Below are 115,343 nucleotides of genomic sequence, written 5' to 3'. Positions count from 1 at the left end.
CTGCCCGACCTCGCGCTGCGCCACCACGGCGGGTCCGTGATCGCCGCCAGCGACGAGTCGTTCGCCGGGAAGGAGAACCTCATCCGGCCCGGCAAGCCCGCCTTCCAGCCCGCGACGTTCGCCGGCACGGGCCAGGTCTACGACGGCTGGGAGACCCGCCGCCGCCGCGGCCCCGGCCACGACTGGGCGATCGTCCGCCTCGGCCTGCCCGGCGTGATCCGCGGCGTGGTCGTCGACACCGCCTGGTTCACCGGCAACCACCCGGCGCACGCCGCCGTCGAGGCCGCCCACGTGCCCGGCCACCCGTCCGCGGCCGAGGTGGAACGGGCCGGCTGGGTCACCATCGTGCCCATGAGCCCGCTCAAGGGCGACAGGGAGCACCCCTTCGAGGTGGCCGACGAGAGCCGCTACACCCACGTACGGCTGAACATGTATCCCGACGGCGGCATCGCCCGGCTGCGCGTGCACGGCGAGGCCCGCCCCGACCTGTCCGTGTGGGACGGGCTCGGCCTCGACCTCGCCGCGCTGGAGAACGGCGGGCTGGTCACCGCCTGCTCCGACGAGTTCTACTCCTCACCCGGCAACGTCATCGCCCCCGGCACGGCCCGCAACCAGGCCGAGGGCTGGGAGACCGCGCGCCGCCGCGACGGCGGCAACGACTGGCTCGTCATCCGCCTGGCCGGACGCGGCCGCGTCAGCCTCGCCGAGATCGACACCACGAACCTGGTCTTCAACGCGCCCGCCGCCGTGACGCTCACCGGCCTCGACGGCGACCGCGAGGTCCCGCTGCTGCCCGGGACACCGCTCCGGCCCGACACGCCGCACCGCTTCCGGCTCGGCCAGCACGACCCCGTCGACCACGTACGCGTCGACATCCACCCCGACGGCGGCCTGGCCCGCGTGCGGCTCTGGGGCCACCTGGCCTAGTGCCAGAGGTGGACCTCCGCGCCCGGCGGCCGCTCGGAGTTGGGCCCCGGGCGCTGGAACCGCACCACGCCGCTGTTGGACAGGTTGTGCACCCGCACCCGGAAGCCCTGCGCCTGCAGCTCGTTCTTGGCGTCGTTGATGCCCTTGCCCATCACGCCCGGCATGATCCGGAACTCCTGGTCGTCGCGGGCCTCGTTGTCGCCCCGGAACCAGTGCCAGAAGTCGGTCTCGCAGCGCGCCACCGTGACCATCGCCGGGATGCCCTGGTCGACCTCGGACTTGGGCTTCGGCGACTGCGCGATCACGGTGCACGGCTCGGCGTCGTCGTCGACCTCGTTGACCTGCACCTGGAAGCCCTGCTGCGTCAGGAACGCGGCCGCCTCGTCCTTCGGCATGCCGGACACGTCGGGCATGACCAGGCCGGCGCTCACGTAGATGTCGACCTTGGCGCCTTCCTTGACCTTCTCGCCCACCTGCGGCGAGGTGCGGATCACGTGGTTGCGCTGCACCTCGAGGTTCTTGACGCGGCGCATCTTGCCGACCGTCAGCCCGGCCTCGCCGATCGCCGCCCTGGCGTCGTCCTGCGTCAAACCGGCGGTCTTCGGCACCAGCACCCGCTTCGGGCCCAGCGAGGGCACCAGCGTGATCGTGGTGCCGGCCTCCACCTCGGTGCCGTGGACCGGCTCCATGGCCAGCACCGACCCCTCGGCGACCTTCTCGTCATGGCGGCCCTCGACCCTGGCCACCTGGAAGCCCTGCGCCCGCGCGCTGCGCTCGGCCACCGCGAGGTTCTTGCCCACCAGATCGGGCACGATCTTGTAGCTCTTCTGCGCGAAGTAGAGCCCGGTCGCCGCCACCGCACCCACCATGATCACGGCCAGCGCCGCCAGGAACCAGACCGGCTTGACCCGGCCGCCCCGCGAGCGCGCCGGCGGAGGCGTGGGGACCTCCGCGCGCGGCTGGATCAGGGTGTGGGCCGGAGCCGCCGGCGGGCTGGTGAACGCGCCGGTCGGACGCGCCTGCTGCGCGCCCGACAGCCTCGGCAGCGTCCGGTGCGCCTCGACCGCCTGCACCAGCATCGCCGTCGCGTCCGCGGGGCGGTCGTGCGGCTCGCGCGCCGTCGCCTGCGCCACCAGCGTGTCGATCAACGCCGGCACGTCGGCCGCCAGCGACGACGGCGCGGGCACCGTGTCGTGCACGTGGCGGTAGGCCACCGACATCGGCGTCTCGCCGTCGTACGGCTGCCGGCCCGTCACCAGCTCGAACAGCATGATGCCGGCCGCGTAGACGTCACTGCGCACGTCGGCGCCGCCGGTCGTCACCTGCTCGGGCGACATGTAGCCGATCGTGCCGATCATCACGCCGGTGCGCGTCTGGTTGGTCGCCTCGATCGCGCGGGCCAGGCCGAAGTCGACCACCTTGATGCGGCCGTCGTCGGCCAGCAGCACGTTCTCGGGCTTCACGTCGCGGTGGACCATGCCCGCCTGGTGGGCGGCGCCGAGCGCCGCCAGCACCGGGATCATGATCTCCAGGGCCTCTCGGGCGGGCAGCCTGCCACGGTCGCGCAGCACGTCACGGAGCGTCTTGCCGGGCACGTACTCCATCGACAGGTAGACGACGTCGCCGTCGGTGCCCTGATCGAAGACGTGCACCACGTTCGGGTGCGAGAGGCTGGCCACCGACTTCGCCTCGCCGATGAACCTGCGCACGAACGCCGGGTCGTCGGCCAGCGAGCGGTGCATCACCTTGAGCGCGACGGTCCGGTCCAGCCGGATGTCGAGCGCCAGGTAGACAGTCGCCATGCCACCCCGGGCGATCCGGGACTCGACGCGGTAGCGCCCGTCGAGCAGCCGACCTACCAGAGGGTCCGCAGTCGTCGTGTCCACCCGGCTGAGTTTACGGGCGTTTCGCCCCCGGGAGGGCCTGACCATCCGAAAGTGATGCCGACCCGTGCCGTTCCGTGACGCAAGCGTACTCCTGGGCCGGTGGAGAACCGCATTTCCGGGGCTCGTACCGCTCCCGGAAGTCCCTGGGAAGAAGTTCTCCTGGAAGGCCCGCGGGCTTTCCAGGAGAACCGGCACCGTCAGGGAGACATCGGGGACGAAGCCTCCGCGTACCGGCGGCGGGGGATCCGGCCCGCCAGCCGGGCCGCCCGCCCGGCCTGGACGGCCGACCGCATCGCCGAGGCCATCAGCTCGGGCCGCTGCGCCCGGGTGACCGCCGTCGCCAGCAGCACCGCGTCGCACCCCAGCTCCATCGCCAGCGCCGCGTCGCTGGCCGTGCCGATGCCCGCGTCCAGGACCACCGGCACCCCGGCCGCCTCCACGATCAGCTCGATGCTGTGCGGGTTCCTGATCCCCAGCCCGGAGCCGATCGGCGAGCCCAGCGGCATCACCGCCGCGCACCCCGCCTGCTCCAGCCGCCTGGCCAGCGCCGGGTCGTCGCCGATGTACGGCAGCACCACGAACCCGTCGGCCACCAGCCGCTCCGCCGCGTCGAACGTCTCGATCGGGTCCGGCAGCAGCGTCCGCTCGTCGGCGATGACCTCCAGCTTGACCCAGTTCGTGCCCAGCGCCTCGCGCGCCAGCCGCGCCGTCAGGACGGCGTCGCCGGCGGTGAAGCAGCCGGCCGTGTTGGGCAGCACCTTGATGCCGCGCCGGCGCAGCACGTCGAGCACCGACCCGCGGGCGTGCGGGTCGAGCCGCCGCATCGCCACCGTGGTCAGCTCGGTGCCCGACGCCTCCAGCGCCTGGTCCAGAACCTCCAGCGAGGGGGCGCCGCCGGTGCCCATGATGAGCCGGGAGCCGAACTTCTCCCCGGCGATGACCAGATCATCCACCTTGCACCGCCGTCAGCACCTCCACGCGGTCGCTGTCGCGCAGCGCCGTCGTCTCCCACGCGCTGCGGGTGACCACCTCGTCGTTCACGGCCACCGCCACGCCGGTGGCGGACTCGGTCAGGGACCGTACGGCCTGCGCGACGGTCATGCCCTCGGCCACCTCGCGGGCGGCCCCATTGATCATCACATTCATGAAACATCCTTGAATCTCGCCGGTGAGCACAATGTCGCGAGGTCGGCCTCCTCGCCTTCGAGGATCGCGGCGGTGAGCGGCGTCAGCAGCACCCCGCCACGATGGTGACCGGTCGCCAGCACCAGCCCCGGGATCCCGCTCGGCCCGATGACCGGCAGGTTGTCCGGCGTGCCGGGCCGCAGCCCCGCCACCACGTCGGCCACCTCCAGCTCCGTGACGCCCGGCACCAGCTCCCTGGCGTCGCGCAGCAGCTCGTAGACACCGCCCGCGGTCACCCTGGTGTCGAAGCCCAGCTCCTCCTGGGTGGCTCCGACCACCAGCTCCCCGTCGCCCCGCGGCACCAGGTAGACCGGGTTGCCGTGCACGGTCCCGCGCACGCACCGCCCGATCAGCGGCTGGGCCGACCTCAGGCGCATGATCTGCCCCTTGACGGGCCGTACCGGCACATCCGCCAGCTCCCCGCTCCACGCCCCCGCCGCCAGCACCACCCGCTCCGCGACCAGCGTCTCGGGCTCCCATCCGGGCGGCGCACCCGGCGAGATCCCGGGGACGGCGCCCGACTCCGGAGGGGCCAGCCGTACGCCGGACACCCGGTCGCCGTCACGCAGCAGCTCGGTGACCCGGGCGCGCACCACCGGGACGCCGAGCCGCTCCAGCGCGGCGAGCAGCGCCGCGGTGACGCGGCGAGGATCCACCCACGCGTCCGTACGGGCCAGCAGCCCGCCCCGGACGGAGGGCGCCAGCATCGGCTCCAGCCGCCGGCACTCGCGCCCGGTCAGGCGCTCGACCGGCAGCCCCAGCTTCTCCATGAACCCGGCCTGCTCGTCGAGCATCGCCAGGTCGTCGGGCCCGAACGCGACGTCGAGCGTCCCGTCGTCCCGCAGATCCAGCCCGGCCCGCGCGGCCGCCAGCCGTTCGCTCCCCTCGCCGGATTCCCCGAACCCCCAGGGTGACGCGGCGGCCCGCCCGTCCTCGCCGCCGGCCGACGGACGCCTCCCGCCGGCGGACGAGAGGTCGAAGGCCGGGAAGCGCCCGTCGCCGGGGACGGCGGACGCAGCCGCCGGGCCGGCGCCCGCGGGCGTGGAACCGGCGTGCCCCGTCTCGCCGTGAGGGGTGACCACGTGGGTGTTCGTGGGAAGCGTGCCCTCGGCGGGGACGGCCGAGCCGGACTGCCCGGCGTGAGTGTTCGGGGTGGTGGTCGTCCGAGGGGCGGAGACGCTCGTGTCGGACTGAGCGGTGAGGGTGGTGGCCGGTCCGTCGGATCCGGGAGCGGTGAGTCCGGCGTCGGCGGCGAGGGCGGCGGCGAAGGCGGGCCAGCGGCGCAGGGAAGCGACGCCGAGACGGAGCAGGGGCTCTTCGGTGTAGGCGACCTCGCTGATCGGGGCCAGCATGCCCGCCGCCGCATAGGAGGCGCCACGGGCGGGGGACGGATCCACCACCACGACCTCGCGGCCCTGCCTGGCCAGCCGCCAGGCGATCGACAGGCCGACGACGCCGCCTCCGACGATCACATCCATGTCCGCTCCCTTCGCCGGCATGATCCGGATCAGGTGTCTTGCGGTCGAAGGCCCGGTGAAGCCTTCCTCTCAGCCCGGTGACGGCCGGACTCCCGCGCGTCGTGCACCCCCACCTTACGACCTCCCACGACAGACCGGCACGCCGGTGCCGGGGGAGGTCGCCCCACCCGCGCGCCGCCACCGCCGAGACCGCGAAGATCGCGACCGGGCATCCTTGGAGACCGAGTTCCCGCCCTCACCGACGGCCGGCCGACCGGCCATGGATTCACCGGCCATGGATCCACCGGGCGTGGATCCACCGGGCGGTCCTGGGTCCTCCGGGCGGTCCAAGGCCCTCCGGGCTGCCCTGGGCCTTCGGGCGGTATCGGGCCCTTCGAGTGGTCTCGGCCTTCGGGAGGTTCTGGCCCTTTCGGGCGCTTCTGGGTTCTCCGGGCTGTCCTGGGCTCTTCGGGTGGTCTCGGGCTTCCGTGGGGTTCGGAGCTTCTCGGGCGGCACCGGCGTTCTTCGGGTGGGTCCTGCGGCAATCCTCGGCTGGGCTACTCCGGCAGGGCGCGATCATGCTCGTGGACGTACCAGAGCGGGTGGCTGTCCCGAATCGCCCTCGCCCCCGAGAGTTCCGTGGGTGCGTATGTCGTCTGCCCAACCTCCACGGATGATCTCCGGTGGCGAGGAGGTGGAGTGCCAGGTGGGGGAGGAATCGGGGCTCGGGGCGACGCTGTGGGGCGGCCCCCGTTATGGTCGCTTACGTGAATCATGTCGTGGTGGTGGGAGCCGGACTGTCAGGTGTCAGGAGCGTCGAGGCGCTGCGCGCACGCGGGTTCGGCGGCAGGATCACGCTGATCGGGCAGGAGCGCCACCGGCCCTACGACCGGCCGCCCCTGTCGAAGTCCGTGCTGCTGGGCGACGCCGACTCCAGCTTCGTCGACTCCGACCTGGCGGCGCTCGAAGTGGACTTCTGGCCGGGCGTCGCCGCCAAGGCGCTGCGCGAGGGCGCCGTGGAGACGACCGAGGGCGAGCTGGGCTACGACGGGCTGGTCATCGCCACCGGTGCCGAGCCGATCCTGCTCCCCGGTGACGGCCCGCAGCACGTCCTGCGTACCCTCGACGACTCGCTAGAGCTGCGCGCCCGGCTGGTTCCGGGCGCGCGGGTGGCGGTCATCGGCGCGGGCTGGATCGGCGCCGAGGTGGCCACGGCCGCACGCCGGGCAGGCTGCGCGGTGACGGTGGTCGAGGCCGGCCCCGCCCCGCTCACGCACGCCGTCGGCGCCGAGCTCGGCGCCCGCACCCAGCACTGGTACGAGGGCATCGACCTGCGCCTGGACACCATGGTCGCCTCCGTCGAGGAAGGCGGCGTGTCGCTGGTCGGCGGCGGGTTCGTGGACGCCCACGTGGTGGTGACGGGCATCGGCGTCCGCCCGGCCGTCGAGTGGCTCGCCGACGCCGACCTCGACCTGCACAACGGCGTCGTCACCGACGAGCACCTGCGCACGTCGCTGCCGAACGTGGTCGCCGTCGGCGACTGCGCCGCCTGGTGGTCGCGCCGCTTCGGCACGCGGCTGCGGGTCGAGCACTGGGACACCGCGCTGGGCGCGCCCGAGGTGGCCGCCGCGACGCTGCTGGGCGAGGAGGCGGTGTACGACCCGGTCCCGTACTTCTGGTCGGAGCAGTTCGGGCACATGGTCCAGTACGCCGGCCACCACCCGGCCGGCGAGCGGCTGGTCTACCGGGGCGAGGCGACGGGCAAGTGGTCGGCCTGCTGGCTCGCCGGCGACGACACTCTCGCCGCGGTGCTGGCCGTCGACCGGCCGCGCGATCTCGTCCAGGGGCGCCGGATCATCGAGGCGGGCCACCGGCTCGACACGGAACGCCTGGTAGATCCGGACGTGCCCCTACGGGATTGTGTTGTTTGAGCAAGCGCGGCATGTGGTAGTTGTGGTTTCGTGACGCTTTCTGTTGCACAGATCGACCGGGAGACCGATGCCCTCGTCGACGAGTGGCTCACTCTCCCCGAAGTGGCCGACCGCATGGGTCTCACCATGGGTCGCGCCAAGCAGCTCCTCAAGGACCACAAGCTCCTCGGCGTGCGCCGGGGCAGCGGCGGGCCACAGGTGCCCGCGGTGTTCCTCGACGGCCGAGATGTCATGAAGGGTTTGCCTGGCACACTCACCGTCCTGCAAGACGCGGGCTACGACGACGTCGAGTCGCTGCGCTGGCTCTTCACCCCCGACGACTCACTGCCAGGCTCGCCCGTCGAGGCGATCAGGGCGGGCCGCCACACCGAGGTCAAGCGACGTGCCCAGGCCCTCGCTTTCTGACGCCCGCCTCTACCTCTGCACCGACGGACGGCGCGAGCGCGGCGACCTCGCCGAGTTCCTCGACGTGGTGCTCGCCGGCGGCGTGGACATCGTCCAGCTCCGCGAGAAGGGGCTGGAGGCCCGCGAGGAGCTGGAGCTCCTTGAGGTGTTCCGCGACGCCTGCGACCGCCACGGCAAGCTGCTGGCGGTCAACGACCGGGCCGACATCGCCTACGCCGCCCGGCCCGACGTGCTCCACCTGGGGCAGGACGACCTTCCGGTGACGGTCGCGCGAGAGATGCTCGGCGACGACATCGTCATCGGCAGGTCCACCCACTCCGTCGCCGAGGCTTCCGCCGCGGCGGTGGAGGAGGGCGTCGACTACTACTGCTGCGGTCCGATCTGGCCCACACCCACCAAGCCCGGCCGTCACGCGCCCGGCCCGCCGCTGCTCCGGCACGCGGCGTCGCTCGGCGCGGATCGGCCGTGGTTCGGCATCGGCGGCATCGACCTGGCCAACCTGGACGAGGTCATGTCGTACGGGGTCAGGCGGGTCGTCGTGGTGCGCGCGATCACCGACGCCGAGGACCCGGGCGCGGCAGCGGCCGAGTTCGCCAAGCGCCTGACCGACGGCCCCGGCTGACGGCCGGCGTCCCGCCGGTTGAGGCCGGGCCGTGGCCGGCCGTCCTGCCAGGGCGCACGCCGGTCCCGCTGGCTGTCCTGCTGGGCCGCTCGCCAGGTCATGGCCGGTGGTTTCGGCCTGGGCCGAGGTGGCTCAGGTCTTGCGCGCGGTGGCGGCCACGGCCAGTTCGGACAGGGCTGTGCGGGCCTCGGCGATGATCGGCGCCTGCTCCAGCGAGGCCAGGGCCTCACCGAGGTAGTCGGCGATCATGTCTTCGCACTCCCGCAGCGCGCCCGTACCCTCGATGATGTCGCGGAGGGCGGCGACGCCGTCGCCGTCGAGCCCGGGGTCGCCGAGCAGGCGCCGGACGGTCGCCGCGCCGGCCGGGGAGGCGGCCGCGAGCGTGCGCGCCACGAGCATCGTCCGCTTGCCCTCGCGCAGGTCGTCGCCGGCGGGCTTGCCGGTCGTCGCCGGGTCGCCGAACACGCCGAGGATGTCGTCACGCAGCTGGAAGGCGATGCCCACGCGGGTGCCGTACGTGGTGCACAGCTCGTCCACCCACGGCAGCCGCCCGCCCGCCGCCAGCACCAGGCCGAGCCTGAGCGGCTGCTCGACGGAGTACTTGCCGCTCTTGTAGAGGGCGACCCGCAGGGCCGAGTCGAAGGTGTTCTCGCCGTTCGCCTGCTCCAGCAGGTCGAGATACTGGCCGCACATCAGCTCGGTGCGCATGTGGTCGTGCACCGGCTGGGCCGCCGCCAGCGCCCGCGCGGGGAGCCCGCTGGTGCGCCACATCTCGCCCGACCAGATCAGCAGCAGGTTGCCCAGCAGGATCGCCGCGCCCTCGCCGAACTGCTCGGCCGACCCGTGCCAGGCCGACTTCTCGTGCAGCGCCTGGAAGCGGCGGTGCGCGGCCGGCATCCCGCGGCGCAGGTCGCTCTTGTCCATCACGTCGTCGTGCACCAGCGCGCTCGCCTGCAGCAGCTCCAGCGAGGCGGCGGCGGAGAAGACGCCGGGCTCGTCGCCGCCGCCCGCGGCCCGCCAGCCCCAGTAGCAGAAGGCGGGGCGCAGGCGCTTGCCCCCGGCCAGCAGGTCCTCCGCCGCGTCGCGGAGCGGCCGGAAGTCGGGCTCGCCGTCGGAAGGGAGGCGCCGTTCGACGAACTCCCTGAGGCGGAGGTCCACCTGGGATCGCAGGTCGTCCATGCTCGCGGCGTCAATGGTCATGCTCTGAAGACTAGTGGCCCAGCAGGGAAAGGCCAGCGACCAGGTTGGGGCGGGTCACGAGTGGGCCTGCGGGTACGCTTGGGCCATGGCGCTTGGTCAACCCTCCATCCTGCCCGGCCGTGTCCCCACCGTCCGCGAGTTGCTCGCCTCCGGTGGCCGGTCGTTCTCCTTCGAGTTCATGCCGCCGAAGACCGACGAGGGCCAGCGGCAGCTGTGGAAGGCGATCAGGGAGCTGGAGTCGCTGCGGCCGACGTTCGTCTCGGTGACCTACGGCGCCGGCGGCTCCAGCCGCGACCGCACGGTCGACATCGTCGAGCGGCTGGCCCACGGCACGACGCTGACCCCGGTCGCCCACTTCACCGCGGTCAACCACTCGACGCGCGAGCTGCGCCACCTGATCGGCCGCTTCGCCGACGCGGGCGTGCGCAACATCCTCGCCGTGCGCGGCGACCCGCCCGGCGACCCCACCGGCGAGTGGATCCCCCACCCCGAGGGCGTCCTGTACGCGGAAGACCTGGTCAGGCTGATCCGCCAGTCGGGCGACTTCTGCGTGGGCGTGGCCGCGTTCCCCTACAAGCACCCGCGCTCTCCGTCGATCGAGTCCGACACCGAGTACTTCGTGCGCAAGTGCCAGGCCGGCGCCGACTACGCGATCACGCAGATGTTCTTCCGCGCCGACGACTACCTGCGGCTGCGCGACCGGGTCGCGGCCCGCGGCTGCGACACGCCGATCATCCCGTGCGTCATGCCCGTCACGCAGATGAGCACGATCGCCCGGTCCGAGCAGTTGTCGGGCGCGCCGTTCCCTCCGGAGGTGGCCGCCCGGTTCGAGAAGGTCGCCGACGACCCGGCGGCGGTGCGCGCGCTCGGCATCGAGCACGGCGCCGAGCTGTGCCAGCGGCTGCTCGACGAGGGCGCGCCCGGCATCCACTTCATCACCTTCAACCGGTCGAGCGCCTCGCGGGAGGTGTTCCAGCGGCTGCGGCACGCACCGGCCCTGACCGTCTGACGCGCGGGCGCGACGGGTGTTGACTGGGAGCGTGATCGCCGACTTCTGGTTCGACCCGTCCTGCCCGTACACCTGGCTGACCTCGCGGTGGCTCCTGGAGGTGACCGGGGTCCGCCCGGTCGAGGTGCGCTGGCACGTGCTCAGCCTCGCCGTGCTCAACGAGGGCCGCGACGACGATCCCGAAGGTGACCCCGAGGGCTACCTGTGGGTGCCGGCGCGGATCGCGGCCGTGGTGGCCGACCGCTATGGCCAGGAGGCGCTCGGCCGCTTCTACACCGCGCTGTGGACCACCGGCGGCGCCGACCAGGACTGGATCGGCGACCTGCGCACGGCGCTCACCTCCGCGGGCCTGCCCGCCGACCTGGCCGAGGCCGGGCTCACCGGCGAGCACGACCATCTGGTACGGGCCTCCCACGCCGAGGGCATGGCGCTCATCGGCGGCGAGGCCGGCACCCCCGTGGTCGCGGTCAGCGGGGCCGGCCAGGACCGGGTGGTGTTCTTCGGCCCGGTCATCTCGCGGGTGCCGGAGGGCGAGCAGGCCGGGCGGCTGTGGGACGGCACGCTCCTGGTCGCCGGCACCCCGCACTTCCACGAGCTGAAGGGCCTGCCCCACGAGGAGCCCGCCACCCCATGACCTACGAGCCGACGCTCCCGCCGGAGCACGTCGAGCGCATCCGCCGCTGGCACGAGCGGGCGTACGCGGCCGCCAGGGCCGAGGCCGGCGACGACGGCCGGACCTTCCACCATCTCGGCCTGACCCTGCACGTGCCCCCGCAGGTCCAGCCGATCGCCGGCATGTCGCACCCGCTCGGCGAGGCGGTCCTCGCCGAGGTGCGCGACGGCGACCGGGTGCTCGACATGGGCACCGGCTGCGGGGTCAACGCCATCCTGGCCGCCTCGCGGTCTCGCGACGTGGTCGCGGTGGACGTCAACCCGCACGCCGTCGAGGCGGCCCGGGGCAACGCCGCGCGCAACGGCGTGGCGGACCGGGTCACGGTGCTGGAGAGCGACGTGTTCGCCGCCGTCGAGGGAGACTTCGACCTGATCGTCTTCGACCCGCCGTTCCGCTGGTTCGCGCCCCGCGACCTGCTGGAGAGGGCCACGACCGACACGGGCTATGCCGCGCTGACGAGGTTCTTCCGTGACGTGCGGGGATACCTGCGGCCGGGCGGGCGGGTGCTGCTGTTCTTCGGCACCACCGGAGACCTGCCGTACGTGCGGCGGCTGGTCGGCGAGGCGGGGTTCGCCGCCGCGGAGGTGAGCCGGGAAGAGCTCGTCAGGGACGGCTGGCGGGTGGAGTACGTGACCTTCCGGCTGACTCGGGACGCCACCCGCCCGCAGGGGGACCGAGCGGGTGGCGTCGGGGATGGGTGTGCGGAAGGTAGCGGGTGAGTAACTTTCCGTAAAGGTGATGCCCTCCGTAATGACCCGCAAAACCTCAGGTCATGACCCGGTCAGAGGGAGTCGCCTGCCGACGATGGCGTACTCCTCGAACCCTCCGGGGAAGACGAACCGGGACAGCAGGTCCATGAACCCCATGGACGCGTAGAGGTGGCGGGCGATCGTCGGCCGGTCGTGGGTGGAGAGCACGGCCGTGCGTTCCGCCCGGCCCGCGCACAGGGTGGTGATCATGGCGCGGCCGATGCCCTTGCGCTGGAAGTCGGGATGCACGTGGATCTCGGCCAGCTCGAACGCGTGGCCCAGCCACGCGTCGGCCGCGTCGGCGCCGGACTGGTCGGCCAGCGCGCGGTGGACGACGTCGTGCCACCACTGGCCGGGCGCGCCGCGGAAGCCGTACGCGAAGCCGACGATCTTCGGCCCCTCCGGAGCATCACGCCATTCGGCGAAATAGCACTGGAAAAATGGATATGTCCCGTGATTGCGCATGATGGCGGTACGACCGGCGATCTGTTCCTCCGGCGTGCGCATGGCGGCGGTGTAGATGTCGATCACCGTGTCCAGCCGTTCGGTGAACTCGGCGGGTCCCGCGCCGCGAAACTCGATCACCGTCGCACCCTATTCCCTGCCGTCCGCGGTCATTCCACATCCACGGGCGTGCCGCCGGTGATTCGCAGGAGCTCGTCGAACGTGGTCGGGAAGACGGTGTGCGGATGGCCGCCGGCGGCCCACACCACATCGTGCTTCTGCAGCCAGGTGTCGACCAGCGTGCGCACCGGCGCCGGATGGCCCACCGGGGCGACTCCGCCGATCGGCTGCCCGGTCGCTTCTCTGACGAACTCCGGCGTCGCCCGCCGTACCTTCGAGACTCCCGCCGTGCGGGCGACGAGTTCCACGTCGACCCGGTGCGCGCCGCTGGTCAGCACCAGCAGCGGCGCCCCGTCCGCGTCGAAGATCAGGCTGTTGGCGATGGCGCCGACCTCGCAACCGAGCTGCGCGGCGGCCGTGGCCGCGGTGGGCGCCTTCTCGGGCAGCACCACGATCTCGCCGGTCGCTCCCAGGCTCCGGAGGGCGTTTTCCACTCTTACCGCGTTGGCGGGCAACTTCTCGGGCATGCGGACACTCTAAACAGATTGACTCCCGCATTACCCCGTTGAGCGGTGGTGTAGGGTCCTTTGATTCGCTTGTTACCTGCTTGAGAGGTGATACCGGTGAGGGCTCGACGGCTTCCGGGAGTGCTCGCCCTCCTCACCGCCGGGGCGGTCGCGCTCGCCGGTTGCGGAGTGGCACCCGCCGAGACGGCGTCCCACTCGATCACCGCCGCCGCGGGCCGGCTCGCCGAGCCTCCCCCGGCCGTGACCGCGCCGGACAAGAAGCTGAAGCTGGGCGCCAAGGGCAAGGCGGTCGTCTGGCTCCAGAAGCGGCTGCGCGAGCTCGGCTACCGGCCGGGCAAGGCCGACGGGCGCTACGGCGGCACCACGCTCGGCGCCGTGTGGGCGTTCCAGAAGGTCAACGGCATCAAGCCGACCAGCACCATCGGCAAGGCCACCTGGCGGGCGCTGGAGCAGCCCAGGACCCCCAAGGTCCTGGCCCGGAACGGCAAGCGGACCCGCGCCGAGGTCAACCTGAGCACGCAGATCATGACCCTGTACGTCGGCGGCGAGCTGAAGCTGATCAGCCACATGTCGTCCGGCAGCGGCGTGCCCTACTGCGAGACCACCGTGTGGCAGGGCAAGGAGCAGCGCTTCTGCGGCTCGGCCACCACGCCCACGGGCACGTACAAGACCACCTGGCGGCGCGACGGCTGGCACAAGTCCTACCTCGGCGAGCTCTACAACCCGATCTTCTTCAACGGTGGCATCGCCTTCCACGGCGCGCTCTCGGTGCCGTTGTATCCCGCCTCCCACGGCTGCGTGCGGCTGCCGATGAACGTGGCGGAGGAGCTGCCCGGCCTGCTGGGCACCGGGGTCCCGGTCCACGTGCGGGGGAAGTTCAGGCGGTGACCGCGCCGGGCCGCCGGCTCACACGTTCGACAGCCCGCGCATCGAGATCTCCGCAGCGGCCGTGATGGCCTCCCACACCTGTTCCTGCGAGTCGCCCCTGGTCAGGCTCATCACGGCGGTCAGCTTGACCGCGCCGACCAGCGAACCCACCATCGCGGCCGCCTCCAGCGCGCCGAGCTCGCCCTCGTACGCCCGCTCCACCGCCTCGGCGAGCTGGAGCTGCTGCTCGAACAGCACATGCAGGGCGCGTGCCTGCAGCGAGGGCACGGTCAGCATGAGCTCCATGCGGGCCGCGGCCTCCGCCAGGTCGAAGTTGCCGGGGTCGACGGCCCATTCCAGGCTCGCCCGGATCACCCGCACCAGCAGCTCGGCCACCGGCTCGCCGGGCCGGCGCCCGGCCACCAGGTCGAGGACGTAGCGCATCCGCTCCGGGCCGTCATAGAAGATCACGTCTTCCTTGCTGGCGAAGTAGCTGAAGAAGGTGCGCGCCGACACCTCGGCCCCGGCGGCGATCTCGGCGATCGTCGTCTCCTCGAACCCCTTCTCCTGGAACGACCGGAGCGCGGCGGTCACCAGCGCCCGGCGCGTGCGCTGCTTCTTGCGCTCCCGTAGCCCGGTCATGCACGAAAGGATACCTCTGCTGCACACATTGCAAAATTGCATTCAATGAGGTTTTCTTGGTGGCGTCCTGGAGAAGGAGGCAGCCATGACCGACCTGACCCTGACCACGCGGCGGGAACGCCCGTTCGACCCGCCCGAGACGTACGCGAGGCTGCGCGAGCGCGGCGACGTGCACCGGATGAGGTACGCCGACGGACACGAGGGCTGGCTCGTGACCGGCTACGCGGCCGCCCGCGCGGTGCTGGCCGACCAGCGCTTCAGCAACCGGCCCGAGCTGGCGCACCCGCCCCTCGCGGCGCGCGCCGACCTCGCCGAGGAGATCCGCTCGCAGGAGTTCGAGGTCCCGCCCGGGTTCTTCCTGCGCACCGACGCGCCCGAGCACACCCGCTACCGCAAACTGCTCACCGGGCAGTTCACCGTACGCAGGATGAAGCAGCTCGAAGCCAGGATCGAGGAGATCACCGAGGCCCGGCTTGACGAGATGGAAGCCGCGGGCGGGCCGGTCGACCTCGTCGACGCCTTCGCGCTGCCCATCCCCTCACTGGTCATCTGCGAACTGCTCGGCGTCCCGTACGAGGAGCGGGCGGCCTTCCAGGAGGACACCAAGATCCTGGTGAGCCTGGACGCGCGGGCCTCCGACGCCCTCGCGGCCATCGGCCGCGTCTTCACCTACCTGTACGGGCTCGTCTCGCGCAAGCGTGAGCACCCGGGGGAGGACCTGCTCAGCGGCCTCATCGAAGGCGGCGAGCTGAGCGACGACGAGCTCACCGGCGTCGCGTTCCTGCTCCTGGTCGCCGGGCACGAGACCACCGCCAACATGCTCGGTCTCGGCACCTACGCGCTGCTCGCCGACCCCGCCCAGCTCGCCGCGCTGCGCGACGACCCGTCGCTGATCGGCAACGCCGTCGAGGAACTGATGCGCCACCTCACGATCATCCACGTCGGCCCGGTCAGGACCGCCCTGGAAGACGTCGAGATCGACGGCCACCTCATCAGGAAGGGCGAGTCGGTCACCCTCCACCTGCCGGTGATCAACCGCGACCCGTCCCGGTTCCCCGGCGGCGACCGGCTCGACGTCACCCGGCCCGCGACCGGCCACCTCGGCTTCGGCCACGGCATCCACCAGTGCCTCGGCCAGCAGCTCGCCCGCGCGGAGATGCGGATAGGGTTCGCGGCCCTGCTGCGCCGCTTCCCCGGCCTGCGGCTCGCAGTGCCGGCCGACGAGGTGCCGCTCAGGGCGGACATGGCCATCTACGGCGTGCACCGGCTGCCCGTCACCTGGTAAGCAGGGATTCATGAAGATAGAAGCCGACACGAACGTGTGCATCGGTGCGGGCATGTGCGCGCTCACCGTGCCAGAGGTTTTCGATCAGAGCGAGGAGGACGGGACGGTCGTGCTCCTGCAGCCCGTGCCGCCCGCCGAGCTGGAGGAGGGGGCTCGGCGAGCCGTGACGCTGTGTCCTTCGGGCGCGCTCAAGGCTGTCTGAGAGCGTAGACGCGGGTCGTGCCGAACACGTCGTCGCCCGTCCCGCGCCGGACCGTCCGCACGTGGCGGAAACGGCCCGTGCCGAGCAGGCAGGCCTCCTCGACGGGGTTGAAGTAGACGACGGTGAGGGGGCGCGGGCTGCGGTCGGCGGAGGCGATCAGCCGGTCCACGGCGGCGGCGAAGATCCGCCCGCGGAACGGGTTGTTCAGGAACACCACGCTGACGTTGTCCGGGATGTCGTACTCCAGCACGTCCGAGTGCACGAACTCGACGCCGCCGGCACGCAGCCGCAGCCGCGTGCCGGCCAGGTTGGACCGCGCGATCTCCGTCAGCTCGGGCGACAGCTCCACCCCGATCACCCGTCCGAACGGGTAGCGGCTGGCGGCCTCCAGCGCCATCCGGCCCTTGCCCGCGCCGAGATCGAGGAACACGTCGTGCTCGCTCACGTCGCTCACGGGCAGCGCCCGGCGCAGCGTGCCCCAGTGGGCGGGGGAGTAGTAGACCCGTTCCGGGTGATCGAGACCGAACTCGCTCAGGTCGGCGAAATCCGCCGTGTTCACCCCGTACCGGCCGTCGTACACCAGCCGCGCCAGCTTCTGCCGCAGGCCCCGCAGGACGACCGGGCCGCCCACGTGCAGGACGTCTTCGCCCAGCGGCAGTTGCGCCTCCCACGCGAACCCGACGGCGGCGGCCGCCCCGGCGACCAACGCCACGGGCCGCGCCACCCACCCGAACGACCCACCGCCCTCCCGCGTTCCGGCCTCGACGGTCTTCCGTCGTCCGCGACCGCCTTGCGCCTGGCCGAGGCGGTGTTCTGAGGGGCCGGGGAGTCGTTGTGGGAGGAGTGCCGGGGCTGTGCCGGCTCGGCCGCTCATGCGGGCCGGCCTGCGAGTTCGCGGTTCACGCGTGCGGCCACGCGGTGAGCGCGCCAGCCGATCAGGCCCAGTCCGCCTGTGAGCAGCCCGGCCTGCGCCAGGATCGTGGCCACCTGGACACCCTCCGGCAGCCCGACCGCCAGCTCGGCGGCGGCTGACACCACCAGCACCCCTGCCATGGCGGCGGCCAGCATGCGCATCGGGACCTTGGCCCAGGTGTGCGCCGCGTCCCATGCCTCGCGTGAGGCGAGCGTCTCCCGAGTGCGCAACCCGGCCAGGCCGTTGCGGCTGTCGACGGCACCGGATTCGTCATGGAACGGGATGAGGAGGAGCGCCAGGGCGGGAGCGGTGAGGATGGCGTTGATCAGGATGGGCCCCATCCCGCCATCGTAACCATGACCCGCGATCTCGGGAACGCCGCCGGAGCGGGCTCTCTCCGCTCGTGAGACGCTGCCGGAGCGGGCTCTCTCTGCTCGTGAAACGGCGCTGAGTCGGCTCCTCCCGCTCGGAAGCACCACCCCATCCACCCCCGCACACCTGCCTGAACATCCCGCCCTCTCCGTAGTGCGCAAGGCCACGCCATCTCCGTAGTGCAGGTCTCGAAGTTTCCCTTGAGAACGCCCTGTGGCATGTCGTCTCCCCAGAGGCGCTCGTGACAGCGTCGGCACTCCCTGGAGCACGTCGTCTCCCCGGGGACGCTCATAAGAGCGTCAGCTCCCTGAGAGGGGTGTCCTGTGGTGCACCGTCTCCTCAGAGCGCTCATGACGGCCTGGGCTCTCCTGAGAGTGCCCGTGGTATGCCGTCCGCGTCCGGGGGCTGCTCTTGGGGACGGCGGCGGGTCGGAAACCCCGGATTCGTCGGAGGTGCGGGGGTTAAGGAGCGTTCGCAGGTGAGGTGAGGGGCGTTGCAGCCCGCCGGTGACACCGTCATGGTCATCGAACCTGTGTTCGTGGAAGCGGTTGACACCGCGCGTGATCGAAATTATGTTCGACCATGTGACGTGAGGCTCGCGGCTCACGTCGGAAGGACCTGGTCGCGGGCCATGCGCTCCCCCAGCGCGGACCCGCGGTCAGGCTCCGAGGGCGAAGGGCGCGTCCTCGTCGTCGGCGGAGACGAGTGGGCGCGTCCTGGCCGGACGGGGAGAGGGGAAGCTCCTCGTCCGGCCGGCCCGGCGGAAATGTCGGTGGGGTCTGCGATCGTTGACCTCAACGGCGGACACGCCGGGAGTCGCCACGACTCTAGGAGGCGAACGACATGGCACCACGGCCCAGAGAAACGCCCGGGCCCCGGCTATCGCCTGCGGTTCGGGCTCACCTGACGGATTCACGTTCCTGCCTGGCGGAGGCGGCGACGGCTCGCTCCCCGGCATCGCGCTATGTGTCGGCCCACCTGGCCGCCCTGCGCGCCGCCGCGGCGATCCTGGCCGCCCGCCCGCAGCCCACCCAGGGTCGCAGGCGCCGCCTGCGGAGCGCATGGGAGCTGCTTCCCGAGACCGAGCCGTCGCTCGCCGAGTGGGCGGCCTACTTCGCGGCCAGCGCGGCCAAGCGGGCCGCCGCCGAGGCCGGCCTGGTGCGCGGCGTCAGCGCCGCGGACGCCGACGAGCTCCTGGCGGAGGCCGAGACCTTCGTCTGCACGGTCGAGGACATCCTGGGCGTCCCTGCCCAGCCCCAGCTCCCCGTGGACGTGCCCCTGGCGGGTTGACATCCCACCCACCCCCTACGAGCGCCCCGGTCTCCCTGCCGTCCACGCCCTCGCAGGAGGAGACGTAACGGGGCCAGGCGCCGGCCGTTCCGGCGGTCACCGCGCCGGTGGGATGTCCGCCGCTCTTTCCGGCACGTTGCTCGCCTTGCCGAGCCGCAGCCGGTCTGCTGCGGGTCCCGAGCCCGCAGTCCCGCGTCCCGCAGACGCCCGCAGTCTGCGTCCCGCGGACGCCCGTTGAGCTGAAACGCCCCGGTGCCCTGCGCTGCGCACGCGAGCTGCTCGATACACCCGATGGCGGCGAAACCCGCCTCCTCCGCCGTCCGGACGACCCGGCGCATCCCGTAGGGGCGGACGAGGGCGGTCGTAGCGCGCGTGTTGAGGGGGTAGCGCCTGCCGTCTGCCCGCGAGCCGCGCACGTGAGCTGACGCCTGCCGTCTGCCCGCGAGCTGACGCCTGCCGACGCCCGTGAGCCGACGCCCGTGAGGCGTCCCCGCGTCGCGACGCTCGTGGGTCGACGCTTGAGCCCGGGACGGGCAAGCCCGACGAAGACACCCCAGATGGGCGGCTCCTGTCAGGCGCTCGCCGAGGTCAGAGGCGTGTGGTGCCTCATTCTGCTCTGCGCCGGCGTCGAGCCGATGTCGCGGCGAAGCTGTGACGAGGGCGGCCCTGGTTGCCGTGTCGGCTTCGAAAGGGGAGCCGCGCCGCCGGAAGCATCGGCGGTCATGAGCAGGGAGACAGCATGGGAAAGCGCAGAGCCGGGTTCGCCACCGCTGTGGCGGCCACCGTCCTGGTGGCCGGAGCGGTGTTCCCGGGCGCCGCGTCGGCGGCGGAGCCCGTCGTGTGCACGTACAAGATCACTGCTGGTCACTGGTTCGTGGACCTGGGCAGGAACAAGGTCCGCTGGGCCGTGATGGGGCAGTTGGAGTCCGGCTATCGGTACAACACCCGCTACTTCGGGTCGGTGCTGTACCGCGCCATGAGGATGAGCCCGGTGTGGGGAGAGGCGACCAAGATGTCGCTGCAGGCGGGCTCCTCCCGTCTCGCGCCCGCGTGGCGATGGCCCGGCGCTGTGGCCGCCGGAGGGCCGCGTTTCCCGCGTCCCGCACGGGAGCGTGAGGTTGACAGGCGAGTGAAGGGCGCCGGGGACTAAACACGAGGTTTGTTGGATTATCGAGAACCCCGCTGAGGGAATGGCGGCGGACCGCTTTTTGGGCCCGGCGAAATGTCTGTTGTGCGGGGCTTTGTCAGAAAACAAGCAAGGGGCACGCCCGGATGGGCGCGCCCCTTGCCGCGGCTGTGGGAGCCGGGTCAGAACGTCTCGACCGCCCGGCGGGCCTCGGCGTCGAGGACGCCCCAGCTGATCAGCTCCTCGGTGAGCTCACTCGGCGACTTGTCATAGATCACGGCCAGGGAGCGCAGATCCTCCTGGCGGATCGACAGCACCTTGCCGTTGTAGTCGCCCCGCTGGCTCTGGATCGTGGCGGCGTAGCGGGCCAACGCCCCCGCCTTCTCCTTGGGCAGCGTGGCCAGCCTCTCCAGGTCGATCACAAGCTTGGGCGTCGGCCCGAGCGGGCTCGGCGCGGCACCGCCGGGCAGCAGCTCGGAGACGGGCACCCCGTAGAAGTCGGCAAGCTCGGCAAGCTTCTGCACCGTGACCGCACGGTCGCCGCGCTCGTACGAGCCCACGACCACGGCCTTCCACCTGCCACGCGACTTCTCCTCGACTCCATGCAGGGACAGGCCCTGCTGGGTGCGGATCGCGCGGAGTCGTGCACCAAGCGACTTTGCGTACTCAGACGGCATCGTGTGGCCCCCCGGCTCCTCGTATCTATAGCTCTCAGTAGATTGTGCTCCCTTGCGGCGAATGCCGTTGCCACCGGGGGTCCGATGCCGCTCGGGCACCAATCGGTAGCGATGGCCCTGGGTTCACCCCAGGACGCCGCGCAGGTGCTGGTTACGCACAGTGACGGTAAAGGGGTCGACGCCTAAGGTCAAGCTGATTGGAAAAAAGATGCCGAATCCGGTCCAGCATGGAACGCCTCATTAGCCCCTTCTGTCCCCGTAGTAACTGTACTTCGTCATAGTTTGCCGAGTAACCACAGCGGTTTCGGCACCGGGGGCGAAGAAGTCAGGCCTGGCGTGTCAGAACCAGGACGGGACAGGTCGCCGCCCGTACGATCTTGATGCTGGTGTCGCCCAGGAACACCCGCCTGAGCGGCCCGGTGCCGCTGGAGGCGCAGATGATCAGCTCGCCCCGCTCCCAGGTGCCCGCCCGCATGGCCGCGGCGACGCTCCGGCCCTCGAACACCTCCACGTCCACGCGGGTGCCCAGCCGCTGCCCGCGGGCGGCGGCGGTCAGGTCGGCCATGGCCTGGTCGCGCATCCCCGTCAGCATCTCCTCGCCCAGCGGATGCCGGCGGTGAGCCGCCTCGACCAGGGTGACCAGCCGCAGCGGCAGGTCCAGCGCGGCCGCGATCCCGGCCGCCCCCTTGACCGCCGCGTCGGCGCAGCGGCCGCGCCGGTAGGCGAGGGTCAGCCGGGTCAGCTCGGCGGGCGGGTCCTCGGCGTACCCGCGCGGGGCCAGCAGCACGGGCACCGGAGAGGAGTGCAGAAGCTGGTCGGCGGTGCTGCCCAGCGAGATGCGACCCCGCCGGCCCCGCGGCGCCGAGCCGATCACCACCACGTCCGCGCCGCGCTTGCGGGCCAGCTCCACCAGGCCGCGCCCGCTGCCCCGGTGGGTGTAGGCGATCAGGCCCGCTTCGTCGCCGGCGAGCTCGGCCGCCTGCGCCAGCGTGGCCTCGGCCTGCTCCTGGAGGAACGCCGCCCACGCGGTCGCCTCCGCCCGGGCGGGCCCCGGCGTGCTCCACGCGGGCGGCTTCACGAACGCCACCTCCAGGCGGGCGCCGGCCTGCCGGGCCAGTAGCACGGCCACCGCCAGGCCGTCGCGGCCACGAGGCTCGGGGACGAACCCGCTCAGCACATTCTCGATCTTCATCTAGGGCACCTCGGCGTTCAGCCGCGAGTGGCGGTAGCCGTACAGGAAATAGCAGAGCAGCCCGGCCAGCATCCACAGCCCGAACGCGACCCAGGTGACGCCGGCCAGCCCGCCCATCACCAGGAAGCAGAACACCACCCCCAGCGCCGGGGTGACGGGGAAGAACGGCGTGCGGAAGCCGCGCGGCAGGCCGGGGCTGCGGTAGCGGAGCACCAGCACGCCCGCGTTCACGATCGCGAACGCGAACAGCGTGCCGATGCTGGTCGCCTCCACGAGATGGCCGAGCGGCAGAAGCCCGGCGAGCACGCAGACGAAGGCGGTGACGATGAGGGTGTTGGCCGCCGGCACCTGCCGCCTGGGGCTCACCCGCTGGAACACGCGCGGGACGAGCCCGTCGCGGGACATGGCGAACAGGATGCGCGTCTGCCCGTACATGACCGTGAGCACCACGCTGGCGATGGCGATGACCGCGCCGAAGGAGATGATCAGGCCCGCCCAGGTGGAGCCGGTGGCCAGGTCGGCGATGAGCGACAGGCTGGCCTCGGTGCCCTCGGGGTCGAAGTCGGTCCACGGCATCGCGCCGATCGCGGCCACGGCCACCAGCACGTAGACGACGGTCACGATGACCAGCGACAGCACGATGGCCAGGGGCAGGTCGCGCCTGGGGTTCCTGGCCTCCTCACCGGCCGTCGAGGCGGCGTCGAAGCCGATGTAGGAGAAGAACACCTGCGAGGCCGCCGCCGTGATGCCGGCCACGCCCATCGGCGCGAACGGCGCGAAGTTCCCCGCGCTGAAGCCGGTGAACGCCACCAGGCAGAAGAACAGCAGCACCGCTATCTTGATCAGCACGAACACCACGTTCGCCGCCGCGCTCTCGGAGGCCCCGCGCAGCAGCACCCAGGTGGCCAGCACCACGATGAGGATGGCGGTGAGGTTGACCACGCCGCCGTCCTGGCCGGGTGACCGGGTGATCGCGTCGGGCAGCGTCCAGCCGGCCAGGCTCCGCAGGAACGCGTTGAGGTACTCGCCCCAGCCGACCGCCACGGCCGCCACCGAGACCGCGTACTCCAGCATCAGGCACCACCCGCACACCCAGGCCACCAACTCGCCCAGCGTCGCGTACGCGTAGGAGTAGGACGACCCGGACACCGGGATGGTCCCGGCGAGCTCCGCGTACGAGAGCGCGGAGAACAGCGCGGTGATCGCGGCCAGCACGAACGCCAGGACCACCGACGGGCCCGCCTTGGGCACGGCCTCGCCCAGGATGACGAAGATGCCGGTGCCGAGGGTGGCGCCGACGCTGAACAGCGTCAGCTGCCACAGCCCCATCGTGCGGCGCAGCTCGCCGCCCTCGCCGCGGCCGCTCTCGGCGACGAGCCGCTCGGTGGGCTTGGTCCTGAAGAGCCGTCGCACGACCGCCATGACTGCCTCCTAGAGCGTGCCGGTCCGCGGCCAGCGCGCGTTGGGCGTCACGATCGTGCCGGCGTCGCCGGCCAGGATCCGCTCGGCCTGGTCGAGCCGGCCGATGGCGGCCATGTCGCCGGTGTGCTCCACGAACCGGCAGGCCGCTTCCACCTTGGGGCCCATCGACCCGGCCGGCAGGTCCAGCGCGCGCAGCTCGTGCGGAGTGGTGTGCGCGATCCCGGACTCGCGCGGGGTGCCGAAGTCGCGCATCACGCGCGGGACGTCGGTCAGGCTCAGGAACGCGTCGCACTCCAGCGCCTCGGCCAGGAGCGACGCGGCCAGGTCCTTGTCGACGACCGCCTCGACGCCGGTGAGCCGGCCGCGCTCGTCGCGGATCACCGGGACGCCGCCGCCGCCCGCGCAGACCACCACCACGCCCTCGCGCGCCATCCGGCGGATCAGCCGGGTCTCCACGACCCGCCGCGGGGTGGGGGAAGGGACCACCCGCCGCCAGTGCTCCCCGTCGGGCTTGACCGTCCAGCCGTGCTCGCGGGCCAGCTTCTCGGCCTCGTCCCGCTCGTACACCTGCCCGACGAACTTGGCGGGGTCGCGGAAGGCCGGGTCGACGGCCGACACGAGCGTCTGCGTGACCATGGCGATGACCTGCCGGCCGGGCAGCGCGTTCTGCAGGGCCTGCAGGATCCAGTAGCCGATCATGCCCTGGGTCTGCGCGACCAGCGTGTCGAACGGGTAGGGCCGGCTCAGGCCGGGGTCGGCGGCGCTCTGCAGGGCCAGCATGCCGACCTGGGGTCCGTTGCCGTGGGTGATGATCAGCTCGTGCCCGGCCGCGAGCCCGGCCAGTGTCCTGATCGAGGAGCTCACCTCGGCGATCTGCGTGTCGGCGTCGGGCCGCCGCCCTCGCCGCAGGACCGCGTTGCCTCCCAGCGCGACGATGACCCGCACGGCTCAGATCCCGTCCCGTTCGAGCGGGCAGCTCATGCAGCGCGGGCCGCCCCGGCCGCGCCCCAGCTCGCTCCCGCGGATGGTGATCACCTCGACGCCGTTCTGGCGCAGGTGGTTGTTCGTGGTGGTGTTGCGCTCGTACGCGATCACCACGCCGGGCTCGACGGCCAGCACGTTGCAGCCGTCGTCCCACTGCTCCCGCTCGGCGGCGTAGACGTCCTGGGTGGCCGTGAGCACCTTGATGTCGTCGAGGTCCAGGGCGCGGGCGATGGCCCGGTGCATGTCGCGCGGCGGGTGGTCGGTGACCTTCAGCTCCTTCTCGGTGTCGCCGGGCTCGATCGTGTAGGAGGGCAGCATGCCGAGGCCCGCGTACTTGGTGAACACGCCGACGTCCACCATCGTCATCACCGTGTCCAGATGCATGAACGCGCGGGTGCGGGGCATCCGCAGCGCCACGATCCGGCTCGCCGAGCCCGTCCGGAACAGCCGCCTGGCCAGCATCTCGACCGTCTGCGGCTGGGTGCGCTCGCTCATCCCGACCAGCACCGCGCCGCGCCCGATCACCAGCACGTCGCCGCCCTCGATCGTGGCCGGCGCGATCGCCTGCCCCGGCAGCCAGACCCGGAAGCCGCCCGGCCGGTCGAAGCCGGAGGCGAACATCGGGTGGAAGGCGTAGACCGCCTCCATGTGCACGGTCTCGCGCATCCGGGCCTTCTTGCGCATCGCGTTGACCGACACCCCGTCGTACACCCAGCAGGACGGGTCGCGGGTGAACAGGTGGTTGGGCAGCGGCGGCAGCACGAAGTCGTCGTCGTCGAGCGAGTGGTAGGCCACCGACGTGGGGTCGCAGTCGCGTTCGAGCAGGTCCCGCTTGGTGATGCCGCCGGTCAGGAACAGCTGCAGGGTGGCCGCGTCCATCGCGTCCAGCGTGTTGCGCACGTCGTCGACCGCCAGCGGGCCGAGGAACCGCTCGTCCACGGTCTTGTCGAGGATGTGGCGGCGCGCCTCGGGGATCTCGACCGTCTCCCTGATCAGCTCGTCCAGCAGATGGACCCGCACGCCCCGCTCGCGCAGCACCCGCTGGAACTCCTCGTGCTCCTCCACCGCCCGCTGCACCCACAGCACCTCGTCGAACAGGAACGCTTCCTTGTTGGAAGGCGTGAGCCGCTTCAGCGCGAGGTCGGGCCGGTGCAGCAGCACCTGCCGGAGGGCGCCCACCTCGGAGTCCACATGGAAGGTCATTGTGTCTCTATCCCCAGGCTCGTCCCGGGATCACCTCGATAGGCGGGGTGGGGCGTCCCGTTCCGGCAGGTGGCGCCTGGTACTGTGTGTCGCGACCAACACCCTTTAAGACCCGTCCAGTGAGGCGGGAAAGGTGGTGAGATTCCGGCATGTCCGAATCCAGGGCCGTTCTCGAGGGCCCGGACATCCATCGGGCGCTGACCCGCATCGCCCATGAGATCCTCGAACGCACCAAAGGCGCCGACGAAGTCGTCCTGATCGGCGTCCCCACCCGCGGCGTGACCCTCGCCCGCCGGCTCGGGGAGCGCATCGAGCAGTTCGAAGGGGTCAAGATCCCCGTCGGCTCGATCGACATCACGATGCACCGCGACGACCTGCGCCAGGGCCCCGCCCGGCCGCTCGGCCGCACCGATCTCCCGCCCGACGGCGTCGACGGCAAGATCGTGGTGCTCGTCGACGACGTCCTCTACTCCGGCCGCACCGTCCGCGCCGCGCTCGACGCGCTCAGCGAGTTCGGGCGCCCGGCCGCCGTCCAGCTCGCCATCCTGGTCGACCGCGGCCACCGCGAGCTGCCCATCCGCGCCGACTACGTCGGCAAGAACCTCCCCACGGCCAAGAGCGAGAAGGTGAAGGTGTCCCTGCGGGAGACCGACGGGCGCGACGCCGTGATCCTCAGGAAGGGGGACGCCAGGTGAACCGCGACCTCATCTCCGCCGGCGACCTCACCCGTGACGACGCGCTGCTCATCCTCGACACCGCCGAGGAGCTGGCGAGGGTCTCGGAACGTTCCATCAAGAAGCTGCCCACGCTGCGCGGCCGCACGGTCGTCAACCTGTTCTTCGAGGACTCGACCCGGACCCGCATCTCCTTCGAGGCGGCGGCGAAGCGGCTGTCCGCCGATGTGATCAACTTCTCGGCCAAAGGGTCCAGCGTCTCCAAAGGAGAGTCGCTCAAGGACACCGCGCTCACCCTGGAGGCGATGGGCGCCGACGCCGTCGTGATCCGTCACGCCGCCTCCGGCGCCCCGCACCGGCTGGCCACCTGGGTCCACGGCAGCGTGGTCAACGCCGGCGACGGCACCCACGAGCACCCCACCCAGGCGCTGCTCGACGCCTTCTCGATGCGCCGCCGCCTGGGCGGGCTCGACGGACGCAAGATCGCCATCGTGGGCGACGTGCTCCACAGCCGGGTCGCCCGCTCCAACGTGCTGCTGCTGCACACCCTCGGCGCGGAGGTCACGCTGGTGGCGCCGCCCACCCTGCTGCCCGTCGCGGTCGACATCTGGCCGTGCGCGGTCTCGTACGACCTCGACGCCGTGCTGCCCAAGTCCGACGCGGTCATGATGCTGCGGGTGCAGAAGGAGCGGATGAACGCCTCCTACTTCCCGAGCGAGCGTGAGTACTCCCGCCGCTACGGCCTCGACCGCGACCGGTTCGCCAAGATGCCCGACGACGCCATCGTGATGCACCCCGGCCCGATGAACCGGGGCATGGAGATCGCCGCCGAGGTGGCCGACTCCCCGCGCTCGACCATCGTCGAGCAGGTCGCCAACGGGGTGACCATCCGCATGGCCGTGCTCTATCTGCTACTCGGGGGAGACACAGCATGATCATCCGTAATGTACGCATCCTGGGCGGTGAGCCGGTCGACGTCCGCGTCGGCGACGGCGTCATCGCCGAGGTCGGCGCGGGTCTGACCGGCGGGGGAGAGGAGATCGACGGCGGCGGCGCGATCGCCCTGCCCGGCCTCGTCGACCTGCACACCCACCTGCGCGAGCCCGGCCGCGAGGACGCCGAGACCGTCGAGACCGGCACCCGTTCGGCCGCCCGCGGCGGCTACACCGCGGTGCACGCCATGGCCAACACCTCCCCGGTCGCCGACACGGCCGGCGTGGTCGAGCAGGTGTGGCGGCTCGGCCACGAGCACGGCCACTGCGACGTGCAGCCCGTCGGCGCCGTCACCCTCGGGCTGGAGGGCCGCCAGCTCGCCGAGCTGGGCGCGATGGCCGACTCCGCGGCCCGCGTCCGCGTCTTCTCCGACGACGGCAAGTGCGTCTCCGACGCGGTGCTCATGCGCCGCGCCCTGGAGTACGTCAAGGCGTTCGACGGAGTCGTCGCCCAGCACGCCCAGGAGCCCAGGCTCACCGAGGGCGCGCAGATGAACGAGGGCGTCGTCTCCGGCCGACTCGGCCTCACCGGCTGGCCCGCCGTCGCCGAGGAGGCGATCATCGCCCGCGACTGCCTGCTGGCCGCGCACGTCGGCTCCCGCCTGCACGTCTGCCACGTCTCCACCGCCGGATCGGTCGAGATCCTGCGCTGGGCCAAGTCCAAGGGCTGGGACGTCACCGCCGAGGTGACCCCCCACCACCTCCTGCTCACCGACGAGCTGGTCGAGGACTCGCCGGTCGGCGCCTACAACCCCATCTACAAGGTCAACCCGCCGCTGCGCACCCGCGCCGACGTCGAGGCGCTGCGCGAGGCCCTCGCCGACGGCACGATCGACGTCGTCGCCACCGACCACGCCCCCCACCCGGTGGAGGACAAGGAGAGCGAGTGGTCGGCCGCCGCCATGGGCATGATCGGCCTGGAGACCGCGCTCAGCGTGGTGCAGGAGACCATGGTCGACACCGGCCTGCTCGACTGGCCCGGCGTCGCCGAGCGCATGTCGTACGCTCCCGCCCGCATCGGCCGGCTGACCGGCCACGGCCACCCGATCGAGGCCGGCGCCCCCGCCAACCTCACCCTCTACGACCCCTCCCACCGCAGCCCGGTGGACCCGTCGTCCTTCGCCTCCAGGAGCCGCAACACCCCCTACACCGGGCTGACCCTGCCCGGGCGGGTGGTGGCGACGTTCCTGCGCGGCAAGCCCACCGTCCTCGAAGGGAAGCTGGTGTGACCAGAGCCGTGCTCGTACTGGAGGACGGTCGCGTCTTCCACGGAACCTCCTACGGCGCCGAAGGCGAGACGTTCGGCGAGATGGTCTTCAACACCGGCATGACCGGCTACCAGGAGGCGCTCACCGACCCGTCCTACCACCGCCAGATCGTCGCCATGACCGCCCCGCACATCGGCAACACCGGCGTCAACGACGAGGACCCGGAGTCCGGCCGCGTCTGGGTCGCGGGTTACGTCGTGCGCGAGCCGTCGCGGGTGGTGTCCAACTGGCGGGCCACCCGTTCGCTCGGCGACTACCTGAAGGACCAGGGCGTCGTCGGCATCGCCATCCCCGGCACCCGCGCGCTCACCCGCCACCTGCGCGAGCGCGGCGCCATGCGGGCCGGCATCTTCTCCCGCCCGGCCAGGCCGGTCGAGGAGCTGGTCGAGCGGGTGCGCACGGCGCCCTCGATGGTGGGCGCCGACCTGACCGGCGAGGTCGCCACCACCGAGCCGTACGTCGTGCCCGCGATCGGGCCGAAGCTCTACACCGTGGCCGCGATCGACCTCGGCATGAAGGCCATGACCCCGCAGCGGATGGCCGAGCGCGGCTGCGAGGTGCACGTGCTGCCCGCCACCGCCACCTTCGACGACATGATGGCCGTCGGCCCCGACGGCGTGTTCTTCTCCAACGGCCCGGGCGACCCGGCGACCGCCGACGTGAGCGCCCTGCGGAAGGTGCTGGAGGCGAAGGTCCCGTTCTTCGGCATCTGCTTCGGCAACCAGCTCTTCGGCCGGGCGCTCGGCCTGTCCACCTACAAGCTGCGCTACGGCCACCGCGGCGTCAACCAGCCGGTCCAGGACGTCCGCACCGGCAAGGTGGAGATCTCCTCCCACAACCACGGGTTCGCCGTCGAGGCGCCGCTCGGCGGGCCGTTCGAGACCCCGTACGGGCTCGCCGAGGTCAGCCACGTCAACCTCAACGACCGCTGCGTGGAGGGACTGCGCCTGCTCGACGGGCGCGCCTTCAGCGTCCAGTACCACCCCGAGGCCGCAGCCGGGCCCCACGACGCCGCTTACCTGTTCGACGAGTTCTGCGAGGTCATGAACCGTGCCCAAGCGTGACGACATCAGGTCCGTGCTGGTGATCGGCTCCGGGCCGATCGTGATCGGGCAGGCGTGCGAGTTCGACTACTCGGGCACCCAGGCCTGCCGCGTGCTGCGGGCCGAGGGCTTCCGGGTGATCCTGGTCAACAGCAACCCGGCCACGATCATGACCGACCCCGAGTTCGCCGACGCCACCTACGTCGAGCCGATCACCCCCGAGTTCGTCGAGAAGATCATCGCCAAGGAGCGGCCCGACGCGCTGCTGCCCACCCTCGGCGGCCAGACCGCGCTCAACACCGCGGTCGCGCTGCACGAGGCGGGCGTCCTGGAGCGCTACGGGGTCGAGCTGATCGGCGCCGACTTCGACGCCATCCAGGCGGGCGAGAACCGCGAGCGGTTCAAGGAGATCGTCGCCAAGGTCGCCGCCGAGCGCGGCCTGAACGCCGAGTCGGCCCGCTCGGTCATCTGCCACACCATGGACGAGGTGCTGGCCGGGGCCGGAGAGCTGGGCTACCCGCTGGTCGTGCGGCCGTCGTTCACCATGGGCGGCGCCGGGTCCGGGTTCGCCTACGACGAGGCCGGCCTGCGGCGCATCGCCGGGGCCGGGCTCGACGCCTCCCCGACCACCGAGGTGCTCCTGGAGGAGTCCATCCTCGGCTGGAAGGAGTACGAACTGGAGGTGATGCGCGACAAGAACGACAACGTGGTCATCGTGTGCTCCATCGAGAACATCGACCCGATGGGCGTCCACACCGGAGACAGCGTCACCGTCGCGCCCGCGCTCACCCTCACCGACCGCGAATACCAGAACATGCGCGACGTGGCCATCGCGGTCATCCGCGAGGTCGGCGTCGACACCGGCGGCTGCAACATCCAGTTCGCGGTCGACCCGCGCACCGGCCGGATGATCGTCATCGAGATGAACCCGCGCGTGTCGCGCTCCTCGGCGCTGGCCTCCAAGGCGACCGGCTTCCCGATCGCGAAGATCGCCGCCAAGCTGGCCATCGGCTACACGCTCGACGAGATCCCCAACGACATCACCAAGGAGACCCCGGCCTCCTTCGAGCCCACCCTCGACTACATCGTGGTCAAGGTCCCCCGGTTCGCGTTCGAGAAGTTCAGCGGCGCCGACCGCACCCTCACCACCCATATGAAGTCGGTGGGCGAGGCCATGGCCATCGGCCGCTCCTTCACCGAGGCGCTGCAGAAGGCGCTGCGCTCGCTGGAGAAGAAGGACTCCTCCTTCTCCTGGACCGGCGACCCCGGCGCCAAGGACGAGCTGCTGGCCGCCGCCGGCACCCCGCACGACGGCCGGCTGCGCACCGTGCAGCAGGCCATCAGGGCCGGCGCCACGGCGGAGGAGCTCTACGAGTCCACCGGCATCGACCCGTGGTTCCTCGACCAGCTCTACCAGCTCGACGAGCAGGCCCGCGCCGTCGCCGGCGCGCCCGAGCTGACCGCCGACGTGCTGGCCACGGCCAAGAGCCACGGCTTCAGCGACGCCCAGATCGCCGAGATCCGGGGCATCGACGAGGCCCGCGTCCGCGACCTGCGCCACGCGCTCGGCCTGCGGCCCGTCTACAACACCGTCGACACCTGCGCCGCCGAGTTCGCCGCCAAGACGCCCTACCTCTACTCCACCTACGACGAGGAGAGCGAGGTCCCGACCGACACCCGGCAGAAGGTGATCATCCTCGGCTCCGGGCCCAACCGCATCGGCCAGGGCATCGAGTTCGACTACGCGTGCGTGCACGCCTCCTTCGAGCTGTCCAGGGCCGGGTTCGAGACCGTCATGGTCAACTGCAACCCCGAGACCGTCTCCACCGACTACGACACCTCCGACCGGCTCTACTTCGAGCCGCTCACCCTGGAGGACGTCCTGGAGGTGGTGCACGCCGAGCAGCAGACCGGCCCCGTCGCCGGCGTCATCGTGCAGCTCGGCGGGCAGACGCCGCTCGGCCTGGCCCAGGCGCTCAAGGACGCCGGCGTGCCCGTTGTCGGCACCTCGCCCGAGTCCATCCACCTGGCCGAGGAGCGCGGCGCGTTCGGGCGGGTGCTGGCCGAGGCCGGGCTGCCCGCGCCCAGGCACGGCGTCGCCACCACCGTCGCCGGGGCCGTCGAGGTCGCCGCCGACATCGGCTACCCGGTGCTCGTGCGTCCCTCGTACGTGCTCGGCGGCGCCGGCATGGCCATCGTGTACGACGACGAGACGCTCACCCGCTACATGGCCGCCCAGGAGGGCGGCCACCCGGTGCTCGTCGACAAGTTCCTGGACGAGGCCGTCGAGATCGACGTCGACGCCCTCTACGACGGCGAGGAGCTCTACCTCGGCGGCGTGATGGAGCACATCGAGGAGGCCGGCATCCACTCCGGCGACTCGGCGTGCGCGCTGCCGCCCATCACGCTGGGCAGCGCCGACATCAAGCGCATCCGCACCGCCACCGAGTCCATCGCGCGCGGCGTCGGCGTGCGGGGCCTGCTCAACGTCCAGTACGCGATCTCGGCCGGGGTGCTGTACGTGCTGGAGGCCAACCCGCGCGCCAGCCGCACCGTCCCGTTCGTGTCGAAGGCGACCGCGGTGCCGCTGGCCAAGGCGGCGGCCCGGATCATGCTCGGCGCCACGCTGCGCGAGCTGCGCGCCGAGGGCATGCTCCCGGCCGGGGGCGACGGCGGCACGCTCCCCCTGGACGCGTCCATCGCGGTCAAGGAGGCGGTGCTGCCGTTCAACCGGTTCCACGGCGTCGACATCGTGCTCGGGCCCGAGATGCGCTCCACCGGCGAGGTCATGGGCATCGACGCGTTCTTCGGCGTGGCCTTCGCCAAGTCCCAGGCGGCCGCCTACGGCGAACTCCCGACGAAGGGACGCGCGTTCGTATCCGTGGCCAACAGGGACAAGCGTGCCATGATCTTCCCTGTGAGGGCGCTGGCCGACCTCGGTTTCGAGATCCTCGCCACCGAGGGCACCGCCGAGGTGCTGCGCCGCAACGGCGTCCATGCCAAGATCGTGCGCAAGCACGGCGAGGGGACCGGTCCAGGAGGTGAACCCACCAGCGTGCAGGCCATCCTCGACGGGGAGATCGACCTGATCGTCAACACCCCGTTCGACAGTCCCGGCCAGGCCGGATCGCGGCTCGACGGCTACGAGATCCGCACGGCCGCCGTGCTGCGCGGCATCCCGTGCATCACCACGGTGGCGGGGCTCGCCGCCGCCGCGGCCGGCATCCAGGCCATCGTGCGGGGCGACGTCGGCGTACGGTCCCTCCAGGAGCACGCGAAGGCACTACGGGGCTGACACCCCCGGGAGGTGAAGCAGACTGGCCGGCACTCCGGTGCAGGTGACGGGCACGGTGCTGACGACGCGCCGGGTCGACGCCTACCATGCGCTGACCGTGGTGGCGCCCGGCATCGCCGAGCGTCACCGCCCCGGCCACTTCGTCTCCGTCGCGGTCGGGGGCGCGCACTCGTCCATGGTGACGCGGCGCGCCCTGACCGTCCACGACGTCAAGGCCGACTACGGCGGCACCGTCGAGCTGGTCTTCACCGTGCGCGGCCCGGGCACCGCGTGGCTGGCCGAGCGCCGCGCCCGCGACACGCTCGACCTGGTCGGGCCGCTCGGACGGCCGTTCCCGCTGCCCCGCGACCCGGTCCACTGCGTGCTGGTCGGCGCCGAGTACGGCTCGGCCGTGCTGTTCCCGCTGGCCGACATGCTGCTGGAGCGAGGCTGCCGGGTCGACTTCGTGCTCGGCGCGGCCAGCGCCGACCGGGTGTTCGGGGCCATGCGGGCCCGGCGCATGGCCGAGACCACCACGCTGACCACCGAGGACGGCTCGCTCGGGCTGCGCGGCAGGGTCACCGACGCGCTCCCGTCGGTGATCGCCGACACGCGGGCCGACGCCGTCTACGCGTGCGGGCCGATGGAGTCGCTGCGCGCCGTCACGGCCGTCGCGATGGAGTTCGACATCCCCGTCCAGGTGGCGGTCGAGGAGTCCATGGCGTGCGGCATCGGCGTCTGCATGACGTGCGTGCTGCCGGTCATCGGTGACGACGGCGCCACCCGGATGGTCCGCGCCTGCGCCGAGGGCCCGGTGTTCCGCGGTGAGCGGGTGCGCTTCGAGGACGTCGGGACCATCCCGTTCGACGCGCTCGGCGCCCCCGGAGGCGGTGCCCGCCATGCCGGATAGCGGGTGATGGCCGTGGCCGTCGACATGCGCACCTTCCTCGCCCACGTGGAGCTGGCCAACCCGGTCACCACGGCGGCGGGCTGCGCCTCAGCGGGCCGTGAGCTGGCCCAGTTCTTCGACCTGCACCGGCTGGGCGCGCTCACCACGCGCTCGGTCACCATGGCGCCGCGCGCCGGGCGGCCCACGCCCCGGATGGCCGAGACGCCCTCCGGCATGCTCAACGCCGTCGGCCTGCAGGGGCCGGGCATCGACGTCTTCCTCGAACGCGAGCTGCCCTGGCTGGCCCAGCGCGGCATCAGGACCATCGTGTCGATCGGCGGCGGCTCCGTCGCCGAATACTCCGAGCTGGCCCGCAGGCTGGCCGACGCGCCCGGCGTGACCGCGCTCGAGGTCAACCTGTCGTGCCCCAACATGGAAGACCGCGGCCGCGTCTTCGCCCGCGAGGGCGGCACCGCCGCCGAGGTGATCGCCTCCGTCCGGTCGATCATGCGCTACGACGTCCCGGTCGTCGCCAAGCTGGCCCCCGACGTGGCCGACATCGTGGCCGTCGCCCGCTCCTGCGTCGACGCCGGCGCCGACGCCCTCTGCATGATCAACAACCCGCTCGGGATGGCCATCGACACCGAGACGCTGCGGCCGTCGCTGGCCGCCGTCACCGGCGGGCTGTCCGGCCCCGCCATCCTGCCGCTCGCCGTGCGCTGCGTCTGGCAGGTGCACGCCGCGCTGCCCGGCGTCCCGCTCATCGGCGTCGGCGGCGTCATGACGGGCAGGGACGCCTTCCAGCTCGTCCTGGCCGGCGCCTGCGCGGTCGGGGTGGGCACGGCGCTGTTCAACGACCCGTACGCTTGCCTGCGCATCGAGCGCGAGCTCGAAGACCTGCTGCAGGCGCGCGGCTTCCAGCGGCTGGCCGACGCGGTCGGCCTGGCCCACCGCCCGCCGGGCGGCGCCGCCCGGCACCTGCTCGTCGACACCGAGGAGAGCACCTCTTGACTCCCGCACCCATCGCCGTCGCCCTCGACGCCCCCGACCTGGAGACCGCCGCCCGGTGGGCCGGGCTGGTGACCCCGCACGTCACCACGGTGAAGGTGGGCCTGGAGCTCTACCTGCGCTACGGGCCCGACGTGATCGCCTCCGTGCGCGGGGCCAGCGGCGTCAGGGTCTTCCTCGACCTCAAGCTGCACGACATCCCCAACACCGTCGCGGGGGCCGCCGGGGCCGTCGCCCGGCTGCGGCCCTCCATCCTGACCGTGCACGCCGCCGGCGGCCCCGCCATGATCCGCGCGGCGGTGGAGGCGGCCCCGCACACCCAGATCGCCGCCGTCACCGTGCTCACCTCGCTCGCCGAGGAAGACCTGGAACGCATCGGCCTCGCCGGGCCGGCGTCCGACGCGGTCCGCCGCCTGGCCGCCCTGTCCGTGGCGGCGGGCGCCACCGCGCTGGTCTGCTCACCGCACGAGCTGCGCGCGGTCCGCGCCGAGGTGGGCGACGACATCACGCTCATCACCCCAGGCGTCCGGCCGGCCGGCGCGGCCACCCAGGACCAGGCCCGGGTCGCCACCCCCGAACGCGCCCTCGCCGACGGTGCCGACCTCCTGGTGATCGGACGGCCCATCACCGGCTCCCCGGACCCCGGCGCCGCGGCCGCCGCCATCGCCGCCTCCCTCCGCCGCACCAGCCACGCCTGACATCCGGCGCCGCTCGTACGAGCCGTCAGTCGGGCGGCCCTGCCGTGTTCTTCACGGGATGGTGGGCGGCCTCTCCGCCGCGCCTGACTGCCGTTGGGCGGCTGTCGGCCGGAGTTGCTCGTACGGGCTCGCAGTCGGGCGGCCTTGCCGTGTCCGTCACGGAAGGAGGGGGCTGCCTCTTTCCGCCGTGCCAGCCAGGCCTGATGCTGAGGGGCGTACGGCGGCCGGTGGCGCCCCGTACGGGCACGGCCGCCGTGTCCTTCACCGAAGGGCGGACACCACCGGCGTTGAGCGCCTAAGGCTGTGTGAGCGGGCGGCCCCGCGGTCCCCCCATGCGGGTTTGCGAGCTGGGTGGCTGGTCTGAGGCCCGCGCTTCGGAAGACCGGGTGCTCCCGCATGGCGGGCGATTCTGTGGGGGGTGCGGGAGGTGTCTTGTCTGAAGGCTCGCGGGGGTTCGCGTTGATGGCGGGGCGCCCGGAAGTCGCCTCCCTTTGCTGCACCAGCCACGCCTGACGGCCGGTGGGCGGCTGTCGGCCGGTGCTGCCCGTACGGGTCTGAAGCCGGGCGCCCTTGCGGCGTTCTTCACGGAATGAAGGCCGCCTCTCTCCGCTGCGCAAGCCGCGCCTGATGCTGACGGGCGTACGGCGGCCGGTAGCGCCCGTATGAGCACCGCCGCCGCCCTTCACCGTGGGGCGGACACCATCGGTGGTGAGTGCTTAAGGCCGCGTGAGCAGGTGGCCCCCCGATCTCCGGGTGACTGGGAAGGTCTCTTGTTTGAGGGCCCGCGCGTCGAACGGCCGTAGGACCTGATGCCCTGTGGCTTCCCGCATGGGCGGGCGATTCTGTTGGGGTGCGGGAGCGTCTTGTCTGAAAGCACGCGCGGGCTCGCGTAGAAGGCGGGGCGCCTGAATTTCTCGTAGGGGGACGGGGTGATGCGGCGTACCGGAGGCGTGCTGCGGGCGGTCTTGACACGCGATTCCACAAAGGAGCTCCGGACGGCGGGGGAGGGGCGTGAAAGGGCGCGGCGCGACAGCCTCAGGAGCCGAGATCGTCAACGCCGTGCCGGACCGTCGCCGGACCCCGCCGGGCATGGCACGGTCCAGGTTTCGGACACAGGTCAGCCCTGCTTTCGGACATGGTCGGCGGGTCCGTACGTGATCATCGTAGCGCCCCTCGCGACCTCCGGGGGCGCGGTCGAGAACAGGGAAGTGGGGGCGATTTGATCAGCACTGTGTGATTTTACGGTCACCCAAAGTGATGAAGTGGATTTTGTAGCGAGAGAAACCGCTCTTGGCGTTGCTAAGGGGGCGATGACCAGCTAGTTTCCCTTCCCGTCCGAGTACATCGACAGAAATTCGAGGTGACCCGGCGTGGCTCTTCCTCCCCTGACCCCCGAGCAGCGCGCCGCAGCCCTGGAGAAGGCTGCAAAGGCCCGTAAAGAGCGTGCCGAGGTCAAGAACCGGCTCAAGCATGGCGCGGTTTCTCTGGCCGAGGTGCTCAAGGATGGGCAGACCGACGACGTCATCGGCAAGATGAAGGTGTCGGCATTGTTGGAATCGCTTCCCGGCGTGGGCAAGGTCCGCGCCAAGCAGCTGATGGAGAAGCTTGCCATCGCCGAGTCCCGCCGCGTGCGGGGCCTCGGCGCGAACCAGAGGGCCTCCCTCGAGCGCGAGTTCGGTGGCAACGAGAGCTAATCTCGATTCCACAAGAAGCGCTGGTTCGACGGGGGGTAGGAAGTGGCCGACAGGTCCTGGTCCGGCGGTGTGACGGCCCACGAGGCGGCCGGAGCCGGAAGTGGAGTCGGAGACTTCCTCCCCTCGAGCGAGAGGCGGCTGACGGTCCTGTCGGGGCCGTCGGGCGTGGGCAAGTCAACGGTCGTAGCCGAGCTCCGGCGGGCGCACCCCGAGGTGTGGCTGTCGGTCTCGGTGACCACCAGGCGACCCCGTCCGGGCGAGGTGGACGGGGTCCACTACTTCTTCGTCGACGGCGAGGAGTTCGACCGGCTCGTGGAGCGGGGCGAGCTGCTCGAGTGGGCGGAGTTCGCGGGCAACCGCTACGGCACGCCGCGCCGGCCCGTGCTCGACAAGCTGGCCGCCGGCGTGCCGACCCTGCTGGAGATCGACCTCGAAGGCGCCCGGCAGGTGCGGCGCAGCATGCCGGAGGCGCTGCTGATCTTCCTGGCCCCGCCCAGCTGGGCCGAGCTGGAGAAGCGGCTGCGCGGCCGCGGCACCGAGCCCGAGGACGTCATCGCCCGCCGCCTGGACGCCGGGCGGATCGAGATGGCGGCCGAGAAGGAGTTCGACCTCTCACTCGTTAACACGGACGTCAAACTCGTGTGCCACCGGCTGATAGCCTTGATGACTGACCCTCAGGGGGTCACCGCAACCACCAACCGAGAGGTCTGATCAATCGTGGCAGGAATTGCCCCGGTCGCTGAGGGCATCACCAACCCGCCGATCGACGCGCTGCTCGACATCGTCGACAGCAAGTACTCCCTGGTGATCATGGGTGCCAAGCGCGCCCGCCAGATCAACGCCTACTACTCGCAGCTCGGCGAGGGCCTCCTTGAATACGTCGGTCCGCTGGTCGAGACCCACGCGCAGGAGAAGCCGCTGTCGATCGCGCTGCGCGAGGTCTCCGAAGGCCTGCTCAACGCCGAGCCCATCGAAGGCGCGGCCTGACCCTTTCGATGAAGGTCGTCCTTGGTGTGAGCGGCGGCATCGCCGCCTACAAGGCGTGCGAGCTGCTGCGCCTGTTCACCGAATCCGGGCACGAGGTGCGGGTGGTCCCCACCCGCGACGCCCTGAGGTTCGTCGGAGAGCCCACCTGGGCCGCCCTGTCGGGCAACCCGGTGACGACCGACGTCTGGGAGTCCGTCCACGAGGTGCCCCACGTGCGCATCGGCCAGGCGGCCGACCTCGTCGTGGTCGCGCCCGCCACGGCCGACGTGCTGGCCAAGGCGGCCCACGGGCTCGCCGGTGACCTGCTCACCAACACGCTGCTGACCGCGCGCTGCCCGGTGGTGTTCGCGCCCGCGATGCACACCGAGATGTGGCAGCATCCGGCCACCCGCGCCAACGTCGCCACCTTGCGCGAGCGTGGATCGGTCGTGATCGACCCGGCCGTCGGCCGGCTCACCGGCGCCGACACGGGCCCCGGGCGGCTGCCCGACCCCGCCGAGATCTTCCAGGTCTGCGTGCGCGCGCTGCGCGGCCGCCCGCTCGACCTCGCCGGCCACAGGGTCGTCGTCTCCGCCGGCGGCACCCGCGAGGCCATCGACCCGGTCCGCTACATCGGCAACCGCTCCTCCGGCCTTCAGGGGTACGCGCTCGCGCGCACCGCCGTGGCCAGGGGCGCCGAGGTGACGCTGGTGGCCGCCAACGTGACGCTGCCCGACCCGGCCGGCGCCGCGGTCGTGCGCGTCGGGTCGGCCGCCGAGCTGCGGGAGGCGGTGCTCGCCGCGGCCGACGACGCCGACGTGGTGGTGATGGCCGCCGCGGTCGCCGACTTCCGGCCCGCCGAGCGCCACGACGCCAAAATCAAGAAGACGGACGGCGAGCCCGCCCCCATCCACCTGGCCAAGAACCCCGACATCCTGGCCGAGCTGGGCAGCCGTCGCAAGGAGCGGGGCGGGGATTCGCCCCGGGTGCTCGTCGGGTTCGCCGCCGAGACCCACGACGTGCTCGCCAACGGCCAGGCCAAGCTCGCCCGCAAGGGCTGTGACCTGCTCGTCGTCAACGAGGTCGGCGAGAGTCTCGCCTTCGGCACCCCCGACAACGCGGCCACCATCCTGGTGGCGGGGGGCGAGCCGGTCGAGGTCCCGCGCGGTCCCAAGGACGACATCGCCGACGCCGTCTGGGACGCCGTCGCCCCCCGGCTGCGCTGATCTCTTTTCCGCCCGTGCGGCGCCGGGGAAGGTGACCGTTCCTCCTCGCGGGACGTACGGGACAAATGGGTTAGAACGATTGCCCTATCACCTGTTGCAGCTTTCCGGAATGCCTGCTGATACTGGGGCGAAGGGGGGCGGCATGCCGGTGAATTCTGCTGTCAGAGACCGCTGCAGGACTGTTATGGGACACAAAGGCGCGATCCGCTACGTGTTCCCCGCGCTGTCCGTCGGGCCGGGCGGCTCGGCCAACTTCCTGATCGTGGTCACGGACCTGGCCGTGGCGGTGCTGTCCACGCGGATGTTCCGCGGCGACCGGCCGATCTCGGTGTACGCGATGTACCCGCGCGACACGCGGCTCGGGCCGATCACGCTGGCGCCGGGGCCCGTCATCGAACTGGGGGAGATGACCTTCGAGTTCGACGACGAATACGCCGCCGTGGTCGCCGCCGCCGACGCGGAGGTGTTCGCGCCCGAGACGCTTCCCCCGGATCCCCTTCCCCACCTCTGACCGGGGCGGGCTCCTTTTCGTACTTACGCTGGCTCCCTCGTACTTACGCTGGCTCCTTCGTTCGTACGCGGGCTCCTTCGTCCGTACGCGGTCGGCAGCCATCGCCGCCGGGCGGGCCGAGCGCTCGCGGAGTGACTGAGGGCCACCGCCCGCGGTGACACGCCCGATGGGGCGGAACCGCTGGAGCGTGGCATGGGCCGCGCAGGAGGGATCCCCGGCGTAACGATCGTGGACGGTTTCGCGGCGAGGCGCCGGGTACGGCTAGACTTCTGCGAGGCTCTGGCGTGCCAACCCGTCTTGAGCCCTTAAATCCGTCAGCAGCCGCTGCATGAGGAGCCACTGAGTTGTCACGTCGCCTGTTCACCTCCGAGTCGGTCACCGAGGGCCATCCGGACAAGATCGCCGACCAGATCAGTGACGCGATCCTGGACGCCATGCTCAAGGACGACCACAAGAGCCGGGTCGCCGTCGAGACGATGATCACCACCGGCCAGGTCCACGTCGCGGGCGAGGTGACGACCGAGACCTATGTCGACATTCCCGGCGTCATCCGGGAGAAGATCCTGGAGATCGGCTACGACGCCTCCTACAAGGGCTTCGACGGCGCCTCCTGCGGCGTGTCGGTGTCCATCGGAGCGCAGTCGCCCGACATCGCCCAGGGTGTCGACGACGCCTACGAGCACCGCGTCGAGGGTGACGTCGACGAGCTCGACCGCCAGGGCGCGGGCGACCAGGGGCTGATGTTCGGCTACGCCTGCCGCGAGACGCCCGAGCTGATGCCGCTGCCGATCATGCTCGCCCACCGCCTGGCCCTGCGCCTGTCCGAGGTCCGCAAGTCCGGCACCGTGCCCTACCTCCGCCCCGACGGCAAGACCCAGGTCACGGTCGAGTACGACGGCGACCGGCCGGTCCGCCTCGACACCGTGGTGGTCTCCACCCAGCACGCCGCCGAGATCGACCTCAAGGAGATGCTGACCCCCGACATCAAGGAGCACGTCGTCGACGTCGTGCTCGCGGGGCTCGACATCGAGACCGACGGCTACCGCCTGCTGGTCAACCCGACCGGCCGCTTCGAGATCGGCGGCCCGATGGGCGACGCCGGCCTCACCGGCCGCAAGATCATCATCGACACCTACGGCGGCGCGGCCCGTCACGGTGGCGGCGCGTTCTCCGGCAAGGACCCGTCCAAGGTCGACCGCTCGGCCGCCTACGCCATGCGCTGGGTCGCCAAGAACGTCGTGGCCGCCGGGCTCGCCGACCGCTGCGAGGTCCAGGTCGCGTACGCGATCGGCAAGGCCGAGCCCGTCGGCCTGTTCGTCGAGTGCTTCGGCACCGAGAAGCTGCCGGTGGAGAAGATCCAGACGGCCGTCCTCGACGTGTTCGACCTGCGTCCCGCGGCGATCATCCGCGACCTCGACCTGCTGCGGCCGATCTACTCCGAGACCGCCGCCTACGGCCACTTCGGCCGCGAGGGCTTCTCCTGGGAGTCCACCGACCGCGCCGAGACCCTCCGCACGGCCGCCGGCCTCTGACACCCGGCACCTCGGGAGCTCCCGCGCCCTCCCGGCGCAGGCGCTCCCGCAGGGCTGCCTCCCTTCCCGGGCCTGGCGTTCTGTAAGGGTTGCTCCGGTCCTGTGCCTGGCGCTCCGGGAAGGTTGTTTCCGTCCTGTGCGTCGTGCGGCGGGAGGGTTCTTTCCCTCCTGTGCGTGTGTGGCGGGAGGGCCGCCGTCCCTGCTCGCCGCCTACGGCCGCTTCGGCCGCGAGGGCTCCTTCTGCGAGTCCACCGACCCGCGCCGAAATCCTCCGCACCGCCGCCGGCCTTTGACATCCGGCACCCTCGGGAGCTCCCCGCCCCTGGAAGCTCCCGCGCCCCTTGGCGCAAGTGCTCCCGTAGAGCTGCCTCCTCCCGCGCCGGGCGCGCCGGGAGGGTTGCTTCGGTTCTGTGTCGTGGTGCGTCGGGAAGGTTGTTTCCGTCCGTGCCGTGGTGCGTCGGGGGGCCTGCTTTCCCTCTTGTGCCTGGCGCTCTCGATGGGTTGTTTTCGTCCTGTGCCTGGCGCCGTGACGGGTGTTGCCGTCCTGCACTCGGCGCTCTGGGAGAGCTGCCCCCTCCCGCACTCGGCGCTCCGGGAAGGTTGCTTCCGGCCTGCGCCCGGTGCTCCCGAAAGGATGCCGGGCCTTCCGCGCTCGGTGCCACGAGAGGTTGTCGTGTTTTCGGCGTAGGGGCGTTTTCGCCAGGTTCGTCGCGCCTTCGGTGCTTGGTGGGACTGAGGGACGCTCCTTCGGGGCTCGGGCTCTGTCGTGGGGTTCGATGCCGCCGTCTCCGTGGTCTGTCCCGCGATGTGGCGGCGGGCCGATCATGTGATGTGCACGACCGTTCGTGCAGGGTCCGCGCCGTCGAAGGAAGTCCTTCCCCTGAATGCCTCAGCGCGGCCACCCTGTCATGAGCGGCTGACCGCGAGGCTGCGGCTGCTCGGCTTGCTTCGTCCTCGCCGTCGGGCCACGGCCAGGTTCGGCGCCCGCTCCCGAGTGGGTCCTTGGGCGAGGGCTGGTCGGGGCAGGCAGGTCTGCGGGAAGGGTCGGGCGTTCCCGGCCGTCGCGTCTGGTAGACGTAGTGCGTGACCGACTCCGACGACGCGCTCCTGCCGCTCGACGCCGTGCGGCCCGCGGCGTCGCCGAAAGGGGCCAAGGGAGCCGTCGTCCCCGCCGCCGAGCTGCCCGTCGCCCGGGTGGCCGTGGACAACCCGCTGCCTCACCTGGACCGGCCGTTCGACTACCTGGTGCCCGCCGCCATGCACGACACGGCGCGGCCGGGGGTGCGGGTGCGGGTGCGGTTCGCGGGCAAGCTGGTCGACGGGTTCCTGCTGGAGCGGGCCGGGCAGAGCGACCACGCGGGCAAGCTGACGCCGCTCGAACGCGTCGTCTCACCTGAGCAGGTGCTGACGCCCGAGGTCGCGGGGCTGGCCAGGGCTGTGGCCGACCGCTACGCGGGCACGCTGGGCGACGTCCTCCGCCTCGCGATCCCGCCCCGCCACGCCAGGACGGAGGCCGCCACCCGCCCCGTTCCCGAGACCTCGGGCGAGCAGGCCGCGTCCGAGCGGGAGCCCGAACCTCAGGATGCTCCCGATGCGGGGACGTGGGCGGACTATCCGATGGGCCCGTCGTTCATCGACGCGCTGCGCAACGGGAGGGCGCCGCGCGCGGTGTGGACGGCGCTGCCCGGCGGGGGCGGATGGGCGACGGGGTTCGCCGAAGCGGTGCGGGCGACCCTGGAAGGTGGCAGGGGCGCGCTGGCCGTGGTGCCCGACGGCAAGGACGTGGCGCTGCTCGACGAGGAGCTCAGCCGGGCGCTGGGGCCCGGACGGCATGTGGCGCTCACCTCGGACCTGGGCCCGGCCGAGCGGTACCGGCGGTGGCTGAGCGTGCTGCGCGGGCAGGCGCGGGCGGTGGTGGGCACGCGGGCGGCGATGTTCGCGCCCGTCGAACGGCTCGGGCTGGTGGCGGTCTGGGACGACGGGGACGACCTGCACGCCGAACGGCTGGCCCCGTACCCGCACGCCCGTGAGGTGCTCGGGCTGCGCGCGCACCGGACCGGCGCGGCCATGCTGATCGGCGGATACGCGCGTACGGCCGAGGCCACGCAGCTCATCGCGGCCCGGTGGGCGCGGCCGATCGTGGCCGCGAGGCAGGAGATCAGGCGCCGGGCGCCGCGCGTGCGCGCCGCGGGGGAGGACGCCGAGCTGGCCAGGGACCAGGCGGCGCGGGCGGCGAGGCTGCCCAGCGTGGCGTGGCGGGCGCTGCGTCAGGGCCTGGACCACGGGCCCGTCCTGGTGCAGGTCCCCAGACGGGGATACCTGCCCGCGCTGGCGTGCGCGCACTGCCGCGCCCCCGCCCGGTGCGCCCACCCGCCGACCCGCATGAGCGCCCTGGAATGGGCCGGCCCGCCCTCCGGTGAGGGACAGCTCCCGTACGAGGAGACCGGGGAGGGCACGGCCGGATCGCGTCAGGACACGTACGGCGAGGCGGGGCGCGGGTCGCGGGACGCGGCTCAGGGCGGGTCACGCCGTGGCGTGCCCGACGGCGGAGAAGCGGGCGGCGGGTCGCGGGACGCGGTTCCGGGTGGCTCACGTCATGGCGGGGAAGCACCGGCTCCGGACGGGGCGCGTCGCGGCGGGCTCGACGGCGGGGAAGCGGGGCCTGGGGAGGGGGGCCGGGGGGCCGAGGAGTTCTGTCACGGGCCGCTGGCGCTGCGCACCGGGCATGCGGCGCCCTACTGCCGCTGGTGCGGGCGGGTCGACGCCGCCTGGAAGTGCCCGGCCTGCGGGAGCCACCGGCTGCGTGCCGTGGTGGTGGGGGCCCGGCGCACGGCGGAGGAGCTGGGCAGGGCGTTCCCGTCCGTGCCGGTGCGGACGTCGGGGCGGGACGGGGTGCTGGCCCGGCTGCCCGCCGGTCCCGCGCTGGTGGTGGCCACGCCGGGGGCGGAGCCGGTCGCCGAGGGCGGGTACGCGGCGGCCGTGCTGCTCGACGGGTGGGCGCTGCTGGGCCGGGCCGACCTGCGGGCGGGGGAGGAGGCGGTGCGCCGGTGGATGAACGCCGCCGCCCTGCTCCGCCCGGCCGCCGAGCTCGTGGTGCTCGCCGACGCCGCGCTGCCCGCTGTGCAGGCGCTGGTGCGCTGGGACCCGGTCACGCACGCAGAACGCGAACTCGCCGACCGCGCCGAGCTGGGCTTCCCGCCCGCGGTGCGGATGGCCACGCTCACCGGCGCGGCCTCGGCCGTGCGGCAGATGCTGGAGGAGTCCCGCCTGCCCGGGGGAGCGCAGGTGCTCGGCCCGGTGCCGGTCGACGACGCGGGCCGGGAACGCGCCATGGTACGGGTGCCGCGCGGTGGAGGTGCCGCTCTGGCCGCCGCGCTCAAAGGGGCCAGCGGGGTGCGTGCCGCGAGAAAGGCAGCAGAGGTGGTGAAGGTGTGTGTCGACCCCCTCGACCTGATTTAGACCGTTTCCCCGATTCGCTCATCCGTAAGCCAGCCGTTAGCGTGCCTGTGTGTCGATCGAATGGGTGAACTCGGCCATCGACGACCTGCGCGCCTGGGGGCGCGCCCGGGGCGTCGAGGTGGACGCGGACGAGGTCCGCTTGCTCTGCGACTACGCCAGCGACTACCTGAACGTCAACAAGCTCGCCGACTTCACGCCCGCCACGTTCGACGAGCTGCTGCTGTCCATCTATCCGCGCAAGGTCATCGCGCCCCCGGAGAGCGCCGAGGAGACCGTGGCGGCCGGGCGCACGCTCGTCCGCTACCTGCAGGAGTCGGGCGAGGTCGGCGACGAGACCGCCGCCGCCATGCGCGAGCGGCTGGCCGACATCGAGACCCGCATGCCCGACGCCCTGGCCGACACGGCCAACTTCGGCATGGCCAAGAGCCTGTTCAGCTCCATCGGGCCCGAATCCCTGGAGCAGTCCATCGCCATCCCGTCCGGTGAGGTGCCCGATCTGGGGGAGGCGCCCTGCGACTGCCCCGGCTGCACCCCGCGTCCCGCCGTCCGGCCGGCCACGCCCGAGGAGCTGGAGGCGGAGCTGCGCGGCGTCCCGCTCCTGGCCGCGCTCGACCGCGGCGCGGTCCCCTACCTGGAAGGGCTGCGCGCGCCCGGCGGCCCGCTGGGCAGGTGGGCGGCCGTCGTGGCCCACCTGATGGAGGGCGACACGGGCGGCGGGGTCACCGGCTCGGCGGGCGTCGACGAGGAGCTCTACGACCTGTTCGACATGCTCTACCGGGTGCAGGCCCCGGTGCCCGCCGAGGTGATCGGCGAATACCTGGAGGAGCTCGTCGAGGAGGAGGTGGACGTGCCCGCCGTGCTCGCCCGCCTTGCCTGGTGCGGCCTCGTACGCCTCACCGGAGACGGCGCCCACCCCGCGGCCGGGCTCACCCCCGCCGCCGTGTGGGCGCTGCGCGAGCACTACCTCGCGCTCGGACTCGACGCGCCGCAGGCGCCCGACCTGGCCGAGGCCGACGCGCGCGGGCTCATCGAAGGGCTGCTCGACGGCGTGCCTGCCGAGCTGGCCGAGTCCGACATCGACCGCTGGCTGGCCGCCAGGAGCCCCGAGGAGGCCGCGGCCGAGCTGTTCGACGCCGCCTCGGGAGCGCCCGCCGTCGCCCGCGGGATCGCCGTCACCATCGTCGACCGGCTCGGCGCCGGGGCCGAGCCCGCGGTGCGCGGCGGCCTCGACGACCCCGAGCTCCGGCCGCACGCCATCCACTGGCTCATCTCGCGCGGCCTGCCCGCCCCGCATCTCACCCACGACGAGCTGCTCTGGGTCAGCGTCGACATGCTCGCGCTGGCGATGCCGCACGCCCAGGAGGCCCCGGAGATCTTCGCCGAGAACATGGGCGCCTCGGGCCCGCCCGCCCACCTGATCGAGGAGATGTGGCAGGTGGACCATCCCGACGTGGTCGAGGTCCTGGAGCTGCTCGGGCGCTCGCTGCCCGACACCACGACGGCCAAGGCCGCGCGCAAGGCCGCTTTCAAGGCACGCTCGCGGGCCATCCGTTGAGTACGCCTCTGTGACTCACGTGCAGTAAGTTTCGTGGGTGGCAAACAACGTCTTCGACCTCGCCGAGCTGCGCAAGCTGATCGATGAGCAGGCCGCTCCGCCGGGGCCGCCTGAGGAGACGCCCGTGGAGCACGAGGCGCTCACCTTCCCGCCCGTCACCCTCGCCGACGACGCCGAGCTGGCGAGGGCGGTTCCCCAGGTGCCGCTCGTCGCCGACGCGGTGCGCCTGGCCGGCTGGACGGGCACCCGCCCCGTCACCCCCGAGGGCCTGCCGACCGAGGCCGACGCCGCGGCCGCCGCCGCCGAGCTCGGGCTCGACCCCTCCCGCCTGCGCCTCGTCTGGATCGTCGCCGTCAACACCGGCCTGCTCCAGATCCTCGGCGGCCGTGCCTCCCGCGGTCCGCTGCCGCAGCGGCTGACCGTCGAGGCCACGCTCGAGTTCTGGGACGGCGTGGTCATGGACGTCCTCGACCGCGCGGACGAGGGCCTGACCGGCTCCGCCGTCGTCGACGGCCACCTGGCCGAGATGCTCGCCACGATCTACTCCGTACGGTCCGGCGTCGCGGTCGCCAACCTGGCCCGCGGCATCCTGCAGTCCCACGAGGTCGCCTGCGCCCCGGGCGAGACCGGGATGCGACGGATGGCCGCCGACCTGCCCGGCGAGCTGCTGCAGGCGCTGTCGCTGCTGGCCTACTGCGGCGTGGTCGAGCAGACCGCCGCCGGCCGCACCGCGCTCACCCCGCTCGGCGTCTGGGCCATCAGGCGCGACCTGCTGCGCGAGGGCCACGACGCGCCCACCTCCGCGGAGGTCGAGGTGTTCGCCGACCTGACCGCCGCCGAGCTGGTCGACGCCCTGGTCAGCGGGTCCGCCACGCAGAGCGCGGTGGCGGGGTGGCTGGAGCGCCGCCCGCCCGAGGAGGCCGCGCGCGAGCTGATCGCCATCGCCGCCGAGGGCACCGCCGGCCGGCGCGGCGCGGTGGGAGCCGTCCTGGAGGAGCTCGGCCCCGAGGCCGAGTCGCCCCTGCGCGAGGCGCTCGATCTGCCGCTCATGCGCCGCTACGCCGCCTCCTGGCTGCACATCCGCGACCTCGACGCGCCCCCGCTCAGCCCTGAGGACCACACCTGGATCGCCGTCGACTCGCTGGCCGCCCTCATGCATCTGTCCGGTCACGCCGCCGACCGGCTCGACACGCCCGAACCCCGCGAGGACCTCATCCGCCTCGTCGCCGAGATGCCCTCCGTCGGCCACCCCGACACCGTCGCCGTGCTCGACATGCTCGCCCGCGCCCACGGCGACGAGGCCGTCGTCAAGGCCGCGCGCAAAGCGGCGATGAAGGCTCGCTCGTTCGCCCACTAAACTGAGCTGATCCCTCGAAGAAACGGAGTGACCCTTGGCGATCCAGGCGATCCGGCTGTTCGGAGACCCGGTGCTGCGCACGCCGGCGGCTCCGGTGGTCGACTTCGACAAGGAGCTCCGCAAGCTCGTCAAAGACCTCACCGACACGATGATGGACGCGCCGGGCGCCGGCCTCGCCGCCCCGCAGATCGGCGTCGGGCTGCGGGTGTTCACCTATTACGTGGACGACCAGCTGGGCCACCTCATCAACCCCGACCTCGACCTGTCCAGCGAGCTCGACGAGGAGGGCGAGGAGGGCTGCCTGTCCTTCCCCGGCCTGTCCTTCCCGACGCCCCGCGCGATCCGCGCCGTCGCCAAGGGATTCGACATGCACGGGGAGCCGGTCGTGCTGGAGGGCACCGACCTGATGGCGCGCTGCTTCCAGCACGAGACCGACCACCTCGACGGCATCCTGTTCATCGACCGGATGGACCCCAAGCAGCGCAAGCTCGCGATGAAGGCCGTGCGCGAGGCCGAGTGGAGCGGGCTGCAGGCGCCCGCGGTCAAGTTCTCGCCCCACCCGACCGGCGGAAAGGCTCTCTGACGATGCGGCTGGTCTTCGCCGGCACCCCGGAGACGGCGCTGCCGTCGCTGCGCGCCCTGCTCGACTCGCCGCGTCACGAGGTCGTCGCGGTCGTCACCCGCCCCGACGCCCAGTCGGGGCGCGGACGCAAGGTGCATCCGTCGCCGGTGGCCGAGCTGGCCGAGGAGAGCGGCATCGAGGTGCTGCGCCCGGTCAAGGCAGGCGACCCCGCCTTCCTCGACCGGCTGCGCGCCCTGGAGCCCGACTGCTGCCCCGTCGTCGCGTACGGCGCGCTGCTGCCGCAGGCCGCGCTCGACATCCCCCGGCACGGCTGGGTCAACCTCCACTTCTCGATCCTGCCGGCCTGGCGCGGCGCCGCCCCCGTGCAGCACGCCGTGCTCCACGGCGACGAGATCACCGGCGCGACCACGTTCCGCATCGTCAAGGAGCTCGACGCCGGTCCGGTCTTCGGCGTCGTCACCGAGGAGGTCAGGCCAGGCGACACCAGCGGCGCCCTGCTCGAACGGCTGTCGGTCTCCGGCGCCGGGCTGCTCGCCGCCACCCTCGACGGCATCGAGGACGGCAAGCTGGAGGCACGCCCGCAGCCGTCCGAAGGGGTGAGCCTCGCTCCCAAGATCAGCGTTGAGGACGCCCGCGTCGACTGGTCCGCCCCCGCCATGAGGATCGACCGGCTCATCCGCGCCTGCACCCCCGGCCCGGGGGCATGGGCCGAGTTCCGCGGCCAGCGGGTCAAGCTCGGCCCGGTGCGCGTCGCCGCCGGAGAGGAGCGCCTCGCCCCTGGCGAGCTGGCGGCCGGCAAGCACCGCGTCCTGGCCGGCACCGCCACCGACCCGGTCGAGCTGGGCGAGGTCCAGCCCCAGGGCAAGCGCCTGATGAGCGCGGTCGAGTGGGCCCGCGGCGTTCGCCCGGAGGCCCGGGAGTGCCTCCGGTGAGCGACCAGATCTGTCGAGACGGTGCGCCCGGCCGTGAGGCGGACGCCCCGCGGGGCGTGACCGCCGGGTTCGCGGAGCTCGGAGCGAAGGAAGCCCGGCCTCGTCGATGCGCGGGCGTCGCCGGCCGAGGCGTGACGGAAAGTCGGAGGGCATGAGACCACGGGGTGCCGCGGGCAGGGGCGGTGCGGGAAGGCCGCGCAGGCCGGTCCGCGACCAGGCGCGCAACACCGCCTTCGACGTCATGCGCGCCGTGGCGGAGCGCGACGCGTACGCCAACCTGCTCCTGCCGCGGCTCCTGCGGGAGCGCGGCATCGGGGGGCGCGACGCGGCGCTCGCCACGGAGCTGACCTACGGGACGCTGCGCGGGCTCGGCACCTACGACGCGATCATCGAGGTGTGCGGCGACCGCGCGCCCGACCCGGCGGTGCGCGACGCGCTGCGGCTGGGCGCCCACCAGCTGCTGAAGATGCGCGTCCCGCCGCACGCCGCCGTCGGCACCAGCGTCGACCTGGTACGACTGCGCGTCGGGCAGGGGGCGGCCAAGTTCGTCAACGCGGTGCTGCGCAAGATCGCCGGGCGGACGCTGGAGGAGTGGGTGGCGATCGTCGCGCCCGACCCCGAGCGTGACCCGGCGGGTCACCTGGCCGTCGCCCACAGCCACCCGCGCTGGGTGGTGACCGCCTTCCGCGACGCGCTGGGCGAGGACGCCGCGGAGACCGCGGATCTGATGGCCGCCGACAACGACCGTCCGCTGGTGACGCTGGTGGCGCGTCCCGGGCGCTCCTCGGCGAAGGAGCTGCGCGACGCGGGGGCCGAGCCCGCCCGCTACTCCCCGTACGGGGCCTACCTGCCCGAAGGCGACCCCGGCCAGATCGCGGCGGTGGCCGAGACCCGGGCCGCGGTGCAGGACGAGGCCAGCCAGCTCGTGACGCTCGCCCTCACCCGCGTCCCGCTCGACGGCCGCGACGAGCGCTGGCTCGACCTGTGCGCGGGCCCGGGCGGCAAGGCGGGCCTTCTCGACGCCATCGCGACCCACGGCGACCTCGAAGGACTCGCGGCCCCGTCGGCCCAGCGAGGCGAGGAGGGGCCGGGTGGCGGAGCGCCCCGCGCGTTCCCCGGTGGGGCGTGGGTGATGGCCAGTGACGTGCAGCACCATCGGGCGCGGCTGGTGTTGCAGACCACGGACGACGCGCTGGTGATCACCGCTGACGGCACCGCGCCGGCGTGGCGGCCGGGGGCGTTCGACCGGGTCATGCTCGACGCTCCCTGCACCGGGCTGGGGGCGCTGCGGCGCCGGCCGGAGGCGCGGTGGCGGCGCGAGCCGTCGAGCGTCGCCGAGCTGAGCCGGCTCCAGCGGGAGCTGCTCGGCACCGCGCTGGACTCGGTCAGGCCCGGCGGGGTCGTCGCCTACGTCACCTGCTCGCCGCACCTGGCCGAGACCCGGGTGGTGGTGGGCGACGTGCTGGCCCGCAGGGACGACGTGGAGCAGCTCGACGCACGCGACTACCTGCCGGGGATCGACGGGCTCGGCGAGGGGCCGCACGCGCAGTTCTGGCCGCACCGGCACGGCACCGACGCGATGTTCCTGTCCCTGCTCCGCAAGCGCCCGTGACCGGCGAGGTCCTCTCGACGCGGAAGTGAGACGGCCCGCTGGGCGGGGCAGGGACACCGGCACCCAATAGACTCGGGGCATCATGGCCGTACAGATCTCTCCCAGCATCCTCTCCGCCGACTTCGCGCGGCTCGCCGACGAGGCCGCCGCGGTGCCGAACGCCGACTGGCTGCACGTGGATGTCATGGACTACCACTTCGTCCCCAACCTGACCCTCGGGCTGCCCGTGGTCGAGGCGCTGCGCAAGGCGACCTCGCTGCCGCTCGACTGCCACCTCATGATCGACGACCCCGACCGGTGGGCGCCCTCGTACGCGGAAGCGGGGGCGGGGAGCGTGACCATCCACGCGGAGGCGTCCTCGGCCCCCGTGCGCACCCTGCGGGAGATCCGGTCGCTGGGCGCCAGGGCGGGGCTCGCGCTCAACCCGGCCACCGCCGTGGAGCCGTACGAGGATCTCCTCCGCGAGATCGACATGCTGCTGCTGATGACGGTGGAGCCCGGGTTCGGCGGGCAGTCGTTCCTCGACATGGTGCTGCCGAAGATCCGGCGGGCCCGGGACCTCATCGAGCGGCACGGCGGCCAGGTGTGGCTCCAGGTCGACGGCGGCATCGCCGGCGACACCATCGAGCGGTGCGCGGTGGCGGGAGCCGACGTGTTCGTGGCGGGCAACGCCGTCTACGGCGCCGACGACCCGGCCGCGGCGATCGACTCGCTGCGCGCCCTGGCCGACGGGGCGTCCTGACCGGCCCCCGCCACGAGGCGGGGGCTTCTGGTCAGTCCTGGAGCGCGGGGTCGAGGACGATGTCCTCGCCCTCCGTCGTCGGCTCCTCGGGGAAGTGACAGGCGGTCAGGTGGCCGTCGCGGTTGCCCGACAGCCGCAGCAGCGGCGGCTCCTCGGTCGCGCACTTGTCCTGCGCCTTCCAGCAGCGGGTGCGGAAGCGGCAGCCGGACGGCGGGTCGACCGGGGAGGGCACGTCGCCCGCCAGGCGGATGCGCTCGCGGGGCGGGGCGTCCAGGTCGGCGTCGGGCACGGCCGACAGCAGGGCGTGCGTGTACGGGTGCCGGGGCCGCTCGTACAACGACTCCCGGTCGGCGATCTCCACCACCTTGCCGAGATACATCACCGCGACCCGCTGCGAGAAGTGCCGCACCACGGCCAGGTCGTGCGCGATGAACAGGAACGCGATGCCCAGCTCCCGCTGCACCCGCTGGAGCAGGTTGATCACCTGGGCCTGGATCGACACGTCCAGCGCCGACACCGGCTCGTCCGCGATGATCAGCCTGGGGCTCACCGACAGCGCGCGGGCCACGCCGATGCGCTGGCGCTGGCCGCCGGAGAACTCGTGGGGGAAGCGGTTGTAGTGCTCCGGGTTGAGCCCGACGATCTCCAGCAGCTCACGGACCCTGGCCTCCCGGCCGCCCGGCGGGTCGATGCCGTTGACCTCCATCGGCCCCTTGATGATCGACCCGACCGTGTGGCGCGGGTTGAGCGACGAGTACGGGTCCTGGAAGATCATCTGGATCTGGGAGCGGATCGGCTTCAGGTCGCGCCGGGAGGCGTGGCTGATGTCGCGGCCCTGATAGCTGACCGTGCCCTTGGTCGGTTCCAGCAGCCGGGCGGCCAGCCGGCCGGTGGTGGACTTGCCGCAACCCGACTCGCCGACCAGGCCGAGCGTCTCGCCGCTGTGCACGGTCAGGTCGATGCCGTCCACCGCGTGCACGGCGCCGACCTGGCGCTTGATGAACGCGCCGCCTCTGACGGGGAAGTGCTTCTCCAGGCCGGACAGCTCCAGCAGCTTCTCCGTCACGTCGTCTCCTTACCGGCCGCTCGTTCGCGGATCTCCGTCTTCTGCTTCAGCGGCAGGTAGCAGGCGTCCCCGTGGCCGCGGTGCGGCGACAGCTCCGGCCGCTCACCCGTGCACACCTCGCGCCCCAGCAGTTCCATGAAGTCGCAGCGGGGGTGGAACGGGCAGCCGCGCGGGACGTTGATCAGGCTGGGCGGCGTGCCGCGCACCGGGCGCAGCGGCTCGTCCACCGCCTGGCGCAGGCTCGGCATGGACCCGAGCAGCCCCCACGTGTACGGGTGGCGGGGCTCGCGCAGCACCTCGCGCATCGTGCCCCGTTCCACGGCGCGTCCCGCGTACATGACCAGCACCTCGTGCGCCGTGCTGGCCACCACGCCCAGGTCGTGCGTGACCAGGATGATCGCGGTGCCGGTCTGCTCCTGCAGCTCGCGCAGCAGGTCGAGGATCTGCGCCTGTACGGTGACGTCCAGCGCGGTCGTCGGCTCGTCGGCGATGAGCAGGCCGGGGTCGCAGACCAGGGCCATCGCGATCATCGCCCGCTGCCGCATGCCGCCGGAGAACTGGTGGGGGTACTCGTCGACGCGGAGCTTCGGCTGCGGGATGCCGACCCGGTCGAGCATCTCGATGGCCCGGTCCCGCGCCACCGACTTGGAGACGCCCTTGTGCTTGCGGTACACCTCGGCGATCTGGGCGCCGACCGTGTGGAACGGGGACAGCGAGGTCAGCGGATCCTGGAAGATCATCGCGATCTTGTTGCCGCGCAGCCGCTCCATCGTGGACCGGGACGCCGTCAGCAGTTCCTGGCCGTCGAGCGTGATGCTGCCGGAGATCTGCGCGGTCTCCGGGTTGTGCAGGCCGAGCACGGCCAGGTTGGTCACCGACTTGCCGGAGCCGGACTCGCCCACGATGCCCAGCGTGCTGCCCCGTTCGACCTCGAAGGAGAGCCCGCCCACGGCGTGCACGACGCCGTCCTCGGTGTGGAAGTCGACGGTGAGGTCGTTGACTTCGAGATACATCAGCTCAGCCTCACGCGGGGGTCGATGACGGCGTACAGGGAGTCGACGACCACGTTCATCAGCACGATCGCGCCGGCCGCGAGCACCACCGTGGCCATCAGCGTCGGCAGGTCGGAGTAGTCGACCGCGCGCACCGCCAGCCGCCCGATGCCCTGCAGGCCGAACGTGGTCTCGGTGATGATCGCGCCGCCGATGAGCGTGCCCAGGTCGACACCGAAGATCGTGATGACCGGGGTGAGCGTTCCGCGCAGCGCGAACCGCAGCACCACGCTCCGCCCCGACATGCCCTTGGCCCTTGCTGTGCGGACGTAGTCCTCGTTGAGGTTCTCCACCATGGTGGAGCGGGTGATGCGGGTGTAGTTCGCGGTGAAGATGAGCGCCAGGACCAGCCAGGGCAGCAACAGCCCGTTGAACCAGCCGAGCGGATCTTCCGTGATCGGCACGTACTTGGGCTGGGAGAAGACCTGTGTCTGGTAGACGAACAGGTACATGGCCAGGGTGCCGACGAAGTAGATCTGCACCGACGCGCCGATCAGCGACGCCACGCTGGCGACCTTGTCGAGCGGCTTGCCCTGACGCAGCGCGGCGACGATGCCGGTGGCCACGCCGAAGATCAGGAAGATCACCGCGGCGCCGAGCGTGAGCGCGATCGTGACCGGCATCCGGTCCATGATCGTCTCGAACACCGGGGCCTTGTTGACGAACGAGAAGCCGAGACAGGGCGCCGGGCAGTGGCCGAGGCCCTCGTAGTCACGGCCGACGAAGATCCCGGACAGCCATGACACGAACTGCACCAGGAGCGGCTGGTCGATGCCCAGGTTGCGGCGGGCCTGCTCCAGCGTTTCCGGCGGGCACACCTTGCCGCAGGCCAGCCGGGCCGGGTCCGCGGGAATCGCGTAGAACAGGAAGAAGGTCACCGCCGAGATGACCAGCAGGATGACCGCCGCTCCCAGCACGCGGCGGATGAGGAATCGAAGCACGAGATCTCCAAGAGGGTGCCCCGGGCGCCCGCACGGACGCCCGGGGCGGTGGCACTACGGCTTCACGAAGATGGTGTTCGGGGAGACCACCCACATCTGCGGGTCGATCTCGGCGCCGCCCACCTTCGAACCGTGCAGCGTGGTCGCGATCCGGTTCTCGGCGACGACCAGCGGCGCGTGCTTCTCCTGGATCTCCTTGTCCAGCGCCATCCAGGCGGCGTTGGCCGCGTCGATGTCCGGGTTCTCGGAGATCTCCTTCATCTTCGCGTCCAGCTCAGGGTCGCGAAGGTGCGTCATGTTCTGGCCGCCGTCGCTGACCGGGCCGAAGATGATCGGCATGACCGTCGAGCCGGACGGCCAGTCGGAGCCCCAGCCGCCCCAGTACAGGTCGAACTCGTTCTTGGTCTGGCTGATCGAGTCGTAGTACGTCTTGCGGTCCAGCGGCTTGGTCACGACCTTGATGCCGGCCTTCTCCAGGGCGTTCTTGATCACGACGGTGATCTGCTCCTGGGTGGGCGTCTGGTTGTACGCGTAGACGATGGTGGGGTTCGGGTCGCTCGACTCGGCCAGCAGCTGCTTGGCCTTCTCGATGTCGCCCTCGGGCTTGGCCGTCTTGCCGTACAGGTCGTACGACTCGTACCCGACCGTGGTGTTCTCGTTCAGGATCGTCGTCGGCAGCGCCGCGGCGGCCGGGCCGCCCATCGTCTGCTGGATCTGCTTCGACGGCCACGCGTGGTTGATCGCCTGGCGGACCTTGATGTCCTTCACCCGGTCGAGGTTGAAGTAGTAGTAGTTGCCGTACGGCGAGGGGCTGACCATGCGGCGGTCGGCCAGGCTCTGGTCCTGCAGCACCTGCTGCAGCCGCTCCGGCGGCGTCGTCGCGTAGAAGGTGAACGCCTGCTGGTCAGGGCCGTTGTCCGCGATGAAGCGGTCGGTGATCTGCAGGGCCTCCTGGCCGAACTCCAGCTTCCAGGTGTCCGGGTAGGCGCCGCGGATCGGGTCGGTGGCGGCGTCCCAGTGCGGGTTGCGCTCCAGCTCCATCGACTTGTCGACGGTGTGCGACTTGATGATGTACGGGCCGGAGGCGACGGGCTCCTTGTCGTACTTCTCCTTGGTGTCCTTGGCCTTGGGCACGATGGCGTAGCCGCCCATGGCGAAGGCGTAGTTGGCGTCGGCGTGCGGCGTCTTGAACTTGAAGACGATCGTCTTGTCGTCCGGGGTCTCGATGGTGTCGAGCCGCTTGCCGTCGTACGGGCCCTCGTAGGCCTTCCGGTAGTCCTCCTCGGTCAGCCACTGCTGGATGTAGGAGGGACCGAAGGTGACGAACGGCGCGAACATCCGCTCGATCGTCCACTTGACGTCCTCGGACGTGATCGCCGAGCCGTCCTGCCACTTCACCCCGTCCTTGAGGGTGAAGGTCCAGGTCTTGCCGCCGTCGGACACCTGGCCCGCGTCCGTGGCGAGGTCGCCGACGAGCTTGTACTCGCCCTTGGCGACCCGCTTGTACCCGGTCAGGCCGCGGTGGATGAGCAGGCCGAAGTTGGACTCGGTGTTGACGTAGATCTGCGCCGGGTCCAGGTGGCTGAAGTCGTCGCGGTCGATCATGGTGACCGTGCCGCCCTTGACCACGCCCTCAGGCTCGATGGCCGGGCCCTTCGAGTCCTCGGCCGTGCCCAGGGTGATCACGGCCGGCTTGTACTCCGCCTGCGGCGGCGCCGACTCTCCGGAGCTGGGGGCGGCCGACGGCGCGCCCTGGTTTCCCGGCGCGCAGGCGCCGACCAGGGTCAGCGACGCCGCGGCGAGCACCGCGAGCACCGACCTCGTACGGTGGTTCATCTCTCTCCTCTAGCGCTTGATCTTGGGGTCGAAGGCGTCACGCACGGAATCGCCGAGCAGGTTGAAGGCGATCACGAAGATCAACAACGCGACGCCGGGGAAGATGAGGTACGTGATGTCGTTCTGGTAGACCTGGGTCGCCCGCAGGAACATGCGCCCCCAGTCGGGCACCAGCTCACCCATCCCGACGCCGAGGAACGACAGCCCCGCCTCGGCCGTCACCATGGCGGGCAGCAGCAGCGTCGACTGGATGAGGATCGGCGTCCACAGGTTGGGCAGCAGCTCCTTGAACACGATCCGGGCCGGCGAGGCGCCGGTGACCTTGGCGGCCTCGACGAACTCGCGCTCGCGCAGCGACAGCACGTAACCGCGCAGCAGCCGGGCCAGCCCCGCCCAGCCGAAGGCGCTGAGCATGATCGTGAGCGAGACGGCGCGCAGCCAGATCGGCGTCTCCTCGTCCGGTGGCACCAGCAGGCTCTCCACCACCGGGGTGAACGCGATGATGAAGATCGTCGACGGGAAGGACAGCGTCAGGTCGATGATCCGGCCGATGAAGTAGTCGGTCCTGCCGCCGATGTAGCCGGCCACGATGCCGATCACGATGCCGAGCGCGGTGATGATCAGGGTCGCGGCCAGGGCGATGCCGAGCGACGTCCTGATGCCGTACACCAGTTGCATGAACACGTCCCGGCCGAGGCTCGGCTCCAGCCCGAACCAGTACTCGGAGCTGATGCCGCCGTTGGGCAGGATCGGGTAGCCGTAGTCGTTCAGCAGTCCTGGGATGTCCTGCCCGTACAGGGTGTACGGGTCCTTGCCGTACAGCCACGAGATCACGGGCGCGAAGATCGCCACCAGGAAGAAGAAGATGACGATCACCGCGGAGGTGACGCCGACGCGGTCGCGGCGGAAGCGCGTCCACATCAGCCGACCGGGTGACCGGCCGGCGGTGTCCTGGGTTTCGGTCACGGACGTCGCGTCGGTGGTGATCGCGGTGGACGTCGGTGTCGTCATGTGGTCGGGGTCCCTCAGCACGTACGAAATCCGGAAATTCCGGGCCACAGGCGACGTTCTCAGGTCATCTCACTCTGTGACAATGCCTCCACGGTTTTTCGTAAGTTTGTTGTAAAAAATAGACTTTGTCGTATTCGCAAAGTCATTGACCTGCCATATCACCGGATGCAAGAATCAGAACCGTTTATACGCTCAGTAATCACGGAATCGCGGCACAACCACGACAGTCCTGTGACATAGCCCCCGGCCCTGGCGGGTAGGCCCTTACTCATGGAAGACCACGGGCTGTTCGGGCCGGAGTCCGTGACGTGGCGGGTGATGGGTGAGCCGATTCTGCTGGTCGGCGGGTTCCGCGCGCTTCTCATGCAGAGCCTTCACCCGCGCGCGATGCGCGGCGTCATACAGAACTCCGCCTTCATGAATCCCGACGAGGCGTGGTCGCGTTTCGTCCGGACCACAGAATTCGTCCGCGTGCGCACGTACGGGACACGAGCCGAAGTCGAGCAGGCCGGCCGCCGCGTACGCAAGATCCACGCCACGCTCACAGGCTGTGACCCCGACACCGGCGAGCGGTTCCGGCTCGACGAGCCCGCGTCGCTGCGCTGGGTGCACGTCGGCGAGGTCGACTCCTACCTGACGGTGGCCCGCCGGGCGGGCGTGCGGCTCAGCGACGCCGACGCCGACGCGTTCGTCGCCGAGTGGCGGCGCGCCGCCGAGGTCGTCGGCCTGGACCCGCTGAGCGTGCCCGGCTCGGTCGGCGGGCTGCGCGCCTACATCGAGGCCGCCCGCCCGGGGCTGCGGCTCGTCCCCGAGGCCGCGAACCCGCTCCTGGCGTCCCTGCACACGCCGCTGCCCGGCCTGCTCGCCACGCTGCGGCCGGTGGTGCCGGCCCTGACCGTGCTCGCCTTCGCCACGCTGCCGCGCTGGGCCAGGCGGATGTACGGGCTGCCCGCCACGCCGGTCGGCGACCTGTGGGCGACCGCCACGCTGCGGGCCCTGCACGCCGGCATCGGCCTGGTGCCCGCGAACGTCCGCTACAGCCCCGACGCCCGCCGCGCCCGCAAGCTCATGGCCGCCTGAGCCGATCACGGGGAGGCCCCGGTCGCGCGCATGAATTCGGACATGGCACACTGGGATGGACAGAGCTAGCGTGCTCCGGGGTCGGTGAAAGTCCGAACCGGCGGTGACAGTCCGCGACCCGGCCGATGCCATCGGCCGGTTGACCCGGTGAAATTCCGGGACCGACGGTGAAAGTCCGGATGGGAGGCAGCACGCGGGTGCCCGGCATTGCGCCGGGTGCCCCACGGTGCGTTCGCGTACCGTGTTCGACCCCCCGGGGCCCGCCACGGCTTGGAGCTACTGGCGAGTAGGAGGCCCCCGGTGGCGGGATCCCCGCAGGACGCGGTCCACATGGCGCGCGCCGTCGAGCTGGCCGCCCGCGGTCACGGTCACACCAGCCCCAACCCCGTCGTGGGCTGCGTCGTGCTCGACGCCGCCGGCCGGGTCGCGGGTGAGGGGTTCCACGCGTACGCGGGAGGGCCGCACGCCGAGGTCGCCGCCCTGCGCGAGGCGGGGGAGCGGGCCAGGGGCGGCACCGCTTACGTCACCCTGGAACCCTGCGACCACACCGGCCGGACGGGCCCGTGCAGCGGCGCGCTGCTGGAGGCGGGCGTGGCCCGCGTCGTCCACGCGGTCGCCGACCCCAACCCGAAGGCCGCCGGCGGCGCCGGGCGGCTGCGCGCGGCCGGGGTCGCCGTGACGGCCGGGGTGCTGGCCGAGGAGGCGGAGCGGGTCAACGCCGAGTGGCTGACCTGGGCCAGGCTCGGCCGCCCGCACGTGACGTGGAAGTTCGCCGCCACCCTCGACGGCCGCTCGGCCGCCGCCGACGGCACCAGCCAGTGGATCACCTCTCCCGAGGCCAGGGCCGACGTGCACCGGCTGCGCGCCCGCAGCGACGCGATCGTGGCCGGCATCGGCACCGTGCTGGCCGACGACTCCCGGCTCACCGCCAGGCCGGCCCTGGCCGAGGGCCGCCCGCTGCGCGTGGTCGTCGACCCGGACGCCAGGACGCCGGCCACCGCGCGGGTGCTCGACGGCGCGGCCCCCACGCTCGTCGCCGTGGCCGCCGACACCGTCACGACCCTCGGCGCCGACCTGCTGCGCGTGCCCCGCGACGGCCGCGGCCTCGACCTGCACGCCCTGCTCAAGGAGCTCGCCGCCCGCGAGGTGGTCAGCGTGTTCCTGGAGGGCGGCCCCACGCTGGCCGGGGCGTTCCTGGCCCGCGGGCTGGTCGACCGGGTCGTCGCCTACGTCGCGCCCGCCCTCCTCGGCGCCGGCGCCGCCGCGCTGGGCGAGGCCGGAGTGCGCACCATCGGCGAGGCGCACCGCCTGATCTTCGACGAGGTTTCCCCCATCGGGCCGGACGTGCGCCTCGTCGCACGCCCCGCGCCCCCGCACCCCCGCAGGGAGAAGTGAATGTTCACCGGAATCATCGAGGAGAAGGGCGAGGTCGTCGCCGTCGAGGCGGCCGGCGGCGGCGCCAGGATGTCCGTACGCGGCCCCGTGGTCACCTCCGACGCCCGTCACGGCGACTCGATCGCCGTCAACGGCGTCTGCCTCACGGTCGTGGACGTGCGCGGCGACGTCTTCAGCGTGGACGTGATGAAGGAGTCGCTCGACCGCAGCTCGCTCGGCGCCCTGTCGGAGGGCGGGGCGGTCAACCTGGAGCGCGCGGTCCGGGCCGACCAGCGGCTCGGCGGCCACATCGTGCAGGGCCACGTCGACGGCACCGCCGAACTGCTGTCCAGGGAGCCCGGCGACAACTGGGACGACCTGCGTTTCAGCCTGCCCGCGTCCCTGAGCAGGTACGTCGCGGAGAAGGGCTCGATCGCCGTCGACGGAATCAGCCTGACGGTGACGACTGTTGACGACGGAAGCTTCGGCGTGAGCCTCATCCCGACCACGCTCAAGCTGACCACCCTGGGCGAGCGCCAGGTGGGCGACCTGGTGAACCTCGAGGTCGACGTGATCGCGAAGTACGTGGAGAGGCTGGTGGGCGCCCGATGAGCTGGGCGGACGCATCGATCGACATCTTCGGCCTGCCCGTGAGGTGGACCGACCTGATCGGCAACATCTGCGCGCTGGCGACCGTGGTGTTCGCCATGCGCAAGTCCATCTGGACCTGGCCGGTGCAGTTCACCGGCGCCGTCCTGCTCTTCGCCGCCTCCATCAGCGCGCACGTCACCGGCAACGCGCTCAAGCAGGCCCTGTTCGGCCTGCTGGCGATCTACGGCTGGTGGAAGTGGCGCCAGGGCACCCAGCAGCACGAGCTGGCCGTGCGGCCCGCGACCGGGCGCGAGCGGCTCGTGCTGATCACCGCGGCCGTGCTCGGCACGATCGTGGTGGCGGCGCTGTTCAAGACGTTCAACCTGTCGTGGTACCCGGACGCCCCGCTGGCCGTGGTGGCCGCGGACGCCTACATCTTCGTCGGCGGCGCGGTCGCGACCTGGGCGCAGGGCCGGGCGCTGGTCGACTTCTGGATCGTCTGGGTGGCCGTCGACCTCGTGGGCGTGCCGGTCGCGTTCAACTCCGGGCTGTACGTCTCGGGCGCGGTGTACGCGATCTTCTTCGTGATGGTGCTGGTCGGGTTCGTCAAGTGGCTGCGCGAGTACCGCGCCTCCGCACCGGCCGTGGCGGTGGCGTCATGACCGGGGGCATCCTCGACCCGGTCGAGCGGGCGATCGAGGACATCAGGGCGGGCCGGCCCGTCGTGGTCGTCGACGACGAGAACCGCGAGAACGAGGGCGACATCATCTTCGCCGCGGCCAGGGCCACGCCCGAGCTGCTCACCTTCACCATCAGGCACACCAGCGGCGTCATCTGCGTGCCGATGGAGGGCCGCGAGCTCGACCGGCTCGGCCTGCCGCTCATGGTCCACCAGAACCGCGAGCGGCTGCGCACCGCGTACACGATCAGCGTGGACGCCCGCGACGGCGTCACGACCGGCATCTCGGCCGCCGACCGGGCCAGGACGATCCGGGCGCTCGCCGACTCCGCGACCGAGCCGTACGAGCTGGTACGGCCCGGCCACGTCTTCCCGCTGCGCTACCACGAGGGCGGCGTGCTGGTCAGGCGCGGCCACACCGAGGCGGCCGTCGACCTGGCCAGGCTCGCCGGGCTCAGCCCCGCGGGCGTGCTGGCCGAGGTGGTCAACGACGACGGCACCATGGCCAGGCTGCCCGAGCTGCGCGTCTTCGCCGACGAGCACGACCTCGCGCTCATCTCCATCGAGCAGCTCGCCGACTACCGGCGGCGCACCGAGAGCATGGTCACCCGGGTCGCCGAGACCAACCTGCCCAACGCGTACGGGATGTGGCGGGCGTACGGCTACTCCAGCTCCATCGACGGCGGCGAGCACGTCGCGCTGGTCTTCGGCGACCTCGGCGACGGCGAGAACGTCCTGGTCCGCGCCCACTCCGAGTGCCTGACCGGCGACGTGTTCGGCTCGCTGCGCTGCGACTGCGGGGTGCAGCTCGACCACGCCATGGCGGCCATCGCGGCCGAGGGCCGCGGCGTGGTCGTCTACCTGCGCGGCCACGAGGGCCGCGGCATCGGGCTGCTGGCCAAGCTGCGCGCCTACAGCCTCCAGGACGCCGGGGTCGACACCGTCGACGCCAACGTCGAGCTGGGCCTGCCGATCGACGCCCGCGAGTTCTCCAACGCCGCCCAGATCCTCGCCGACCTGGGGGTCAAGGGGGTGCGGCTGCTCACCAACAACCCGGTCAAGGTCACGGGCATGGACGGCTACGGCATCAAGGTGCTCGGCCGCGAGCCGATGCCGGTCGCGGTGAACCCGTACAACGCCCGCTACCTGCAGGCCAAGCGCGACCGGCTGGGCCATTCCATCGAACACACGGACATCGGCGGCACCCAGGAGGCCTCATGAGCGGCGAAGGACGTCCCGCGATCACCACGGCGCCCGACGCGTCCGGGCTGACCGTCGGGGTGGTGGCCGCGAGCTGGCACGCCGACATCACCGACCGGCTGGTGGACCGGGCGGTGCGGGCCTGTGAGGACGCCGGCGCCACCGCCACCGTGGTGCGGGTGCCCGGCTCGCTCGAACTCCCGGTGGTCGCCCAGGCGCTGGCCCGCCGCTGCGACGCGGTGGTGGCGCTGGGCGCGGTCATCCGCGGCGAGACGGCCCACTTCGACTACGTGTGCGACTCGGTCACGACCGGGCTGACCAGGGTCTCGCTCGACGAACGCACCCCGGTCGGCAACGGCGTGCTCACCTGCGAGAACCTCGGCCAGGCGCTGGACCGATCGGGGCTGCCGGACAGCAAGGAGGACAAAGGGTACGAGTCCGCGATCGCCGCGCTGGAGACCGCACTCCTCCTGCGGACCCTCGGCTGACCTGCGGTACATTCTCGACCGTGCCTGAGCTCGTGCCACCTCCCCCGCTGCCCGTCGTCTGGCGCCCGCGCCGGGGGAGGATCGTCGCCTACACCTTCGCCACCCTGATCGTGCTCGGCGCGGTGGTGATGGCGATCCTCATCGCCCCGCCGTTCCAGCTGGCCGACCGCATCGCGATCGTCGCGTTCGGCTGCGCGGTGGCGTTCGTGCTCCACCTGCTCGGCCGGGTGCGGGTGGAGGCCGACGACGAGGGCGTCACCCTGGTCAACGCGGCCCGCACCCACCGCTACACCTGGCCCGAGGTCCTCGACGTGACCTTCGTGCAGGGCGACCCGTGGCCCCGTGTCGACTTCTCCGACGGGCGGACGATCGGCGCGATGGGCATCCAGGGCTCCGAGAAGCCCGCGGCCCGCCGCGCCATCGCCGAGCTCACCGCCCTCATCCACGACCGCGGCGAGGCCCGCGAAGACTGACGTGAGACCTCACTTCACGTCATAGAGGGCGTCGATTATCAGGAAAACGGTGTGACCCGTAGCCTGAAAGCGTGCGTCGGCGGACAATGAGGGCGATGGACATCGAGTCGCCGGAAAAGCTCATCGAGCTGCTCGACCGGCATGCGTATCTGGCCGACGAAGGTCTGGCCACGGCCGCGTTCCTGGCGCTGCGGATGCGGCGGCCGCTGTTCCTGGAAGGGGAGGCGGGCGTCGGGAAGACCGAGCTGGCCAAGACCCTGGCCGGACTGCTCGGGGCGCCGCTGATCCGGCTGCAGTGCTACGAAGGGCTGGACGCCGCGCAGGCCCTGTACGACTGGGACTTCGCCCGGCAGCTGCTGCACCTGAAGGCGGCCGAGGTCGCCGGCGTGACCGACGTGCGGCGGCTCGAAGGGGAGATCTACGAGCGGCGCTTCCTCATCGCGCGGCCGCTGCTCAAGGCGCTGGAGACGCAGCCGAGCGTGCTGCTGGTCGACGAGATCGACCGGGCCGACGACGAGTTCGAGGCGTTCCTGCTGGAGGTGCTCTCCGACTTCACCATCTCCGTCCCGGAGCTCGGCATGATCAGGGCGGAGTCGCCGCCGGTCGTGGTGGTGACCTCCAACCGGACGCGGGAGGTGCACGACGCGCTCAAGCGCCGCTGCCTCTACCACTGGCTGGAGCATCCGAGCTTCGAGCGGGAGGTGGCGATCCTGCTGCGCCGCCTGCCCGCCTGCACCGAGACACTGGCCCGCCAAGTCGCCGGGGCCGCCGAGCGGCTGCGCGGGGCCGACCTGGTCAAGCCGCCGGGCATCGCCGAGACCCTCGACTGGACCGAGGCGCTGCTGACGCTCGGCGCCGACGAGCTCGACCCTGGCCGGGCGGCCGCCACGCTGGGCGCCGCGCTCAAGTACCGGGAGGACGTCGAACGCGTCCTGGGCAACGGGCTGCTCCGCCATGACTGATTTGGCCGCCACGATGACCGGGTTCGCCCGTACCCTCAGGGCGGCCGGGGTCGCGGCCGACCACGAGCGCACCCAGGGCTTCCTGCGCGCGCTGGAGCAGCTGGACGTCGCCGTCCCCGGCGACGTCTACTGGGCGGGCCGCCTCACGCTCTGCGCCGGCCCCGACGACCTGCCCCGCTACGACCGTTGCTTCCACGCGTACTTCGGCGGCGCCAAGGCCACCACCGCCCCGGCCGCCGTCACCTCCGTCACCCGCTACACCGCGGCGGGCGAGAGCGCGGAGGGCGGGCGCGAGGGCGAGGCCGCGCCCGCCACCGCCAGCAGCACCGAGGTCCTGCGCCACCGGGACGTCGCCAGGCTCACCGAGGCCGAGCGCGCCGAGGTGCACCGGATGCTGACCATGCTCAGGGCCAGGCGGGCCACACGCCGCTCGCGCCGGTACGAGAGCGCCCACCGGGGCGTGCTCGACCAGCGCCGCACCATCCGCGACGCGCTCAGGAAGGGCGAGGTGGCCAGGCTGCGGCGCCGGCGGCACACCACCAGGCCGCGCCGCGTCGTGCTCTTCGTCGACGTGAGCGGCTCCATGTCGCCGTACGCCGAGACGCTGCTGCGGTTCGCGCACGCCCTGGTGCGCAGCGAGCCGCGGGCCACCCGCGTGTTCTCGGTCGGCACCCGGCTCACCGCCGTCACCGCCGAGCTGCGCCACCGCGACCCCGGCACCGCGCTCGACGCGGTGTCGCGGGCCATCCCCGACTGGAGCGGCGGCACCCGGCTGGGGGAGGAGCTGAAGGAGTTCCTGTCCCGGCACAGCGCGCGCGGCGCGACCGTGGTCATCGCCTCCGACGGCTGGGAACGGGGCGACCCCGAACTGCTGCGCGCCCAGATGGCCCGGCTGGCCCGGCAGGCGCACCGGGTGATCTGGGTCAACCCACACAAGGGGTACGAGGACTACCAGCCGCTCACCGGCGGCATGCGGGCCGCCCTGCCCTACCTCGACGCCCTGGTGGCCGGGCACAGCCTGGCCGCCTACGAGGAACTCACCGAAAGGCTCGCCCATGCGTGACGTGCTCCCGGAGATCATGCGCTGGTGGAGGTCGGGGCTCGAGTTCGGGCTCGCGACGGTGGTCGGCACGTTCAACAGCGCGCCCAGGCCACCGGGCGCCGCCATGGCGGTGCGCGGCGACGAGGTGGTCGGCAGCGTGTCCGGCGGATGCGTCGAGGGCGCCGTGTTCGAGCTCGCCACCGAGACCCGCCGCCCGGTGCTGCAGAGGTACGGGGTCAGCGACGACGACGCGTTCGCCGTCGGGCTCACCTGCGGCGGCATCATCGACATCTTCGTCGAGCCGATCTCCCGCGACACCTTCCCCGAGCTGGGCGACGTGGCCGCCTCGATCGAGGAGCGCGAGCCGGTCGCCGTCGCCACCGTCCTCTCCGGCCCCGGCGAGGTCGGCGCCCGCCGGATCATCTGGCCCGGCCGCTCCTCCGGCTCGCTCGGCCCCGGCCGCCTCGACGACGCGGTGGACGACGACGCCCGCGGCATGCTCGCCCAAGGGCTGACCGGCATCCGCCACTACGGCGGCGAGGGCGAGCGGCGGCTGGACGACCTGGCCGTGTTCGTGCACTCGTTCGCGCCGCCGCCGCGCATGCTGGTGTTCGGCGCGATCGACTTCGCCGCGGCCGTCGCCCGGGTCGGCAAGTTCCTCGGCTACCACGTCACCGTGTGCGACGCCCGGCCCGTCTTCGCCACCCCCAAGCGCTTCCCCGACGCCGACGAGGTCGTGGTCAAGTGGCCGCACGACTATCTGGCCTCCGTCCCGGTGGACGAGCGCACCGTGATCTGCGTGCTCACCCACGATCCCAAGTTCGACGTGCCGCTGCTGGAGGTGGCGCTGCGCACCCCCGCCGGGTACGTGGGCGCCATGGGTTCGCGGCGCACCCACGAGGACCGGATGGACCGGCTGCGCGAGGCCGGGCTGACCGAGGAGGAACTGGCCCGGCTGCGCTCGCCCATCGGGCTGGACCTGGGGGCGCGCACTCCGGAGGAGACGGCCGTGTCCATCGCCGCCGAGCTGATCCAGCTCCGCTGGGGCGGGTCCGGCCGGCCGCTGTCGACCACCCGGGGCCGCATCCACCACGACGGGTAGGGGACGGCCATGAAGGGGGGCGGGGTGGCGGGGCTGCTGCTCGCGGCCGGCGAGGGCTCCCGGCTGGGCAGGCCGAAGGCGCTGCTGGAGCTGGCCGGGGAGCGGCTGGTCGACCGGGGGGTGCGGCTGCTGGAGGAGGGCGGCTGCCACCCGGTCGTGGTGGTGCTCGGGGCGGCGACCGTGCAGGTGCGGGGGGCGGTTGCCGTGCGCAACCCGGACTGGCGGTCCGGCATGGGGTCCTCGCTGAGGGCCGGGCTGGCGGCGCTGCCCGCCGAGTCGCGGGCCGTGGTGATCGCGCTGGTGGACCAGCCGCTGGTGCGGGCCGAGGCGGTGCGCGCGCTGATCGCCTCCGGCGCCGGGGTGGCCGTCGCCACGTACGGCGGCCGGCGCAGGAACCCGGTCCTGATCGAGCGCCGCCACTTCGCCGAGGTCGCCGCCCTGGCCCGCGGCGACGTGGGCGCCCGCCCCTTCCTGGCCGCGCATCCGGAGCTGGTGACCGAGGTGCCGTGCGCCGGCGACCCCGCCGACATCGACACCCCCGGCGATCTGGCCAGGCTGGAGCCTCGGCTGCTGGAACCTGAGTGAGCGACCGCGGTCCCGTCGTCGTCAGAGGCGGAACGAGGCGACGGCGGCCCGGTGGTCGCTGCCGGTGGCCGGGGCCACCTCGGCCCGCGTGGCGGTCATCCCGCGGAACAGGATGTGGTCCGGCCGCGTCACCGGGAACCCGGCCGGCCAGGTGAACCCGAACCCGTCGCCCGCGACCTCCTGCGCGTCGGTCAGCGGCGGCGTCAGCCCGCGCATGCCCCGGTCGGTGGTGGCCGTGTTGAGGTCGCCCAGCAGCAGGATCCGCTTGCTGCCGTCGCGGTCGATCAGCTTGCGCGCCTGCGCCAGCGAGGCGTCCCTGGAGGTGGTCTCGCCCGGCCGCGCAGAGGCGAGGTGCATCACGTACACGGTCACGTCGCCCTTGGGGGTCCGCACGGTCGCGCGCAGGGCGCGCACCCAGCCCATGCCGACGTCCAGCGGGCGCTCGCGGCTGATCGGGTAGCGGCTCCACAGGCCGACGGTGCTCACCGCGTAACGGTGCTCGAACATCCGGTTGAGCTGCTTGGCCGCCGGGCCGCCCGGGGTGAGCTCCTGCGCCGCCAGCAGGTCGAGGTCCTCGGCGACGGCGCGTACGGCCTCGCCCGAGGCGTCGTTGCGCACGCCCACGTTCACCGTGCCGACCGCCAGGTCGCTCGGCCCGCCGGGCGGGGTGCGCAACAGCGCGGGACCGAACATGACGCCCCACACGGCCGCCGGAGCCAGCACGGCGCCGACGGCCGCGGTGGAGCGGGCCAGGGCCGCGCCCAGCAGCAGGACCGGCACGGCCAGGCCCAGCCACGGCAGCAGGCTCTCCATGACCGTCGTGAAACCGCCCAGGGCCGGCACGTAGCGGTGTCCGGCCAGGACCACGGCGAGGACGGCGGACACGACGACGACGACGCGCTTCAGCACTCTGACCAAGGTAGCCCCTCGCTGGCTCCAGCGCGGACACGCTAACCTGACGGCATCGGAACGGAACATCATTCTGTGGTGGGAGCGGGCATGCGGATCGGAATGACACTGGGCTACTCCGGGGGATTCAAGGAGACGGTGGGAGAGCTCGCCGACTACGAGAAGGCCGGGCTCGACATCGTCTTCGTCGCGGAGGCCTACAGCTTCGACGCGGTCAGCCAGATGGGATACATCGCGGCCGTCACCGAGCGGCTGCAGATCGCCTCCGGCATCCTGCCGATCTACTCGCGCACGCCCGCCCTGATGGCCATGACGGCCGCGGGCCTCGACTACATCTCCGACGGCCGCTTCACCCTCGGCCTCGGCTCCTCCGGCCCGCAGGTCATCGAGGGCTTCCACGGCGTGCCCTACACCGCCCCGATCGGCCGTACCCGCGAGGTCATCGAGATCTGCCGCAAGGTGTGGCGGCGCGAGCGCCTGCAGTACGACGGCCGCCACTACACCCTGCCGCTGCCGCCCGACCAGGGCACCGGCCTGGGCAAGCCCCTCAAGATCATCAACCACCCGGTACGTTCCCGCATCCCGATCGTGCTCGCCGCCATCGGACCCAAGAACGTCGAGCTGGCCGCCGAGCTGGCCGAAGGCTGGGAGCCGATCTTCTACGTGCCGGAGAAGGCCGCCGACGTGTGGGGCGCCGCCCTGGCCGCCGGCAAGGCCAAACGCGACCCCGAGCTGGGCGAGCTGGACGTGGTCGCCCAGGCGTCCCTCTACATCGGCGACGACGCCGACGGCCTGCTGGACCTCGGCCGGCCGATGGCCGCCCTCTACATCGGCGGCATGGGCGCCAAGGGCAAGAACTTCTACAACAACCTGGCCAGGCGCTACGGCTACGAGAAGGAGGCCGAGCAGATCCAGGAGCTCTACCTCGACGGCAAGAAGGACGAGGCGGCGGCGCTGGTGCCGCGCGAGCTGCTGGAGAAGATGTCGCTGATCGGCGACGAGGCCTACGTCCGCGACCGGATGCGGGCGATGAAGGAGTCCGGCGTCACCACGCTGAACGTCACCCCGCTCGGCCGCACCCACGAGGAGCGCGTCCGCCTGATCGAGACCATCAAGGACATCGCCTCCTGATCATCGCCGCACCGGTACGCACCCGTCGAAACGCCCGCCTTCCCCGTGCTGGAGGAGGCGGGCGTTTCCGTTGGGGCCTAAGGTTGGTCGAAAACTGAAGTTTGAGCATTGGCGGAGATATGTCCGACGCGACGCCGTCCCTGGTCGCCGGGCGGTACCGGCTTGATGAGCGCATCGGCAGCGGTTCGATGGGCGAGGTGTGGCGGGGGTACGACACCCGCGCCGACTGGACCGTGGCCGTGAAGATGCTGGGAGCCAAGGCGGTGGGGGCGGCCACCAGGGAGGTGCTGCGCCAGCACGCCCAGGCCGTGGCCCGGGTGATCCATCCCAACGTCGCCATGGTGCTGGACGTGGGGGAGCACGAAGGGTCCCCGTTCCTGGTGACGGAGTTCCTCACCGGGCCGAGCCTCGGCGAGGAGCTCGCCGGGCGCGGGCCGCTCAAGGTGGTGGAGGTGTGCGACCTGGCCGGGCAGGCCGCGGCCGGTCTGGACGCGGCGCACCGCGCGGGCCTGGTGCACGGCAAGGTCGGGCCCGACAGCTTCCGGATGGCCGGCAGCGGCGTGCTCAAGGTCGTCGGGTTCGGCCTGACGGGCCGGCCCGGCGGCGACCCCCGCTACCAGGCGCCCGAGCGGCTCGCCGGAGGCGACGGGCAGGCGTCGGCCGACCTGTACGGGCTCGGCGCGGTCTGCTACGAGCTGCTCACCGGCCAGGCGCCCGCCAGGGAGGGCGCGATCGCGCCGCCCAGTACCCTGCGCCAGGGCGTGCCCGCCGAGCTGGACCGGTTACTGCTCGCCATGCTCGACCCCGAGCCCGCCAAGCGGCCCGCCAGCGGCGAGGCGGTGCGCCGCGCGCTGGCCGCCATCGCCAGGCCACGGGCCGCCGCGCCCGCGCCGCCCGCCCCCGCCGCGACCCCGGCCGCGCGGGCCGGGGACACCGCGATCTACGACGCGTCCGAGCTGGCGCCGCCCCCGCCGTCCGGCCGCGAGAACCGCCGCCTGTTCGTCCAGGCCGGCGTGGCCCTCGCGGCCATCGTGGCGGTCACCGTAGTCATGATCTTCCTGGCGAGCGGGGACGAGGACCCGCCAGAGGCCGCCCCCACCACGCAGGCCACCGGCGAGGCGCCGCCCTCACCGACCCCCACGCCCACTTTCACGGCCGAGCCGGAGCCCACCGAGCTCCGCGGCACCGACGCCCTGCCCATCCCCAAGGGCACCGTCGGCCAGTCGGTCCCGCCGGGCGGCTGGGAGACCTGGGTGATGAGGTTCGACGAGGCGGTCACCAGCCAGATGGCCGTGAACGGCATGCACCCGAAGGTGGCCGAGAAGGCCCAGGACAAGCTCAGGAAGGCCGGCCGGAAGTTCGCCGAGGGCGACGAGCGGGCCGGCGTCAGGGAGGTCTCCCACGTCATCCGCGATCTGCGCAAGGCCAGGGACAAGGGCGAGATCGCCCCGGCCGGCCCGCTGTCCGACTGGCTCAACGACTGGCAGATCTAGCGGATAGTGGACCAACCGGAGATCCGCGTACATTAAGCGCGTGACCGTCAACTACGCACAGCGGCGAGCTCGGCTCGCGGCCCTGCTGCCCGCCCACGAGGTCGACGCCATGCTGGTCACCTCGACCGTCAACGTCCGCTACCTCACGGGGCTCGTCAGCTCCAACGCCGCCGCCCTGATCAAGGCCGACGGCTCGGCGCTGCTGGTGACGGACAACCGTTACATCGAGAAGACGCACGGCCTCGACGTGCAGGCGGTCGAGGCCGCCGACGTGGCCGGGGAGCTCGCCGCCCCAGGCGTCGGCATCGAGGCCGCCCACATGAGCGTCGCCACCTACGAGCGGCTCGGGCCCGGGCTCGTGCCGCTCGGCCCGCTCGTCGAAGGGCTGCGCGCGGTCAAGGACGACGACGAGCTGGAGCTCCTCCGTACCGCCTGCGCCATCACCGACCAGGCCTTCGCCGACGTGCTGCACACCATCCGCCCCGGCGTCACCGAGCGCGACGTGGCCCGGCTCCTCGAAGCCCGCATGATCGAGCTCGGCGCCGCCAAGCCCGCCTTCGACACCATCGTCGCCGCGGGCCCGAACGGCGCCATCCCGCACCACGCACCCACCGACCGAGAGCTGCGCTCCGGCGAGCTGGTCACCATCGACTTCGGCGCCGCCTACCAGGGCTACCACGCCGACATGACCCGCACCGTCTGCCTGGGCCCGCCCGCCGACTGGCAGAGCGAGGTCTACGACCTGGTCGCCGAGGCCCAGCGGGCCGGCCGGCACGCCGTCACCCCCGGCGCCACCGCCAAGGAGGTCGACGCCGCCGCCCGCTCCCTCATCGCCGCCGCGGGCCACGGCGACCATTTCCGGCACGGCCTCGGCCACGGCGTCGGGCTCGAGATCCATGAGGAGCCGTTCCTGGGCCCCGCACGTACCGGTAGACTTGAGGATCGAGTTCCGATCACCGTGGAGCCGGGGATCTACCTCCCGGGCCGGGGCGGTGTTCGCATCGAGGACACCCTCGTCACACGACAGGGCGAGCCGGAACTTTTCACCAAGACGACCAAGGAGCTGCTCGTCCTTTAGAGCGGCCACACGCGGGAGAGAACGAGTGGCGACAACCAACGACCTCAAGAACGGCATGGTGCTGAAGCTCGACGGTGGCGAGCTGTGGTCCGTTGTCGAGTTCCAGCACGTCAAGCCGGGCAAGGGCGGCGCGTTCGTGCGCACCAAGCTCAAGAACGTGCTCTCCGGCAAGGTCCTCGACAAGACCTTCAACGCCGGCGTCAAGGTCGAGGTGGCCAACGTCGACAAGCGCGAGATGCAATACTCCTACCGCGACGGCGACGACTTCGTGTTCATGGACACCGAGACCTACGACATGGTCAACGTGCCCTCCTCCACCGTCGGCGACGCCGCCAACTACATGCTGGAGAACACCCTGGCCACCGTGGCCTTCCACGAGGGCTCCGCGCTCTACGTCGACCTGCCCGCCGCGGTCGAGCTCACCATCGCCAGCACCGAGCCCGGCCTGCAGGGCGACCGCTCCACCGGCGGCACCAAGCCCGCCACGCTGGAGACCGACGCCGAGATCAAGGTGCCGCTCTTCATCACCACCGGCGAGCGGGTCAAGGTCGACACCCGCACCGGCGAATACCTCGGCCGGGCCTGAGGTGTCGGCACGGGGCAAAGCACGCCGGCGTGCGCTCGACATCCTCTTCGAGGCCGAACTCCGCGGTGAGGATCCGCTGAAGATCCTGGCCGAGCGGGTCGAGCGCCAGGAGCCCCCGGTCAACGAGTACACCTCCACCCTCGTCGAGGGGGTCACCCGCCATCTCGCCCGCATCGACGAGCTGATCACCACCTACTCCGAGGGCTGGACCCTCGAACGCATGCCCGCCGTCGACCGCAACCTCCTGCGCGGCGGCACCTACGAGCTGCTGTGGATGCCCGACGTCCCCGAGGGCGTGGTCATCAGCGAGTGGGTCCACCTGGCCGGCGAGCTGTCCACGGACGAGTCCCCCCAGTTCGTCAACGGGCTGCTGGCGCGTTTCAAGCAGCTCAAGCCAAGCCTGACGCTCTAGCTCCCGTACGGGCCGGTCACGGCGTCCCCCTGACCGGCTCCTCCGCACGGCCGGCCCGCCGCCACATCCACGTTTCACACCGGGCGTAACCCGCACTGTGGCGTCCGCGCCGTGCTCGCGCTGGGCGTGAGCCGACCGCCGCGCCGGTCACGCGCTGGGCGTAACCCGCCCGGCCCCGCGCGGGCCCCGCCGGTGCCAGCATGGGCGGCGTGCCTCCCGTGCCAGAGCCACGTGGCTGATCGGGTGTTCCGTCCAGCCGCGCTCGGCAACCCCCGGTTCCGCCTGCTGCTGCCCGGCCAGGTGGCCGCGGTCGCGGGCGAGCAGATGTTCGCCGTCGCGATCACCGTCTCCGTCCTCCAGGCGGGTGGTGACGCGGTCGCGCTCGGCCTGGTCCTCGCCGCGCGCGGGGTCACGCTCGTGGTGTTCCTGCCGGTCGGCGGCGTGTGGGCCGACCGGCTGCCGCGGCAGCGGGTCCTGATGGCCGCCTACGGACTCCAGGCCTTCCTCGCGGCGGCTCTCGCCGTGACCGGCACGTTCCCGATCTGGGCGGCGGCCGGGGCCGTGCTGTTGTCGGGGCTGGCCGAGGCGTTCGTCCGCCCCGCCTTCAACGCTCTGCTGCAGGGCGTGCTCGGCGACCACGAGCGCGTCTCCGGCAGGTCGCTGGTCAGCGTCGCGATCCGTACCGGCGTCATGGCCGGGCCAGCGGCGGGCGCCGGGGTGATCACCCTGTCCGGCGCCGGGGCCGCGTACTGGATCACCGCGATGACCTTCGCCGTCGCGGTCCTGGCCCTCTGGCGGGCCGGGGAACCCCGGCGGGAGCCCGCCCGCAGGGCCTCGTTCGTCCAGGACGTCCGCGCCGGCGTCGCCGAGGCGCGGCAGCTCCCGTGGGTGCGCGCCATTCTGATCTTCTCCGCGGTCAACCTCATGTTCGTCATCGCGCCGACGCAGGTCCTGCTGCCGGTCGTGACCACCGCCGCGTTCGGCTCGCCCGCCGTGTACGGGCTGGCGCTCACCTGCTACGGGGCCGGCGGCCTGGCAGGCGGCCTGATCACGATGGCGTGGCGGCCGCGCGCCCCCGGGGCCGTGGCGCTGACCGCGATCGCCCTCTACGCCGCGGCGCCCCTCTCTCTGGTCCTCGCTCCCTCGCCGGCCGTGATCTTCCTGGCGTTCGCGATCGCCGGGGCGGGGGTGGAGACGTACGCGATCCACTGGGAGGTCGCCCTGCAGCGCGAGATCCCCGAGCACCTGATCGGGCGGATCAGCTCGTTCGCCTGGCTGTGCGGCTTCGGCCTGATGCCGTTCGGGCAGGCGCTGACCGGGCCGCTGGCCGCCCTCGCCGGGCCGGCGGCGGTGCTCGCGTCGGCGGCGGCCGTCATCCTCCTCGTGCCGCCGGTGCTGCTCCTGGTCAGGGGCATGCCGCGATTCCGGGACCCGCCGTGACCGGTTGCCCAGGCGGGACGGGCGGGGCGAGGATCGGGACATGGCCACCGAAGACGACGTGCGCAGGCTGGCGCTCGCGCTGCCCGAGACCGGCGAGAAGAGCATGTACGGCACGCCCGCGTTCTACGTCCGCGGCAAGTGGTTCGCCAGGATGCGGGAGGAACCGGACGTGCTCGCGGTGCCGGTGCCCAGCGAGGAGGAGAAGCTCGAGCTCACCGCCGCCCGGCCCGGGGCGTTCTTCACCACGCCGCACTTCGACGGGTACGCCGTTGTGCTGGTCCGGCTGCCGGAGGTGGGCGAGGAGGAGTTGGGCGAACTGCTCACCGACGCGTGGCGGCTGCGCGCCCCCAAGCGGCTGGTGGCCGCCTTCGACGCCTGACGACCCGTACGGGAGCGGTCCAGATCGCAGGGGAGCGGGCGGCACCCGTACGGCGTAGGCTGGGGCGGACCCACGAGAAGAGGGAGGCGAGCCGACGTTGCGAGCTGAAGGCGTCACGAGGACCCCGGCGGTGCGGACCGCCGTCGTCTGGGACGCGCTGCGCGAGGTGCTGGCGGAGCTGGCCGGCGCCACCGGGCGCGACGCGCTCGACATCGTCGACGCGGGCGGCGGCACCGGAGGGTTCGCCGTGCCGCTCGCGGCGCTGGGACACACCGTGACCGTGGTCGATCCCAGCCCCGACTCGCTGGCCGCGCTCGAACGCCGGGCCAAGGAGGCGGGCGTGGAGGTGCGCGGCCTCCAGGGCGACACCGCCGACCTGGGCGAGCTGCTCAGCCCCGGCTGCGCCGACCTGGTGCTCTGCCACAGCGTGCTGGAGTACGTGGAGGATCCCGTCGGCGCCCTGACCGAGATGGCCGGGCTGCTGCGTCCCGGCGGTGCGGTCAGCGTGCTGGCCGCCAACCCGGTGGCCGCCGCCATCCACCGCGCGCTGGCCGGGCAGTTCGACGAGTCCAGGGCCGCGCTGGCCGACCCGCTCGGCAGCTGGGGCGACCGCGACCCCACGCCCCGCCGCTTCACCGGAGAGACCCTCACCGGCCTGCTGTCGGCGGCCGGGCTCGGGGCCGGGCCGGTCCACGGGGTGCGGGTCTTCGCCGACCTGGTGCCCAGCCGGCTCGTCGACGGGGAGCCGGGCGCGGCGGAGGCGCTGGTGGCGCTGGAGCAGGCCGCCTCGGCCCATCCGGTGCTGCGCGACATCGCGACCCAGCTGCACGTCGTCGGCCGCAGGCCATCGGCCTAGAACGTCTGTTCGGATAGAATCGGCGGCGTGGCACGCAAGCAGATCACGGGCATCGGCCCCGCTCCGCGGACCGGGGCCGACGACACCGGCTGCCCGATCCTCCACGTCGACATGGACGCCTTCTTCGCCAGCGTCGAGCTGCTGGAGCGGCCCGAGTTGCGCGGCCGCCCGGTGATCGTGGGCTCGCCCGCGGGGCGCGGCGTCGTGCTCAGCGCCACCTACGAGGCCAGGGCGTTCGGCGTCCACTCCGCCATGCCGATGAGCCGGGCCCGCCGGCTCTGCCCTCAGGCGACGGTCATCCCGCCCAGCCACGGAAAATACTCCGAGGTCTCCAGAGGCGTCATGGAGATCTTCCATTCGATCACCCCGATGGTCGAGCCCATCGCGTCCGACGAGGCGTTCCTCGACGTCGGCGGCGCGCTGCGCCGGCTGGGGCCGCCCGCCGCGATCGCCGCCGCGATCAGGGCGGAGGTGCTGGAGCGCTTCGGCATCACGTGCTCGGTGGGCGTGGCCGGCAGCAAGTTCGTCGCCAAGCTCGCCTCCAAGCAGTGCAAGCCCGACGGCCTGCTGGTGGTGCCGCAGGAGGAGGTGGTGGCGTTCCTCCACCCGCTGCCCGTCTCCGCCCTGTGGGGCGTCGGCGAGCGCACCGAGCAGGCCCTCGTGCGCCTCGGCATCCGCACCGTCGGCGACCTGGCCCGGGTGCCCGTCGCCACGCTCCAGCGCGAGCTGGGCCCGTCCGCGGGCGGCCACCTGGCGGCGCTGGCGTGGGGCCGAGACGAGCGGCAGGTGAGCCCGCACGTCCCCGACAAGAGCATCGGCAACGAGGAGACGTTCGCCGCCGACGTCGACGATCCCGAGATCATCAAGCGCGAGCTGCTCCGCCTGTCCGAACGGGTCGCCGCGAGGATGCGTAAGGGCGGTCACGTGGGCAGGACTGTAAGTGTGAAGCTGCGCCGCGCTGACTTCTCCACCATCACCCGGTCCCGGACCCTTCCGGAACCCACCGATGTCGCGCAGGAGATTTTCGCCACAGCCTGCGAGCTCTACCACGCCGCCGGGCTCGAGCGGGTGCGCCTGCGCCTGGTCGGCGTCAGGATGGAGAACCTCCGGCGCGCCGATTCCGCCTCCCGTCAGCTCACTCTCGGTGAGCGCGAGACCGGCTGGCGTGAGGCCGAGCAGGCGATGGACCGGGCGATCCGGAGATTCGGTCCCGATGCCGTGCTCCCGGCTTCGCTAGTTCGGGGCAAACTTGATGAAATGGAGGCGTGAGGCGATGTCACGACTTCGGGGGAGGAGACCAAGATGGCCCAGAATGAAGCCATGACGTCACCTCCGGTTTGGTCTGCCTTGGACGTTTGCTTTCGCCTACGTCTACAGCCTCGTATTCTGGGGATAACCGACCGCGAGGTCCGGACACCCCGTGTCGTCCGTTGCCGTCTTCCCCGTCCTGGGGCCGTCCTTGGGAGGCGCCGTGCCGCTCTCTGAGCACGAGCAGCGCTTGCTCGACCAGATCGAGCAGGCCCTCTACGCCGAGGACCCGAAGTGGGCCAACACCGTAAGGATCAGTGACCCGCGCAGCCATTACAAGCGGCGCCTGGTCAAAGCCACGATCGGCTTTGTCCTCGGCGTCGTCCTGTTGATGGTCGGCGTGGTGATCAACTTGATCCCGCTCGGCGTCGGCGGTTTCGTGGTCATGCTCGCTGCGTGTCTGTGGGGCCTGTCCAGCTGGAAACGAATGAATGGGTTCGGTGGTGACTCCTCGGCTCAGGGGGCTCCACCGCAGGGCAAGCAGGTCCGCCGGGGCAACCGGGGCACCTTCATGGAGCGCATGGAGGAACGCTGGCGTCGTCGTCACGACGAGCGCTGACACGCATCCCCCGATCAAGGCGTCCCCTAGACGAAGGTGCGGCCGTCCCCCTCGCGGGAGACGACCGCACCTTCGGTCAGATCCTCACGTCCCCTTCTGCGTCGCAGTCCTCCGCAGCCTGATGTTCTCCAGGCGGTCGAAGCCGTCCAGCAGTCGCTCGCCCACGAGCCGCAGCCGCCGCACCGTCGACGGCGGCAGCAGCACCGCCCGCACCCTCCTGGCACGTGACACGGTCGCCGCCAGGGCCTTGCGCACCCGGCGCAGGTCCCCGCCCATCGGCGGGATCTCGCCGGGCTCCCGCGAGTAGAGCACCCGCTCCACCGCCGAGGCGATCGCCGTGACGGCCGCCGCCGGTTCGGCCCCGAACTCGTACTGCTCGGTCAGCCGCCGCGCCAGCTGGCGCGGTGTCTCGCTGGGCTCGCGGGCCATCCCGTAGTCGTAGAGCGCGTCGTCCAGCTCCGCCCAGGCCGCCGCCACCGCCGGATGGCGGCCCGCCACGACCCTGGCCGTCGTCTCGTCCGACGGCTCCGACACCTTCCAGCCCAGCGCCCGGACCCGCCTGCTCCTGGTGATCAGCCTGGCCGCGGCCGGGATCAGCAGCACCAGCAACAGCACCGCGGCGCCGATGCCGATCTGCGCGGCGAGCGGCGTCGACTCCTCCGGCGGCAGGCCGCCGTTGGCCAGCAGCGCCTCCCGGTCCAGCTCGCGCACGTTGCCCCGGTTCTGCGGGCCCAGCTCCTCCTCCGCGCTGCCGCTGGAGGTCCGGTCCGGCGTCGGGGAGGAGGGGTCGGCCGTGGCCTCGGGCCGTGGCTGGGTGTACTCCGGCACCCGGGCGCTGCCCTGGCCCAGCGTGCCCGAGGGCGTCGGCTCGAACGGCAGCCAGCCCACGCCCTCGAAGTACAGCTCCGGCCACGAGTGGGAGTCGTTCGTGGCCACCGTCCACTGGCCGGCGAGCTGCGTGCCGCCCGTGTAGCCGATCGCCACCCGCGACGGGATGCCGACGACCCTGGCCAGGATCGCCATCGAGGCGGCGAACTGCTCGCAGTAGCCGGCCCGGCTGTGCAGCAGGAAGTCGGCCAGCGCCGAGTTGCCGTGCCCCTGGGTGCGCAGGCTGTAGGCGAAGCCGCCGGTGTCGGTGAAGAACCTCTGCAGCCGCACGGCCGCCTGGTAGGCGGTCTTGGCGTCGCCCGCCTGCTCCCGCGCGAGCTCCCTGATCTCCTCCGGCAGGTCGTCGGGGAGTTCCAGGTAGCGCTCGTCGATGCTCTGCCGGGACGACGGCGCCGACTCCAGCACCTCGGCCGTGGGCTCCGGGTCGCTGGTCGCGACCTGGTACTCCAGGCCCGCCGCCTCGTCGCGGGTGGAGAAGACCATCAGCGTTCTGACGTCGGCCCGCCAGTCGCCCTCGACGCGGATCTCCCGTGGCGGGTACGGCAGCGGCAGGAACGACAGCTTGGCGATCTCGTCACTGATGGTGATCGTGGACGTGACGTTCTTCAGCTTCACGCCCCCGCCCAGGCCCGGCGGCGGCGGGAGCGGGCCGTTGTCCGTCCTGTTCTCCGGCGCGCCCTCCGGCTGCGTCATGCCGAACTGGTCGCCGTCGAAGGTGTCGAGGGAGTAGATGCGCAGGTACCGGGGCTGGTTGTCGGAGTTGGAGTAGGTCAGCACGGTCCGCTGCTCCGGCAGCTCCAGCTGGCCCTTCAGGTTCGCGATCGGGTTCGGGATGCTGATCGAGTTGCCCCGGCCGGGCCCGCCGCCCCCCACGCCGAAGGTGAAGAACGAGACCGGCTCCATGGCCGGCAGCATCGCCGGCACCAGCACGGCCAGCGCGATGGCGGCGAACCCGATGCGCTTGCCCGACAGGCGCAGCCCGCTCGTGTCGGCGGACGCGCCGGGGCCCCGCCTGTCCGGCCGCAGCTCCGCCGCCGTCGTGCGGGTCCGGCGCACCAGCACCGCCCGGCCCCACTGGCCGACCCGCTCGCGGCCGTCCGCGAGGAGCAGGCCGGTGAACCCGAACGCGGCCACGATGAACGCCGGCCAGCTGATCGGGTCGGACAGGATCGTGGCCGGCACCGTGGCCAGCGCCAGCAGCGGCAGCCCGGCCAGCGCCGCCTTGCGCAGCCTGGTCGCGAACAGGTCGACGACGATCGCGATCAGGCCCACGCCGCCCGTGGTGAGCAGCGTGATGGCCTCGTTGGCCGGGACCGGCGCCGCGTACCGCTGGATGTCGGCCCAGCCGGTGGCCAGCAGGCGCGCCACCTCCACCACGGAGTCCTCGGTCGGCACGAACAGCGCCCAGGCCTCCTCCGCCGCGAACGACACGGTCAGATAGACGAACAGCACGCCCACGCCGAGCAGCGGCGCCGCCCACGACGGCAGCGACAGCCGCCCGCTGACCAGGCTCGCCAGCATGACCGAGAGGACCGCGCCGAGCGAGCCCCAGAACCAGGCCCCGCCCTCGAACAGCGGATAGAGCAGGATCGCGGCCGTGAACGTCGCCACCGCGGCGGCGATCGAGAGCCTCATGAAGCCGTACCTCCGCTCACGGCGAACCGGCCGCGGCTGCCCGCGTCCTGCCACACCGACGCGATCGACACCCCGGCGGGCAGCCGGACGATCCGCCATCCGTATCCGGCCAGCACGGTCTGCACCGCCTGGTAGTCCTCGTCGGCCTCGCGGCCGTTCCACGTCTCCACGTCCAGCAGCACCGCCACGCCGGTGATGCCGCTGTGTCTCAGCCTGGCCAGGTCTCTGGCCTCCTCCGGGTCGAGCGAGCCGAGCACGGCCACGATCAGTCCGTCGCCGCCGCCCGCGCGCAGCGCGGAGACGCCCATCTCCAGCGAGCGCGCCGACGAGCCGCGCACCATCGCCAGCGTGTCCAGCAGCGACCAGCTCAGCCCGGTGTCGGTCAGGTGCTCGGGTCCCTGGTCGGTCACCAGCCGCAGGCCCAGCCCCTCGCGGGCGAGGTGGACGCCGATCGAGGCCGCGGCCGAGACCGCCACCTCGAACGACGAGCGCGGGCCCTCGCCGCGGTGCGCGTACTTACGGGTGTCGAGCAGGAGAGCGCCGCGGCTCTGCCACTGCTGCTCCTCGCGCCGTACCATCAGCTCGCCGCGCCGGGCCGTCGAGCGCCAGTGCACCCGGCGCAGGTCGTCGCCCTGCCGGTACTCGCGCGGGGCCACGTCGTCGTCGCCGGCCGCCGCCACGCTCCTGGTGCGGCTGTCGCCGCCGCCCGTCCACTCGCCGGACAGCCGCACGTGCGGCAGCGCCACCACCTGCGGCGTCACCACGAGCGTGTCGGTGATCGTGAACGCACGGGTCAGCTCCACCAGCCCGAACGGGTCCGCGATGCGCACCGACAGCGGCCCGATGGGGTACCGGCCGCGCAGATCCGAGCGCACCTTGTAGTCGATCTCCCGGATGCCCCGCGCCTCCACCCGGTCCAGCACGAACCTCGGCCGCACGCCCAGCGCGTACGGGACCGTGTCCTCGATCAGCAGCAGGCCGGTGGGCAGCCTGGTCACGTTCTCCAGCCGCAGCGTCACCGTGGCCTCGCCGCCCGCCTCGGCCCTGGCCGGGTCCAGCCGCCTGGCGCAGCTCAGCCGGTAGCGGGTGCGCGCCACCACCATCGCGGCCAGCAGCGGCAGCGCCGCCACCAGCACCCCGATCCTGAACAGGTCGTTCTCGCCGAGCAGGAACGCCATCAGCAGCGCCGCGACGCCCGACGCCAGGAAGGACCGTCCCCTGGAGGTGAGCGCTCGCAGTCCCGCTCTCACGACGCCCGGGTCTCCGGCACCGGGACGCGCCTGACGAGCTCCATCACCACCTGCTCGGGCAGCCGCCGCTGCCCCTGCGCCTCCACGCTGGGGAGCAGCCGGTGCGCCAGCACGGGGACGGCGAGGTCCTGCAGGTCGTCAGGGATGACGTAGTCGCGGCCCGACAGCGCCGCGTGCGCCCGCGCCGCCCGCACCAGTTGCAGCGTGGACCGGGGAGAGGCGCCCAGGCGCAGGTCGGGCGAGTGGCGGGTGGCCACCGCCAGGTCGATGGCGTACTTCTTGACCGGCTGCGACACGTACACGCCGCGCACCGCCTCGATCAGCGCGCGCACCTCCGACGTGGTGGCCACCGGCTCCAGCTTGTCCAGCGGCGAGGTGCCGCCGTGCACGTCCAGCATCTCCAGCTCGGCCGTCGGCTCCGGGTAGCCCATCGCCACCCTGGCCGTGAACCGGTCGCGCTGCGCCTCGGGCAGCGGGTAGGTGCCTTCCATCTCGATCGGGTTCTGCGTCGCGATCACCATGAACGGCGCGTCCAGCTGATAGGTGTGCCCGTCGACGGTGACCTGCCGCTCCTCCATGCACTCCAGCAACGCCGACTGGGTCTTGGGGGAGGCGCGGTTGATCTCGTCGCCCACCACGATGTTGGCGAACACCGGCCCCGGCTTGAACTCGAACTCGCGCGTCTGCTGGTTGTAGGCGCTCACTCCGGTGATGTCACTGGGCAGCAGGTCGGGGGTGAACTGCACGCGGCGCACCGGGCAGTCGATCGACCGCGCCAGCGCCTTGGCCAGCATCGTCTTGCCGACCCCTGGAACGTCCTCGATCAGCAGATGGCCCTCGGCGAGCAACACGGTCAGTGTGAGGCGGACGGCGTCGCCCTTTCCCTCGATCACCGATTCGATGGCCTCGCGGATGCGGTGAGCGGTGGTGACCAGCTCCCCGAGCTGGTGAGGGACGTCATGGGTTACTGCCACCAGGCCTCCATGCGAAGTGCGACGGCCACCTCGCGCGAGGCTGCGCATTGCGGGAGGCATGCCATTGTTTTCCATTATCTGTACGACCCTACGACTCTGTGCGTTCTTGGGCGACTTTTGTGGATATTCCAGAGAAGCCTGCTCCTGTTCGCGTTCTTGTCGCATAGCGGTGCGAATGCCGTAACACACTGGGCCGCGCGCCGCGCCACTTTCCCCCACCTCCGCCCCGCCCGTCACAGGGCCTCCTTATTGGCCCGGCTTTCGCGCGCCCCGACACGCCCGCCGCCGGTCCGCGGGCGCTTCCCCGGCCCCACTCCGCACCACCCGCTATGACCTGCGACAACGCCTCCCGGTTGAGCGGCGGACAAGGTTCGAATCAGTTGACGGTGGGGAGAAGTGGAGTATGGTGGTGCGCAGTGGAGAGCGCGGTGCACCAGCGCCGAGCGCTTCACGAGGCACGGGAGGTGGCGCCGATGTTCCTCGGCACCCATCACCCGCGTCTGGACGACAAGGGACGGCTGTTCCTGCCGGCTAAGTACCGTGAGGAGCTGGCGGAGGGTCTTGTGATCACCAAAGGCCAGGAGCGATGCCTCTACGTCTTTCCTGTGGAGGAGTTCCAGCGCATCACCGAGGCTCTCAGGACCGCCCCGGTTACCGCCAAAGCGGTGCGTGACTACAGCCGCGTCTTCTTCGCCAGCGCGTCCGACGAGAAGCCAGACAAACAGGGGCGCGTCACCATTCCGCAGGGCCTGCGCCAGTACGCCGGCCTGGAGCGTGACTGCGTCGTCATCGGGGCCAACACCCGTCTGGAGATCTGGGACGCACAGGCCTGGGACACCTATCTCAACGAGCAGGAACAGGCGTTCGCCGACCTCTCCGAGGAGGTGTTGCCAGGGATCTTGTGAACAAACGGTCGAGCCGTCGGAGATGTCGTTCGGCGAGGTCTCCACCCGCAACCACTGCCGGCCAGCTGATGCACCTTCCCCGGTGTCAGATGGCAGGCGTCCACGAAGAGGGTGCGGATGGGGACCTGGCCGGGCGGCGCCGGGGTGGGGACCCAGGACAACCGACACATCGACCGGCCGCGTCATCCGCGAGCCAGGACGCGAAAGGGGGGTGGAGATGCACGACGACGCCGACACGACCGGTCACGTTCCGGTCATGCTCGAACGCGTTCTGGAGCTGCTGGAGCCCGCGATCACCGCGTCCGCCTCCGGCCCCGCACCCGTCGTCGTCGACGCCAATCTGGGGCTCGGCGGCCACACCGAGGCCCTGCTCGCCGCACACCCCTCACTCCACGTGATCGGCATCGACCGCGACCCTTTCGCGATCGAGTACGCCACGCGCAGGCTCGCGCCGTACGCCGGGCGCACCACGCTGGTCCACGCCTCGTCCGACGAGCTGGACGCCGTGCTGGCCGGGGCGGGGCGCACCACCATCGACGGGGCGCTGTTCGACCTCGGCGTCTCCTCGCCGCAGCTCGACGAGGCGGCGCGCGGGTTCGCCTACTCCTATGACGCCCCGCTGGACATGCGGATGGACACCGAGCAGGAGCTCACGGCGGAGACGGTGGTCAACACCTACTCCGCGGCCGAGCTGATCCGGATCCTGCGCGACTACGGCGAGGAGCGGTTCGCGGCACGGGTCGCGCACCTCATCGTCAAGGAACGCGCCAAGGACCCCATCACGTCGACGAAGCGGCTCGCGGACCTCGTGAGGGACGCGATCCCCGCCGCTACCCGGCGCACCGGGGGAAACCCCGCCAAAAGGACTTTCCAGGCGCTGCGCATCGAGGTCAACGCGGAGCTCGCCGCCCTGGAGGTGGCGCTGCCCGCCGCGCTCGACGCGCTGGCACTGGGCGGGAGGGTCGTCGTGCTCTCCTACCACTCGCTGGAGGACCGGCTCACCAAGCAGGTCCTCACCGCGCGGACCAGGGACACCAGCCCGCCGGGGCTGCCCGTCCCGCTGCCGGCCCACCAGCCGCGGTTCCGCACCCTGACGAGGGGAGCCGAGCTCCCGAGCGAAGAAGAGCTGGCCCGCAACCCGCGGGCGGCTTCGGCCCGGCTCAGGGCCGCAGAGAGGATCCGTGTTGACGACCAGGACTGAGCAGGAGACCAGGCGGGGCGCGCCCGTCCGCGGCGCTGTGCCCACGACTGGGGCCAAGACCGGCCAGCGCAGGCCCGAGCCGCCGCACCCGGCCAAGCCCGTCCCGCAGCCGCGGCCCGACGCGGCCAGGCGCCGCCCGCGCGCCGACGACGAGCCGGCGCCCCGCGCGGCCCGCCCGGCGCCCTCGCGCGGCGAGACGGGCGCGCGCGCGAGCCGTGGCGCGGCCGGCGTGCGCGACCGCGCCACCCGCGTGGAGACCGACGAGCGCGCGGCCGGGACCGGCGTGCGCGGGTCGCGCACCGTCACCGAGCCGCGCAGGGCGCGTCCCGGCGTGCGCAAGCCGCGTCCCGAGGCCGGTCGGCCCGAGCAGGCGCGCCCGCGGCGCCCCGCCGCCGGGCGGCCCGCGCGGCGCCAGCGCGCCCCGTTCGTGCTGCTCGTCGTCGGGCTGCTGTGCGGTGGCCTGGTCACCCTGCTGCTCCTCAACACCGTCCTGGCGCAGGACTCGATGACCGCCTCCAACCTGGTCGACGAGATCTCCACCGCCCGCCAGCAGAACGAGGACCTCCAGCGCAAGATCGAGGAGGAGAAGCTCCCCGGCAGGGTCGCCGAGCGGGCCGAGGACCTCGACATGCGCCGCGACTGGGACTCGGTCAACAACTACGACGGCTCCGCCTCCAGTCAGGCGGGCCCGGCACGGTGAGAGACTCCGGCGGCAGGGGGCAGGGCCCCGGTCGCGGCGGGGGCGGCGCCGGCTCTCAGGGAGGGCCCGGCGCCGCTCGTCGTACGCCGGGCGGTCCCGGACGGGCGGGGCGCCCCGGCACGGGCCGTGCCGCGTCCCCGGACGACCCCTTCCACCTCCCCTTCGGCGACACTCCCCGCTCCCGGGGCGGTTCCCCGGCCGACGACGACGCTCCCGACGACGACCCCGCTCCCGGCGGCCCACGCCGGCCCCGCCCCGGGCAGGGGAGACCACGCCGCGGCGATGACGACCTCCCCACTGGAGGCCCGCACGCCGACGAACGGTCGCGCGGCCGTACCTCCCAGCGGGGCGGTTCCCGCCCGGGCGAGGACGACCTCCCAGCGGGTGGCCCGCACGCGGAGGAACGGTCGCGCGGCCGGGCCGGGCAGCGTGATGGTGAGGCGTCTCCCGGAGGCGCACGCGGGGGGTCCGCCCGGGGAGAGCGGTTCCGCAGGGACGAGAGCGACCACCGGCGCGACGCCGGCCCCTCGCGCGGCCGGGCCGGGCAGCGTGACACGGAGGCGCGGCCGGACGACGCGTTCCGCCGCAGGCCCTCCGACACCGCCCGGCGTCCCCCGCACGACCGATCACGCGGCGACGGCGACGCGCGCGGCCGAGACGACGGCTCGGCGCGCCGCACCCAGGCCGACAACCCTGTACGGCGTCCCCGGGACGAGGACGCCGGACGCGCGCGCCCCGGAGAAGGGCCACGCGCGGCGACACGTGCCGGCACGGACGCGGGCGGCCGTGGGGGCACCCGCGTCCGCGCCGGCGAAGGCGCGCGGCGCGACCCTCAGGACGGGGCGCGGCCGCGCGCGGGCGGCGGAGGCCGCAAGCCGCCCCCGCCGCCGAAGCCGCCGCTCGTGCTCCGCCTCGGCAGCCCGAAGCGGCGCATCAGCATCGGCCTCATCGCCATGACCTTCATCCTGTCGATCTTCGCCGGCCGCCTCATCCAGATGCAGGGCCTCGACTCCAAGGTCTACGAGGCCGCGGCGACCAAGCAGCGCCTGCACGTCGAGAAGATCCCGGCCAAGCGCGGCTCCATCACCGACGTCAACGGGCACAACCTGGCGCTCACGGTCGAGGCGCGCGACATCTCCATCGACCCGTCCAAGATCCCCGCCGAGGTCAGGCAGGGCGTGGCCTCGCTGCTCGCCCGCACCCTCGGCAGGCCCGTGGAGGAGATGGCCGCCAAGCTGGCCAGGACCGACACCCGCTACCAGCTGCTGGCCAGGGGCGTCGCCCCGCCCGTGGCCGACCGGCTGCTCAAGGAGCCGGTGCCGTCGCTCAACGCGACCAGCACCTTCCGCCGCGTCTACCCGGGCGGCGACCTGGCGGGCAGCCTGATCGGCTTCGTCGGCGACGACAAGGACGGCCTGACCGGCATCGAGCAGGTGAAGAACACCGCGCTGGCCGGGACCGACGGCGAGCTGCAGATCGAGACCGGCCGCGACCTGCAGCGCATCCCGATGACCGGCAGCCAGCGCACACCCCCCGTCGACGGCCGCGACGTGCGCCTGACGATCGACCGCGACATCCAGTGGGCCGCCCAGAAGGCGATCGGCGAGCAGGTCGAATCCGCCGGCGCGAGCAGCGGCACCGTCATCGTCATGGACGTGCGCACCGCCGACGTCATCGCCATGGCCAACGCCCCCGAGCTCGACCTGGCCAACTGGCGCGAGGCCCCCGAGGCTCACTACCTCAACCGGGCCGCCGCCGACGTGTTCGAGCCCGGCAGCACCAACAAGGTGATCACCGCCGCCGCCGCGCTGGAGGCCGGCGTGGTCGACTCCGACACGGTCTTCCACGTCAAGGACAACATCCAGTGCTACGACCGGGTGCTGCGTGACGCCCACGCCCACCCGCCGGAGGACATGACCTTCGCCCAGGCCATGGCGCAGTCCAGCAACGTCGCCACGGTCATGGCGGCGCGCAGGGTCGGCAGCGAGGGCCTGTACGACATGCTCAAGGCGTTCGGGTTCGGCACCAAACCCGGCGGCGACATGCCGGGCGCCGGGGCCGGTCTGCTGCCGCACCACGACAAGTGGTCGGGCAGCCAGAGCTGCACGATCGCCTACGGGCAGGGCGTGTCGGTGACCGCGCTGCAGATGGCCAGCGTCTACCAGACGATCGCCAACGGCGGCGTGAAGGTCGAGCCGAGGATCGTCGCCGGCACCACCGCCCCCGACGGCACGTTCACGCCGGCCAAGCCCGGAAAGAAGACCAGGGTCATCAGCACGGCCACCGCCAAGGAGATCACCGCCATGCTCGAGGACGCGGTCGGCGCGCAGGGCACCGGCGAGCTGGCCGCCATCCCGGGATACCGGGTGGCGGGCAAAACCGGCACCGCGAACCGCTACGATGCCGAACTCGGCCGCTACGACGGCTACACCGCCTCGTTCGCCGGTTTCACGCCCGCCGACGCGCCCCGCCTGGTGGTGCTGTCGGTGCTGCAGAACCCGAAGAACGGCCACTACGGCGGTCAGATCGCGGCCCCGGTGTTCAAGGATGTGATGACGTTCGCTCTCAAGAGCAGGAAGATCCCGCCTACAGGCTCTGCCGCGTCTCCGGCGCGCGCGGGCGCGGAGCAGTGAGAGGGGAGGGTACGCTGCCGCCGTGCGTCCCCCGTCCATGCGTCCCACCGACAGCCCGCCGCGCCCGCTGACCGCGCTGGCGACCATGCTCGATGCCGAGACCGGCACCGCGCGGTCGCCGCACGCCGCGCTCACCGGCGTCACCCACGACTCCCGCCAGGCGCGGCGCGGAGACCTCTACGTCGCGCTGCGCGGTGCGCGCGCGCACGGCGCCGACTTCTCCGCCGAGGCGATGGCGCGCGGCGCCGTGGCCGTCCTGACCGACGCCGCGGGCCGCGACGCGGCCGTCGCCACCGGCCTGCCGGTGCTCGTCGTGCCCGATCCGCGCGCTTTGCTCGGCCAGGTCGCCGCCTGGGTCTACGGTCACCCGGCCCGCGACATCACGGTCCTCGGCGTCACCGGCACCAGCGGCAAGTCCACCACCACGTTCCTGCTGGAGGCCGGGCTGCGCGCGGCGGGCCTGCGCACCGGCCTGGTGGGCGGCGTCGAGATCCACGCCGGCGACCTGTGCTTCGAGGCCGGGCTCACCACCCCGGAGGCGTCGGATCTGCACGGCCTGTTCGCGCTCATGCGCGAGCAGGGCGTCACCGCGGCCGCCATGGAGGTCTCCAGCCACGCGCTCGCGCTCAACCGCGTCGACGGCGTCTTCTACGACGTGGCGCTGTTCACCAACCTGTCGCAGGACCACCTCGACTTCCACAAGGACCTCGACGACTACTTCGCCACCAAGGCCAAGCTCTTCCAGCCCGAGCTGAGCCGGATCGGCGTGACCAACGTCGACGACCCCCACGGGCGCGAGCTGCTGCGCCTGGCCAAGGTGCCGATGACCACCTTCTCCGCCCAGGGCGACCCAGGCGCCGAGTGGCGGGCGCTCGACGCCCGGCTGGGCGCCGACGGCAGCGCCTTCAGGATCGTCGGCCCCGGCGGCGTCGAGGCCGACGCGCAGATCGCGCTGCCCGGCCCGTTCAACGTCGCCAACGCCCTCGGCGCCGTCGTCACCCTGGTCGAGGCCGGCGTGCCGCTGCAGACCGCGGTCCACGGCGTCGGCACCCTCACCGGGGTGCCCGGCCGGATGGAGCGGGTCACCGGCGCCGGCGACGAGTTCCAGGCCGTCGTCGACTACTCGCACAAACCCGGCGCCGTGGAGTCGGTGCTCCGCTCGCTCCGCGAGGTGACCGCGGGCCGGCTCACCGTCGTGCTCGGCTGCGGCGGCGACCGCGACAGGGGCAAACGGCCGCTCATGGGCGAGGCCGCCGCGCGGCTGGCCGATGTGGCGGTTCTCACCAGCGACAACCCCCGCTCCGAGGATCCGCTGGCCATCCTGGCCGAGATGATGGAAGGGGCGCTGAGCGTGCCCCGCGAGGAGCGCGCTCATGTGATCATTGAGCCCGACCGCGCGGCCGCCATCGACCTCGCGGTGAACCGCGCCACGCGCGGTGACGTCATAGTCGTGGCAGGCAAGGGCCACGAGCAGGGCCAGTACGTTTCAGGCGAGGTGATCCCCTTCGACGACAGGGAGGTGGTCGCCGCAGCGATCGACGCACGCAAGGAAAGCAGGAAGTACGAATGATCCCGTTGCCTCTGGCCAGGATCGCCGAGATAACCTCGGGCGCGCTGTCGGGCATGGCCGACCCCCGCGCCGTGGTGCGCGGCCCCGTCGTGATCGACTCGCGGGCCGTCGAGCCGGGATCCCTCTTCGTCGCGTTCAGAGGCGCCCGCGTCGACGGGCACGACTACGCGGCGCAGGCCGTGCGGGCCGGCGCCGTCGCGGTGCTGGCCGGCCGCCCCGTCGAGGCGCCCGCCGTCATCGTGCCCGACACCACGGCCGCGCTGGCCGAGCTGGCGACCGCGCAGGCCGCGTCGCTGCCGGACGCGACCGTGATCGGGGTGACCGGCTCGGCGGGCAAGACCACCACCAAGGACCTCCTCGCGCGGCTGACCGCCAGGATCGGCCCGACGATCGCCCCGGCCGGAAACCACAACAACGAGATCGGCCACCCGCTCACCGTGCTCAAGGCCGGCCTCGACACCCGCTACCTGGTGCTGGAGCTGAGCGCCCGCCACATCGGCAACATCGCCGACCTGGCCCGCATCGCCCCGCCCACGATCGGCGTGGTCCTCAACGTCGGCACCGCCCACATCGGCGAGTTCGGCGGCAAGGAGGCCATCGCCAAGGCCAAGGGCGAGCTGGTCGAGGCGCTGCCGCGCACCGGCGTCGCGGTGCTCAACGCCGACGACCCGCTGGTCCACGCCATGGCCACGCGCACCGACGCGCGCGTCACCCTGTTCGGGCGCGGCGAGCACGCGGCCATCCGCGCCGAGGACGTCGTCGCCGACGAGCGCGGGCGCGCCTCGTTCACGCTCCGCACCCCCTCCGGCGCCGCCCCCGTCAGGCTCAGGCTGTACGGAGCACACGCGGTCGACAACGCGCTGGCCGCCGCCGCCGCGGGCTACGAGCTGGGCCTGCCCGTCGCCGCCATCGCCGAGGAGCTGTCGGCGGCCGAGCCGCGCAGCCGGTGGCGGATGGAGGTCACCGACCGCCCCGACGGCGTGACGATCGTCAACGACGCCTACAACGCCAACCCCGACTCGATGCGGGCCGCGTTCGAGACGCTCGCCGTGCTCGGGCGCGACCGGCGGCGGTTCGCGGTCATCGCCGCCCTGCGCGAGCTGGGCGAAGACAGCGAGGCGCTGAACACCGAGGTCGGCCGCCTGGCCGGCGCGGGCGGCCTGACCGGGCTCATCGTGGCCGGCCCCGACGCGGGCCCGGTGCTCCAAGGCGCCCACGCGGGCGCCGAGCAGGCCCAGCGGGGCGGGCCCCCGGGCACCCCGCTGCCCCGCATCGTGCACGTGCCCGACGCCCAGGCCGCCGCCGCCGAGCTCGGCCCGTGGCTGCGGCCCGGCGACGTCGTGCTCGTGAAGGGCCCGCGCGCCATGGGCCTGGAGCGCACCGCCGAGCTCCTGCTGGGAGGTGCAGGCCGGTGACCAACATCATCATCGCCGGCGCCGTCGGGCTCGTCCTGTCGATGCTCGGCACCCCCCTGGCCATCCGGGTGTTCTCCAGGCGCGGCTACGGCCAGGAGATCCGCGAGGAGGGTCCGTCCGGCCACCATGGCAAGCGCGGCACCCCCACCATGGGCGGCACCGTCATCGTGCTCGGCTCGCTGCTCGCCTACGGCGCCTCCCACCTGGCCACGCTGGAGCCGGTCACCGCCTCCGGCCTGCTCGTGCTGTTCCTGATGACCGGGCTCGGCGCCGTCGGCTTCCTCGACGACTTCATCAAGATCTACAAGCAGCGCAGCCTCGGCCTGCGCAGCGGCGCCAAGGCGTTCGGCCAGCTCATCGTGGGCGCGATCTTCGCCGTGCTGGTCACCCAGCAGCCGAACATCTACCAGATCACCCCCGCCGACACCCGGCTCTCCTTCCTGCGCGACTTCGGGCCGTCGATCGGCATCGTGGGGTTCACCATCTGGGTGCTCATCATGATCGTCGGGTTCTCCAACGCGGTGAACCTCACCGACGGCCTCGACGGCCTGGCCAGCGGCGCCACCGGCGTGGTGCTCGGCGCGTACGTGCTCATCGGCAACTGGCAGCTCCGCAACAACTGCATCGACCAGCTCGGCCCCAACTGCTACTGGGTGCGCGACCCGCTCGACCTGGCCGTGGTCGCCGCCTCGGTGCTCGGCGCGCTCGTCGGCTTCCTGTGGTGGAACGCCCCGCCCGCCAAGATCTTCATGGGCGACACCGGCTCGCTGGCCCTCGGCGGCGTGCTGGCCGGCCTGGCCATCGCCACCCGCACCCAGCTGCTGCTCATCCTCCTCGCCGGGCTCTGCGTGGTCATCACGCTGTCGGTGATCATCCAGGTCGGCTTCTTCAAGATGACCGGCAAACGGGTGTTCCGGATGGCGCCGCTGCAGCACCACTTCGAGCTCAAGGGCTGGGCCGAGACCACGATCGTGGTCCGCTTCTGGCTGATCGCCGGCCTGTGCGCGGCGCTCGGGCTCGGCCTGTTCTACGTCGAATGGATGCCCCGCTGATGAGTCTCACCTGCGTCGCCGGGCTGGGCGTGTCCGGCACCGCCGTCGCCAGGGCCCTCGCCGGGCGGGGCGAGCGCGTGGTGGTCGTGGAGTCCGGCGGGGGAGAGCGGCAGCTGGCCGCGGCGGCGGAGCTGTCCGGCCGCGGCGTGGAGGTCCGGCTCGGCCCGCTGTCGCTGCCCGAGGGCACCACCCGGCTGGTCACCACAGGCTGGGCGCCGCACCACCCGCTGATCGCCGCCGCCCTGTCGGCGGGCGTCGAGGTGATCGGCGAGGTGGAGCTCGCCTGGCGGCTGCGGCCCGCCGAGCCCGCCCCCTGGCTGGCGCTCACCGGCACCAACGGCAAGACCACCGCCGTGCGCATGCTCACCGCCATGCTGACCGCCGCCGGTCACAAGGCCGCCGCCGTCGGCAACGTGGGCGTGCCCGTCGTCGAAGCCGTGCGCGAGCCGTACGACGTGCTCGCGGTCGAGTTGTCCAGCTTCCAGCTCCACTGGTCGGCCACGCTCGCCCCGCACGCCGCGGCCGTGCTCAACGTGGCGCCCGACCACCTCGACTGGCACGGCTCGATGGACGCCTACGCGGCCGCCAAGGGGCGCGTCTTCGAACGGGCCGGCACCGTGATCTACAACGCCGACGACCCGGAGTGCGCCAGGCTGGCCGGGCCGTACCCCGGCGCGGTCGGGTTCACGCTGCGCGTCCCCAGGCCGGGCCAGGTCGGCCTGGTCGAGGACCTGCTGGTCGACAGGGCCTTCGTCGGCGACCCCGTGGAGGCGGCCGAGGAGCTCGCCACGCTCGCCGACGTGCGCCCGCTCGCGCCCCACAACGTCGCCAACGCCCTGGCCGCCGCCGCGCTGGCCCGCGCGTTCGGCGTGCCGGCGGAAGCGGTGCGGCAGGGCCTGCGGGACTTCACGCCCGACCCGCACCGACTGGCGCACGTCGCCAGGGTCGCCGAGGTCGACTACGTGGACGACTCCAAGGCCACCAACCCGCACGCCGCCGCGGCCGCGCTGGCGTCCTACCCGTCGATCGTGTGGGTGGCCGGCGGGCAGCTCAAGGGCGCCGACGTGGCCGACCTGGTCAGCCAGGCCGCGCCGCGGCTGCGCGGAGCCGTCCTGCTCGGCGCCGACCGGGCCAGGATCGCCGAAGCTCTCGCGCGACACGCGCCGAATGTCCCCGTCGTGGACATCGAAGGTCAGGACACTGGTGTGATGGACCGTGTCGTGACCGAAGCCTCCCGCCTCGCCTCCCCCGGGGACACCGTGCTGCTCGCCCCGGCGGGCGCCTCGCTGGACATGTTCCCCGGCTACCCGGCCCGAGGGGAGGCCTTCGCGCGAGCCGTACGCGCCTTGGAGGCGGGCACGTGAGCACGGCCACAGGCGAACGCGCCGAACGCGCCGAGCCCGCCCGCCCGGCCGCCACGCAGCAGCCGTCCACCTGGGCCCGCGAGCGGCTCGGCACGCTCAAGGAGCTTCTCGACAAGCCGCTGGCGACCTACTACCTGATCCTCGGGTGCAGCCTGCTGCTGCTCGCGCTCGGGCTGATGATGGTGCTCTCCGCCTCCAGCATCGAGGCGATGCAGGAGACGGGCAACCCGTTCTACTGGTTCATCAAGCAGTCGCTGTCGGCGGCTGTCGGGCTGCCCATCATGTGGTTCTTCACGCAGCTGCCCTACCGGTTCTTCCGGTGGATGGGCTATCCGCTGATGGCGTTGTCGATCATCGCGTTGGTCCTGGTGCTGTTCATCGGCTCGTCCGAGCTGGGCGCGCAGCGGTGGATCTACTTCGGCCCGTTCACCGTCCAGCCGTCCGAGCCGGCCAAGCTCGGGCTGGCGCTGTGGGGGGCCGACCTGCTGGCGCGGCGGGTGCGCAAGGGCCGCATCGAGTGGCGGCAGATGCTCATCCCGCTGCTGCCGGGCACCGCCATCCTGGCCATCCTGGTCATGCTCGGCAGCGACCTCGGCACCACGCTCGTGCTGTTCCTGATCTTCCTGGCGCTGCTGTGGGTGGTGGGGGCGCCGGTCAAGCTGTTCGGCGGCATCCTCTCGCTCGCCGTGCTGGCCGCCGTCATCATGATCACCGTGGAGCCCTACCGGCTGGCCCGCGTCGGCGCCTTCCTCGACCCGTGGGCCGACGCGCAGGGCGCGGGCTACCAGGCCGTGCAGGGGCAGATCGCGATGGGCTCGGGCGGCTGGTTCGGGCTCGGGCTCGGCAGCAGCAGGCAGAAGTGGGACTGGCTGCCGCACGGCGAGAGCGACTTCATCTTCGCCATCCTCGGCGAGGAGCTCGGGCTGATGGGCACGCTGCTTGTGGTGGCGCTGTTCGGCCTGCTCGGGTACGCGGGACTGCGGGTGGCCTCCCGGGTCAACGACGCGTTCGTCCGGCTGGTCTCCGTCGCGGTCGTGGCCTGGGTCGTCGGGCAGGCCATCGTCAACATGGGCGCGGTGCTCGGGGTCCTGCCGATCACCGGCATCCCGCTGCCGCTGGTCTCCTACGGCGGGTCCGCGCTGCTGCCCACGCTGGCGGCGCTGGGCATGCTGCTGTCGTTCGCCAAGCGGGAGCCGGGGGCGCGTGAGGCTCTGGCCGCGCGTGGCCCCGGACCGGCCGTGCGGGCCCTAAGCTGGCTTGGCCTGGGGGGTATGACCAGAGGCCGAGGAAGACGTTAGGGAGTGACCGACATGAGGGTGGTCCTCGCCGGTGGCGGGACGGCCGGGCACATCGAGCCGGCGCTCGCCCTGGCCGACGCGCTGCGCCGCCTCGACGCGAGCATCGGCGTGACCTGCGTGGGCACCGAGCGGGGGCTGGAGACCCGTCTCGTCCCGGCCAGGGGCTACGAGCTGGAGCTGGTGCCGGCCGTGCCGCTGCCCAGGGCGCTCACGCCGCAGCTGCTGACCGTCCCCGGCCGCCTCGCCGGGGCGGTCAACGCGGTCGCCGCCGTCCTCGACCGGACGCGGGCCGACATCCTGGTCGGTTTCGGCGGCTACGTCGCCACCCCCGCCTACCTCGCCGCCAAGCGGCGCGGCCTGCCGATCGTGGTCCACGAGGCCAACCCGAAGCCCGGCCTGGCCAACCGGCTCGGCGCCAAGCTCACTGACCACGTCTTCACCGGCTTCCCCGACGCCTCGATCGCCAAGGCCGAATACATCGGCACCCCGCTGCGCCGCCAGATCGTCGAGCTCGACCGGCTGTCCATGGGCGACAGGGCCCGCTCCTGGTTCGGGCTGCAGACCGACCGGCCGACGCTGCTGGTGTTCGGCGGCTCCCAGGGCGCCAGGTCGATCAACGACGCCGCGCTGGCGGCCGCGCCCGCCCTGCGCGCCGCGGGGGTGCAGGTGCTGCACGTGGTCGGCGCCAAGAACACCGTCGAGCACGAGCCGCCGCCCGGCGACCCTCAGTACGTCCTGCTGCCGTACCTCGACCGGATGGACCTCGCCTACGCGGCCGCCGACGTGGCGCTGTGCCGCAGCGGCGCGCTCACCTGCGCCGAGCTCACCGCCGTCGGCCTGCCCGCCGCGTACGTGCCGCTGCCGCACGGCAACGGCGAGCAGCGGATGAACGCCGAGCGCGTCACGGCGGGCGCGGGCGGCATGTTGGTGGACGACGCCGAACTGTCATCTGATTGGATCATTGATCACGTGCTGCCCCTTCTCCATGACCCCGAACGGGTCGCCGTCATGTCAGAGGCGGCCTCGGCGCTGGGCATGAAGGACGCGGACGTCACGCTCGCCAGGAAAGTGTTGGAGATAGTCCGATGAGTCTCGTCAAGCTGGTCGATCCCGTCGCCGCGGAAGAACTGGGCAGGGTCCACTTCATCGGCATCGGCGGTGCGGGCATGTCCGGCATCGCGCGGATCCTTCTCAAGCGCGGCGTGCGCGTGTCCGGGAGCGACGCCCGCAGCGGCGAGCTGGTCACCGAGCTGCGCGAGCTGGGCGCGACCGTGCACATCGGCCACGCCGCCTCGCACATCAAGGACGTCGACACCGTGGTGGTGTCCACCGCCATCCGCGACTCCAACCCCGAGCTGGGCGAGGCGCTCAAGCAGCGGCTGCGGGTCATCCCGCGGGCCGCCGCGCTCGCCGCCGTGATGTCCGGCCGCACCGGCGTGGCGATCGCCGGCACCCACGGCAAGACCACCACCACCTCGATGCTCACCGTCGCCCTGCAGAAGTGCGGCGCCGACCCGTCCTACTGCGTGGGCGGCCAGCTCGTCACGACGGGCCTGGGCGCCGACGAGGGCTCGGGCCAGGTGTTCGTGGCCGAGGCCGACGAGAGCGACGGCTCGTTCCTCATGCTGGCCCCGGAGATCGCCGTGGTCACCAACGTGGAGGCCGACCATCTCGACAACTACGGCGACCCGCGCGCCGTGCACGACAGCTTCGCCCGGTTCGTCGACCGGGTCGGCGAGCTCCTCGTGGTCTGCGCCGACGACCCGGGCGCGGCCGAGGTGGCCGAGGTGGCCCGCCGCCGCGGCAAGCGCGTGGTGACGTACGGGACCGCCGCCGACTACCGGATCTCCGGGGTCAGGCCCGACGGGTTCGGCACCGTCTTCACCGTCGAGGGGCCGGGCGCGAGCAAGGGCGAGGTGCGGCTGGCCGTCCCCGGGGCGCACAACGCGCTCAACGCCACCGCGGTGATCGCCGTGGCCGACGAGCTGGGCTTGCCGTTCGAGGAGATCAGAGACGGGCTGGCGGCCTTCACCGGGGCCAAGCGGCGCTTCGAGGCCAAGGGCGAGGCCGGCGGGGTCGTGGTGTTCGACAGCTACGCCCATCACCCGACCGAGCTGGCCGCCGACCTCAGAGCGGCGCGCGACGTGGTCGCCTCCTACTCCGGCGACGGCCGGGTCATCGCGATCTTCCAGCCGCACCTCTACTCGCGCACCCGGTTCTTCGCCGACGAGTTCGGCACCGCGCTCGGGCTGGCCGACGAGGCGATCGTGCTGGACGTGTACGGCGCCCGCGAGGATCCCGAGCCGGGCGTGTCCGGGGCCCTGGTGGCCGGTCTGGTCCCGCTGCCCGCCGAGCGGGTGGCCTACGTGCCGGACCGGTCGGCGGTGGCCGACTTCGTCGCGGGCCGGGCCAGGCCGGGTGACCTCGTGCTCACCATGGGCGCCGGAGACGTCACCGAGCTGGGGCCGCGGATCGTCGCGGCCCTGTCGCGCTGAGCCGGGGGCGCGGTGACCGCTCGCAAGGTCTTCCTGGTCCTGCTCACCGCCGGCGTGGTGGGCACGGCGGCGTGGCTGGTGTTCTTCTCGCCGGTGCTCGGAGTCCGGACGGTGGAGATCGTGGGAAATGTCACACTAGCGCCCGATGTGGTGAGGAAAGCCGCGGCGGTGCCCGATCTGCACCCGCTCGCCACCGTCGATCTGGCACAGGTCGAGGACCGGGTCCGCGGCATCCGTCAGGTCGCCTCCGCGAAGGTCGACCGCGTCTGGCCCGCCACGCTCCGCATAGAGGTGGTCGAGCGGGAGCCGGTCGCGCAGATCCCGGCCGGAGACAAGATCGCCGTCATCGACAAGACCGGGGCGGTCATCGAGTTGCGCGACGTGGCGCCGCCCATGCTGCCGGTGCTGAAGGTGGCCAGTCCGGCCGTCGGCGACCCCGCCACCATGGCGGCGCTGGACGTGGTGCGCGGCCTGCCGGCGAGCATCTCGGGGCGGGTTCGCCAGGTCAGCGCCACGACGGGGGAGGACGTCACCCTGGGCCTGTCCGACGGGCGCACCGTCGTCTGGGGCGGCACCGACCGGCCCGAGGCCAAGGCGCGCATCCTGCGGAGCCTGTTGAAGCGCAAGGCCGAGGTGTACGACGTGAGCTCTCCGGACGTGGTGACCCTCAAGTGATCCAATTCCGGATAAGACGCCGCGAAGCATCGCGCGTACCCGGGAAACACGGCGACTTCCCGCCAGGCGTGTCGCCGAGCCTGTGCCGGGCAGCAGGCGCGACGTGAGAGCCTGTAGATCGGGTAGAGCGGCAGGGAGTACCCGACCAGGCAAGACGTCAGAGCGAAACGGACAGCCCGCGACACGCCGGACGTGCTTGCGGCGCGGTTAGTTGACCCGCCCGGAGCGTAACTCCTACTGTCCGTATCAATCCTCAGGTTGACATAAATCTAAATCTCAACTTGAGGTTGAGAGTTACCCGAACTGACAAGACGCGGAGACAATCCGCACCGAAATGGCAAGTCAACGAGCGGAAAGGCCCCTCGTCGTGGCAGCACCGCAGAACTACCTCGCGGTCATCAAGGTCGTCGGCATCGGCGGCGGCGGAGTCAACGCCGTCAACCGGATGATCGAAGAGGGACTCAAGGGCGTCGAGTTCATCGCGATAAACACCGACGCCCAGGCGCTGCTGATGAGTGACGCCGACGTCAAACTGGACGTGGGCCGCGAGCTCACGCGCGGCCTCGGCGCGGGGGCCAACCCCGACGTGGGGCGCAAGGCGGCCGAAGACCACCGCGAGGAGATCGAGGAGGTCCTCAAGGGGGCCGACATGGTCTTCGTCACGGCGGGTGAGGGCGGTGGCACCGGCACGGGCGGCGCCCCCGTCGTGGCCAACATCGCGCGCTCTCTGGGCGCCCTGACCATAGGCGTGGTCACCCGGCCGTTCAGCTTCGAGGGCCGCCGCCGGGCCATGCAGGCCGAGGCCGGCATCGAGACGCTGCGCGACGAGGTCGACACCCTCATCGTGATCCCCAACGACCGGCTGCTGTCGATCTCCGACCGGCAGGTCAGCGTCCTCGACGCGTTCAAGGCCGCCGACCAGGTGCTGCTCTCCGGTGTGCAGGGCATCACCGACCTGATCACCACGCCCGGTCTGATCAACCTCGACTTCGCCGACGTGAAGTCCGTCATGTCCGGCGCCGGCTCGGCGCTCATGGGCATCGGCCACGCGCGCGGCGACGACCGCTCGGTGGCCGCCGCCGAGATGGCCGTCTCCAGCCCGCTGCTGGAGGCCAGCATCGACGGCGCCCACGGCGTGCTGCTGTCGATCGCGGGCGGCTCCGACCTCGGCCTGTTCGAGATCAACGAGGCGGCGCAGCTCGTGTCCATGGCGGCCGCGCCCGACGCCAACATCATCTTCGGCACGGTCATCGACGACGCGCTGGGCGACGAGGTGCGGGTCACCGTGATCGCCGCCGGGTTCGACGACGTGCCGCAGAACGACAAGCAGGCGCCGCGCCCGCAGACCCGCCCCGCCGCCGCGAGCGGCACCGGCGCCGCCTCCAGCGTGCCGCCGTCCGGGCTGCGCTCCAGCGCGCCGACGCCGCCCAAGCCGGAGCCCGCGCGCCCCGAGGCGCGCTCCGACTTCAGGCCGGAGCCCCGTACGGACTTCCGCCAGGAGCCGCGCTCCGACTTCCGCCAGGAGTCGCGTCCCGAGCCCCGTCCCGAGCCGCGCTCCGACTTCAGGCCGGAGCCCCGTACGGACTTCCGCCAGGAGCCCCGTACGGAACCACGCACCGAGCCGCGCCCGGAGCCCCGCCCCGAGCCGGTGCGTCCGGCGGAGAGCGTCCAGGACCCCGCCCCGGCCTCCTCCGCCGACGAGACGCCGGCTGACGGGCCTTCCGGTCCGGTGTCGATCCCGCGCCCCGCTCCGGAGCCTGCCAATCCGCCCACGCCCATCACCTCCCGCATGTCGGAGCCCGGCAAACGTCGTCCGGTGGTCTTCGAGGAGCAGGAGGAGGAACTCGACGTCCCCGACTTCCTCAAGTAACCGTTCCACCCGGCCGCCGCTCCCTCCGCCTGCGCACCCCGTGACGCGGTACGGGAGCGGCGCCGCCATGTCAGGCCCCGTTCGCGGGGCTGCCGGTGGAAGGCGGGGCGCCGGGGCGTCCCGGGGGTCCTCCCCTCAGGCGGGTGCGTGGTGTGCGGGGGAGAATGGGCTGACAGGAAGGAGAGGCGTGCGGAAGGAAGAGATCGCCTCGCGCGTGGCCGAGGTGGACGAGCGGATCGCCGAGGCGTGCCGGGCGGCGGGGCGGGACCGGGACGAGGTGACGCTGATCGCCGTGACCAAGACGTACCCGGCCGACGACGTGCGGATCCTGGCCGGGCTGGGCCTGCGCGACGTGGGCGAGAACCGCGACCAGGAGGCCGCGCCGAAGGCGCGCGAGTGCGCCGACCTGCCGCTGACCTGGCACTTCGTCGGTCAGTTGCAGACGAACAAGGTCCGCTCGGTGGTGGGGTACGCCGACGTGATCCACTCGGTGGACCGGCCCCGGCTGGCGAGGGCGATCAGCGGGGAGGCCGTCAAGCGGGGCAGGGAGGTCTGCTGCCTGGTGCAGGTGGCGCTCGACGACGACCCGGGGCGCGGCGGCGCCGTCCTGGCCGACGTGCCGGCGCTGGCCGACCTGATCGCCGGCGCTCCCGGTCTGCGGCTCGGCGGGGTCATGGCGGTGGCGCCGCTGGGCGAGGATCCGGCCAAGGCGTTCGCGAGGCTGCGTGATGTCGCGGTGGCCGTACAGGAGAGGCACCCACGTGCCACGATGATTTCCGCGGGGATGAGCGACGATCTGACGGAGGCCATCGCCCACGGCGCGACACACGTGCGGGTCGGTACGGCGTTGCTCGGCCGTCGGAAGCTCTTCGTCAGGTAATGTCCCCTCAAGTGGGTCTTCAGGCCCATGATCCGGTAGAGGTCGATCAGCGGTGAGCTCCAAGGGGGTACGGCTACCGCCTCGGACCCGGCGACAGGCCCGAGCGAGTGCGACCATGAGCAGGAGGACGACTTAGCGATGGCCGGCGCGATGCGCAAGATGGCGGTCTACCTCGGTCTCGTGGAGGACGACCGCTACGAGAGGTACGAGACCTACCCCGACGACTACCCGTACGAGGACGACGTCCAGCGCGCGGGCGAGGACCGGCCTGTCACGGTCCAGGACCGGGAGGAGGACACCGATCCGTCCGTTCCCGCCCCCAGGCCGGCCACCACTGTCCTTGAGCGCCGTACCACCGACCTGGCCCGGATCACCACCCTGCATCCCCGCACGTACAATGAAGCCCGAACCATCGGCGAGCACTTCCGTGACGGCACCCCCGTCATCATGAACCTGACTGAGATGGTCGACAGCGACGCAAAACGGCTCGTCGATTTCGCGGCAGGTCTGGTCTTTGGCCTACATGGAAGCATTGAACGTGTTACCAACAAGGTGTTCCTGTTGTCCCCTGCCAATGTCGAGGTGACCGCCGAGGACAAGGCTCGAATCGCGGAACGCGGGTTCTTCAACCAGAGTTAGAGTGCTCTGTATGTCAATCGGACTCAACCGGGTCTCGCCGAGACCGGGGGAGTACATCAGAAGTGGAGGCGCGGCCGGACCGTGGGGATAGTCAGCCAGATCTTGGTCGTAGTCCTGTCTCTCTACCTGGTGCTTCTCATCGGCAGGATGATCTTCGAGACGGTGCAGGCGTTCGCCCGCTCGTGGCGGCCCACCGGGGTCGTGCTCGTGCTGGCGGAGGTCACGTACACCGCGACCGACCCGCCTCTCAAGTTCCTCCGCCGTTTCATTCCCCCACTGCGGTTGGGTACGGTGGCCTTTGACCTAAGCTTCACAGTCCTCTTCATCGTCGTGTTGATCTTGATCAACGTCGTAGGATCGTTCGGTCCGTGACGAGGTCTGCAGGGCACCCGGTCATGATCCAACTCGTGTCCGCGCTGAAGTGATTCGGGTGACCGTCCCTCCGGACAGACTCCAAGCGCGCCAAGGAGACCAAAATGCCGCTTACGCCCGCTGATGTGCGGAACAAGCAGTTCAGTACTACCCGGCTCCGACCGGGCTACGACGAGGAAGAGGTCGACGCCTTCCTCGACGAAGTCGAGGCTGAGCTTGACCGCTTGATCCAAGAGAACGAAGAGCTGCGTGCCAAGCTTTCCGAGTGCATGCGCGGCAAAGTGCCTGGTGGCATGAACATGCCCATGGCCTCCGCGCCCGTGCAGGAGCAGCCCAAGCCTGAGATGATGGCGCCGCCCCAGCCGGAGCCCATGCGCGCGCCGGAGCCGCCGCAGCATCAGCAGCCGCAGCCGGTCCCGGTGGGCATGAACATGCCGCCCGCCGAAGACAACATGGACACCGCCGCCCGCGTGCTCGCCCTCGCCCAGCAGACGGCCGACCAGGCGATCGCCGACGCCCGCCGGGAGGCGGACGAGACCGTGACCCGCGCCCGCCGCGAGGCCGACGAGATCCTCACCAAGGCCCGCCGCCAGGCCGAGCAGGTGATCGGCGACGCCCGCGCCCGCGCCGAGACGCTCGAGCGCGACGCCCAGGAGCGGCACCGCCAGGCGATGGGCTCCCTCGTCCAGACCCGCGACGAGCTCGAGCGCAAGGTCGAGGAGCTGCGCAGCTTCGAGCGCGAGTACCGCAGCCGCCTCAAGCTCTACCTGGAGAACCAGCTCGCCGAGCTGAACGTCTCAGCGGAGGGCAGCGGCGGGTTCCCGGTCATGTCGGGCGGTCCCTCCGGCGCGCCGGCCATGTCGCACGCCGTGCCCCAGGGCGGCCAGCAGCCTCTGCCCGGCAACCCCAACCCGTTCGGCGGCGAGGCCCCGCAGGGCGCCTTCCCCGGCAGCGACGGTCCCCACAACGAGCGCCGGTAAGGTGTAGCGGGTCACACCAAGGACCCGTCACTCGAAAGAGCCCCTAGTGATCCTTATCAGTGCTGGTTTGGTGCTCGCGGCAGTGATTCTGCTGATCGCGGGCTTCGTACTGGCAAAGCCGTTCCTGATCATGTGGTCCATCGTGGTCAGCGTGCTGTCCGCGCTGTTCCTCGTGATCGGAGCGCTGCTGCGGCGTCACGAGCTGTTTCCCGGTGGTGGGCAGGCCGCGATGCCGGCCACCCCTCCTCCGCCGGCAGGGCTCGTGCCTCCCGGCGTCCCGCCGTACGCCCAGACCGGCCCCATGGGCGCGCCGCCGTCCCGTCCGCAGCCCTACCCGCGGACGGCGACCGTGCCGTCGCCCGCGCCCGGCGTCCCCACGCCGCACCGGCCCGCGGCCGGGGGGATCTCCCCCGACGCGATCGTGCTGGTGATCCCCGGGCGCAAGCGATACCACGTCCGAGGCTGCCGCCAGCTGACCGGGCGGGATCACGAGGAGCTCACCTACGAGGAGGCTCGCGAAGAGGGCTTCACGCCCTGCACCGCCTGCCTGCCCGACGCCGCGCTCGGCGGGCGGCAACTGCCCCCCGCCGACGACTCGGCGCCCGCGGTCCCCGCTGAGAGCCTCGCCGACCCCTCCGAGCCGACCCGTGACCTCCGGCCGCCGGTGCTTCCGCCGGAGCCCGCCACCCCCGCTCAGGAGTCCGCCGCCTCGCCCGCCGAAGCGGGCTGGTTCGGCCGCACCACCGAGGACGCGCCGCCGCCCGCGGGCAAGGGCGAACCGTCCGCCGCCGCGCCGGAGCCCGAGGGTTCCCGTCCCGGCGCCCCCACCGCCGAGCAGACCCGCCCGGTCCAGCAGCGCGGCCGCCCGTCTGAAGGTCGTCCTTCGGGTCCGTCTGCGGAGAGCCGCTCGTCCGATGGTCGTCCTTCGGGTCCGTCTGCGGAGAGCCGCTCGTTCGAAGGTCGTCCTTCCGGTCCGTCCGCGGAGAGTCGCCCGTCCAGGCAGGACCGTCCGCCGGTGGACCGCGACGACCCGGAGCCCGGGCGCGGTTCCCGGTCCCCGCACGAGCCGGGTCGTCCGGCGTCGGAATCCGGCTCATCGCCGCAAGGGCCCGGTCGTGGTGCCCAGAGTGCGGGCCGGTCGTCCCAGGAGCAGGGCAAGCGTCCGTACGCGGCTTCCGCGCGGGCGGACGAGCCGGACTCCGGGCCTGACACCCGCCCGCAACCCCGTGTGACCGCCGCCGGCACGCCGGTGCCTCCCGCGCCCGGGCCGGGTTCCCGTGAGGGCTCGGGTGATCGGCCGGCACAGGGGAAGTCTTCCGGTACGGGGGATCCCGCCACAGGCGGTACCCCGTCGGCGAGAGGGGACCAGGCCACGTCCCGTGAGGAGAAGTCCGGGAGCGGTGGCTCTGTGAAGGGTGATCGGGCTGCGTCTCCTAAGTCCGGGAGCGGTGCCTCGTCTGTGACCGGTGCCGGCCGGGATGATCGGGCCGAGTCTCGGGAGAAGAAGCCTGGTGCCTCGGCTGTGGGTGGTTCCGCCAAGGGTGATCGGGGGGCGTCTCGCGACGATGAGGGTGAGAAGGGCGTGTCACGTGAGAAGGGCGGAGGCGACTCGTCCGTAGCGGGTTCCTCCGAGGGGGAGTCGGCTTCCGCGACGGAGAAGACTGTCAGGACGCGTTCCCTGTTCGAGCCCGCGTCCCCGGCTGGGGCGCAGCGGCCGCCGTCGTCGGCCGAGTCCGCCAAGGTTCAGGGGCCGTTGCCCAAGGGCGCCGCTTCTCGTGACACCCGTCCGTCCGAAGACAAGGCGGAGAACGGCAGGACCGCGCCTGGTGACACTTCGGACGCCGACGATGCGCGCGACCAAGAGCCTGCCGAGGCGGCGAACGGTGACAGCGGGGCCAAGGGGTCCGGCACGGTCAAGGTCATCGTCGGCACCCGCCGCTACCACAGCACCGCCTGCCCGCTGATCAAGGGGGCGGGTGACTCGGGTGTGGAGACCATGACCCGCAACCAGGCAGAGGCCGCGGGTCTGACCCCCTGCTCCGTCTGCCAGCACGCTCACGAGACCGTCAGCTGACCGTAGGTCATCCCCGCGACAACGGTCCGGACCGCTCCGACGGGGTGCCCCGGAGTGAGTCGGGGCGTTGTCCGCGCAGTGCCCGTGTCGGGGGAGTCCGGACGGCGCGGCGCTGTGCGGGCCTTGAACTGGCAGAGCCGATCCTGCGGGACCGGTCGGCTGGGGGGTGATCTGCGGGACAGGTTGGCTCCGGGGTGATCCTGCGGGATCGGTCGGGGGTGATCTGGAACCGACTGGCTCAGGGGTGATCCTGCTGGACTGGTCGGCTGGGGGGTGATCCTGCGGGACAGGTTGGCTCGGGGGTGATCTTGCGGGACCCGTCGGGTCAGGGGATGATCTTTCGGGTGCGGAGGTCGGTGAGGATGTCGAGGAACATCTTCTCCGTGTCGACGAACTCGTGGAAGCCGAAGCGGCGGGCCTTGGAGCCGTCGGCGATCACGTCGTAGTCCCAGGAGAAGACGGCGTCGCCGAACGCCCACGACGACACCTCCTCGTAGGAGTGCGGTTCGAGCCCGTACTTCCCGGTCATCTCACGCCAGAGCGGCTCCTTGTCCGCCATGACCACCTGGAGTGACATGGGCAGCGGATCGGCCACCTCCAGATCGAAGAAGCGGGCGATCTTCGGCCACATCTCGTTCCAGCGGAAGAGGTCGCCGTTGTTGATGTTGAACGCCTGGTTGGCGCAGCGCGGGTCGGTCGCCGCCCAGACGGTGGCCTTGGCCAGCAGGCCGGCGTCGGTCATCTCCAGCAGCTTGTCGTAGGCGCCCGGGCGGCCGGGGAAGCGCAGGGGCAGGCCGAGTTCTTTGGAGACGGCCGCGTAGACGGCGATCACCATGGCCAGGTTCATCGGGTTGCCCAGGGCGAATCCGCACACGACCGACGGGCGGAGCGCGCTCCACGTCCAGCCCGCCCCCCGCTGCCGCCTCTCCAGGAACGCCTGCTGGTCGACGTTGAACTCCGGCGGCATGTGGCCCGGGTCGGACTCGCGGGCCGGGGTCTTGAAGGGACCCAGGTGCGCCCCGTACACCTTGTAGCCCTGCATGAGGCTGACATGGGTCAGACCGGGCGCCACCGGCTCGATCGCGTCGACCACGTTGACCAGCATCGCCAGGTTGGGCGGCACGAGCTCGGCCCACGTCGGGCGGTCCTGGTAGGCGGCGTAGAAGACGTGGGTCACCTCGGTGAGCCCGCTGAGCTTCTTGGCGGTGTCGTCCCGGTCGAGCAGGTCGACGGAGACCTGGCGGACCCGGCCGGTGGTCTCGCCGCCGCGACGCGAGAGCCCGATCACCTCCCAGTCGCCGAGGGCGTCGAGATGCTCGACCAGGTTGCGGCCGATCACCCCTTGGGCGCCGACGACGAGGGCGACCTTCCGCTGGACGCTGTTCATCTTTCTCCTCTTCATGATGGTGTCGCCGCCCTTGGCGGCCTTTCGGAGCAGCGGCCCCAGGCCGTGCTCGCGCTGAGTGTGAGCCGGCCGCCGCGTCGGTGCCGTCATGGGCCCATTCCGCCTGTCCGGTACAAGTCTGGGGCGAGTGTCCTCTATAGGGCCAACTCATAGTTTCTATCGTTCTGATAAGTTCTATGCATGATCAGCTTGCGGCAGCTCGAATACCTGGTCACGGTCGTGGACGAAGGGTCCTTCACGCGCGCCGCCGAGCTCCTGCACGTCACGCAGCCCGCCCTGTCCCACCAGGTGCAGGCGCTGGAGCGGGCGATCGGGGCCGCGCTGCTCGAAAGGTCGCCGCGCGGCGTCACCCTCACCCCGGCCGGGCGTGCCATGCTGCCCCACGCGCGGGCCGCGCTGGCCGACGCGGCCGGTGCGGTGTCCGCGGTGCGCCGGGCCGCCGGGCTCAGCGCGGGTGAGCTGCGGCTGGCGGCCGTCTACTCGGTCAGCCTGGGCGTGCTGCCCGCCGCGCTGCGGGTCTGGAGCCGCCGCCATCCGGGCGTCGACGTGCGGCTGTTCGAGCACCGGCACGCCGACGAGCTCGCCCAGGCGATGGCCGGCGGGCAGGCCGACCTGGCCATCGGCCCCCGGCCGCACGGCTGGGCCGGGCCGGTGCACACCCTCGGCGAGGAGGAGTTCGTCATCGCCGTCTCGCGGGACGACCCGCTGGCCGGCCGGCAGGCGGCCGAGGCCCGCCTGGAGGAGTTGCGGGAGCGGCGCTGGGTCCACTACGCGCCCGGCAACGGCCTCGCCGACATCCTCGACCGCGCCTGCTCCGCGGCGGGTTTCCAGCCGAAGATCGCCGTCAGGGCCGAGCAGACGGCGTCCGCGCCGATCCTTGCCGCCGCGGGGCTCGGGCCCGCGCTGATCCCCGCCAATGTGGTGCCGGCCGGCTACGACGGCCACACGCTCAAGCCGGTGCCCCGGGTGACCCGCGAGCTCACCGCCTACACCCGCGCCGCTCCCGACGCCCTCTGCGCCGCCTTCCTCGATCTGCTGCTCGACACCACGCGCGAGCGGCTGGCCCGCCCCTGGTAGCGGACGCGCGACCAGGGTGAAAGGGCGGCAGGATGGGTCGATGAGGATCACCAAGTACGGTCACGCCTGCGTACGGCTGGAGAAGGGCTCCCGGGCCCTGGTCATCGACCCGGGGGCGATGACGCCCGAGCCCGAGGCGCTGGAGGGCGCCGAGGCGGTGCTGATCACGCACGAGCACTTCGACCATTTCGCCCCCGAGCGGCTGCGTGAGCGTCCCGACCTGCCCGTGTACACCTGTCCGGGGGTGGCGCGGCACCTGACGGAGCTCGGGGACCGGGTGCGGGTGGTCAAGGACGGCGACGTGCTCGACGTGGCCGGGTTCCGGGTGGCGGTCCTGGGGGAGAAGCACCACGTCAGCCATCCCGACGTGCCGCCGGTCGACAACGTGGGGTTCCTGGTGGACGGGGAGGTGTTCCACCCGGGCGACGCGCTGACCGTCGTGGAGGTGCCGACGCTGCTGGTGCCGGGCCAGGCGCCGTGGATGACGGTGCCCGACCTGATCCGCTACCTGCGGGCGGTCAAGCCGCGGCGCGCGTACGCGATCCACGACGGGCTGCTCAACGAGTGGGGGCTCAAGGTCCTCGACGGCGTGCTCGCCGGCGAGGGTGAGCGGGCCGCCGCCGAGTTCCGGCGGCTGCCCGTCGGCGGCTCCGCCGAGGTTTGACGCGCCCGGCGGGGAAGGACACCTTCCCCGCCGGACTGGGTCCTGCACCGTCAGGCGCGGCGGAGCCGGAAGGTGAGGCCGAGATCGGCGTCGGTGTGTTCCGGAAGGCCCGGCTCGTCGCCTTCCGTCACCGACGTGGCCAGCACCTCGTCGGCGACCACCTGGGCGCCCGCGCGCAGCGCCTCGGCCAGGTCGGGGTCGGACGAGCGCCACCAGAGGGAGATCCGGTCGGTGATCGACAGGCCCGTCGCCTTGCGGGCCTCCTGCACCAGGCGGATCACCTCGCGCAGCAGCCCGGCCCGGCGCAGCTCGTCGGTCAGCTCCAGGTCGAGCGCCACCGTCTCGCCGGTGCCGGTGTCGAACGCGCCGGTCTCCACCGCCCAGCCGGAGCGCGGCTGCTCGGTGACGATCACCTCGTCCGGGCCGAGCGTCACCTCGCCCAGCTCGCCCGCCGCCAGCGTCACCGTCGCGCCGGAGCGGAGCGTGCGCGCCACCGACGCGGCGTCGGCGGCGCCGACCGCGGCGGCCACCAGCTTGGTCTGCGACCCGAACCGCTTGCCCAGCGCCCGGAAGTTCGGCTTGACCGTGTAGGAGACCAGGTCGGCGCTGAAGCCCGACATGTCCTCCAGCGCCTGGACGTTCAGCTCGTCCGCGACCAGGCCGCGCAGCTCGCCCGGCAGCGCCGGCCAGCCGTGCGCCCCCACCAGGGCGCGGCGCAGCGGCTGGCGGGTCTTCACGCCGGAGGAGGCGCGGGCCGAGCGGCCCAGCTCCACCAGCCGCCGCACCAGCGCCATCTGCTCCGACAGCGCCGGGTTCAGCAGCTCCTCGCGCACCGCCGGCCAGGAGGTCAGGTGGACCGAGGACGGCTGGTCCTCGGCGCGCAGGACGTCCCACAGGTAGTCGGTGACGAACGGCGTGAGCGGCGACATCAGCCGGGTCACCGTCTCCAGGCACTCGTACAGGGTGGCGAAGGCCTCCCGCGACCCCTGCCAGAACCGGCGGCGCGAGCGGCGCACGTACCAGTTGGACAGGTCGTCGAGGAAGTCGGCCAGCCTGCGCCCGGCCCGCTGCGTGTCGTACACGTCGAGCGCGGCCGTCACCTCGGCGACCGTGCGGTGCAGCTCGGCCAGCGCCCACCGGTCGAGCAGCGGCCGCTCGGCCGCGGGCGGCGCCGAGGCCAGATCGGCCGGCGACCACTCCTCGGCGTTGGCGTAGAGCATGAAGAAGGAGGCGGTGTTCCAGTAGGTCAGCAGGACCTTGCGGACGATCTCCTCCAGCGCGCCGTGCCCCACCCGGCGGGCCGACCAGGGCGAGCCCGCGCAGGCCATGAACCAGCGCAGCGCGTCGGCGCCGTGCTGGTCCATCAGCGGCATCGGCTCCAGCACGTTGCCCAGGTGCTTGCTCATCTTGCGGCCGTCCTCGGCCAGGATGAGCCCGAGGCAGAGCACGTTCTCGTACGAGGACTGCCCGAACACGAGCGTGCCCACGGCCATCAGCGAGTAGAACCACCCGCGCGTCTGGTCGGTCGCCTCGCAGATGAACTGCGCCGGGTAGACGCCCTCGGGCTTGCCTGCCTCGCCCCACTGGGCGAACGGCATCGAGCCCGAGTCGTACCAGGCGTCGATCACGTCGGGCACCCGGCGCGCCTCGGCCGAGCAGGACGGGCAGGGGAAGGTCACGTCGTCGACGAACGGCCGGTGTGGGTCGAGCGACGAGAGGTTCCGGCCTGCCAGCTCGCCCAGCTCCGCCAGCGAGCCGACGCAGGTCACGTGGGACTCGTCGGCCGAGCAGACCCAGAGCGGCAGCGGCGTGCCCCAGTAGCGGGAGCGCGACAGCGACCAGTCGACGTTGTTGCGCAGCCACTCGCCGTAGCGGCCCCACTTGATCGTGTCGGGGAACCAGTTGGTCTTGGAGTTCTCCTCCAGCATCTGGTCCTTGACCGCGGTGGTGCGGATGTACCACGACGGCAGCGCGTAGTAGAGCAGCGGCGTGTGGCAGCGCCAGCAGTGGGGGTAGCTGTGGTCGAAGTGGCCGCCGCGGAACAGCAGCCCGCGCTCGCGCAGGTCGTCGGTGAGCCGCTCGTCGGCGTCCTTGAAGAACACCCCGCCCACCATGGGCACGTCGTCCAGGAAACGCCCGTCGGGGCCGATCGGGTTGACCACCGGCATCGCGTACTTCTTGGTCACCGCCAGGTCGTCGGCGCCGAACGCGGGCGCCTGGTGGACCAGGCCGGTGCCGTCCTCGACGGTCACGTAGTCGCCGAGCACCACGTAGTGGGCGCCGGGGATGTCGACCAGCTCGAACGGGCGCTCGTACGGGGTGCGCTCCAGCTCGCGGCCGGTGAAGCGGGCCACCTCGGTGACGTCGTCGCCCAGCACCGCGGCCAGCAGCGGCTCGGCCACCACCAGCACCTCGCCGTCGCCGGTGCGGGCGGCGACGTAGGTCACGTCGGGGTGGACCGCCACGGCCGTGTTGGACACCAGCGTCCACGGCGTGGTCGTCCAGATGAGCAGCTTGGCGCCCAGCTCGGCCAGCGGCCCTGAGGTGACCGGCATCCGCACGAACACCGACGGGCTGGTCACGGTCTCGTAGCCGCCCGGCTGGCCCAGCTCGTGGTCGGACAGGCCGGTGCCGCAGCGCGGGCAGTAGGGGGTGATCCGGAAGTCGCGGAACAGCAGCCCCTTGTCGAAGATGACCTTGAGCGACCACCAGACGGCCTCGACGTAGGCGGGGTCCATCGTCCGGTAGGCGGTCGACAGGTCGATCCAGTAGCCCATCCGCTCGGTGAGCTGCTCGAACGCGTCGACGTGCCGCAGCACGGACTCGCGGCAGCGGGCGTTGAACTCGGCGATGCCGTAGGACTCGATGTCACGCTTGCCGGAGAGGCCGAGCTCCTTCTCCACGCCGACCTCGACCGGCAGGCCGTGGCAGTCCCAGCCGGCCTTGCGCGGCACGCTGAAGCCGCGCATCGACTTGTAGCGGGGGAAGATGTCCTTGAAGACGCGGGCCTCGACGTGGTGGACACCGGGCAGGCCGTTGGCGGTGGGCGGGCCCTCGTAGAACACCCACGCGGGGTTGCCCTCGTTCTGCTGGACGGAGCGCTCGAAGATCTTCCCATCGCGCCAGCGGTCCAGGACCTCACGCTCAAGCGCGGGCAGGTCGACCTGCGCGGGAAGGGAGCGGAACGGTGGCGAAGACATGTCGGGCGGGACCTCCACGCGTCTCTGATCTGCAGACAGGTTGCGTGAAGGGACGAGGCCGACGGGCCCCGCGGTACCACCCTTCTTGGCCTCACGCTCGGTGAGACCCTCTTCTTTCTGGCTGCTGCCGGGTCTAGTGAGCTCGATCGAGCCGTTCTTCCGGCGGCTCCGGGGTGATGCCCCTCGCGAGAGGGCCCCATCAACGCCTTGCAGGTTCACACCATAACGCAGAGCGGAGACTGAAGCTTCCGGGTTTCGAGGCTGCGCACCAGGCAAGGGGGAGAAGTCCTGGAAGTGACAAATTTGTGGGAATGGAGTCGCCTGGGCAGGAGTTAAAAGGGCGAGGCGGGATAGTACGGGAGGGGTAATCCGTCCGGCGGGTCGTTTGCCGTTCCGTTATGAGGAACCTAGGCTGCCCGCACCAATCACGGCCTTGACCAGCCCGAGATCGGCATCGCCCAACAGCATGGAGGCAACCATGGCGGCAGTCACGCAGACCGCGACCCCGTCGATGTGGTCGGACGAGGAGCTGGCCGAGGTACGCGGCAGCCTGCGAACCGAGATAGACGAGCTGAACGCGGACATCCTGCGCCACGAAAGCGAGATCGCGTCCGGAGACGTCACCCAGGGCGCCGGCGACGATACGGCGGACGCCGGCGCCAAGACGTATGAGCGGGAACGCGAGATCGCCCTTACCCTGAATGCACGCGACCTGGTCGCGCAGAACGAACGTGCGATCGCCAGGATCGACGCAGGGACCTATGGAGTGTGCGAATCGTGCCACAAGCCGATCGGCAAGGAACGCCTTCAGGCGTTCCCGAGGGCGACGCTGTGCGTGACGTGCAAGCAGAGGGAGGAACGCCGGTAGCGGCGGGCGGACGGCGGGGCCGGGTCCTCGCCGTCCTCACCTCACTCGCGGCCGTCATCTACGTGGCCGACCTCGTCACCAAGACCGTGGTGCTGGAGGCGCTGGAGGGGGAGCCGCCGCTGGTGGTGATCCCCGGCGTCCTCCAGTTCAGGGTGATCTTCAACTCCGGAGCCGCCTTCAGCATCGGCACCGGGATGACGTTCATCTTCACCCTGATCGCCGCCGGTGTGGTCGCCGCCATCATCCGCACCGCGCGCAAGCTGGTGAGCATGCCGTGGGCGATCACGCTGGGCCTGCTGCTCGGCGGGGCGCTCGGCAACCTCACCGACCGGCTGCTGCGCTACCCGTCCGGCTTCGGCCGGCCGACCCAGCTGCAGGGGCACGTGGTCGACTTCGTCGAGGTGCTGCCGGGCAACTTCCCGGTCATCGACTACTTCCCGGTGTTCAACGTGGCCGACTCGGCCATCGTGTGCGGCGGCATCCTGGCGGTGATCCTGGCCTGGCGCGGCTACCAGATCGACGGAACGAGGGAGGGCAAGAGTGGCCGAGCAGCGTAGCCTGCCCGTGCCCGACGGGCTGGAGGGAGAGCGGCTCGACGCCGCGCTCTCCCGGCTGTTCGGATTCTCGCGCACCCGCGCGGCCGAGCTGATCGCCGCCGGGGAGGTGATGGTCGACGGCAGGCAACCGGCCAAGTCCGACCGCGTGCGCGGCGGATCCTGGCTGGACGTGACGCTCCCGCCGCCGGTCGTCACGCCGATGCCGGTCGCCGAGCCGGTGCCCGGCATGCGGGTGGTCTACGAGGACGACGACATCATCGTGGTCAACAAGCCCATCGGGGTGGCCGCCCACCCGACCGTGGGCTGGACCGGCCCCACCGTGATCGGCGGGCTGCTCGGCGCCGGCCACACGATCGCCACCAGCGGCGCCGCCGAGCGGCAGGGCATCGTGCACCGGCTCGACGCCAACACCACGGGCGCGATGGCCGTCGCCAAGAGCGAGCACGCCTACTCCCACCTCAAGCGCGCCTTCAAGGAGCGCACCGTCGACAAGCGCTACCACGCGCTGGTGCAGGGCCACCCCGACCCGTTCAGGGGCACGGTCGACGCCCCCATCGACCGCCACCCGTCGGGCGACGGCAGGTTCGCGGTGGTCGCGGGCGGCAAGCCGTCCGTCACCCACTACGACACCATCGAGGCGTTCCGGGCGGCGTCGCTGCTCGACATCAACCTGGAGACCGGCCGGACCCACCAGATCAGGGTCCACATGTCCGCGCTGCGTCACCCTTGTGTGGGCGACATGCTGTACGGCGCCGACCCGACGCTCGCCGCCCGGCTGGGCATCACCCGCCAGTGGCTGCACGCGGTCTCGCTCGCCTTCGAGCACCCGTCGACGGGGGAGTGGATGTCGTTCGGCACCGACTATCCCGAGGACCTGCAGAAGGCGCTGGACCTGGTACGCGCCGAGTCCTGACCGACCTACTCCCAGGCGTGCCAGTGCTCGGCCTGGGCGCCGCCGCCGCGCGAAGGCTCCACCTCGCCGGGCTCGTCCTCGTCCGGCTCGGGTTCCGGCTCCGGCTCCGGTTCCGCGGATCGGGTGGGCGCGGCCGACCTGGTGGGCCTCTCCTCGGGCGTGGGGTCGGCCCGCCTCTGGGCGCGGCGGTCGGGGCCAGAGTCCCGGTCGGGGCGCGACGTCTCGTACGTGGCGGGCGGTGAGTCGTCACGGCGGGCGTCGGAGCGGCCGGGCGGGTCCCCGGCCTCGCGCCCGTCGCCGTCCTTCGACCCGGTGCTGGGCGGCGGGCCGGAGACGGTCGCGGTCTGCTGCGGCGTGTGCACCACGGCAGGCGGGCCCGACGTCTCAGGCGGCCGGTGCGACCACCACGCCGCGCCGCCCGTGACCAGGGCCGTGACCAGCGCGCCGAGGCCCAGGGCGAGCAGCGGCTGCCTGCGCCTGCCGGGCAGCGTCCGCGCCGCCGGCGCGATCGCCGCCGCGTCGCCGCCGGTCACCTCCGCGATCGGCACCGGCCCGGTCGGCTCCGGCCCGATGCCCCTGATGATCGCGGTCAGGCGTTGCTCCGCCTCGTCCACCGTCATCCGGTCGGCCGGGTTCTTCCTCAGCAGCCCCAGCAGCACCGGCCCCAGCACGCCCGCCCGCGACAGCGGGGCGGGCTCGGCGTGCATGACCGCGCCCAGCGTGGCCAGCGCGTTCGACCGGTGGAAGGGCGAATGGCCCTCGACCGCCACGTACAGGGTCACGCCCAGCGACCACAGGTCCGAGGCCGTCTCGGCGGGGCCGCCCGCCGCCCGCTCGGGAGCCATGAAGGCGGGGGTGCCGATCAGGATCCCGGTCCTGGTGACCGGCGCCTCGTCCTCGGTGGTGGCGATGCCGAAATCGGTCAGCACCGCCCTGCCGTCGTCCGTCAGCAGCACGTTGTCCGGCTTGACGTCCCGGTGCAGCACCCCGGCCGCGTGCGCCGCGCGCAGCGCTTCCAGCAGCTGCAGCCCGACGTTCGCGGCCTCGGCCGGCCGCATCGGCCCGTTCTCGCGCACCAGCTCGCCCAGCGTCCGCGACCGGACGAGCTGCATGACGATCCACGGGTGCCCGTGCTCCTCCAGCACGTCGTACACGGCGGCCACGCACGGGTGCGCGACCCGGCCGGCCGCGCGCGCCTCCCTGAAGGTGCGCACGGTGAACAGGTCGCGTTCCGGTCCTGTCAGATCAGGGGGCGGGAGGACCTCCTTGACGGCCACGTCCCTGCCGAGCACCTCGTCGTGGGCCTGCCAGACGGTACCCATGCCGCCACGCCCGATCGTCCTGACCAGCCGGTAACGGCCCCCAACAATCCCCACAGAATCGGACATGCGGGGCGACTACCCCAGAAAGACCCGGGCAACCGCTGTCATGGCGGCGGCCGCCGCCAGAACCACCAGGAACGGAGCACGCAGCAGCAACGCGACGACCGCCGCCCCCAGACCGGCCGTGCGGGCCAGGTCGAACGCCAGCGCGCCGTCCTGCGTGAACATCTGCACCCCGATGAGCGCCGCGAGCAGCGCCACCGGCACCAGCTCGGCGAAGCGGCTCACCACCGGGTGGTCGAGCACCTGGCGCGGCGCGGCCAGCCCGGCCAGCTTGAGCGCGTAACACCCCAGGCACACGCCGGCGATCGCCCACCACAGCGCGGTCATCGCAGCATCACCACCAGCACCGCCACGGCCGCCAGCAGCACCGGCACGCCCGGCGGGAAGAACGGAGTCGCCGCCAGCGCGATGGCCATGCCGCCGGCCGCCAGCGCGCGCAGCTCGGCGCGCTCCTTCAGCCGCGGCCACAGGATCGCCAGGAACGTGGCGGGCCCCACCACGTCCAGCCCGAGCATCCCCGGGTCGCCGAGCGAGCTCGTGCCGATCGCCCCGAGCAGCGTTGTCACGTTCCAGCCCACGTAGACCGCGGCGAAGGTGGTGAAGAAGCCCGCCCTGGCCGCCTCGGGGGTCGGCTGGGCCAGGGCGACGGCGGTCGTCTCGTCGATGACCCCCTGCGCGGTGCCCAGCTTGCGTGCTCCGCGCACCCGCAGCACGTCGGCCATGCGCAGCCCGTACAGCGTGTTCCTGGCGCCGAGCAGCAGCGCGCCCGACGCGGCAGAGACCAGGTCGCCGCCCGCCCCCACCGCGCCCGCGAACGCGAACTGCGAGGCGCCCGTGAACGCCAGCAGGCTCAGCACGCACGCCTGCGGCACGGTGAGCCCGGCCGTGACCGCCGCGGCGCCGAAGGCGACCCCGGACAGCCCGACGGCCAGACCCACACCCAGACCGTCCCGGATGGCGGCGGAACGGAGTGTCGTCTGTTCCATGGGATATGAGGATATGCGCAGGTCACTACCGTTTCTTGTACGTTCCTGCGGTGCGTTGATAGGCAGCCGGTGGTACCCCTACCACGCGTTTGAAGTGACGGTTCAGGTGTGCCTGGTCGGTGAAGCCCACCTCGGCGGCCACGTCCGCGGGCCGCACGCCGGAGCGCAGCAGGTGCCGGGCCTGCCGCACCCGCAGCGAGTTCAGGTAGGCGTGCGGCGGCAGCCCGGTCGCCGCCTTGAACGCCCGCAGCAGCGGGAACGGCCGCGCGCCGACCATCCGCGCCAGGTCGTCCAGCGCCGGCGGGTCGGTCAGCCGGTCGTGCAGCACCTCCATCGCCTGCCGCACCGCCCGCCGCCCTTCGGGCGACAGCGTCACCGCCGGGCGCGGCACCGCGTACCGGGCGAGCAGCCGCCCGAACAGCGTGCGGGTCAGCGTGGACGCCGCCAGGTCGTCGCCGCG

Annotated in this window: 107 protein-coding genes and 2 riboswitches (2 of these 109 cut by a window edge); of the genes, 77 read left to right on the top strand and 30 right to left on the bottom strand. The window is 72.2% G+C overall.

Going from position 1 to position 115,343, the window contains the following annotated elements:
- On the top strand, positions 1-927 hold the 3' portion of the coding sequence (gene alc, locus FR742_RS22415; RefSeq protein WP_148032752.1) for an allantoicase. The gene continues 18 nt to the left of window position 1, outside the view; 927 of the gene's 945 nt are visible here — the last part of the coding sequence; the start codon falls outside the window, past its left edge; it ends in the stop codon at positions 925-927.
- Here the strand turns inward: alc and pknB are convergent.
- From pknB to FR742_RS22395, 4 genes are all read right to left on the bottom strand, one after another.
- Positions 924-2,813, bottom strand: a complete 1,890-nt coding sequence (pknB, locus tag FR742_RS22410; protein WP_261808677.1) for a Stk1 family PASTA domain-containing Ser/Thr kinase — start codon at positions 2,811-2,813, stop codon at positions 924-926. The genes alc and pknB overlap by 4 nt on opposite strands.
- A gap of 197 nt (positions 2,814-3,010) precedes the next feature.
- Complete coding sequence (locus tag FR742_RS22405; protein ID WP_148032750.1) at positions 3,011-3,766, bottom strand: thiazole synthase; 756 nt, start codon at positions 3,764-3,766, stop codon at positions 3,011-3,013.
- The gene (thiS, locus tag FR742_RS22400; RefSeq protein ID WP_148032749.1) at positions 3,759-3,959 is read right to left on the bottom strand and encodes a sulfur carrier protein ThiS; all 201 of its coding nucleotides are present in this window, start codon (positions 3,957-3,959) and stop codon (positions 3,759-3,761) included. The genes FR742_RS22405 and thiS overlap by 8 nt, the downstream gene beginning before the upstream one ends.
- Positions 3,956-5,476 (bottom strand): FAD-dependent oxidoreductase, encoded by a 1,521-nt coding sequence (locus FR742_RS22395; protein WP_396989590.1) that lies wholly within the window; start codon positions 5,474-5,476, stop codon positions 3,956-3,958. The genes thiS and FR742_RS22395 overlap by 4 nt, the downstream gene beginning before the upstream one ends.
- A riboswitch (TPP riboswitch) is annotated at positions 5,466-5,582 on the bottom strand. Its footprint overlaps the gene before it by 11 nt.
- A gap of 640 nt (positions 5,583-6,222) precedes the next feature.
- Between FR742_RS22395 and FR742_RS22380 the strand changes: the two genes are divergently transcribed.
- The 3 genes from FR742_RS22380 to thiE are packed head-to-tail and all read left to right on the top strand — an operon-like array spanning position 6,223 to position 8,413.
- On the top strand, positions 6,223-7,386 hold the full coding sequence (locus tag FR742_RS22380; RefSeq protein ID WP_261808676.1) for an NAD(P)/FAD-dependent oxidoreductase: 1,164 nt from the start codon (positions 6,223-6,225) through the stop codon (positions 7,384-7,386).
- Between the two features lie 30 nt (positions 7,387-7,416).
- Positions 7,417-7,791: an Rv2175c family DNA-binding protein gene (locus FR742_RS22375; RefSeq protein WP_148032747.1), complete on the top strand. Its 375-nt coding sequence runs from the start codon at positions 7,417-7,419 to the stop codon at positions 7,789-7,791.
- Complete coding sequence (gene thiE / locus FR742_RS22370; RefSeq protein WP_148032746.1) at positions 7,769-8,413, top strand: thiamine phosphate synthase; 645 nt, start codon at positions 7,769-7,771, stop codon at positions 8,411-8,413. Before FR742_RS22375 ends, thiE begins: the two co-directional genes overlap by 23 nt.
- A 132-nt stretch (positions 8,414-8,545) precedes the next feature.
- Here the strand turns inward: thiE and FR742_RS22365 are convergent, their stop codons facing one another.
- Positions 8,546-9,613, bottom strand: coding sequence for a polyprenyl synthetase family protein (locus FR742_RS22365; protein ID WP_148032745.1), 1,068 nt, complete (start codon positions 9,611-9,613; stop codon positions 8,546-8,548).
- Positions 9,614-9,698: 85 nt separating this feature from the next.
- On the opposite strand from FR742_RS22365, the gene metF reads away from it, so the two are divergent.
- The 3 genes from metF to FR742_RS22350 are packed head-to-tail and all read left to right on the top strand — an operon-like array spanning position 9,699 to position 12,014.
- On the top strand, positions 9,699-10,622 hold the full coding sequence (gene metF / locus FR742_RS22360; RefSeq protein ID WP_148032744.1) for a methylenetetrahydrofolate reductase [NAD(P)H]: 924 nt from the start codon (positions 9,699-9,701) through the stop codon (positions 10,620-10,622).
- A 31-nt stretch (positions 10,623-10,653) separates the two neighbouring features.
- Entirely contained in the window at positions 10,654-11,256 is a 603-nt protein-coding gene (locus tag FR742_RS22355) for a DsbA family protein (protein ID WP_261808675.1), read from the top strand.
- Entirely contained in the window at positions 11,253-12,014 is a 762-nt protein-coding gene (locus tag FR742_RS22350) for a methyltransferase (protein WP_148032743.1), read from the top strand. Before FR742_RS22355 ends, FR742_RS22350 begins: the two co-directional genes overlap by 4 nt.
- Positions 12,015-12,065: 51 nt before the next feature.
- Here the strand turns inward: FR742_RS22350 and FR742_RS22345 are convergent, their stop codons facing one another.
- Positions 12,066-12,629 carry a GNAT family N-acetyltransferase gene (locus FR742_RS22345; protein ID WP_187281260.1) on the bottom strand — a complete coding sequence of 188 codons (564 nt, stop codon included), beginning with the start codon at positions 12,627-12,629 and terminating at the stop codon, positions 12,066-12,068.
- 29 nt (positions 12,630-12,658) lie between these two features.
- Positions 12,659-13,135, bottom strand: a complete 477-nt coding sequence (locus FR742_RS22340; RefSeq protein WP_148032742.1) for a YbaK/EbsC family protein — start codon at positions 13,133-13,135, stop codon at positions 12,659-12,661.
- Between the two features lie 96 nt (positions 13,136-13,231).
- Between FR742_RS22340 and FR742_RS22335 the strand changes: the two genes are divergently transcribed.
- Positions 13,232-14,023, top strand: a complete 792-nt coding sequence (locus FR742_RS22335; protein ID WP_261808674.1) for a L,D-transpeptidase family protein — start codon at positions 13,232-13,234, stop codon at positions 14,021-14,023.
- 18 nt (positions 14,024-14,041) lie between these two features.
- Here FR742_RS22335 and FR742_RS22330 read toward each other — a convergent pair whose 3' ends face one another.
- Complete coding sequence (locus FR742_RS22330) at positions 14,042-14,644, bottom strand: TetR/AcrR family transcriptional regulator (RefSeq protein WP_148032741.1); 603 nt, start codon at positions 14,642-14,644, stop codon at positions 14,042-14,044.
- A gap of 85 nt (positions 14,645-14,729) precedes the next feature.
- On the opposite strand from FR742_RS22330, the gene FR742_RS22325 reads away from it, so the two are divergent.
- Complete coding sequence (locus tag FR742_RS22325) at positions 14,730-15,929, top strand: cytochrome P450 (RefSeq protein WP_148032740.1); 1,200 nt, start codon at positions 14,730-14,732, stop codon at positions 15,927-15,929.
- 10 nt (positions 15,930-15,939) lie between these two features.
- Positions 15,940-16,131, top strand: coding sequence for a ferredoxin (locus FR742_RS22320; RefSeq protein ID WP_148032739.1), 192 nt, complete (start codon positions 15,940-15,942; stop codon positions 16,129-16,131).
- Here the strand turns inward: FR742_RS22320 and FR742_RS22315 are convergent.
- A complete protein-coding gene (locus FR742_RS22315) occupies positions 16,118-16,843 on the bottom strand; it encodes a trans-aconitate 2-methyltransferase (RefSeq protein ID WP_261808673.1) in 726 nt (241 codons plus the stop codon). The two genes, FR742_RS22320 and FR742_RS22315, sit on opposite strands and share 14 nt — an antisense overlap.
- A gap of 158 nt (positions 16,844-17,001) precedes the next feature.
- Positions 17,002-17,385, bottom strand: a complete 384-nt coding sequence (locus tag FR742_RS22310; RefSeq protein WP_148032737.1) for an SdpI family protein — start codon at positions 17,383-17,385, stop codon at positions 17,002-17,004.
- Between the two features lie 874 nt (positions 17,386-18,259).
- On the opposite strand from FR742_RS22310, the gene FR742_RS22305 reads away from it, so the two are divergent.
- Positions 18,260-18,706 (top strand): SAV_6107 family HEPN domain-containing protein, encoded by a 447-nt coding sequence (locus FR742_RS22305; protein WP_148032736.1) that lies wholly within the window; start codon positions 18,260-18,262, stop codon positions 18,704-18,706.
- A 739-nt stretch (positions 18,707-19,445) separates the two neighbouring features.
- The gene (locus FR742_RS22300) at positions 19,446-19,856 is read left to right on the top strand and encodes a hypothetical protein (RefSeq protein ID WP_148032735.1); all 411 of its coding nucleotides are present in this window, start codon (positions 19,446-19,448) and stop codon (positions 19,854-19,856) included.
- Positions 19,857-20,014: 158 nt separating this feature from the next.
- Here FR742_RS22300 and FR742_RS22295 read toward each other — a convergent pair whose 3' ends face one another.
- The 5 genes from FR742_RS22295 to FR742_RS22275 all read right to left on the bottom strand — a co-directional run bounded on the left by FR742_RS22295 (position 20,015) and on the right by FR742_RS22275 (position 25,310).
- Entirely contained in the window at positions 20,015-20,509 is a 495-nt protein-coding gene (locus tag FR742_RS22295; RefSeq protein WP_148032734.1) for a transcriptional regulator, read from the bottom strand.
- A gap of 325 nt (positions 20,510-20,834) precedes the next feature.
- Positions 20,835-21,701 (bottom strand): universal stress protein, encoded by an 867-nt coding sequence (locus FR742_RS22290; RefSeq protein ID WP_148032733.1) that lies wholly within the window; start codon positions 21,699-21,701, stop codon positions 20,835-20,837.
- Entirely contained in the window at positions 21,702-23,123 is a 1,422-nt protein-coding gene (locus FR742_RS22285) for an amino acid permease (RefSeq protein ID WP_148032732.1), read from the bottom strand.
- A gap of 9 nt (positions 23,124-23,132) precedes the next feature.
- Entirely contained in the window at positions 23,133-24,068 is a 936-nt protein-coding gene (gene arcC / locus FR742_RS22280) for a carbamate kinase (protein WP_148032731.1), read from the bottom strand.
- Positions 24,069-24,071: 3 nt separating this feature from the next.
- Positions 24,072-25,310 carry an arginine deiminase gene (locus FR742_RS22275; protein WP_148032730.1) on the bottom strand — a complete coding sequence of 413 codons (1,239 nt, stop codon included), beginning with the start codon at positions 25,308-25,310 and terminating at the stop codon, positions 24,072-24,074.
- 149 nt (positions 25,311-25,459) lie between these two features.
- Between FR742_RS22275 and pyrR the strand changes: the two genes are divergently transcribed.
- The 21 genes from pyrR to rpe all read left to right on the top strand — a co-directional run bounded on the left by pyrR (position 25,460) and on the right by rpe (position 51,325).
- Positions 25,460-26,005 carry a bifunctional pyr operon transcriptional regulator/uracil phosphoribosyltransferase PyrR gene (gene pyrR, locus FR742_RS22270; protein ID WP_148032729.1) on the top strand — a complete coding sequence of 182 codons (546 nt, stop codon included), beginning with the start codon at positions 25,460-25,462 and terminating at the stop codon, positions 26,003-26,005.
- On the top strand, positions 26,002-26,919 hold the full coding sequence (locus FR742_RS22265) for an aspartate carbamoyltransferase catalytic subunit (RefSeq protein WP_148032728.1): 918 nt from the start codon (positions 26,002-26,004) through the stop codon (positions 26,917-26,919). Before pyrR ends, FR742_RS22265 begins: the two co-directional genes overlap by 4 nt.
- Entirely contained in the window at positions 26,916-28,205 is a 1,290-nt protein-coding gene (locus tag FR742_RS22260) for a dihydroorotase (RefSeq protein ID WP_148032727.1), read from the top strand. The genes FR742_RS22265 and FR742_RS22260 overlap by 4 nt, the downstream gene beginning before the upstream one ends.
- The gene (carA, locus tag FR742_RS22255) at positions 28,202-29,308 is read left to right on the top strand and encodes a glutamine-hydrolyzing carbamoyl-phosphate synthase small subunit (RefSeq protein WP_148032726.1); all 1,107 of its coding nucleotides are present in this window, start codon (positions 28,202-28,204) and stop codon (positions 29,306-29,308) included. Before FR742_RS22260 ends, carA begins: the two co-directional genes overlap by 4 nt.
- A complete protein-coding gene (gene carB / locus FR742_RS22250; protein WP_148032725.1) occupies positions 29,295-32,582 on the top strand; it encodes a carbamoyl-phosphate synthase large subunit in 3,288 nt (1,095 codons plus the stop codon). The genes carA and carB overlap by 14 nt, the downstream gene beginning before the upstream one ends.
- A 22-nt stretch (positions 32,583-32,604) precedes the next feature.
- Complete coding sequence (locus FR742_RS22245) at positions 32,605-33,471, top strand: dihydroorotate dehydrogenase electron transfer subunit (protein WP_148032724.1); 867 nt, start codon at positions 32,605-32,607, stop codon at positions 33,469-33,471.
- Positions 33,472-33,477: 6 nt separating this feature from the next.
- Positions 33,478-34,461, top strand: coding sequence for a dihydroorotate dehydrogenase (locus tag FR742_RS22240; RefSeq protein ID WP_148032723.1), 984 nt, complete (start codon positions 33,478-33,480; stop codon positions 34,459-34,461).
- Positions 34,458-35,156 carry an orotidine-5'-phosphate decarboxylase gene (gene pyrF, locus FR742_RS22235; protein ID WP_148032722.1) on the top strand — a complete coding sequence of 233 codons (699 nt, stop codon included), beginning with the start codon at positions 34,458-34,460 and terminating at the stop codon, positions 35,154-35,156. Before FR742_RS22240 ends, pyrF begins: the two co-directional genes overlap by 4 nt.
- Positions 35,157-36,526: 1,370 nt before the next feature.
- Positions 36,527-36,850 (top strand): integration host factor, actinobacterial type, encoded by a 324-nt coding sequence (gene mihF, locus FR742_RS22230; protein WP_148032721.1) that lies wholly within the window; start codon positions 36,527-36,529, stop codon positions 36,848-36,850.
- Positions 36,851-36,919: 69 nt separating this feature from the next.
- The gene (gene gmk, locus FR742_RS22225) at positions 36,920-37,561 is read left to right on the top strand and encodes a guanylate kinase (RefSeq protein ID WP_148034746.1); all 642 of its coding nucleotides are present in this window, start codon (positions 36,920-36,922) and stop codon (positions 37,559-37,561) included.
- 6 nt (positions 37,562-37,567) lie between these two features.
- A complete protein-coding gene (gene rpoZ / locus FR742_RS22220; protein WP_049577463.1) occupies positions 37,568-37,837 on the top strand; it encodes a DNA-directed RNA polymerase subunit omega in 270 nt (89 codons plus the stop codon).
- A gap of 8 nt (positions 37,838-37,845) precedes the next feature.
- Entirely contained in the window at positions 37,846-39,042 is a 1,197-nt protein-coding gene (gene coaBC, locus FR742_RS22215; RefSeq protein WP_148032720.1) for a bifunctional phosphopantothenoylcysteine decarboxylase/phosphopantothenate--cysteine ligase CoaBC, read from the top strand.
- 184 nt (positions 39,043-39,226) lie between these two features.
- Positions 39,227-39,553 carry a hypothetical protein gene (locus tag FR742_RS22210; RefSeq protein ID WP_246639248.1) on the top strand — a complete coding sequence of 109 codons (327 nt, stop codon included), beginning with the start codon at positions 39,227-39,229 and terminating at the stop codon, positions 39,551-39,553.
- A 344-nt stretch (positions 39,554-39,897) separates the two neighbouring features.
- Positions 39,898-41,085 (top strand): methionine adenosyltransferase, encoded by a 1,188-nt coding sequence (gene metK, locus FR742_RS22205; protein WP_148032718.1) that lies wholly within the window; start codon positions 39,898-39,900, stop codon positions 41,083-41,085.
- A 1,083-nt stretch (positions 41,086-42,168) separates the two neighbouring features.
- A complete protein-coding gene (locus FR742_RS22200; protein ID WP_148032717.1) occupies positions 42,169-44,544 on the top strand; it encodes a primosomal protein N' in 2,376 nt (791 codons plus the stop codon).
- Positions 44,545-44,593: 49 nt separating this feature from the next.
- Positions 44,594-46,099, top strand: a complete 1,506-nt coding sequence (locus FR742_RS22195; protein ID WP_148032716.1) for a hypothetical protein — start codon at positions 44,594-44,596, stop codon at positions 46,097-46,099.
- Between the two features lie 37 nt (positions 46,100-46,136).
- Complete coding sequence (locus FR742_RS22190) at positions 46,137-47,456, top strand: hypothetical protein (protein ID WP_148032715.1); 1,320 nt, start codon at positions 46,137-46,139, stop codon at positions 47,454-47,456.
- A 34-nt stretch (positions 47,457-47,490) separates the two neighbouring features.
- On the top strand, positions 47,491-48,039 hold the full coding sequence (gene def / locus FR742_RS22185; protein ID WP_148032714.1) for a peptide deformylase: 549 nt from the start codon (positions 47,491-47,493) through the stop codon (positions 48,037-48,039).
- 2 nt (positions 48,040-48,041) lie between these two features.
- Entirely contained in the window at positions 48,042-48,971 is a 930-nt protein-coding gene (gene fmt / locus FR742_RS22180; RefSeq protein WP_148032713.1) for a methionyl-tRNA formyltransferase, read from the top strand.
- Positions 48,972-49,122: 151 nt separating this feature from the next.
- Positions 49,123-50,583: an RsmB/NOP family class I SAM-dependent RNA methyltransferase gene (locus FR742_RS22175; RefSeq protein WP_187281257.1), complete on the top strand. Its 1,461-nt coding sequence runs from the start codon at positions 49,123-49,125 to the stop codon at positions 50,581-50,583.
- An 82-nt stretch (positions 50,584-50,665) separates the two neighbouring features.
- The gene (gene rpe, locus FR742_RS22170; protein WP_148032711.1) at positions 50,666-51,325 is read left to right on the top strand and encodes a ribulose-phosphate 3-epimerase; all 660 of its coding nucleotides are present in this window, start codon (positions 50,666-50,668) and stop codon (positions 51,323-51,325) included.
- Positions 51,326-51,356: 31 nt separating this feature from the next.
- On the opposite strand, the gene FR742_RS22165 is transcribed toward rpe, so the two are convergent.
- From FR742_RS22165 to FR742_RS22145, 5 genes are read right to left on the bottom strand one after another with little or no spacing between them, the layout of a single operon-like run.
- Entirely contained in the window at positions 51,357-52,391 is a 1,035-nt protein-coding gene (locus FR742_RS22165; RefSeq protein WP_148032710.1) for an ABC transporter ATP-binding protein, read from the bottom strand.
- Positions 52,388-53,404: an ABC transporter ATP-binding protein gene (locus FR742_RS22160; protein ID WP_148032709.1), complete on the bottom strand. Its 1,017-nt coding sequence runs from the start codon at positions 53,402-53,404 to the stop codon at positions 52,388-52,390. The genes FR742_RS22165 and FR742_RS22160 overlap by 4 nt, the downstream gene beginning before the upstream one ends.
- On the bottom strand, positions 53,404-54,384 hold the full coding sequence (locus FR742_RS22155; RefSeq protein ID WP_148032708.1) for an ABC transporter permease: 981 nt from the start codon (positions 54,382-54,384) through the stop codon (positions 53,404-53,406). Before FR742_RS22155 ends, FR742_RS22160 begins: the two co-directional genes overlap by 1 nt.
- A 54-nt stretch (positions 54,385-54,438) precedes the next feature.
- Positions 54,439-56,220 (bottom strand): ABC transporter substrate-binding protein, encoded by a 1,782-nt coding sequence (locus FR742_RS22150; RefSeq protein WP_148032707.1) that lies wholly within the window; start codon positions 56,218-56,220, stop codon positions 54,439-54,441.
- A 9-nt stretch (positions 56,221-56,229) separates the two neighbouring features.
- The gene (locus FR742_RS22145; RefSeq protein WP_148032706.1) at positions 56,230-57,231 is read right to left on the bottom strand and encodes an ABC transporter permease; all 1,002 of its coding nucleotides are present in this window, start codon (positions 57,229-57,231) and stop codon (positions 56,230-56,232) included.
- A gap of 270 nt (positions 57,232-57,501) precedes the next feature.
- Between FR742_RS22145 and FR742_RS22140 the strand changes: the two genes are divergently transcribed.
- The 11 genes from FR742_RS22140 (at position 57,502) to FR742_RS22090 (ending at position 66,807) form a co-directional block, all read left to right on the top strand.
- Positions 57,502-58,311 carry an oxygenase MpaB family protein gene (locus FR742_RS22140; protein WP_148032705.1) on the top strand — a complete coding sequence of 270 codons (810 nt, stop codon included), beginning with the start codon at positions 57,502-57,504 and terminating at the stop codon, positions 58,309-58,311.
- A 66-nt stretch (positions 58,312-58,377) separates the two neighbouring features.
- Positions 58,378-58,508: riboswitch (FMN riboswitch) on the top strand.
- A gap of 103 nt (positions 58,509-58,611) precedes the next feature.
- Complete coding sequence (gene ribD / locus FR742_RS22135) at positions 58,612-59,706, top strand: bifunctional diaminohydroxyphosphoribosylaminopyrimidine deaminase/5-amino-6-(5-phosphoribosylamino)uracil reductase RibD (protein WP_261808672.1); 1,095 nt, start codon at positions 58,612-58,614, stop codon at positions 59,704-59,706.
- On the top strand, positions 59,707-60,297 hold the full coding sequence (locus FR742_RS22130) for a riboflavin synthase (protein ID WP_148032704.1): 591 nt from the start codon (positions 59,707-59,709) through the stop codon (positions 60,295-60,297).
- Positions 60,294-60,938 (top strand): nicotinamide riboside transporter PnuC, encoded by a 645-nt coding sequence (gene pnuC, locus FR742_RS22125; RefSeq protein ID WP_148032703.1) that lies wholly within the window; start codon positions 60,294-60,296, stop codon positions 60,936-60,938. Before FR742_RS22130 ends, pnuC begins: the two co-directional genes overlap by 4 nt.
- Entirely contained in the window at positions 60,935-62,176 is a 1,242-nt protein-coding gene (locus tag FR742_RS22120) for a bifunctional 3,4-dihydroxy-2-butanone-4-phosphate synthase/GTP cyclohydrolase II (RefSeq protein WP_148032702.1), read from the top strand. The genes pnuC and FR742_RS22120 overlap by 4 nt, the downstream gene beginning before the upstream one ends.
- Positions 62,173-62,643, top strand: coding sequence for a 6,7-dimethyl-8-ribityllumazine synthase (gene ribH / locus FR742_RS22115; protein ID WP_148032701.1), 471 nt, complete (start codon positions 62,173-62,175; stop codon positions 62,641-62,643). Before FR742_RS22120 ends, ribH begins: the two co-directional genes overlap by 4 nt.
- Positions 62,644-62,663: 20 nt before the next feature.
- The gene (locus FR742_RS22110) at positions 62,664-63,116 is read left to right on the top strand and encodes a PH domain-containing protein (protein ID WP_148032700.1); all 453 of its coding nucleotides are present in this window, start codon (positions 62,664-62,666) and stop codon (positions 63,114-63,116) included.
- A 95-nt stretch (positions 63,117-63,211) separates the two neighbouring features.
- Positions 63,212-64,078 (top strand): MoxR family ATPase, encoded by an 867-nt coding sequence (locus FR742_RS22105; protein WP_148032699.1) that lies wholly within the window; start codon positions 63,212-63,214, stop codon positions 64,076-64,078.
- On the top strand, positions 64,071-65,141 hold the full coding sequence (locus tag FR742_RS22100; protein WP_148032698.1) for a VWA domain-containing protein: 1,071 nt from the start codon (positions 64,071-64,073) through the stop codon (positions 65,139-65,141). The genes FR742_RS22105 and FR742_RS22100 overlap by 8 nt, the downstream gene beginning before the upstream one ends.
- Entirely contained in the window at positions 65,134-66,222 is a 1,089-nt protein-coding gene (locus FR742_RS22095) for an XdhC/CoxI family protein (RefSeq protein WP_148032697.1), read from the top strand. The genes FR742_RS22100 and FR742_RS22095 overlap by 8 nt, the downstream gene beginning before the upstream one ends.
- A gap of 9 nt (positions 66,223-66,231) precedes the next feature.
- A complete protein-coding gene (locus FR742_RS22090; RefSeq protein ID WP_187281256.1) occupies positions 66,232-66,807 on the top strand; it encodes an NTP transferase domain-containing protein in 576 nt (191 codons plus the stop codon).
- Positions 66,808-66,828: 21 nt separating this feature from the next.
- Here the strand turns inward: FR742_RS22090 and FR742_RS22085 are convergent, their stop codons facing one another.
- Entirely contained in the window at positions 66,829-67,716 is an 888-nt protein-coding gene (locus FR742_RS22085; protein ID WP_148032696.1) for an endonuclease/exonuclease/phosphatase family protein, read from the bottom strand.
- 90 nt (positions 67,717-67,806) lie between these two features.
- On the opposite strand from FR742_RS22085, the gene FR742_RS22080 reads away from it, so the two are divergent.
- From FR742_RS22080 to FR742_RS22035, 10 genes are all read left to right on the top strand, one after another.
- A complete protein-coding gene (locus FR742_RS22080) occupies positions 67,807-68,847 on the top strand; it encodes an LLM class F420-dependent oxidoreductase (protein WP_148032695.1) in 1,041 nt (346 codons plus the stop codon).
- 119 nt (positions 68,848-68,966) lie between these two features.
- Positions 68,967-70,340 (top strand): serine/threonine-protein kinase, encoded by a 1,374-nt coding sequence (locus tag FR742_RS22075; RefSeq protein ID WP_148032694.1) that lies wholly within the window; start codon positions 68,967-68,969, stop codon positions 70,338-70,340.
- 40 nt (positions 70,341-70,380) lie between these two features.
- A complete protein-coding gene (locus FR742_RS22070) occupies positions 70,381-71,418 on the top strand; it encodes a Xaa-Pro peptidase family protein (RefSeq protein ID WP_148032693.1) in 1,038 nt (345 codons plus the stop codon).
- Between the two features lie 25 nt (positions 71,419-71,443).
- Positions 71,444-72,004 carry an elongation factor P gene (gene efp / locus FR742_RS22065; RefSeq protein ID WP_148032692.1) on the top strand — a complete coding sequence of 187 codons (561 nt, stop codon included), beginning with the start codon at positions 71,444-71,446 and terminating at the stop codon, positions 72,002-72,004.
- Position 72,005: 1 nt separating this feature from the next.
- On the top strand, positions 72,006-72,416 hold the full coding sequence (gene nusB / locus FR742_RS22060; RefSeq protein WP_148032691.1) for a transcription antitermination factor NusB: 411 nt from the start codon (positions 72,006-72,008) through the stop codon (positions 72,414-72,416).
- 231 nt (positions 72,417-72,647) lie between these two features.
- On the top strand, positions 72,648-73,856 hold the full coding sequence (locus FR742_RS22055) for an MFS transporter (protein WP_187281254.1): 1,209 nt from the start codon (positions 72,648-72,650) through the stop codon (positions 73,854-73,856).
- Positions 73,857-73,896: 40 nt separating this feature from the next.
- Positions 73,897-74,235 carry an MmcQ/YjbR family DNA-binding protein gene (locus tag FR742_RS22050; protein ID WP_148032689.1) on the top strand — a complete coding sequence of 113 codons (339 nt, stop codon included), beginning with the start codon at positions 73,897-73,899 and terminating at the stop codon, positions 74,233-74,235.
- Between the two features lie 130 nt (positions 74,236-74,365).
- Positions 74,366-75,091 carry a methyltransferase domain-containing protein gene (locus FR742_RS22045; RefSeq protein WP_261808671.1) on the top strand — a complete coding sequence of 242 codons (726 nt, stop codon included), beginning with the start codon at positions 74,366-74,368 and terminating at the stop codon, positions 75,089-75,091.
- A 27-nt stretch (positions 75,092-75,118) separates the two neighbouring features.
- Positions 75,119-76,360: a DNA polymerase IV gene (dinB, locus tag FR742_RS22040; RefSeq protein ID WP_148032687.1), complete on the top strand. Its 1,242-nt coding sequence runs from the start codon at positions 75,119-75,121 to the stop codon at positions 76,358-76,360.
- 202 nt (positions 76,361-76,562) lie between these two features.
- Complete coding sequence (locus FR742_RS22035) at positions 76,563-76,958, top strand: DUF3040 domain-containing protein (RefSeq protein ID WP_148032686.1); 396 nt, start codon at positions 76,563-76,565, stop codon at positions 76,956-76,958.
- An 84-nt stretch (positions 76,959-77,042) separates the two neighbouring features.
- On the opposite strand, the gene FR742_RS22030 is transcribed toward FR742_RS22035, so the two are convergent.
- The 3 genes from FR742_RS22030 to FR742_RS22020 are packed head-to-tail and all read right to left on the bottom strand — an operon-like array spanning position 77,043 to position 81,753.
- Positions 77,043-79,481 carry a DUF3488 and transglutaminase-like domain-containing protein gene (locus FR742_RS22030; RefSeq protein WP_148032685.1) on the bottom strand — a complete coding sequence of 813 codons (2,439 nt, stop codon included), beginning with the start codon at positions 79,479-79,481 and terminating at the stop codon, positions 77,043-77,045.
- On the bottom strand, positions 79,478-80,731 hold the full coding sequence (locus tag FR742_RS22025; RefSeq protein WP_148032684.1) for a DUF58 domain-containing protein: 1,254 nt from the start codon (positions 80,729-80,731) through the stop codon (positions 79,478-79,480). Before FR742_RS22025 ends, FR742_RS22030 begins: the two co-directional genes overlap by 4 nt.
- Positions 80,728-81,753: an AAA family ATPase gene (locus FR742_RS22020; protein WP_372452399.1), complete on the bottom strand. Its 1,026-nt coding sequence runs from the start codon at positions 81,751-81,753 to the stop codon at positions 80,728-80,730. Before FR742_RS22020 ends, FR742_RS22025 begins: the two co-directional genes overlap by 4 nt.
- Positions 81,754-82,178: 425 nt before the next feature.
- Between FR742_RS22020 and mraZ the strand changes: the two genes are divergently transcribed.
- From mraZ to FR742_RS45290, 18 genes are all read left to right on the top strand, one after another.
- Positions 82,179-82,610, top strand: a complete 432-nt coding sequence (gene mraZ, locus FR742_RS22015) for a division/cell wall cluster transcriptional repressor MraZ (protein ID WP_148032682.1) — start codon at positions 82,179-82,181, stop codon at positions 82,608-82,610.
- 217 nt (positions 82,611-82,827) lie between these two features.
- Entirely contained in the window at positions 82,828-83,811 is a 984-nt protein-coding gene (gene rsmH, locus FR742_RS22010; RefSeq protein WP_148032681.1) for a 16S rRNA (cytosine(1402)-N(4))-methyltransferase RsmH, read from the top strand.
- Positions 83,795-84,511, top strand: a complete 717-nt coding sequence (locus FR742_RS22005; protein ID WP_148032680.1) for a hypothetical protein — start codon at positions 83,795-83,797, stop codon at positions 84,509-84,511. Before rsmH ends, FR742_RS22005 begins: the two co-directional genes overlap by 17 nt.
- Positions 84,508-87,144: a penicillin-binding transpeptidase domain-containing protein gene (locus FR742_RS45920; RefSeq protein ID WP_261808670.1), complete on the top strand. Its 2,637-nt coding sequence runs from the start codon at positions 84,508-84,510 to the stop codon at positions 87,142-87,144. The genes FR742_RS22005 and FR742_RS45920 overlap by 4 nt, the downstream gene beginning before the upstream one ends.
- A 37-nt stretch (positions 87,145-87,181) precedes the next feature.
- Positions 87,182-88,714 carry a UDP-N-acetylmuramoyl-L-alanyl-D-glutamate--2,6-diaminopimelate ligase gene (locus FR742_RS21995; protein ID WP_148034742.1) on the top strand — a complete coding sequence of 511 codons (1,533 nt, stop codon included), beginning with the start codon at positions 87,182-87,184 and terminating at the stop codon, positions 88,712-88,714.
- Positions 88,711-90,129, top strand: coding sequence for a UDP-N-acetylmuramoyl-tripeptide--D-alanyl-D-alanine ligase (gene murF / locus FR742_RS21990; protein ID WP_148032679.1), 1,419 nt, complete (start codon positions 88,711-88,713; stop codon positions 90,127-90,129). Before FR742_RS21995 ends, murF begins: the two co-directional genes overlap by 4 nt.
- A complete protein-coding gene (mraY, locus tag FR742_RS21985; RefSeq protein WP_148032678.1) occupies positions 90,126-91,181 on the top strand; it encodes a phospho-N-acetylmuramoyl-pentapeptide-transferase in 1,056 nt (351 codons plus the stop codon). Before murF ends, mraY begins: the two co-directional genes overlap by 4 nt.
- Positions 91,181-92,545, top strand: a complete 1,365-nt coding sequence (gene murD, locus FR742_RS21980) for a UDP-N-acetylmuramoyl-L-alanine--D-glutamate ligase (RefSeq protein ID WP_148032677.1) — start codon at positions 91,181-91,183, stop codon at positions 92,543-92,545. Before mraY ends, murD begins: the two co-directional genes overlap by 1 nt.
- Positions 92,542-93,843: a putative lipid II flippase FtsW gene (gene ftsW, locus FR742_RS21975; protein WP_148032676.1), complete on the top strand. Its 1,302-nt coding sequence runs from the start codon at positions 92,542-92,544 to the stop codon at positions 93,841-93,843. The genes murD and ftsW overlap by 4 nt, the downstream gene beginning before the upstream one ends.
- Before the next feature lie 12 nt (positions 93,844-93,855).
- A complete protein-coding gene (gene murG, locus FR742_RS21970) occupies positions 93,856-94,932 on the top strand; it encodes an undecaprenyldiphospho-muramoylpentapeptide beta-N-acetylglucosaminyltransferase (protein ID WP_148032675.1) in 1,077 nt (358 codons plus the stop codon).
- Positions 94,929-96,338: a UDP-N-acetylmuramate--L-alanine ligase gene (gene murC / locus FR742_RS21965; RefSeq protein ID WP_148032674.1), complete on the top strand. Its 1,410-nt coding sequence runs from the start codon at positions 94,929-94,931 to the stop codon at positions 96,336-96,338. The genes murG and murC overlap by 4 nt, the downstream gene beginning before the upstream one ends.
- A 12-nt stretch (positions 96,339-96,350) precedes the next feature.
- Entirely contained in the window at positions 96,351-97,013 is a 663-nt protein-coding gene (locus FR742_RS21960; protein ID WP_148032673.1) for a cell division protein FtsQ/DivIB, read from the top strand.
- A gap of 367 nt (positions 97,014-97,380) precedes the next feature.
- The gene (gene ftsZ / locus FR742_RS21955; RefSeq protein ID WP_148032672.1) at positions 97,381-98,883 is read left to right on the top strand and encodes a cell division protein FtsZ; all 1,503 of its coding nucleotides are present in this window, start codon (positions 97,381-97,383) and stop codon (positions 98,881-98,883) included.
- A gap of 187 nt (positions 98,884-99,070) precedes the next feature.
- Entirely contained in the window at positions 99,071-99,763 is a 693-nt protein-coding gene (locus tag FR742_RS21950; RefSeq protein ID WP_261808669.1) for a YggS family pyridoxal phosphate-dependent enzyme, read from the top strand.
- A 138-nt stretch (positions 99,764-99,901) separates the two neighbouring features.
- Entirely contained in the window at positions 99,902-100,402 is a 501-nt protein-coding gene (locus FR742_RS21945) for a cell division protein SepF (RefSeq protein WP_148032670.1), read from the top strand.
- An 81-nt stretch (positions 100,403-100,483) separates the two neighbouring features.
- Complete coding sequence (locus tag FR742_RS21940; RefSeq protein ID WP_148032669.1) at positions 100,484-100,774, top strand: YggT family protein; 291 nt, start codon at positions 100,484-100,486, stop codon at positions 100,772-100,774.
- A gap of 104 nt (positions 100,775-100,878) precedes the next feature.
- On the top strand, positions 100,879-101,754 hold the full coding sequence (locus tag FR742_RS21935) for a DivIVA domain-containing protein (RefSeq protein ID WP_148032668.1): 876 nt from the start codon (positions 100,879-100,881) through the stop codon (positions 101,752-101,754).
- A gap of 82 nt (positions 101,755-101,836) precedes the next feature.
- Positions 101,837-103,828 (top strand): hypothetical protein, encoded by a 1,992-nt coding sequence (locus tag FR742_RS45290; RefSeq protein WP_222709020.1) that lies wholly within the window; start codon positions 101,837-101,839, stop codon positions 103,826-103,828.
- A gap of 325 nt (positions 103,829-104,153) precedes the next feature.
- Here the strand turns inward: FR742_RS45290 and FR742_RS21925 are convergent, their stop codons facing one another.
- Positions 104,154-105,323: an SDR family oxidoreductase gene (locus FR742_RS21925; protein ID WP_261808668.1), complete on the bottom strand. Its 1,170-nt coding sequence runs from the start codon at positions 105,321-105,323 to the stop codon at positions 104,154-104,156.
- Between the two features lie 90 nt (positions 105,324-105,413).
- On the opposite strand from FR742_RS21925, the gene FR742_RS21920 reads away from it, so the two are divergent.
- Both FR742_RS21920 and FR742_RS21915 read left to right on the top strand, forming a co-directional pair.
- The gene (locus FR742_RS21920; protein WP_148032666.1) at positions 105,414-106,310 is read left to right on the top strand and encodes a LysR family transcriptional regulator; all 897 of its coding nucleotides are present in this window, start codon (positions 105,414-105,416) and stop codon (positions 106,308-106,310) included.
- Between the two features lie 40 nt (positions 106,311-106,350).
- Complete coding sequence (locus FR742_RS21915) at positions 106,351-106,974, top strand: MBL fold metallo-hydrolase (protein ID WP_148032665.1); 624 nt, start codon at positions 106,351-106,353, stop codon at positions 106,972-106,974.
- Between the two features lie 50 nt (positions 106,975-107,024).
- Here the strand turns inward: FR742_RS21915 and ileS are convergent, their stop codons facing one another.
- Entirely contained in the window at positions 107,025-110,174 is a 3,150-nt protein-coding gene (gene ileS, locus FR742_RS21910) for an isoleucine--tRNA ligase (RefSeq protein WP_148032664.1), read from the bottom strand.
- 466 nt (positions 110,175-110,640) lie between these two features.
- Between ileS and FR742_RS21905 the strand changes: the two genes are divergently transcribed.
- Genes FR742_RS21905 through FR742_RS21895 form a run of 3 tightly spaced genes read left to right on the top strand, consistent with a single transcriptional unit; the run spans position 110,641 to position 112,512 of the window.
- Positions 110,641-111,042 (top strand): TraR/DksA C4-type zinc finger protein, encoded by a 402-nt coding sequence (locus FR742_RS21905; RefSeq protein WP_148032663.1) that lies wholly within the window; start codon positions 110,641-110,643, stop codon positions 111,040-111,042.
- On the top strand, positions 111,015-111,599 hold the full coding sequence (locus tag FR742_RS21900) for a signal peptidase II (protein WP_396990194.1): 585 nt from the start codon (positions 111,015-111,017) through the stop codon (positions 111,597-111,599). Before FR742_RS21905 ends, FR742_RS21900 begins: the two co-directional genes overlap by 28 nt.
- Positions 111,583-112,512 (top strand): RluA family pseudouridine synthase, encoded by a 930-nt coding sequence (locus tag FR742_RS21895; RefSeq protein WP_148032661.1) that lies wholly within the window; start codon positions 111,583-111,585, stop codon positions 112,510-112,512. The genes FR742_RS21900 and FR742_RS21895 overlap by 17 nt, the downstream gene beginning before the upstream one ends.
- A gap of 5 nt (positions 112,513-112,517) precedes the next feature.
- On the opposite strand, the gene FR742_RS21890 is transcribed toward FR742_RS21895, so the two are convergent.
- The 4 genes in view from FR742_RS21890 to FR742_RS21875 are tightly spaced (at most 25 nt apart) and all read right to left on the bottom strand, a layout consistent with a single transcriptional unit that may run on beyond the window.
- Complete coding sequence (locus FR742_RS21890; protein WP_148032660.1) at positions 112,518-113,900, bottom strand: serine/threonine-protein kinase; 1,383 nt, start codon at positions 113,898-113,900, stop codon at positions 112,518-112,520.
- Between the two features lie 9 nt (positions 113,901-113,909).
- Entirely contained in the window at positions 113,910-114,224 is a 315-nt protein-coding gene (locus tag FR742_RS21885; protein WP_148032659.1) for an AzlD domain-containing protein, read from the bottom strand.
- Entirely contained in the window at positions 114,221-114,883 is a 663-nt protein-coding gene (locus FR742_RS21880) for an AzlC family ABC transporter permease (RefSeq protein WP_148032658.1), read from the bottom strand. Before FR742_RS21880 ends, FR742_RS21885 begins: the two co-directional genes overlap by 4 nt.
- Positions 114,884-114,908: 25 nt before the next feature.
- Positions 114,909-115,343, bottom strand: partial view of an AraC family transcriptional regulator gene (locus FR742_RS21875; RefSeq protein WP_187281252.1) — the 3' portion only. Its footprint extends 405 nt past the window's final position; the window shows 435 of its 840 coding nt (coding positions 406-840); the start codon falls outside the window, past its right edge — the gene reads right to left on this strand; its stop codon occupies positions 114,909-114,911.

This window comes from Nonomuraea sp. C10 (genome assembly GCF_008017515.1).
Classification (GTDB): Bacteria; Actinomycetota; Actinomycetes; order Streptosporangiales; family Streptosporangiaceae; genus Nonomuraea; species Nonomuraea ferruginea.
The sequence above is the reverse complement of the archived record's forward strand: the minus strand, read 5'-3'. Positions and strand labels throughout refer to the sequence as shown.

Coding starts and splice junctions, on each gene's coding strand:
- FR742_RS22120 (WP_148032702.1), top strand. CDS start 60,935: ATGACCGGGGGCATCCTCGACCCGGTCGAGCGGGCGATCGAGGACATC.
- rpe (WP_148032711.1), top strand. CDS start 50,666: ATGGCCGTACAGATCTCTCCCAGCATCCTCTCCGCCGACTTCGCGCGG.
- FR742_RS21935 (WP_148032668.1), top strand. CDS start 100,879: ATGCCGCTTACGCCCGCTGATGTGCGGAACAAGCAGTTCAGTACTACC.
- murD (WP_148032677.1), top strand. CDS start 91,181: ATGAGTCTCACCTGCGTCGCCGGGCTGGGCGTGTCCGGCACCGCCGTC.
- FR742_RS22150 (WP_148032707.1), bottom strand. CDS start 56,220: ATGAACCACCGTACGAGGTCGGTGCTCGCGGTGCTCGCCGCGGCGTCG.
- FR742_RS21885 (WP_148032659.1), bottom strand. CDS start 114,224: ATGACCGCGCTGTGGTGGGCGATCGCCGGCGTGTGCCTGGGGTGTTAC.
- metF (WP_148032744.1), top strand. CDS start 9,699: ATGGCGCTTGGTCAACCCTCCATCCTGCCCGGCCGTGTCCCCACCGTC.
- FR742_RS22105 (WP_148032699.1), top strand. CDS start 63,212: ATGGACATCGAGTCGCCGGAAAAGCTCATCGAGCTGCTCGACCGGCAT.
- FR742_RS22160 (WP_148032709.1), bottom strand. CDS start 53,404: ATGTATCTCGAAGTCAACGACCTCACCGTCGACTTCCACACCGAGGAC.
- FR742_RS22365 (WP_148032745.1), bottom strand. CDS start 9,613: ATGACCATTGACGCCGCGAGCATGGACGACCTGCGATCCCAGGTGGAC.
- FR742_RS22020 (WP_372452399.1), bottom strand. CDS start 81,753: ATGCGCAGCCTCGCGCGAGGTGGCCGTCGCACTTCGCATGGAGGCCTG.
- FR742_RS22275 (WP_148032730.1), bottom strand. CDS start 25,310: ATGACCTTCCATGTGGACTCCGAGGTGGGCGCCCTCCGGCAGGTGCTG.
- FR742_RS21995 (WP_148034742.1), top strand. CDS start 87,182: ATGCGTCCCACCGACAGCCCGCCGCGCCCGCTGACCGCGCTGGCGACC.
- FR742_RS22175 (WP_187281257.1), top strand. CDS start 49,123: ATGAGACCACGGGGTGCCGCGGGCAGGGGCGGTGCGGGAAGGCCGCGC.
- FR742_RS22075 (WP_148032694.1), top strand. CDS start 68,967: ATGTCCGACGCGACGCCGTCCCTGGTCGCCGGGCGGTACCGGCTTGAT.
- FR742_RS22290 (WP_148032733.1), bottom strand. CDS start 21,701: ATGAAGATCGAGAATGTGCTGAGCGGGTTCGTCCCCGAGCCTCGTGGC.
- FR742_RS22140 (WP_148032705.1), top strand. CDS start 57,502: ATGGAAGACCACGGGCTGTTCGGGCCGGAGTCCGTGACGTGGCGGGTG.
- FR742_RS22080 (WP_148032695.1), top strand. CDS start 67,807: ATGCGGATCGGAATGACACTGGGCTACTCCGGGGGATTCAAGGAGACG.
- FR742_RS22090 (WP_187281256.1), top strand. CDS start 66,232: ATGAAGGGGGGCGGGGTGGCGGGGCTGCTGCTCGCGGCCGGCGAGGGC.
- FR742_RS22050 (WP_148032689.1), top strand. CDS start 73,897: ATGGCCACCGAAGACGACGTGCGCAGGCTGGCGCTCGCGCTGCCCGAG.
- FR742_RS21890 (WP_148032660.1), bottom strand. CDS start 113,900: ATGTCCGATTCTGTGGGGATTGTTGGGGGCCGTTACCGGCTGGTCAGG.
- FR742_RS22305 (WP_148032736.1), top strand. CDS start 18,260: ATGGCACCACGGCCCAGAGAAACGCCCGGGCCCCGGCTATCGCCTGCG.
- FR742_RS21915 (WP_148032665.1), top strand. CDS start 106,351: ATGAGGATCACCAAGTACGGTCACGCCTGCGTACGGCTGGAGAAGGGC.
- FR742_RS21880 (WP_148032658.1), bottom strand. CDS start 114,883: ATGGAACAGACGACACTCCGTTCCGCCGCCATCCGGGACGGTCTGGGT.
- FR742_RS22350 (WP_148032743.1), top strand. CDS start 11,253: ATGACCTACGAGCCGACGCTCCCGCCGGAGCACGTCGAGCGCATCCGC.
- pnuC (WP_148032703.1), top strand. CDS start 60,294: ATGAGCTGGGCGGACGCATCGATCGACATCTTCGGCCTGCCCGTGAGG.
- thiS (WP_148032749.1), bottom strand. CDS start 3,959: ATGAATGTGATGATCAATGGGGCCGCCCGCGAGGTGGCCGAGGGCATG.
- mraZ (WP_148032682.1), top strand. CDS start 82,179: ATGTTCCTCGGCACCCATCACCCGCGTCTGGACGACAAGGGACGGCTG.
- FR742_RS22095 (WP_148032697.1), top strand. CDS start 65,134: ATGCGTGACGTGCTCCCGGAGATCATGCGCTGGTGGAGGTCGGGGCTC.
- FR742_RS22285 (WP_148032732.1), bottom strand. CDS start 23,123: ATGGCGGTCGTGCGACGGCTCTTCAGGACCAAGCCCACCGAGCGGCTC.
- coaBC (WP_148032720.1), top strand. CDS start 37,846: ATGAAGGTCGTCCTTGGTGTGAGCGGCGGCATCGCCGCCTACAAGGCG.
- FR742_RS21925 (WP_261808668.1), bottom strand. CDS start 105,323: ATGACGGCACCGACGCGGCGGCCGGCTCACACTCAGCGCGAGCACGGC.
- murC (WP_148032674.1), top strand. CDS start 94,929: ATGAGTCTCGTCAAGCTGGTCGATCCCGTCGCCGCGGAAGAACTGGGC.
- FR742_RS22100 (WP_148032698.1), top strand. CDS start 64,071: ATGACTGATTTGGCCGCCACGATGACCGGGTTCGCCCGTACCCTCAGG.
- murF (WP_148032679.1), top strand. CDS start 88,711: ATGATCCCGTTGCCTCTGGCCAGGATCGCCGAGATAACCTCGGGCGCG.
- pyrR (WP_148032729.1), top strand. CDS start 25,460: ATGTCCGAATCCAGGGCCGTTCTCGAGGGCCCGGACATCCATCGGGCG.
- FR742_RS22330 (WP_148032741.1), bottom strand. CDS start 14,644: ATGACCGGGCTACGGGAGCGCAAGAAGCAGCGCACGCGCCGGGCGCTG.
- FR742_RS22210 (WP_246639248.1), top strand. CDS start 39,227: ATGGGACACAAAGGCGCGATCCGCTACGTGTTCCCCGCGCTGTCCGTC.
- rsmH (WP_148032681.1), top strand. CDS start 82,828: ATGCACGACGACGCCGACACGACCGGTCACGTTCCGGTCATGCTCGAA.
- ileS (WP_148032664.1), bottom strand. CDS start 110,174: ATGTCTTCGCCACCGTTCCGCTCCCTTCCCGCGCAGGTCGACCTGCCC.
- fmt (WP_148032713.1), top strand. CDS start 48,042: ATGCGGCTGGTCTTCGCCGGCACCCCGGAGACGGCGCTGCCGTCGCTG.
- FR742_RS22295 (WP_148032734.1), bottom strand. CDS start 20,509: ATGCCGTCTGAGTACGCAAAGTCGCTTGGTGCACGACTCCGCGCGATC.
- FR742_RS22130 (WP_148032704.1), top strand. CDS start 59,707: ATGTTCACCGGAATCATCGAGGAGAAGGGCGAGGTCGTCGCCGTCGAG.
- FR742_RS22320 (WP_148032739.1), top strand. CDS start 15,940: ATGAAGATAGAAGCCGACACGAACGTGTGCATCGGTGCGGGCATGTGC.
- murG (WP_148032675.1), top strand. CDS start 93,856: ATGAGGGTGGTCCTCGCCGGTGGCGGGACGGCCGGGCACATCGAGCCG.
- FR742_RS22145 (WP_148032706.1), bottom strand. CDS start 57,231: ATGACGACACCGACGTCCACCGCGATCACCACCGACGCGACGTCCGTG.
- ribH (WP_148032701.1), top strand. CDS start 62,173: ATGAGCGGCGAAGGACGTCCCGCGATCACCACGGCGCCCGACGCGTCC.
- FR742_RS21920 (WP_148032666.1), top strand. CDS start 105,414: ATGATCAGCTTGCGGCAGCTCGAATACCTGGTCACGGTCGTGGACGAA.
- FR742_RS22030 (WP_148032685.1), bottom strand. CDS start 79,481: ATGAGGCTCTCGATCGCCGCCGCGGTGGCGACGTTCACGGCCGCGATC.
- FR742_RS22300 (WP_148032735.1), top strand. CDS start 19,446: ATGGGAAAGCGCAGAGCCGGGTTCGCCACCGCTGTGGCGGCCACCGTC.
- FR742_RS22395 (WP_396989590.1), bottom strand. CDS start 5,476: ATGGATGTGATCGTCGGAGGCGGCGTCGTCGGCCTGTCGATCGCCTGG.
- FR742_RS22260 (WP_148032727.1), top strand. CDS start 26,916: ATGATCATCCGTAATGTACGCATCCTGGGCGGTGAGCCGGTCGACGTC.
- FR742_RS22240 (WP_148032723.1), top strand. CDS start 33,478: ATGGCCGTGGCCGTCGACATGCGCACCTTCCTCGCCCACGTGGAGCTG.
- FR742_RS21945 (WP_148032670.1), top strand. CDS start 99,902: ATGGCCGGCGCGATGCGCAAGATGGCGGTCTACCTCGGTCTCGTGGAG.
- FR742_RS22325 (WP_148032740.1), top strand. CDS start 14,730: ATGACCGACCTGACCCTGACCACGCGGCGGGAACGCCCGTTCGACCCG.
- FR742_RS21905 (WP_148032663.1), top strand. CDS start 110,641: ATGGAGGCAACCATGGCGGCAGTCACGCAGACCGCGACCCCGTCGATG.
- FR742_RS22340 (WP_148032742.1), bottom strand. CDS start 13,135: ATGCCCGAGAAGTTGCCCGCCAACGCGGTAAGAGTGGAAAACGCCCTC.
- FR742_RS22310 (WP_148032737.1), bottom strand. CDS start 17,385: ATGGGGCCCATCCTGATCAACGCCATCCTCACCGCTCCCGCCCTGGCG.